The 112,814-nt window shown below is 68.9% G+C and carries 105 protein-coding genes and 3 tRNA genes (2 of these 108 only partly in view); 56 read left to right on the top strand and 52 right to left on the bottom strand.

Annotated elements, in window-relative coordinates; all coding sequences use genetic code 11:
- The 3 genes from IEX13_RS02060 to IEX13_RS02050 all read left to right on the top strand — a co-directional run.
- Positions 1–81 carry the 3' portion of a DUF1993 domain-containing protein gene (locus IEX13_RS02060; RefSeq protein WP_188660670.1) on the top strand. The gene continues 438 nt to the left of window position 1, outside the view, so 81 of the gene's 519 nt are visible here — the last part of the coding sequence; the start codon falls outside the window, past its left edge; it ends in the stop codon at positions 79–81.
- A gap of 14 nt (positions 82–95) precedes the next feature.
- A complete protein-coding gene (locus IEX13_RS02055) occupies positions 96–452 on the top strand; it encodes a hypothetical protein (protein ID WP_188660667.1) in 357 nt (118 codons plus the stop codon).
- A 73-nt stretch (positions 453–525) separates the two neighbouring features.
- Complete coding sequence (locus IEX13_RS02050; protein ID WP_188660664.1) at positions 526–1,083, top strand: lipocalin family protein; 558 nt, start codon at positions 526–528, stop codon at positions 1,081–1,083.
- 69 nt (positions 1,084–1,152) lie between these two features.
- Here the strand turns inward: IEX13_RS02050 and IEX13_RS02045 are convergent, their stop codons facing one another.
- A complete protein-coding gene (locus tag IEX13_RS02045; protein WP_188660662.1) occupies positions 1,153–3,663 on the bottom strand; it encodes a S8 family peptidase in 2,511 nt (836 codons plus the stop codon).
- Positions 3,664–3,926: 263 nt separating this feature from the next.
- Here IEX13_RS02045 and IEX13_RS02040 point away from each other — a divergent pair, with 263 nt between their 5' ends.
- From IEX13_RS02040 to IEX13_RS02005, 8 genes are all read left to right on the top strand, one after another.
- Positions 3,927–4,751 (top strand): DUF6689 family protein, encoded by an 825-nt coding sequence (locus IEX13_RS02040; RefSeq protein ID WP_188660660.1) that lies wholly within the window; start codon positions 3,927–3,929, stop codon positions 4,749–4,751.
- A gap of 69 nt (positions 4,752–4,820) precedes the next feature.
- On the top strand, positions 4,821–5,693 hold the full coding sequence (locus IEX13_RS02035; RefSeq protein WP_188660658.1) for a GAF domain-containing protein: 873 nt from the start codon (positions 4,821–4,823) through the stop codon (positions 5,691–5,693).
- 7 nt (positions 5,694–5,700) lie between these two features.
- Positions 5,701–8,952: a serine/threonine-protein kinase gene (locus IEX13_RS02030; RefSeq protein WP_188660656.1), complete on the top strand. Its 3,252-nt coding sequence runs from the start codon at positions 5,701–5,703 to the stop codon at positions 8,950–8,952.
- Entirely contained in the window at positions 8,936–9,703 is a 768-nt protein-coding gene (locus IEX13_RS02025; protein ID WP_188660654.1) for a sensor histidine kinase, read from the top strand. Before IEX13_RS02030 ends, IEX13_RS02025 begins: the two co-directional genes overlap by 17 nt.
- Positions 9,700–10,359 carry a response regulator gene (locus IEX13_RS02020; protein ID WP_188660651.1) on the top strand — a complete coding sequence of 220 codons (660 nt, stop codon included), beginning with the start codon at positions 9,700–9,702 and terminating at the stop codon, positions 10,357–10,359. The genes IEX13_RS02025 and IEX13_RS02020 overlap by 4 nt, the downstream gene beginning before the upstream one ends.
- Positions 10,360–10,423: 64 nt before the next feature.
- Positions 10,424–10,891, top strand: a complete 468-nt coding sequence (locus IEX13_RS02015; protein ID WP_188660648.1) for a hypothetical protein — start codon at positions 10,424–10,426, stop codon at positions 10,889–10,891.
- Positions 10,892–10,909: 18 nt separating this feature from the next.
- A complete protein-coding gene (locus IEX13_RS02010; protein ID WP_188660645.1) occupies positions 10,910–12,700 on the top strand; it encodes an acyl-CoA dehydrogenase C-terminal domain-containing protein in 1,791 nt (596 codons plus the stop codon).
- A gap of 77 nt (positions 12,701–12,777) precedes the next feature.
- Positions 12,778–14,688, top strand: coding sequence for an AsmA family protein (locus IEX13_RS02005; RefSeq protein WP_188660642.1), 1,911 nt, complete (start codon positions 12,778–12,780; stop codon positions 14,686–14,688).
- 23 nt (positions 14,689–14,711) lie between these two features.
- On the opposite strand, the gene IEX13_RS02000 is transcribed toward IEX13_RS02005, so the two are convergent.
- Positions 14,712–16,151 carry a sensor domain-containing diguanylate cyclase gene (locus IEX13_RS02000; protein WP_188660640.1) on the bottom strand — a complete coding sequence of 480 codons (1,440 nt, stop codon included), beginning with the start codon at positions 16,149–16,151 and terminating at the stop codon, positions 14,712–14,714.
- Between the two features lie 158 nt (positions 16,152–16,309).
- Here IEX13_RS02000 and IEX13_RS01995 point away from each other — a divergent pair, with 158 nt between their 5' ends.
- Positions 16,310–17,182: a CPBP family intramembrane glutamic endopeptidase gene (locus IEX13_RS01995; RefSeq protein WP_188660636.1), complete on the top strand. Its 873-nt coding sequence runs from the start codon at positions 16,310–16,312 to the stop codon at positions 17,180–17,182.
- Here the strand turns inward: IEX13_RS01995 and IEX13_RS01990 are convergent.
- The 9 genes from IEX13_RS01990 to thrS all read right to left on the bottom strand — a co-directional run bounded on the left by IEX13_RS01990 (position 17,168) and on the right by thrS (position 24,743).
- Positions 17,168–17,244 (bottom strand) — tRNA-Pro (locus IEX13_RS01990). The two genes, IEX13_RS01995 and IEX13_RS01990, sit on opposite strands and share 15 nt — an antisense overlap.
- Before the next feature lie 84 nt (positions 17,245–17,328).
- Entirely contained in the window at positions 17,329–17,685 is a 357-nt protein-coding gene (locus IEX13_RS01985; RefSeq protein ID WP_188660633.1) for a MerR family transcriptional regulator, read from the bottom strand.
- On the bottom strand, positions 17,666–17,965 hold the full coding sequence (locus IEX13_RS01980) for an integration host factor subunit alpha (protein ID WP_034222882.1): 300 nt from the start codon (positions 17,963–17,965) through the stop codon (positions 17,666–17,668). The genes IEX13_RS01985 and IEX13_RS01980 overlap by 20 nt, the downstream gene beginning before the upstream one ends.
- 34 nt (positions 17,966–17,999) lie before the next feature.
- The gene (gene pheT, locus IEX13_RS01975) at positions 18,000–20,384 is read right to left on the bottom strand and encodes a phenylalanine--tRNA ligase subunit beta (protein ID WP_188660631.1); all 2,385 of its coding nucleotides are present in this window, start codon (positions 20,382–20,384) and stop codon (positions 18,000–18,002) included.
- Positions 20,381–21,364, bottom strand: a complete 984-nt coding sequence (pheS, locus tag IEX13_RS01970; RefSeq protein ID WP_188660628.1) for a phenylalanine--tRNA ligase subunit alpha — start codon at positions 21,362–21,364, stop codon at positions 20,381–20,383. Before pheS ends, pheT begins: the two co-directional genes overlap by 4 nt.
- 102 nt (positions 21,365–21,466) lie before the next feature.
- Positions 21,467–21,826, bottom strand: a complete 360-nt coding sequence (gene rplT, locus IEX13_RS01965; protein WP_034222876.1) for a 50S ribosomal protein L20 — start codon at positions 21,824–21,826, stop codon at positions 21,467–21,469.
- Positions 21,827–21,839: 13 nt separating this feature from the next.
- Positions 21,840–22,043 carry a 50S ribosomal protein L35 gene (gene rpmI / locus IEX13_RS01960; protein ID WP_188660626.1) on the bottom strand — a complete coding sequence of 68 codons (204 nt, stop codon included), beginning with the start codon at positions 22,041–22,043 and terminating at the stop codon, positions 21,840–21,842.
- Positions 22,044–22,270: 227 nt separating this feature from the next.
- Positions 22,271–22,798, bottom strand: a complete 528-nt coding sequence (gene infC / locus IEX13_RS01955) for a translation initiation factor IF-3 (protein WP_425489072.1) — start codon at positions 22,796–22,798, stop codon at positions 22,271–22,273.
- A 37-nt stretch (positions 22,799–22,835) separates the two neighbouring features.
- Positions 22,836–24,743, bottom strand: coding sequence for a threonine--tRNA ligase (thrS, locus tag IEX13_RS01950; RefSeq protein ID WP_188660619.1), 1,908 nt, complete (start codon positions 24,741–24,743; stop codon positions 22,836–22,838).
- Positions 24,744–24,993: 250 nt separating this feature from the next.
- Here thrS and IEX13_RS01945 point away from each other — a divergent pair, with 250 nt between their 5' ends.
- Positions 24,994–25,929, top strand: coding sequence for an aminotransferase class IV (locus IEX13_RS01945; protein WP_188660617.1), 936 nt, complete (start codon positions 24,994–24,996; stop codon positions 25,927–25,929).
- Complete coding sequence (locus IEX13_RS01940; RefSeq protein WP_229668419.1) at positions 25,926–26,660, top strand: sulfotransferase-like domain-containing protein; 735 nt, start codon at positions 25,926–25,928, stop codon at positions 26,658–26,660. The genes IEX13_RS01945 and IEX13_RS01940 overlap by 4 nt, the downstream gene beginning before the upstream one ends.
- A 79-nt stretch (positions 26,661–26,739) precedes the next feature.
- Here the strand turns inward: IEX13_RS01940 and IEX13_RS01935 are convergent.
- From IEX13_RS01935 to uvrB, 3 genes are all read right to left on the bottom strand, one after another.
- Positions 26,740–26,814 (bottom strand) — tRNA-Val (locus IEX13_RS01935).
- A gap of 66 nt (positions 26,815–26,880) precedes the next feature.
- Positions 26,881–27,141, bottom strand: a complete 261-nt coding sequence (locus IEX13_RS01930; RefSeq protein ID WP_188660614.1) for a hypothetical protein — start codon at positions 27,139–27,141, stop codon at positions 26,881–26,883.
- A gap of 77 nt (positions 27,142–27,218) precedes the next feature.
- Positions 27,219–29,228, bottom strand: coding sequence for an excinuclease ABC subunit UvrB (uvrB, locus tag IEX13_RS01925; protein ID WP_188660612.1), 2,010 nt, complete (start codon positions 29,226–29,228; stop codon positions 27,219–27,221).
- 144 nt (positions 29,229–29,372) lie between these two features.
- On the opposite strand from uvrB, the gene IEX13_RS01920 reads away from it, so the two are divergent.
- Positions 29,373–29,918, top strand: coding sequence for a GspH/FimT family protein (locus IEX13_RS01920; protein WP_308423881.1), 546 nt, complete (start codon positions 29,373–29,375; stop codon positions 29,916–29,918).
- A gap of 48 nt (positions 29,919–29,966) precedes the next feature.
- Positions 29,967–30,043: transfer RNA gene (locus IEX13_RS01915), tRNA-Asn, on the top strand.
- Between the two features lie 69 nt (positions 30,044–30,112).
- Here the strand turns inward: IEX13_RS01915 and IEX13_RS01910 are convergent.
- The 6 genes from IEX13_RS01910 to IEX13_RS01885 are packed head-to-tail and all read right to left on the bottom strand — an operon-like array spanning position 30,113 to position 36,714.
- Positions 30,113–30,538: a type IV pilin protein gene (locus IEX13_RS01910; protein ID WP_188660607.1), complete on the bottom strand. Its 426-nt coding sequence runs from the start codon at positions 30,536–30,538 to the stop codon at positions 30,113–30,115.
- Positions 30,539–30,541: 3 nt separating this feature from the next.
- On the bottom strand, positions 30,542–34,030 hold the full coding sequence (locus IEX13_RS01905; RefSeq protein WP_188660605.1) for a pilus assembly protein: 3,489 nt from the start codon (positions 34,028–34,030) through the stop codon (positions 30,542–30,544).
- A gap of 38 nt (positions 34,031–34,068) precedes the next feature.
- Positions 34,069–34,608, bottom strand: a complete 540-nt coding sequence (locus tag IEX13_RS01900) for a pilus assembly PilX family protein (RefSeq protein ID WP_188660603.1) — start codon at positions 34,606–34,608, stop codon at positions 34,069–34,071.
- Complete coding sequence (locus IEX13_RS01895) at positions 34,605–35,636, bottom strand: PilW family protein (RefSeq protein WP_188660600.1); 1,032 nt, start codon at positions 35,634–35,636, stop codon at positions 34,605–34,607. Before IEX13_RS01895 ends, IEX13_RS01900 begins: the two co-directional genes overlap by 4 nt.
- The gene (pilV, locus tag IEX13_RS01890) at positions 35,633–36,085 is read right to left on the bottom strand and encodes a type IV pilus modification protein PilV (RefSeq protein ID WP_308423880.1); all 453 of its coding nucleotides are present in this window, start codon (positions 36,083–36,085) and stop codon (positions 35,633–35,635) included. Before pilV ends, IEX13_RS01895 begins: the two co-directional genes overlap by 4 nt.
- Positions 36,086–36,105: 20 nt before the next feature.
- The gene (locus IEX13_RS01885; RefSeq protein ID WP_188660597.1) at positions 36,106–36,714 is read right to left on the bottom strand and encodes a GspH/FimT family pseudopilin; all 609 of its coding nucleotides are present in this window, start codon (positions 36,712–36,714) and stop codon (positions 36,106–36,108) included.
- A 149-nt stretch (positions 36,715–36,863) separates the two neighbouring features.
- On the opposite strand from IEX13_RS01885, the gene IEX13_RS01880 reads away from it, so the two are divergent.
- Positions 36,864–37,886: a sensor histidine kinase gene (locus IEX13_RS01880; RefSeq protein ID WP_188660594.1), complete on the top strand. Its 1,023-nt coding sequence runs from the start codon at positions 36,864–36,866 to the stop codon at positions 37,884–37,886.
- On the opposite strand, the gene ppnN is transcribed toward IEX13_RS01880, so the two are convergent.
- The 5 genes from ppnN to grxD form a co-directional block, all read right to left on the bottom strand.
- On the bottom strand, positions 37,883–39,268 hold the full coding sequence (ppnN, locus tag IEX13_RS01875) for a nucleotide 5'-monophosphate nucleosidase PpnN (RefSeq protein ID WP_188660591.1): 1,386 nt from the start codon (positions 39,266–39,268) through the stop codon (positions 37,883–37,885). The two genes, IEX13_RS01880 and ppnN, sit on opposite strands and share 4 nt — an antisense overlap.
- 120 nt (positions 39,269–39,388) lie before the next feature.
- Complete coding sequence (locus IEX13_RS01870) at positions 39,389–42,655, bottom strand: TonB-dependent receptor (protein WP_188660587.1); 3,267 nt, start codon at positions 42,653–42,655, stop codon at positions 39,389–39,391.
- Between the two features lie 204 nt (positions 42,656–42,859).
- The gene (locus IEX13_RS01865) at positions 42,860–43,459 is read right to left on the bottom strand and encodes a YhgN family NAAT transporter (protein WP_188660586.1); all 600 of its coding nucleotides are present in this window, start codon (positions 43,457–43,459) and stop codon (positions 42,860–42,862) included.
- Positions 43,456–44,214: an SDR family NAD(P)-dependent oxidoreductase gene (locus IEX13_RS01860; RefSeq protein ID WP_188660583.1), complete on the bottom strand. Its 759-nt coding sequence runs from the start codon at positions 44,212–44,214 to the stop codon at positions 43,456–43,458. The genes IEX13_RS01865 and IEX13_RS01860 overlap by 4 nt, the downstream gene beginning before the upstream one ends.
- Positions 44,211–44,534: a Grx4 family monothiol glutaredoxin gene (gene grxD / locus IEX13_RS01855; protein WP_188660579.1), complete on the bottom strand. Its 324-nt coding sequence runs from the start codon at positions 44,532–44,534 to the stop codon at positions 44,211–44,213. The genes IEX13_RS01860 and grxD overlap by 4 nt, the downstream gene beginning before the upstream one ends.
- Before the next feature lie 105 nt (positions 44,535–44,639).
- Here grxD and IEX13_RS01850 point away from each other — a divergent pair, with 105 nt between their 5' ends.
- Positions 44,640–45,218 (top strand): superoxide dismutase, encoded by a 579-nt coding sequence (locus IEX13_RS01850; RefSeq protein WP_188660577.1) that lies wholly within the window; start codon positions 44,640–44,642, stop codon positions 45,216–45,218.
- A 6-nt stretch (positions 45,219–45,224) separates the two neighbouring features.
- Positions 45,225–46,274: an ABC transporter ATP-binding protein gene (locus IEX13_RS01845; RefSeq protein ID WP_188660574.1), complete on the top strand. Its 1,050-nt coding sequence runs from the start codon at positions 45,225–45,227 to the stop codon at positions 46,272–46,274.
- Positions 46,275–46,768: 494 nt separating this feature from the next.
- Here IEX13_RS01845 and IEX13_RS01840 read toward each other — a convergent pair whose 3' ends face one another.
- A complete protein-coding gene (locus IEX13_RS01840) occupies positions 46,769–47,920 on the bottom strand; it encodes a 5-(carboxyamino)imidazole ribonucleotide synthase (RefSeq protein WP_188660572.1) in 1,152 nt (383 codons plus the stop codon).
- The gene (gene purE, locus IEX13_RS01835) at positions 47,917–48,423 is read right to left on the bottom strand and encodes a 5-(carboxyamino)imidazole ribonucleotide mutase (protein ID WP_188660569.1); all 507 of its coding nucleotides are present in this window, start codon (positions 48,421–48,423) and stop codon (positions 47,917–47,919) included. Before purE ends, IEX13_RS01840 begins: the two co-directional genes overlap by 4 nt.
- Before the next feature lie 61 nt (positions 48,424–48,484).
- Here purE and IEX13_RS01830 point away from each other — a divergent pair, with 61 nt between their 5' ends.
- Complete coding sequence (locus IEX13_RS01830; RefSeq protein ID WP_188660566.1) at positions 48,485–48,751, top strand: Trm112 family protein; 267 nt, start codon at positions 48,485–48,487, stop codon at positions 48,749–48,751.
- Position 48,752: 1 nt separating this feature from the next.
- Positions 48,753–49,607 carry a carboxylating nicotinate-nucleotide diphosphorylase gene (gene nadC, locus IEX13_RS01825; RefSeq protein WP_188660563.1) on the top strand — a complete coding sequence of 285 codons (855 nt, stop codon included), beginning with the start codon at positions 48,753–48,755 and terminating at the stop codon, positions 49,605–49,607.
- Position 49,608: 1 nt separating this feature from the next.
- Here the strand turns inward: nadC and IEX13_RS01820 are convergent, their stop codons facing one another.
- Positions 49,609–50,415: an FHA domain-containing protein gene (locus tag IEX13_RS01820; protein WP_188660560.1), complete on the bottom strand. Its 807-nt coding sequence runs from the start codon at positions 50,413–50,415 to the stop codon at positions 49,609–49,611.
- A 124-nt stretch (positions 50,416–50,539) separates the two neighbouring features.
- On the opposite strand from IEX13_RS01820, the gene IEX13_RS01815 reads away from it, so the two are divergent.
- Entirely contained in the window at positions 50,540–50,866 is a 327-nt protein-coding gene (locus IEX13_RS01815) for a DUF3301 domain-containing protein (RefSeq protein WP_188660557.1), read from the top strand.
- Here the strand turns inward: IEX13_RS01815 and IEX13_RS01810 are convergent.
- The 6 genes from IEX13_RS01810 to IEX13_RS01785 form a co-directional block, all read right to left on the bottom strand.
- Positions 50,859–51,290 (bottom strand): ClpXP protease specificity-enhancing factor, encoded by a 432-nt coding sequence (locus tag IEX13_RS01810; RefSeq protein ID WP_188660554.1) that lies wholly within the window; start codon positions 51,288–51,290, stop codon positions 50,859–50,861. The two genes, IEX13_RS01815 and IEX13_RS01810, sit on opposite strands and share 8 nt — an antisense overlap.
- Entirely contained in the window at positions 51,287–51,922 is a 636-nt protein-coding gene (locus IEX13_RS01805) for a glutathione S-transferase N-terminal domain-containing protein (RefSeq protein WP_188660551.1), read from the bottom strand. Before IEX13_RS01805 ends, IEX13_RS01810 begins: the two co-directional genes overlap by 4 nt.
- Positions 51,923–52,071: 149 nt before the next feature.
- The gene (locus tag IEX13_RS01800; protein ID WP_188660549.1) at positions 52,072–52,809 is read right to left on the bottom strand and encodes a cytochrome c1; all 738 of its coding nucleotides are present in this window, start codon (positions 52,807–52,809) and stop codon (positions 52,072–52,074) included.
- Positions 52,802–54,049: a cytochrome b gene (locus tag IEX13_RS01795; protein WP_188660547.1), complete on the bottom strand. Its 1,248-nt coding sequence runs from the start codon at positions 54,047–54,049 to the stop codon at positions 52,802–52,804. Before IEX13_RS01795 ends, IEX13_RS01800 begins: the two co-directional genes overlap by 8 nt.
- The gene (petA, locus tag IEX13_RS01790; protein ID WP_188660545.1) at positions 54,050–54,655 is read right to left on the bottom strand and encodes a ubiquinol-cytochrome c reductase iron-sulfur subunit; all 606 of its coding nucleotides are present in this window, start codon (positions 54,653–54,655) and stop codon (positions 54,050–54,052) included. It abuts the gene before it with no gap.
- A gap of 145 nt (positions 54,656–54,800) precedes the next feature.
- Complete coding sequence (locus IEX13_RS01785) at positions 54,801–55,673, bottom strand: lytic transglycosylase domain-containing protein (protein ID WP_188660542.1); 873 nt, start codon at positions 55,671–55,673, stop codon at positions 54,801–54,803.
- A gap of 149 nt (positions 55,674–55,822) precedes the next feature.
- Between IEX13_RS01785 and miaB the strand changes: the two genes are divergently transcribed.
- The 14 genes from miaB (at position 55,823) to IEX13_RS01715 (ending at position 72,970) form a co-directional block, all read left to right on the top strand.
- Complete coding sequence (miaB, locus tag IEX13_RS01780; RefSeq protein WP_188660539.1) at positions 55,823–57,160, top strand: tRNA (N6-isopentenyl adenosine(37)-C2)-methylthiotransferase MiaB; 1,338 nt, start codon at positions 55,823–55,825, stop codon at positions 57,158–57,160.
- On the top strand, positions 57,157–58,131 hold the full coding sequence (locus IEX13_RS01775; RefSeq protein ID WP_188660536.1) for a PhoH family protein: 975 nt from the start codon (positions 57,157–57,159) through the stop codon (positions 58,129–58,131). Before miaB ends, IEX13_RS01775 begins: the two co-directional genes overlap by 4 nt.
- Positions 58,128–58,589 carry an rRNA maturation RNase YbeY gene (ybeY, locus tag IEX13_RS01770; protein ID WP_188660531.1) on the top strand — a complete coding sequence of 154 codons (462 nt, stop codon included), beginning with the start codon at positions 58,128–58,130 and terminating at the stop codon, positions 58,587–58,589. Before IEX13_RS01775 ends, ybeY begins: the two co-directional genes overlap by 4 nt.
- A gap of 72 nt (positions 58,590–58,661) precedes the next feature.
- Positions 58,662–59,510 carry a CorC family transporter gene (locus IEX13_RS01765; protein WP_188660529.1) on the top strand — a complete coding sequence of 283 codons (849 nt, stop codon included), beginning with the start codon at positions 58,662–58,664 and terminating at the stop codon, positions 59,508–59,510.
- A complete protein-coding gene (locus IEX13_RS01760; protein ID WP_188660525.1) occupies positions 59,497–60,696 on the top strand; it encodes a lipoprotein N-acyltransferase Lnb domain-containing protein in 1,200 nt (399 codons plus the stop codon). The genes IEX13_RS01765 and IEX13_RS01760 overlap by 14 nt, the downstream gene beginning before the upstream one ends.
- Positions 60,697–60,701: 5 nt before the next feature.
- Positions 60,702–61,691, top strand: coding sequence for a magnesium/cobalt transporter CorA (gene corA / locus IEX13_RS01755; RefSeq protein WP_188660522.1), 990 nt, complete (start codon positions 60,702–60,704; stop codon positions 61,689–61,691).
- Between the two features lie 65 nt (positions 61,692–61,756).
- On the top strand, positions 61,757–63,157 hold the full coding sequence (gene hemN / locus IEX13_RS01750) for an oxygen-independent coproporphyrinogen III oxidase (RefSeq protein ID WP_188660519.1): 1,401 nt from the start codon (positions 61,757–61,759) through the stop codon (positions 63,155–63,157).
- A 19-nt stretch (positions 63,158–63,176) separates the two neighbouring features.
- A complete protein-coding gene (locus IEX13_RS01745) occupies positions 63,177–63,926 on the top strand; it encodes a helix-turn-helix domain-containing protein (protein ID WP_229668418.1) in 750 nt (249 codons plus the stop codon).
- 558 nt (positions 63,927–64,484) lie between these two features.
- Positions 64,485–66,764: a nitric-oxide reductase large subunit gene (locus tag IEX13_RS01740; protein ID WP_188660516.1), complete on the top strand. Its 2,280-nt coding sequence runs from the start codon at positions 64,485–64,487 to the stop codon at positions 66,762–66,764.
- 121 nt (positions 66,765–66,885) lie between these two features.
- Positions 66,886–68,100 carry an NnrS family protein gene (locus IEX13_RS01735; RefSeq protein WP_229668417.1) on the top strand — a complete coding sequence of 405 codons (1,215 nt, stop codon included), beginning with the start codon at positions 66,886–66,888 and terminating at the stop codon, positions 68,098–68,100.
- Positions 68,101–68,110: 10 nt separating this feature from the next.
- On the top strand, positions 68,111–68,512 hold the full coding sequence (locus IEX13_RS01730; protein WP_188660510.1) for a SirB2 family protein: 402 nt from the start codon (positions 68,111–68,113) through the stop codon (positions 68,510–68,512).
- Entirely contained in the window at positions 68,509–70,434 is a 1,926-nt protein-coding gene (locus IEX13_RS01725) for a pyridoxal phosphate-dependent decarboxylase family protein (protein WP_188660507.1), read from the top strand. Before IEX13_RS01730 ends, IEX13_RS01725 begins: the two co-directional genes overlap by 4 nt.
- Positions 70,431–71,486, top strand: coding sequence for a PLP-dependent cysteine synthase family protein (locus IEX13_RS01720; RefSeq protein ID WP_188660505.1), 1,056 nt, complete (start codon positions 70,431–70,433; stop codon positions 71,484–71,486). Before IEX13_RS01725 ends, IEX13_RS01720 begins: the two co-directional genes overlap by 4 nt.
- The gene (locus IEX13_RS01715; RefSeq protein ID WP_188660502.1) at positions 71,483–72,970 is read left to right on the top strand and encodes a UbiD family decarboxylase; all 1,488 of its coding nucleotides are present in this window, start codon (positions 71,483–71,485) and stop codon (positions 72,968–72,970) included. Before IEX13_RS01720 ends, IEX13_RS01715 begins: the two co-directional genes overlap by 4 nt.
- Here IEX13_RS01715 and IEX13_RS01710 read toward each other — a convergent pair.
- A complete protein-coding gene (locus tag IEX13_RS01710; RefSeq protein WP_188660500.1) occupies positions 72,919–73,437 on the bottom strand; it encodes a DnrO protein in 519 nt (172 codons plus the stop codon). The genes IEX13_RS01715 and IEX13_RS01710 overlap by 52 nt on opposite strands.
- A 131-nt stretch (positions 73,438–73,568) precedes the next feature.
- Between IEX13_RS01710 and ubiU the strand changes: the two genes are divergently transcribed.
- Together ubiU and IEX13_RS01700 are read left to right on the top strand one after the other, a co-directional pair.
- Positions 73,569–74,567, top strand: a complete 999-nt coding sequence (gene ubiU, locus IEX13_RS01705; protein ID WP_188660497.1) for a ubiquinone anaerobic biosynthesis protein UbiU — start codon at positions 73,569–73,571, stop codon at positions 74,565–74,567.
- 4 nt (positions 74,568–74,571) lie between these two features.
- Complete coding sequence (locus IEX13_RS01700) at positions 74,572–75,450, top strand: U32 family peptidase (RefSeq protein WP_188660495.1); 879 nt, start codon at positions 74,572–74,574, stop codon at positions 75,448–75,450.
- Positions 75,451–75,455: 5 nt separating this feature from the next.
- Here IEX13_RS01700 and fabB read toward each other — a convergent pair whose 3' ends face one another.
- From fabB to IEX13_RS01670, 6 genes are all read right to left on the bottom strand, one after another.
- Entirely contained in the window at positions 75,456–76,667 is a 1,212-nt protein-coding gene (gene fabB / locus IEX13_RS01695) for a beta-ketoacyl-ACP synthase I (protein ID WP_188660492.1), read from the bottom strand.
- 2 nt (positions 76,668–76,669) lie between these two features.
- The gene (gene fabA, locus IEX13_RS01690; RefSeq protein ID WP_188660488.1) at positions 76,670–77,185 is read right to left on the bottom strand and encodes a 3-hydroxyacyl-[acyl-carrier-protein] dehydratase FabA; all 516 of its coding nucleotides are present in this window, start codon (positions 77,183–77,185) and stop codon (positions 76,670–76,672) included.
- A gap of 66 nt (positions 77,186–77,251) precedes the next feature.
- Positions 77,252–78,721: an L-aspartate oxidase gene (locus tag IEX13_RS01685; protein ID WP_229668416.1), complete on the bottom strand. Its 1,470-nt coding sequence runs from the start codon at positions 78,719–78,721 to the stop codon at positions 77,252–77,254.
- 26 nt (positions 78,722–78,747) lie between these two features.
- Positions 78,748–79,752: a quinolinate synthase NadA gene (gene nadA / locus IEX13_RS01680; protein ID WP_188660486.1), complete on the bottom strand. Its 1,005-nt coding sequence runs from the start codon at positions 79,750–79,752 to the stop codon at positions 78,748–78,750.
- A complete protein-coding gene (gene ubiT, locus IEX13_RS01675; protein WP_188660483.1) occupies positions 79,749–80,543 on the bottom strand; it encodes a ubiquinone anaerobic biosynthesis accessory factor UbiT in 795 nt (264 codons plus the stop codon). The genes nadA and ubiT overlap by 4 nt, the downstream gene beginning before the upstream one ends.
- 65 nt (positions 80,544–80,608) lie before the next feature.
- Entirely contained in the window at positions 80,609–82,804 is a 2,196-nt protein-coding gene (locus IEX13_RS01670; protein ID WP_188660481.1) for a TonB-dependent receptor domain-containing protein, read from the bottom strand.
- A gap of 205 nt (positions 82,805–83,009) precedes the next feature.
- On the opposite strand from IEX13_RS01670, the gene IEX13_RS01665 reads away from it, so the two are divergent.
- On the top strand, positions 83,010–85,115 hold the full coding sequence (locus IEX13_RS01665) for a cytochrome D1 domain-containing protein (protein ID WP_188660479.1): 2,106 nt from the start codon (positions 83,010–83,012) through the stop codon (positions 85,113–85,115).
- Between the two features lie 63 nt (positions 85,116–85,178).
- On the opposite strand, the gene IEX13_RS01660 is transcribed toward IEX13_RS01665, so the two are convergent.
- On the bottom strand, positions 85,179–86,384 hold the full coding sequence (locus tag IEX13_RS01660; RefSeq protein ID WP_188660476.1) for an alginate export family protein: 1,206 nt from the start codon (positions 86,382–86,384) through the stop codon (positions 85,179–85,181).
- Between the two features lie 243 nt (positions 86,385–86,627).
- Between IEX13_RS01660 and nirK the strand changes: the two genes are divergently transcribed.
- The 14 genes from nirK (at position 86,628) to IEX13_RS01590 (ending at position 99,262) form a co-directional block, all read left to right on the top strand.
- Complete coding sequence (gene nirK, locus IEX13_RS01655) at positions 86,628–88,157, top strand: copper-containing nitrite reductase (protein ID WP_188660473.1); 1,530 nt, start codon at positions 86,628–86,630, stop codon at positions 88,155–88,157.
- A 2-nt stretch (positions 88,158–88,159) separates the two neighbouring features.
- Positions 88,160–88,939, top strand: coding sequence for a formylglycine-generating enzyme family protein (locus IEX13_RS01650; protein WP_188660470.1), 780 nt, complete (start codon positions 88,160–88,162; stop codon positions 88,937–88,939).
- Positions 88,936–89,520, top strand: a complete 585-nt coding sequence (locus tag IEX13_RS01645) for an SCO family protein (protein WP_188660469.1) — start codon at positions 88,936–88,938, stop codon at positions 89,518–89,520. Before IEX13_RS01650 ends, IEX13_RS01645 begins: the two co-directional genes overlap by 4 nt.
- Positions 89,521–89,631: 111 nt before the next feature.
- Positions 89,632–91,074 carry a cytochrome-c oxidase, cbb3-type subunit I gene (ccoN, locus tag IEX13_RS01640; protein ID WP_188660467.1) on the top strand — a complete coding sequence of 481 codons (1,443 nt, stop codon included), beginning with the start codon at positions 89,632–89,634 and terminating at the stop codon, positions 91,072–91,074.
- Between the two features lie 9 nt (positions 91,075–91,083).
- The gene (ccoO, locus tag IEX13_RS01635; protein ID WP_188660465.1) at positions 91,084–91,689 is read left to right on the top strand and encodes a cytochrome-c oxidase, cbb3-type subunit II; all 606 of its coding nucleotides are present in this window, start codon (positions 91,084–91,086) and stop codon (positions 91,687–91,689) included.
- A 1-nt stretch (position 91,690) separates the two neighbouring features.
- Positions 91,691–91,834 carry a cbb3-type cytochrome oxidase subunit 3 gene (locus IEX13_RS01630; protein ID WP_188660463.1) on the top strand — a complete coding sequence of 48 codons (144 nt, stop codon included), beginning with the start codon at positions 91,691–91,693 and terminating at the stop codon, positions 91,832–91,834.
- Positions 91,831–92,754: a cytochrome-c oxidase, cbb3-type subunit III gene (gene ccoP / locus IEX13_RS01625; RefSeq protein WP_188660461.1), complete on the top strand. Its 924-nt coding sequence runs from the start codon at positions 91,831–91,833 to the stop codon at positions 92,752–92,754. Before IEX13_RS01630 ends, ccoP begins: the two co-directional genes overlap by 4 nt.
- Positions 92,751–93,044: a hypothetical protein gene (locus IEX13_RS01620; RefSeq protein WP_188660459.1), complete on the top strand. Its 294-nt coding sequence runs from the start codon at positions 92,751–92,753 to the stop codon at positions 93,042–93,044. Before ccoP ends, IEX13_RS01620 begins: the two co-directional genes overlap by 4 nt.
- Positions 93,045–93,047: 3 nt before the next feature.
- Positions 93,048–94,601, top strand: coding sequence for an RdxA/RdxB/FixG family protein (locus tag IEX13_RS01615; RefSeq protein WP_188660456.1), 1,554 nt, complete (start codon positions 93,048–93,050; stop codon positions 94,599–94,601).
- Positions 94,601–95,098, top strand: a complete 498-nt coding sequence (locus IEX13_RS01610; protein ID WP_188660453.1) for a FixH family protein — start codon at positions 94,601–94,603, stop codon at positions 95,096–95,098. The genes IEX13_RS01615 and IEX13_RS01610 overlap by 1 nt, the downstream gene beginning before the upstream one ends.
- On the top strand, positions 95,095–97,467 hold the full coding sequence (locus tag IEX13_RS01605; RefSeq protein WP_188660450.1) for a heavy metal translocating P-type ATPase: 2,373 nt from the start codon (positions 95,095–95,097) through the stop codon (positions 97,465–97,467). Before IEX13_RS01610 ends, IEX13_RS01605 begins: the two co-directional genes overlap by 4 nt.
- Positions 97,464–97,658 (top strand): cbb3-type cytochrome oxidase assembly protein CcoS, encoded by a 195-nt coding sequence (gene ccoS, locus IEX13_RS01600; protein WP_188660448.1) that lies wholly within the window; start codon positions 97,464–97,466, stop codon positions 97,656–97,658. Before IEX13_RS01605 ends, ccoS begins: the two co-directional genes overlap by 4 nt.
- A complete protein-coding gene (locus tag IEX13_RS01595) occupies positions 97,658–98,371 on the top strand; it encodes a sulfite exporter TauE/SafE family protein (RefSeq protein WP_188660445.1) in 714 nt (237 codons plus the stop codon). The genes ccoS and IEX13_RS01595 overlap by 1 nt, the downstream gene beginning before the upstream one ends.
- Positions 98,372–99,262 (top strand): pseudouridine synthase, encoded by an 891-nt coding sequence (locus IEX13_RS01590; protein ID WP_188660442.1) that lies wholly within the window; start codon positions 98,372–98,374, stop codon positions 99,260–99,262.
- A gap of 46 nt (positions 99,263–99,308) precedes the next feature.
- Here IEX13_RS01590 and IEX13_RS01585 read toward each other — a convergent pair whose 3' ends face one another.
- Positions 99,309–100,523 (bottom strand): serine hydrolase domain-containing protein, encoded by a 1,215-nt coding sequence (locus tag IEX13_RS01585; RefSeq protein ID WP_188660439.1) that lies wholly within the window; start codon positions 100,521–100,523, stop codon positions 99,309–99,311.
- Between the two features lie 163 nt (positions 100,524–100,686).
- Between IEX13_RS01585 and IEX13_RS01580 the strand changes: the two genes are divergently transcribed.
- On the top strand, positions 100,687–101,238 hold the full coding sequence (locus IEX13_RS01580; protein WP_188660436.1) for an RNA polymerase sigma factor: 552 nt from the start codon (positions 100,687–100,689) through the stop codon (positions 101,236–101,238).
- Complete coding sequence (locus IEX13_RS01575) at positions 101,235–102,011, top strand: hypothetical protein (protein ID WP_188660433.1); 777 nt, start codon at positions 101,235–101,237, stop codon at positions 102,009–102,011. Before IEX13_RS01580 ends, IEX13_RS01575 begins: the two co-directional genes overlap by 4 nt.
- A gap of 16 nt (positions 102,012–102,027) precedes the next feature.
- Here the strand turns inward: IEX13_RS01575 and IEX13_RS01570 are convergent, their stop codons facing one another.
- Genes IEX13_RS01570 through ssb form a run of 9 tightly spaced genes read right to left on the bottom strand, consistent with a single transcriptional unit; the run spans position 102,028 to position 112,266 of the window.
- On the bottom strand, positions 102,028–102,786 hold the full coding sequence (locus IEX13_RS01570; protein WP_188660430.1) for a helix-turn-helix domain-containing protein: 759 nt from the start codon (positions 102,784–102,786) through the stop codon (positions 102,028–102,030).
- Position 102,787: 1 nt separating this feature from the next.
- Positions 102,788–104,878 (bottom strand): S9 family peptidase, encoded by a 2,091-nt coding sequence (locus IEX13_RS01565; protein WP_188660427.1) that lies wholly within the window; start codon positions 104,876–104,878, stop codon positions 102,788–102,790.
- A 14-nt stretch (positions 104,879–104,892) separates the two neighbouring features.
- On the bottom strand, positions 104,893–106,269 hold the full coding sequence (locus IEX13_RS01560) for a YfcC family protein (protein WP_188660424.1): 1,377 nt from the start codon (positions 106,267–106,269) through the stop codon (positions 104,893–104,895).
- 16 nt (positions 106,270–106,285) lie between these two features.
- Positions 106,286–108,274, bottom strand: a complete 1,989-nt coding sequence (locus tag IEX13_RS01555; protein WP_229668415.1) for an alpha/beta hydrolase family protein — start codon at positions 108,272–108,274, stop codon at positions 106,286–106,288.
- A 57-nt stretch (positions 108,275–108,331) separates the two neighbouring features.
- Positions 108,332–109,228 (bottom strand): dTDP-4-dehydrorhamnose reductase, encoded by an 897-nt coding sequence (gene rfbD / locus IEX13_RS01550; RefSeq protein WP_188660421.1) that lies wholly within the window; start codon positions 109,226–109,228, stop codon positions 108,332–108,334.
- A 6-nt stretch (positions 109,229–109,234) separates the two neighbouring features.
- A complete protein-coding gene (gene rfbC, locus IEX13_RS01545; RefSeq protein WP_188660419.1) occupies positions 109,235–109,792 on the bottom strand; it encodes a dTDP-4-dehydrorhamnose 3,5-epimerase in 558 nt (185 codons plus the stop codon).
- A complete protein-coding gene (gene rfbA / locus IEX13_RS01540) occupies positions 109,789–110,688 on the bottom strand; it encodes a glucose-1-phosphate thymidylyltransferase RfbA (protein WP_188660416.1) in 900 nt (299 codons plus the stop codon). The genes rfbC and rfbA overlap by 4 nt, the downstream gene beginning before the upstream one ends.
- Positions 110,689–111,744: a dTDP-glucose 4,6-dehydratase gene (gene rfbB, locus IEX13_RS01535; RefSeq protein WP_188660413.1), complete on the bottom strand. Its 1,056-nt coding sequence runs from the start codon at positions 111,742–111,744 to the stop codon at positions 110,689–110,691. It lies immediately after the preceding gene.
- Between the two features lie 33 nt (positions 111,745–111,777).
- A complete protein-coding gene (gene ssb, locus IEX13_RS01530; protein WP_188660410.1) occupies positions 111,778–112,266 on the bottom strand; it encodes a single-stranded DNA-binding protein in 489 nt (162 codons plus the stop codon).
- A gap of 137 nt (positions 112,267–112,403) precedes the next feature.
- On the opposite strand from ssb, the gene IEX13_RS01525 reads away from it, so the two are divergent.
- Positions 112,404–112,814: the beginning of a polyprenyl synthetase family protein gene (locus IEX13_RS01525; protein ID WP_188660407.1), read on the top strand. It continues 588 nt past the right edge of the window; only the first 411 of its 999 coding nucleotides appear in the window; it begins with the start codon at positions 112,404–112,406; its stop codon lies beyond the right edge, outside the window.

The raw sequence follows: 112,814 nt of genomic DNA, 5'->3' as shown, positions 1-112,814 counted from the left end.
CATGCCACCACGGCCTACGGAATCCTGCGGCACAATGGCGTACCGGTCGGCAAGCTCGATTACTTGGGCCCGATCAACTGACGCAGGAACGCCTGATGGCCCGGAAGACCCCCGGCAACCCGATCCCCGCCGACCGCCTCGGCGAGCCGCACGCGCAGCTGCGCGACGCCGCCGGCAAGCTGCTGGGCGGCGTCGTGTTCAAGGACGGGCAGTGGGTGCTGGGCCTGGACGGGCGCATGGTGGGCGAATCGGCCAGCGCCGCGCACGTGCTGGCCATCCTCAAGCGCGCCGCGGCGATCGCCCGCGCCGAAGGCCGGGACGTGTCGCTGGTGTTCTCGGCCACCCTGCGCGCTGCGGCGCACCAGGAAGCCGCCGACAACGGCATGGGCTTCGACGCCTTCCAGGAACACCTGGCCGCGCAAATGAACAAGGCCGAACCACAAAAGGGCTGATCTGCGGCTGATTCACGATGGGTGTACTTGCACGGGCGTCCACTGGTCGGCGTCATCCCGCAAGGAGCGCACCATGATCCGCACCGCCCTGTTCACTGCCCTCGCCTGCGCCGCCGGCCTTGCTTCCGGCCCCGCCAACGCCCGCGACCTGCAGCCCGTGCGCGATCTCGACCTGCAGCGTTATGCCGGCGTCTGGCACGAAATCGCCCGCCTTCCCAACCGTTTCGAAGACCACTGCGTGGGCGACATCACGGCCACCTACACCCTGCGCGACGAAGGCAGCATCCGCGTCGTCAATGCCTGCCGCAAGGAAAACGGCGAAATCATGTCGTCCGACGGCGAAGCCCGCCTGGCCGGCGACCACCCCGCGAAGCTGGAAGTCCGCTTCGCGCCGAAGTGGCTGTCCTTCCTGCCCTTCGTCTGGGCCGACTACTGGGTCATCGCGCTGGACGCGGACTACCAGTGGGCGCTGGTCGGCGAACCCGACCGGAAGTACTTCTGGATCCTGTCGCGCCAGCCGCAGCTGGACAAAAAGACCTTCGAAGGCCTCAAGGCCCGCGCCCGCGGCCTTGGCTACGACCTGGGCGAGCTGGTGGTGGTGAACCCGCCGGCCGGCACGGCCCGGGACTGATGCAAAAAAGAACGGGCGGCCCGGTTGCCGGGCCGCCCGAATCAGAAAGCCAAGGATCCAGGGGGAGAATCAGTCCTCGGCGGTCTGGAACTGGGTAAGGAAGCGACCCGCCGCCACCGCGTAGGCGGCGCGGGTGACCGACTGCTTCGGATCGAAGTACGCCACCACCTTCGGCTGCAGGTCGAACGGACCCTGCTCGATGCCGAAGCGGGCATTGAGCACGCCGGTGTCGAGCGCCAGCTGCACGTAACCGCGCAGGTCGGCGGGAACCTGACCGGCGTCCTTCACCGGCACGCGCTGGCCGTTGAAGAAGGCGGTCAGTTCACCGCTGAAGGCGCGGGCGTCGGCCTGCAGGCCCTGGGCCTGCACCAGCGCATAAGCCAGGTCGGCGCGGCTGACGGTGCCGCTGGGCTTGAAGTCGCCGTTGACCAGGCGCATCACGCCGTCCTGGTTCCAGCCCAGGTCACGCAGCGGCGCGCCCTTGGCGACGGCGGCCTCGGCGTAGGCGTAGGCCGGCGACGCCACCGACAGGTCGTCGAAGCTGGCGCTGCCGTCGAGCGGCAGCGACTGCCGGATGCTCGCACCCATGCCCAGGTACTGGGCCAGTTCGCTGCGGCGCAGCGCGTGGTCGGGGCGGAACTTGCGGTCCGAATAACCATCGACCAGGCGGTTGGCGACGGCGAATTCGATCGCCTGGCGGGCCGGGTGGGCGCCGACGTCGTCCATGCCGGTGAAGCCGGCGCTCTTGAGGAAGCTGATTTCGCCGGCGACGGTACCCGGGGCGGCGTAACCATTCGTGGCGCCGGCGGGGTCAAGCGCCACGCCCGACACCGAACCGATGCCGCGCACGGTCACCGTCCAGGTGCCCGGCTTGCCCGGCGCACCGGTCACCGCCGTGTCGCCCAGCACCGGCAGCGTGATCGAGGAACCGTAGCGCACGCCGTCGGGATCGGTCAGCACCACCGCGATGGTGTTGGCGTCGACCTGGGCGCGGGCCGCGACCCAGGCCACGTCGGCGCCCACTTCGAAGGACTTGCTTTCGACCTCGCCGACCGGCGAGAAGAAGATTTCGAACGGCATCGGGTCGCCGCCCGGCGCCAGCAGCGCGTTGGCGTTGAACTCGCGCAGCAGGTTCACGGTGCGGCCGTAGTCGTCGCGCAGGCCCTGCGACATCGCCACCGCGGCGTAGGCGTTGAGGTGGCCGGCGCCGGCTTCCCAGGGCAGGCGGCCGGTCATGTTGGTGGCCGTTTCTTCCAGGATCGCCTTCACCTGGGCCGGGGTCAGGTCCGGGTTGGCTTCAAGCATCAGCGCGATCACGCCCGACACGTGCGGGGTGGCCATCGAAGTGCCGCTCATGTGGCTGTAGAACGGCAGGTGCTCGGGCGCCAGGTTGGCCGCGTCCTGCTCGGCCGCCAGCGGTCCCAGTGCGCCGGTCAGCGCCCGCGTCGAAATGATGTCGACGCCGGTCGCGACGATGGTCGGCTCGTTGAAGTAGGTCCACTCCTTGCCGTCGGGCATGGTGAAGGTGCCCGACTCGCCGCGCTTGCCGCGCGAGGAGAAGGACGTCAGCACGCCGTCCTTCTCGCCCGCGCCGACCGACACCACCCACGGCGCCTGCGCGTAGGGGTTGTGGGTGTCCTCGCCCGGGCCGTCGTTGCCGGCCGCGAAGACGCTGACGATGCCGCGCTTGTAGAGCTCGTAGGTGGAGACGTTGACCGGGTTGAGCGGGTCGAACTTGCCCGAACTGCCCCAGGAATTGCTGGTCACGCGCACCGGCGCGTCGAAGCTGAACTGGTGCGTCGCGGCGTAATCGAGGCCGCCGACGGCGTCCAGGATCAGCAGCACGCCACCCGAGCCGTAGCCGATCATGTCGGCGCCCGGCGCGACGCCGCGGTACAGGCCGTTGGAACGCTCGCCGGTGCCGCCGATGGTGCCGGCGCAGTGGGTGCCGTGGCCGGACCCCAGGTCGGTGTTGGGCTGGCCTTCGATGTAGGTCATCGGAACGATGCCCGGCGCGGCGATGGCGGCCAGTTCGGCCAGGATGTTCTGCGGCGCCAGCACGTTCTCGACCACGTTCTCACCCAGCTTGATGTCTTCATGGGTGGCGTCGATGCCCGAGTCGTTCACCATCACGGTGACGCCGCGGCCGCTGTAGGGAATGGCCTTGCCGAAGTCGTTCGGGTTCTGCACGACCCGGGCGGCGCCGGAAATCTCGCGCTGCTCCTTGTTGAAGAAGCGCAGCGGGGCGTTGTAGTAGATCGAAACCACGTCGTCGCGCTGGCGCAGCGCGGCGATCTCGGCCGGGGTGGCCAGGGCGCCGGCGATCGGGAGCGTGTGCATGGTCACGCCCTTCTCGATGCCGATGGCCTTCAGGGCCTGGACCTGGGCGGCGGTGACCGGGCCGGACTGTTCATAGGTCACCACGACCTGCAGTTCGTCGGTGGGCAGCGCGCCGGCCAGCTTCTGCACCAGCTGCGGGTCGAGGTGGGCTTCGGCCAGGGCCACGCCGCTGGCCAGCAGGCCGATGGCGAGGGCGGAAACGCGGATCTTGCGGTTCTTGCGGGACGGGCGGGAAGACATGGCGGTTCTCCGGGAAGGGGTGCGTCCAAGCCGGACGCGGCAAGGTGGGCACAGCCTCCGCCCGGCCCGGCCGCCGGCAAATCCGGAAGACCCCCCAGCCGGCCTGGGGGAAATCACCTAGAGACAGGCGGCCCTTTTGGTTCTAGGCTCGATTCCACAAGGATTCATGGAGCCGGGGCCACGCTTGCCACCGGACCACCCAGGACGGCATGCGGCGCAGCGGACGCGCCACATTGATTCGCTTCCCACAGGGGGACATCCGCATGACCAGGCTGATCCAGAGTTTCACCCTCGCCCTGCTGCTGGCGGCGCCTGCCGCCCACGCGCAGGCGCTGCCGCTGGACGTTTCCGTTTCCGGCGACACCGCAGAAGTCCGCATCGGCCCGGCGCTCTCGCCGCTGGCCGACCTGCAGCTGGACTTCGACGACGCCACCGGGCTGTCGGCCGCTTCGCTGGGCCTGAACGCCCAGCTGGTGACGCTCACTTCGCCGACCCTGCTGGCGCGCCTGCCCAGCGGCCTGGTGTCGGTGCCCACCGAACTGCCGCTGATGATCACGGTCGAACCGCCCACGCTGGGTGGCCTGGCCTTCGAACGCCGCGTGCACGTCGAAGTGCACACCCATGCCCTGCCCTACACCGCCGGCTCGCGCCTGCGCCTGTTCAAGGCGCCGCTGGGCGGGGCCTTCCGCGACATCACCAACGCGGTCGAACCGGGCAGCGTGCGCACCCGCGGCACCACCGGCGGCTTCTCGCAGTTCATCGTGGCGCTCGACCTGCGCCCGACCGACGCGGTCGTTGCCCAGAAGATCCAGTTCCTGCGCGACCAGGCCGCCCTGCTGGCCGCCAGTGAAGAAGGCCCGCTGGTGGCGATGATCGACGGCATCGAAGACGCCGTGGACGTCGGCGATTTCGCCGCCGCCAACGCCCTGGTGGACGCCATGCGTTCGCGGGTCTCGGCGCGCGCCGGCACGCATATCCCCGACGACTGGCGCGCCACGCGCGACGTCGCGAACATCGCCGGCGAGCTGCTTTCCGGGCTCGACACCCTGGCTTTCAGCATCGGCTACCTGCGCGATTACGGTCCCTGAGCACCGGCGCGGGCCCGGCCCGCCGCCGCTGCCATTGCGAGGCCCCACTGGCTGGGGCCAAGATGGGGCATGCCTGCCCGCCTGACAGCCTATCTGCCCGAGGGAGCCGCGGTGGAAACCCTGCTGGCAGCGGGCCGCGGCCTGCAGGTGGGCCGCGCCCCGCCCAGCGAACTGCTTATCGACCACCCTTCGGTTTCCCGCAGCCACGCCCGCTTCGAGCCCGAAGGCGAAGGCTGGCGCCTGGTCGACCTGGACAGCAAGAACGGCAGTTTCATAGATGGCCTGCCCGCCGACGGCCGCCTGCTGCCAGCCAATGCCTGGCTGCGTTTCGGCGACGTCACCTGCGAACTCGCGCACGTGGACGAGCAGGCGCTGGCGCGTTCCGGCGAACGCCGGGCGGCGCGGCAAACCGCCTCGGTGCTGCACCAGCGTGCGATCGAACAGTCCCAGGACCCGGGCGACCTGCTCAGGGCCACGCTGGCCGCGGTGATCGACCTGGCCGGCTGCGAACGTGGCTTCCTGCTGATCAACCAGCCCGGGGGCCCGGTCGTGCGCGCCTGGCAGGGCCTGGACGACCGCACCCTGGCCGCGCCCGCCTTCGATGGCAGCCGCGGCGCCGTCGACAGGGCGCTGCGCGAACGCCGGCCGGTGGTGGTCAACGATGCCGGCCTGGACGCGGCCTTCGCCGGGCGCGCGTCGGTGGTGGCCGGAGGATTGCGCAGCCTGGTCTGCCTGCCGCTGGTCACCGGCGACCAGGTCCTGGGCCTGGCCTATGCCGACAGCCGCGCGCCCGGGCACGCCATCACCACGCTGGAACTGGACCTGCTTGCCGCCTTCGCCGAACGCGCGGCGCTTTGGCTGGCGGCGCGCCGCAGCGAACTGGCCCTGGCCGAAGTCGCCCGCCAGGTCCGCTGGCCGGGCGCCACCGGCGCCGCGGCGTGATCCGGCCATGACCGGCAACGACCGCCGCCATTTCCCCGAAACCATGACCGGCCAGCACGCCGGCGCCGAACTGCTGCCGGGCACCGTGCTGGCCGGGCGTTTTGAAATCGTCCGGATGCTGGGCATCGGCGGCATGGGCGTGGTCTACCTGGCCCGCGACCGCGACCTGGACGTGCCGGTGGCGATCAAGCTGCTGCGCCCGGAACTGGCGTCGCGACCCGAAGCCTTTGAACGCTTCCGCCAGGAACTGCTGCTGGCGCGCCAGGTGTCCAGCCCGCACGTGGTGCGCATCCACGACATCGCCCGGCACGAGGACCGCTGGTTCATCAGCATGGACCTGGTGGACGGCGAGTCGCTCGACCGCCGGCTCGACCGCGAAGGCCGGCTGCCGCTGGAGCCGGCCCTGGCCATTGCCCGCCAGCTGGCCTCGGGCCTGGCGGCCGCGCACGCCAGCGGCATCGTGCACCGCGACCTCAAGCCGGCCAACGTGCTGGTGGACAGCACCGGCAACGCACTGATCAGCGACTTCGGCGTGGCGCGATCGCTGGGCACCAGCGGCCTGACGCACTCGGGCGCGATCATCGGCACCCCCGATTACCTGTCCCCGGAACAGGCGCGGGCCGCGCCGGTGGATGCGCGCAGCGACCTGTATTCGCTGGGCCTGATCCTCTACGAAATGCTGGCCGGGCAGCCGCCGTTTTCCGGTGGGACGCCCGCCGAGTCGCTGACCCAGCGCCTGGTGCAGGCGCCGCCGCGCCTGGACACGGTGCGCGACGACCTGCCTGCCTGGGTGGTGAGGCTGGTCGACCGCCTGCTGCAGCCCAACCCCGCCCGCCGTTTCCAGGACGCCGGTGCCGTGGTCGCCGCGATCGAAGCACGCCACGTCGCCCGCGACCTGCGCCCAGGGCGCAATAGCATCGTCGCCGCCCTGCTCCTGGCCGCCGCCTTCGCGCTGGTCGCCTGGTGGCAGGCGCGGCCGCCGCAGGAACCGGTGCCGGTCGAACAACCGGTGCCCGACCGCCTGGTGCTGGTCGCCGATCCTTCCGCCGACGACCTGGCGGCGCTCACCGCCATCGCCGAGGCGATGCGCCAGGGCCTGGCCGGGCCACCGAACACGCCCTTCGTTGATGCCGACCGCAGCCAGCTGGCCCTGGCCCAGGCCGGCCTGGGCGGGCGCCGCGCCGACGACACCGCGCTGCTCGCCGTGCTTCCCGCAACGCGCGTGCTGCGCCTGGACCTGCAGGCCGGCCAGGGGCTGGCTGCCGTACTTTCGCAAGCCGGCGAGCCAGCGCCGCGCGAGTTCCGGGCGCCGGCCGGCCAGGCGCTCGAACAATCCGCCGCCAGCCTGGCCCGGCAGTTCGCACTGGGCACGCTGCCGCCCGGCCTGTTGCCGGCCACGCCCGGAAACCTGCGCGCCTACGGTGAAGCCCTGGCCCTGCGCGACGCCGGCCGCTGGGAGGCTTCGGCGGCGGCTTTCGAAGCACTGGCGACCGCCGAGCCTGGTTTTGCACCGGCATGGCTGGGCCTGGCGGAAACCGCGCGTGCCGCCGGCCAGCACGCCCTGGCCGAAGACGCGGCGCGTCGCGGCGCCGGCCTTGCTTCGCCGGTGAAAGCGCGCCTGCAGGCCATCGTCGCGCTCTACGAAGGCAACTTCGATGAAGTCCTGGGCAAACAGCGCGCCCTGGTGCAGTCGCACCCCGATGACCTCGACGCGCGCCTGCAGCTGGCCGAACTGGAAATCGATGCCGGCAGTTTCGACGCCGCCATCGCCGCGCTGCGCGAGCTGCTGGCGCGCGACCCCCAGGACCCGCGCGCGTGGTTCCTGCTGGGCAAGGCCGCCATCCTGCAGGGCGACCACCGCGAAGCCGTCGAAGAACACCTGGTGCGCGCGCTGGTGCTGTACAAGCGCGGGCGCAGCGCCTTCGGCGAGGCCGAGACCACCAATGCCATGGGCGTGGGCTATGCGCGCCTGGGCCAGATCGAAGACGCCGAAGAACAGTACCGCAAGGCCGCCGACCTGCGCCGCGAGCTGGGCGATCGCCGCGGGCTCGCCAGCAGCCTGCGCAATCTGGCCCAGCTGGCGATGGTGCGTGGGCATTTCGACGCGGCGCAGGACCACCTGGCCGAAGCGGGCGCGCTGTTCGAACAGCTCGGCGACCGCGGCGGCGCCGCGGCGGTGGACAACGAACTGGGCCTGCTGGCCGAAGAACGCGGCAACTACGCCCAGGCCCTGGCCGCCTACAAGCGCGCGCTGCGCGGCCGCGAAGCCGCCAAGGACCCGCAGGGCACCGCCGAAAGCCTCAACAACATCGGCTTCGCGCATTACCAGCTGGGCGACTACGACAATGCCCGCGTGTTCTGGCAGCAGGCGCGAGAAGCCTTCGTCGCGCTCGACGACCACAACGGCATCGTGCGCGCCGACCAGAACCTGGGCCTGCTCGACCTGGCCCGCGGTGACTGGCCGCAGGCGGGGCGCCGGCTCACCGGTTCGCTCGATCAAGCGCGCGCGCGGCACATGCTCGAAGAAGCCGCGGTGAGCCTGCGCAACCTCGCCGAACTGGCGCTGCTGCAGGGCGAGCTCAAGACCGCATCCACGCACCTTGAGGAAGCGCGGCGCCTGTTCGCCGAACGCGGCGACCAGCGTGGCCTCGTCGACGCCGACCTGCTGCAGGCCCGCCTGCTGGCCGCCGCCGGCCGCAACGACCAGGTGCTGTCGCTGCTCGGGCAAATCCGCCCCGCGCTGCTGGAAAGTTCGCTGGAACAGCGCGCCATCGCCGCCCTGGTGGACGCGCGCCTGCAGCGCGACGCCGGCAATGACCGCGGCGCGGAATCGGCACTGGTGCGCGCCCGCGCCCTGGCCGAAGAAGCCGGCGTGCCGGCGCTGCGCCTGGAGGCCGAGGTCCTGGCCCTGGCCGCCACCGATGACGAAGCCGCGCTCGACGCCGGGGTCACCGCGCTGGGCAATCTTTCCCTGCGCCTGCTCTGGCTGGAACGGCTGGCGCAGAACCGGCTCGCCCGCGGCGACACCGCCGGTGCGGTCGCGGCTTACCGCGCCGCCGCCGAACTGCTCGAACGCCGCGGCGGTTACCTGCGGGCCCATCGCCTGCACGCCTTGGGGGCACGCGCCCTGGCCCAGGCCGGCGAAGCCGATGCCTCGGCGCAGGCCGGCGAACGGGCGGCGCGCGCACTGGAAGCCCTGCAGGCCCAGGCCGCCACCCTGCCGGCCCCGGAGGAGCTTGCCCATGCCCGCGAAGACTGAGGACCTGGCCAGCACGCTCGAAACCCTGCGCGGCGACTACCGGACCCTGGTCGAGCGCCTGGAAGCCAACGAGCGCGAGTTCCAGCGCCTGGGCCGGGCGGTGTTCCGGGTCGAGGAAGAGGAGCGCCGCCGCCTGGCCCGCGAACTGCACGACGGGCTAGGCCAGAACCTCACCGCGCTCAAGCACCGCTTGTCGCTGCTGGCCAGCCAATTGGGCGACACCCGCCCGGACCTGCAGCCCGAAATCGACGCCAGCCTTGCCCTGTGCACGCAGGGCCTTGCCGACACCCGCGAACTTTCGCGCCTGCTGCGCCCGCAGGTGCTCGACGACCTGGGCCTGGAAGCCGCGCTGGACTGGCTGGCGCGGACCCTGGGCAATCCCGCCGGCCTGGCCATCCAGATCAGCGCCCACCCGCTGCCGTCGCTCGAACCCGACCTGCAGACCCTGGTGTTCCGGCTGGCCCAGGAAGCCCTGGCCAACGTGCTGCGCCACGCCGGCGCCAGCCAGGCCATCGTGTCGGTGCGCGTGCGCGCCGGCCTGCTCCGGCTGACGGTGTGGGACGACGGCCCGGGTTTCGACGTCGCCGCGGCGCTGGAAAAATCCCGCCGCGGCGACAGCACCGGCCTGGGCGGCATGAAGGACCGGGTGGCGCTTTACGGGGGCCGCTTGCTGCTTGAATCGGGCAAGGACGGCACCCGCCTCGAGGCCGTGGTCCCGATTCCCGGCGAGGCTGGCATACTGGCCCCATGAGCACGCTCCCGGGCCGCAGCTTGCGGGTCCTGATCGCCGACGACCACACCCTGGTCCGGGAAAGCCTTGTTTCGGTGCTTGAAACCGCCGGCGCCTGCCAGGTGGTCGCCCAGGCCTCGAACGGCCTGGAAGCCCTGGCGCTGGCCGCCGAACACGACCCCGACGTCGCCATCATCGACATCTCCATGCCGCACCTTGGCGGCCTGGAAGTCGTGCGCCGGCTGCAGGCCGACTGCCCGCGCACCCGCGTGCTGGTGCTGACCATGCACGAGGACCAGGAATACCTGCTGCACGCCGTGCGCGCCGGCGCCACCGGCTTCATGCTCAAGGACAGCCCCACCGCCGAACTGGTCGCGGCGGTGCGAAACGTCGGCGAAGGCCGCGGCCACTTCAGTCCCGAAGCCTCGCGCATCCTGGCCGAGCAGCTGCACCGCCCGAAGCAGGCCATGGACGACCCCTACGGCAGCCTGACGCCGCGCGAACGCGAGGTCTTCCACCTGGTCATCGAAGGCATGAGCACCAAGGAAATCGCCCGCCGGCTCGACATCAGCACCAAGACCGCGGAAAACCACCGGGCCCGGGTGCTGGCCAAGCTCGAGGCCCGCAACACCGCCGACGTCATCCGCTACGCGGTCCGGCGCGGCCTGATGACCTGAGCCCACGCGCCGTCAACGTACGGGCTGGTATGCTCCGGGGGTTGTTTTCCGGAGCCCGCCCGCCATGCGCAGAGTCACTGTTGCCGCCCTTCTCCTGGTCCTGATCGCCCTGCTGGCCGCCTGCGCCGGCGGCCCGCCCAAGCGGGTCTACCCGCCCCAGGCCAGCGTGCAGGAGCTGCGGGTCCAGGACGACGGCACGTGGCGCCTGAGCCTGCGCATCCGCAACTTCAGCACCGTGCCGATGCGCTTCTCGCGGCTGCAGGCCGGCTTCACCGTCGGCGGGCAGGAGGCCACGCGTTTCGACTTCGATCCCGGCGTGACCGTGGGCCCGGGATCGGCCGAGCTGGTGGAACAGGTCTTCACGCCCGGCCCGGGCGCCCGCGACGCCGTCGTGCAGGCCCTGGCCAACCGCCGCAGCGTCGCCTACCTGCTGTCCGGCCGCCTGGCCAGCAGCGACCCGGGCACCAACGACGACATTGAATATCCCAGCCGCCTCGACCCGGTCCCCGGGCTCGAAGGCGTGCTCCGCTGACCTCCAAGGAACCGACCCATGAACCGCTACACCGCTCCCGTGCGCGACATGAAGTTCGCGCTCTATGACGTCATCGGCGCCGACAAGCTGTACGCAAGGCTGGGCATCGAAAACGGCCAGCGCGACCTGCTCGACGCCGTCATGGACGAAGCCGCGCGCTTCAACGAAACCGTGCTCGCGCCGCTCAACGCCGTCGGCGACGAACATGGCTGCACCTTCGACAAGGCCACCGGCGAGGTGGCCACGCCGCCGGGCTACAAGGAGGCCTACGCGAAGTTCGTCGAGGGCGGCTGGACCGCGCTGACCGCGCCGGAAAAGTTCGGCGGCCAGGCGCTGCCGGAAAGTTTCGGCGCGGCGCTCAAGGAAATGATCGACGCCGCCTGCCTGAGCTGGGGCAACTACCCGCTGCTTTCGCACGGCGCCACCGAGGCCCTGAAGCACCACGGCGAACAATGGCAGCAGGAGGTTTTCCTCAAGCCCATCATCTCGGGCCGGTGGACCGGCACGATGTGCCTGACCGAACCGCACTGCGGCTCCGACCTGGGCCTGCTCAAGACCAAGGCCGAACCGCAGGAAGACGGCAGCCACGCCATCACCGGCACCAAGATCTTCATCACCGGCGGCGAACACGACTTCACCGACAACATCATCCACCTGGTGCTGGCGCGCCTGCCCGACGCCCCCGCGGGCACCAAGGGCATCTCGCTGTTCATCGTGCCCAAGCAGCGCACCGCGCGCGACGGCAGCGTCGGCGAACGCAATGCGGTGCGCTGCGGATCGATCGAACACAAGATGGGCATCCATGGCTCGTCCACCTGCGTGATGAACTTCGACGGCGCCCAGGGCTACCTGATCGGCCAGCCGAACAAGGGCCTCAATGCGATGTTCACCATGATGAACACCGCGCGCCTGGCCGTGGGCCTGCAGGGCCTGGCCCTGATCGACCGCAGCTACCAGAACGCGCTGGCGTATTCGCGCGACCGCCTGCAGGGTCGTTCGCTGTCGGGCGCCAAGAATCCGGACAAGCCCGCCGACCCGCTGATCGTGCACGCCGACATCCGCCGCATGCTGCTTACCTGCAAGGCGCTGGGCGAAGGCGGCCGCCTGCTGGCGCTGCACGCCGCCACCCTGGTGGACGTCATCGAACAGTCCACCGACGCCGAGGAACGCAAGCAGGCCGACACGCTGCTGGGTTTCCTGACGCCGATCGTCAAGGGCATGCTCACCGAGTGGGGCATCGAGTGCACCAACCACGCGCTGCAGTGTTTCGGCGGCCACGGCTACGTGCGCGAATGGGGCATGGAACAGCTGGCGCGCGACGCCCGCATCACCACCATCTACGAAGGCACCACCGGCATCCAGGCGCTCGACCTGCTGGGCCGCAAGACCATGCAGCTGCAGGGCGCCGGCCTGCAGATGTTCATGAAGATGATCCAGGAGTTCTGCACCGAACACGCCGCCGACGAATCACTGACCGAGTTCGTGCTGCCGCTGGCGGAGATCGCCAAGCAGTGGGGCGAGCTGACCATGGAAGTGGGCAAGAAGGCCATGGCCAACGCCGATGAAGTCGGCGCCGCGTCGGTGGACTACCTGTTCTACTCCGGCTACGTCGCCCTGGCCTACTGGTGGGCGCGCGCGGTGGTGGCGGCCGAAGCCGGCAGCCACGGCGACGGCTTCAAGAAGGCCAAGCGCGAGACCGCCCGCTTCTACTTCGCCCGCATCCTGCCGCGCACCCAGACCCATGCCGCGGCGATGCGCAGCGGCGCCGGCAACCTGCTGGCCCTGGACGAGGCGTTGTTCGACAGCTGATCGCGCCGGTTTCCCGAACCTGAACGGCGCCCGCGCCGTTCGGCTGCGGGTCGGTTTGCCAAGCCTATGCTGTGGCCATGGCCGACCGATCCGCCGCTTCCGGAGTCACGCGCACCGAGGTCCCGCACGCACGCGGCCTGCTGCTGGTCGGGCTTGTCGTGCTGTTCGTGCTGCTGGCCGGCAACCCCATCGCCAAGGCGCTGATCGAACACCAGGTGCGCGCCAGCACGGGCCGCGAGTTCAGCATCGGCGGCCTTTCGGTGTCGCCCGGCGTGGTCCGGCAAACCGTCGCCGGCCGCGACGTTCGCCTCGGCAACGCCGACTGGGCAAGCCAGCCTTCGCTGTTCGAAGCCCGCCACGTCGAAGTCCAGTGGGTGCCCTGGCGCCTGTTCCTGGGCCAGGTGGCGATTGTTTCGGTCCACCTCGACCAGCCCGTGCTCAACCTCGAGCGCGACGCCGGACTGCGCGCGAACTGGCGTTTCAGCGACGAGCCGGTCACCGAACCCCTGCCGCGCCGGTTCCCCGACATCGGCGCGCTCTGGGTTGAACAGGGTCGGTTCCGCCTGCTCGAGGAACAGCGCCGCACCGACCTGGCCGTGACCGTGCAAAGCGGCGAACCCACCGCCGCCGGCCGCCTGCCGCCGCTGCTGGTGGAAGGCGGTGGCACCTACCGCGAAAACCCCTTCGCAATCGAAGGCCGCATCGGTTCTCCGCTGCACCTGGTCGATACCGACCCCGACCAGCGCTATTGGATCGACCTCTCCGCCGAAGCCGGCGCCACCCGCGCGCGCGCGTCCGGTGGCCTGCGCTCGGTGCTGCAGCTGCAGGATTTCGAACTCGACTTCGCGATCGCCGGTGCCGACATGGCCGAACTCTATCCGCTGCTGGGACTGGCCATCCCGGAGACCGCCGCCTACGACCTCACCGGGCGCCTGGGCCGCACCGACAGCACCTGGCACTACCGCGGCGTCACCGGCACCGTCGGCAATTCCGACCTGGCCGGCGAAGTCAGCGTGGACACCGGCCGCGAACGCACGCTGCTGGTGGCGGACCTCAAGTCGCGCAAGCTCGACCTCGACGACCTGGCCGGTTTCATCGGTGGCAAACCCCAGGCGGCGGACCCGCAGGACGGCCGGCTCTTCCCGACCAGCGTCTACGACACCGAAAAGCTGCGCTCCATGGATGCACGGGTCAGCCTGGTCGCGCAGCGGCTGACTGCGCCACCCCTGCCCTTTGAGTCCCTGGACGCCCGCCTGGTGCTGGAAAACGGCGACCTGCACCTGGATCCGCTGGACTTTGGCTTCGCCGGCGGCCACTTCGACGGCTCGGTGCGCCTGGACGCACGCCAGGATCCGATGCGGGCACAGATCGACATGAAGGCGCGCGGCCTGCAGCTTCCACGCATGCTGCCCGATGCCGAAGCGGCGCAAAGCCAGGGCTCCCTCGGTGGCCACGTGCGCCTGCACGGCAGCGGCGATTCGGTCGCCGGCTTCCTGGCCACGGCCGACGGCGAGGCCGGGCTGGCCATGGGCCCGGGCCGCATCAGCAACTACATCATGGAACTGGTCGGCCTGGACATCGCCGAGATGATCAAGTTCAAGCTGGGCAAGGACAAGGAAGTGCCGGTGCACTGCGGTTACGCCGATTTCGCGGTGAAAAACGGCCTGATGACGTCGCGCGCCCTGGGTTTCGACACGTCGGACACCCTGGTGCTGGGCGAAGGCACGGTGGACCTGGGCGAGGAGCAGCTCGATATCGTGCTGCGGCCAAGGCCAAAGGACTTCAGTCCCTTCAGCCTGCGCTCGCCCCTGCAGCTCAGCGGCCCGCTGCTCGACCCCAGCATCCGGCCGCAGGGCGGGCCGCTGCTGCTGCGCGGCGCCGCGGCGGCCGCACTCTATGCCATCGCGCCACCGGCCGCCCTGCTGGCCCTGGTCGAGACCGGCCCCGGCGGTGAGTCCGGGTGCGGGCCGAAGGCGAAAACCAACTGAAGCGAGCCGCGATGGCCTGCGACTCAGGTCGCGCGCCGGCGCGCCCGTTTTTCGGCATACATGGCCTGGTCCGCGGCCTGCAGCAGCTGGGACAGCGAGGGTGAACCCCCGTCCGCCACGGCGATGCCGAAGCTCGCGGACACACCGCGGCCCAGGGACTGCACCGGGCCTTTTTCCAGCTGTTCCCTGATCGCCCGGACGACTCCCGTAGCCGTCACCTCGTCGGACCCAGGCAGGAAGATGGCGAACTCGTCGCCACTGAGGCGTCCGATGAATTCCTCCTGGCCGAGGCAGGCCTTGCAGCGAACCACCAGCTCGCGCAGGGCGGCGTCGCCCCCGGCGTGGCCATGGGTGTCGTTGAGCTCCTTGAGGCCATCCACGTCGAGCATGATGATCGACGTTGGCCGACCTGCACGCAGGCCGTCGGCCAGTTCCACCGCGGCCCGGTCCTCGAAGCGGGCCCGGCTCAGCGCCCCGGTCAGGCCGTCATGGCTGACCTGGTCCCGAAGCCGCTTGTTGGCCGCGTAGAGCGCCGGCGCGGCCAGGCTGAGGTAGGAGTTGGCGGCCAGGCTGATCGCCGCGAACTGCAGGATCAGCGCGTCTTCACCGACGTTGACCGCCGCCGCCGCGCCCACCGTCAGCAGGCTGAAGCCCAGCAGCCCCAGTTGCGCGCTGGCGAGGTTTTCGGTGTGCACCACCCACAGCTGCAGCACCACCGGCAGCACCAGCATGACCAGCAGGGCCCGGCTGTTGGAGAGTTCAAGGTAGCTGAGCAGGATCGCCAGGGTCACCGCGAACAGCAGCGCCAACTTCCCGACCGCGGACCTGCGCAGGCGCCACGGGCCCCACTCAAAGGGCGGAAATCGCTTCACGTCGCCGGGGGCGCCTGTGTGCCGCAGCAGCAGGGCGAGGAAGGGCGCCAGGGTCACCAGGGCCGCGTAATCCCCGATCCACCAGGCCGAGGCCAGTTCGAAGATGTCCGGGGCTTCAAGCAGCTCGGTCTGGCTCAGCCCCAGCACGCCCAATACGGCAGCCAGCAGCGCACCCAGCGCGCCGAGCAGCAGGAATTGCGAAACCGCCCGCAGGGTCAGTTCCGTCAGCGCCAATGGCGCCAGGCGGCGCAGCATCATCGCCGGCAGGGCGTAGGCCCCGGTGTGGATCAATGCGAACACCAGGCTGGACGAAGCCAGCACACCCAGGCGCACATCGCCCTGGTTGGAGACTTCGGTCAGGTAGGTGCCCAGCACGCAGGCGACGAAGATCGCCGGCACCGCCCGCCAGCCCATGCAGTACAAGCCGGTGAAAGTGACCGCCGCCGGCGGGAACCAGAGGCTGGCATGCGGGGCGTGTTCAAGCGCGGCGGCCAGCAGGAAACTGCCCAGCCAGAGCAGCAGCAGCAGCGGATGCAGCAACCACGACCGCCACGAACCCGATTGCATCGACAACACCTGCCTGCTCGTCATCCGCACCTCCTGCCCGCATCCTAACGTGCCGGGGACCCCGGTGGCCGGCGACTGCGTCACCCTTCACCCGACCCTGCCGCAAGTCCCGATGACCGGCGGGACAGGCGGGGCCCGGCGGCGCGTGGAATCCTGCGTTCACCAAAACCGATGTCCACGCCATGGCGCCGCGCACTGCCCTGATTTCCCCTGCCCCGGCCTTCGCCTGGCTCGCCGCCTGGACGGTGCTGGCGATGCTGTGGTTCGTGTCGCCGGCGTTTCCGATGCAGCCGTTGGCGGATTTGCAGGCGGCCACCGGCGGCTGGCTGTCCATCACGCTGCTGGCCTCGGGTTCGATCGGCCTGGTGCAGCTGGCGATCCTGCGCTGGCCCGGCCACCAGTCCCTGGCCGCCCTGGGCTGGCGGGCCCGTGACCTGCCGCCGGCCCTGCTGCTGACCGCCCTGCTGTGGCTGCTGGTGCAGGGCGGCACGCTGCTTGGCGCCCAGCTTGCAGACGCGCCGCTGGTGGCGCACGGCGCCTGGGCCAAGGGACTGGGGTTTGCCCTCGGCCCGCTGCTGGCGCAGCTGCTGGGCACCGCGCTGATGGAAGAAACCGTGTTCCGTGGCTACCTGTGGCCCCAGCTGAAGGCGCGGCTGGGCGGCGGAAGGCGCGGCGCGCTGGTGGCGGCGCTGCTGTCGCAGGCGCTGTTCGGGCTGATGCACGTGCCGATCCTGGCCTACCGCGGCGCCGCGCCGTCGGAGATCGCGATGGCGGTACTGGGCTTGTTCCTGATCGGCCTGGTGTTCGTGCTGCTTTACGCCGCCACCCGCAACCTGTTCGTCGTGGTCGGCGTGCACGCGCTGGGCAATGCCCCGACGCTGCTGTTCGAGCCGCAGGGACCGGGACCGACGATGTGGCTGCTGATGGGTTCGCTGGCGGTAGCAGCCGTGGCCGTCGTGCTGCACCGGAAAGCAAAAACCCGCCTTTCGGCGGGTCTGCTTTCGCCGGCCCGTGGGGAGTCGGGCGGCCTTGCCACGAATTGGTCGGGACGGTGAGATTCGAACTCACGACCCCTAGCACCCCATGCTAGTGCGCTACCAGGCTGCGCTACGCCCCGATTCGTGTGGTCCCGGCCGAGGCCGGGCTGGCGATTATACGCGAAGCCGGGCTCTTGTAGGAGCGCCGTCGGGCGAGAATCTTGTTACCGCTTGAGCAGGTTCAGGACTTCCTCGAGCTCCATCCGGACCTGCTTGACCACCTGGGCGGTCATGGAGTTTTCCATGCGCCCGGTCTCGCCTTCCAGGCGCTGGCGGGCACCGGAGATGGTGTAGCCCTCTTCGTACAGCAGGCCGCGGATCTGGCGGATCATCAGCACGTCGTGTCGCTGGTAATAGCGGCGGTTGCCGCGGCGCTTGACCGGCTTGAGGCTGCCGAATTCGGTTTCCCAGTAGCGCAGCACGTGCGGCTTGACGTCGCAGAGCTCGCTGACCTCACCAATGGTGAAGTAGCGCTTCGCCGGGATCGGCGGGAGTTCCCGGTTACTGCCTGGATCCAGCATAGGCTTCCACGCGCTCCTTCAGCTTCTGGCCCGGACGGAAGGTCACGACGGTGCGGGCGGAGATGGGGATCTCCTCGCCGGTCTTGGGGTTGCGGCCGGGACGCTGGTTCTTCTGGCGCAGGTCGAAGTTGCCAAAGCCCGACAGCTTGACCTGCTGCCCACGCTCCAGCGCCTCCCGCAACGCATCGAAGAAGGAGTCCACGAATTCCTTGGCCTCGCGCTTGTTCAAGCCAACCTCCTCGAACAGTCGCTCTGCCATTTCGGCCTTGGTCAGTGCCATAACATCCCCTGTAACCCGCCGTTGCCGGCGAACATCATGACCGCAACCGCGCACCGCAGTCCTTGGCCAGCGCCTCGAGGGCGGTGGCGACGGCCTGGTCGGCGTCGCGGTCAGTTAGGGTGCGTGAAACGTCCTGCAGAATCAAGCCCATAGCCAGACTCTTTGACCCCGACTCTAGGCCTGGGCCGACGTAGCGGTCGAACAGCACCACATCCCGCAGCATCGCGCCCAGGGCGGCCTGCAGGCTGGCCCGCAGGGCCGAGAAGGGGGTGGTTTCCGGGACGACGAGCGCGATGTCCCGGCGGACGGACGGGTAGCGTGAAACCTCCCCGGCCCGCGGCACGGCCCGGGCCGCCAGCGGTGCCAGGTCCAGTTCGAAGCCCACGACCTCGCCGTCCAGGTCCAGGGCCCGGGCCAGGCGGGGGTGCAGGTGGCCCAGCCAGCCGATGCGCCGGCCGTCGCGCCAGACCGAGGCGCTGCGGCCCGGGTGGCCCCAAGGACTGTCGCCGCTGTCGTCCGGGCGGAACTCGCCTTCGGTGCCGGCCAGGGCCAGCAGGGCCTCGACCTCGGCCTTGAGGTCGTAGAAGTCCACCTCCCGGTCCTGCAACGCCCACTGCTCGGCCGACTGCGGACCGCAGGCCACCGCGGCGATGCGCGGGGTTTCGACCGGGGCGCCGCCTTCGGGCGACTGGTGGAAGACCTTGCCCAGCTCGAACAGCCGCACGCGCGACTGCTGGCGGGACTGGTTGCGGGCCAGGGCCGAAACCAGGCCGGGCAGCAGCGCCGTGCGCATCACGCCCAGGTCGGCCGAAAGCGGGTTGGCCAGGGCCACCGCGCGGTCCTGCTGCTGCCAGGTGGCCAGCAGGCCGGCATCGACGAAGGCGTAGTTGATCGCTTCCAGGAAGTCGCGGCCGGTCAGCTGGCGGCGCAGCACGCCGTCGGCGACCTTTGTTTCGCTGGGCGACACCAGGCGTACTTCGCCGGTGGGCGTGCTGGTCGGGATGTTTTCGTAGCCGTGGATGCGGGCGACTTCCTCGACCAGGTCCTCTTCGATGGCGATGTCGAAGCGGCGGGTCGGTGGCGTCACCGACCAGCCGTCGGCGGTGGCGGCGACCTGCATGCCCAGGGCGCGCAGGATGCGTTCGACGTCGCCGTCGGGAACGGCCAGGCCCAGCACGCGGCGCAGGCGGTCGCGGCGCAGGGCCACGGCTTCCGGGCGCGGCAGGTGTTCGGGCAGCGCGGCTTCGCTGACCGGACCGGCCTGGCCGCCCATGATCTCCAGCACCAGGGCGGTGGCGCGCTCGAGCGCCAGGCGCGGCAGCTCCGGATCGACGCCGCGTTCGAAGCGGTGCGAGGCATCGGTGTGCATGCCCAGCCTGCGGGCGCGGCCGATGATGGCCGACGGCGCGAAGTGGGCGCTTTCCAGGAAGACGCGGGTGGTGGCGTCGGTGACGCGGGTGTCCCAGCCGCCCATCACGCCGGCCAGCGCCACCGGGCGGCCGTTGTCTGTGATGGCCAGGAAGCCTTCGTCGAGCGCGGCCTCGCGTTCGTCGAGCAGCTTCAGGGATTCACCCTTGCGCGCGCGGCGCACGCCGACCGGGCCGGACAGGGTGCCGGCGTCGAAGGCGTGCATCGGCTGGCCAAGTTCGAGCATCACGTAGTTGGTGATGTCCACCAGCGGGCTGATCGGGCGCAGGCCGGCGCGCTTGAGGCGTTCGGTCAGCCACAGCGGCGAACGCGCGCGGGCGTCCACGCCGTCGATGATGCGTCCGCAGTAACGCGGGCAGTCGGCGCCGGCGTCGAGCACCACGTCGAGCGCGGCCTGGTGGCCGATGTCGGCTTCGGGGATCTGCATCGGCGTGACCTGCGCACCCATCGCGGCGGCCACGTCGAAGGCGATGCCGCGCACGCTGAAGCAGTCGGCGCGGTTGGGCGTGAGCTTGAGTTCGAAGCAGGCGTCCGGCAGGCCCAGCAGCGCGGCGATGGGCTGGCCCACCGGCGCGTCGGCCGGCAGCTCCATCAGGCCCGAGGCGTCGGCGTCGACGCCCAGTTCCTTCGCCGAACACAGCATGCCCATGGACTCGACGCCGCGCAGCTTCGCGGCCTTGATGGCCAGGCCCCCGGGCAGGCTGGCGCCGACCTGGGCCAGCGGGGCCTTGAGGCCGGCGCGGGCGTTGGGCGCGCCGCAGACGATCTGCACGGTGCCGGCGCCGGTGGCGACCTGGCAGACCTGCAGGCGGTCGGCTTCGGGGTGTTTTTCGCAGGACAGGATTTCAGCCACCACCACGCCGTCCAGGCCTTCGCCCAGGGGCTGCAGGTCTTCCACTTCCAGGCCGATGGCGGTCAGGCGCGCCGACAGTTCGTCGCGCGAGGCGGTGGTGGCGACGTGTTCGCGCAGCCAGCTTTCGGGGAATTTCATGCGAACTGCCTCAGGAAACGGCCGTCATTTTCGAAGAAGCTGCGCAGGTCGTTGACCCCGTAGCGCAGCATGGCGAAACGTTCGACGCCCAGGCCGAAGGCGAAGCCGGTGTATTTTTCCGGGTCGATGCCGCAGGCGCGCAGGCGGGTGCTGCCGTCGGGCTGCTGCCAGGCGATGTCAACTTCCGCGGACGGTTCGGTGAAGGGGAAATAGCTGGGCCGGAAGCGCATCTCGAAGTCGCGTTCGAAGAAGGCGCGCACGAACTCGGCCAGGGTGCCCTTGAGGTCGGCGAAGCTGGACGTTTCGTCCACCAGCAGGCCTTCGACCTGGTGGAACATCGGCGTGTGGGTCTGGTCGGAGTCGCTGCGATAGACCTTGCCGGCGGCGATCATGCGCAGCGGCGGGCCGCTGCCGTCGGCCACGGCCTGCTTCATGAAACGCACCTGCACGCCCGAGGTGTGGGTGCGCAGCAGGCGGGCTTCGCCCTTTGCATCGGGCGGGAAATAGAAGGTGTCGTGCATGGCCCGCGCCGGATGATGCGGCGGGAAGTTCAGGGCCTCGAAGTTGTGCTCGTCGTCCTCGATCTCCGGGCCGTCGGCCAGCTGGTAGCCCAGGCGCGCGAAGATGTCGGTGATGCGCTCGAGCGTGCGCGAGACCGGGTGCAGGTTGCCGACGGCGGCGCCGCGTCCCGGCAGGCTCACGTCGATGCGCTCGCTGGCCAGTCGCGCCGCCAGGGCGGCTTCTTCCAGCACCGACTTACGTTCGGCGATGGCGCCGGCCACGGCTTCCTTGGCGCGGTTGACGGCTTCGCCGGCGGCCTTGCGTTCTTCGGGGGCCAGGGCCCCCAGCTGCTTGAGCTGGCCGGTGATCGAGCCACTCTTGCCCAGCAGGGACACCCGCAGGGCGTCGAGCGCCTCGAGGCTGCCGGCGGCGGCGACTTCGGCCAGGGCCGATCGGGTCAGGTCTTGGATGTCAGGCATGCGCGAGGTTCTTCCCGGTCCAGAAAACAAAATGGGGAAGGACTCTCGCCCTTCCCCACCTTGGTGCTGCCTGCGCGCGGCATGCCGCCGCAGGCATTGGCCTTACGCCGCGAGAGCGCGCTTGGCCTGCTCGGCGATCGCGCCAAACGCGGCGGGATCGTGGATGGCGATGTCGGCCAGGGCCTTGCGGTCCAGGGTGACGTTCGCCTTGAGCAGCCCATTCATGAAGCGGCTGTAGCTCAGGCCGTGCATGCGGGCCGCGGCGTTGATGCGCACGATCCACAGGCTGCGGAACTGGCGCTTCTTCTGCTTGCGGCCGATGTACGCGTACTGCTGGGCCTTGGTGACGGCCTGCTTGGCGACGCGGAAGACCTTGCGACGGGCGTTGTAATAACCCTTCGCGAGCTTGATGATTTTCTTGTGACGGCGGCGCGCCGTTACACCACGCTTGACTCGTGCCATGGTTCAGTCCTCCTCAGAGATAGGGCAGCTGGCGCATCAGGCGACCGGAATCTTCGGCGCGGACGTGGTTCGTCTGGCGGAGATTGCGCTTACGCTTGGTGCTCTTCTTGGTGAGGATGTGGCTACGGTTGGCGTGGCCAGCCTTGAACTTGCCGGAAGCAGTCTTCCGGAAGCGCTTGGCGGCCGCCCGATTGGTCTTGATCTTGGTCTTGGCCATGGGAAGTCCCTTTGGGATATTTGATTACTGGCCTGGGCGGTGGCTTGCGCCACACTTTCCGTCCTGCCCGTGCCGGCTTGTAAGTCCTTGATTCCAAACGAAACCAAGGACAGGTCCATGACGGCTTCGCCCGATGAACCGGGCCCGGATGCCGCACCGGGGACCCGCCGGGAACCCGGCGAGCCGCGAATTATGCAACAAAAGCAGGGACTTGGGTAGCGCCCGGCTTATTTCTTCTTGGGCGCGACCATCATGATCATCTGGCGGCCCTCGAGGCGGGGGCGCTGCTCGACGACCACGTCTTCGCCCAGGTCGGCCTCGATGCGCTTGGCCATTTCAAGGCCCAGCTCCTGGTGGGCCATTTCGCGGCCCTTGAAGCGGATGTTGACCTTGACCTTGTCGCCTTCCTCCAGGAACCGGCGGAGGTTGCGCAGCTTGATGTTGTAGTCGCCGTCGTCGGTGGTCGGGCGGAACTTGAGTTCCTTGATCTCGACGATCTTCTGCTTCTTCTTGGCCGCGTTCGCCTTCTTCTGCAGGTCGAACATGTACTTGCCGAAATCCATGATGCGGCAGACCGGCGGTTCGGCGGTCGGCTGGATTTCCACCAGGTCGACGCCGGATTCCTCGGCCAGCGCAATGGCTTCGTCGCGCGTGAGCACGCCGACCATTTCGCCGTCCAATCCGATCACGCGGACACGCGGGACGCGGATCTCGAGGTTCTTGCGGTTTCGCTTATCGTGGGCTGAGCTGTTGATTCGCTTGATTCCTATTGGGTTCCAGTACCGGTCGCCTTCAGGCGACCGGGCCACTCTCTTCATGCAGGCGCGCCAGGAAGTCTTCGACCTTCATGGTCCCCAGATCTTCCCCCGAACGCGTGCGCACCGCGATCATCCCATTTTCCTTCTCGCGGTCTCCAACCACCAGCAGGTAGGGGATCTTCTGAAGCGTGTGCTCGCGGATTTTATAGCCGATCTTCTCGTTCCGCAAATCGGCCTGGACCCTGACGCCTTGATTCGCAAGGGTTTTCCGGACCGACTCGACCCAATCGGCCTGGGCATCGGTGATGTTGAGCACCACGGCCTGCACCGGGGCCAGCCAGGCCGGGAAGGCGCCGGCGTGGTTTTCGACCAGGATGCCGATGAAACGCTCCATGGAGCCGACGATGGCGCGGTGCAGCATGACCGGGTGCCGGCGCTGGCTGGCCTCGTCCACGTATTCGGCGCCCAGGCGGGCCGGCATCATGAAATCGACCTGCATGGTGCCCAGCTGCCAGGTCCGGCCGATGGCGTCCTTGAGGTGGTATTCGATCTTGGGGCCGTAGAAGGCGCCCTCGCCCGGCAGTTCTTCCCAGGCGACCCCGCAGGACGACAGGGCGGCGCGCAGGGCGGCCTCGGCCTTGTCCCAGGTGGCGTCGTCGCCCAGCCGGTTGTCCGGGCGCAGGGCGATCTTGATCTGCACGTCGGAGAAGCCGAAGTCGGCGTAGACCCGCAGCGCCTGCCGGTGGAAGGCGGTGACCTCGGCCTCGACCTGGTCTTCGGTGCAGAACACGTGGCCGTCGTCCTGGGTGAAGCCGCGCACGCGCAGGATGCCGTGCAGCGCGCCCGAGGGCTCGTTGCGGTGGCAGGCGCCGAACTCGCCGTATCGGATTGGCAGGTCGCGGTAGCTGTGCAGGCCCTGGTTGAAGACCTGCACGTGGCCCGGGCAGTTCATCGGCTTCAGCGCGTACGTGCGCTTCTCCGACTCGGTGAAGAACATGTTTTCCTTGTAGTTGTCCCAGTGGCCGGACTTCTTCCACAGGGACACGTCCAGGATCTGCGGGCAGCGCACTTCGTCGTAGCCCGAGCTGCGGTAGACGCGGCGCATGTACTGCTCCACCACCTGCCACAGCGCCCAGCCCTTGGGATGCCAGAACACCAGGCCCGGGGCTTCTTCCTGGATGTGGAACAGGCCCAGCTGCTTGGCGATGCGGCGGTGGTCGCGCTTTTCGGCTTCCTCGAGCTGGTGCAGGTAGGCCTTGAGGTCCTTGTCGTTGAGCCAGGCGGTGCCGTAGATGCGGCTGAGCATCTGGTTGTTGTGGTCGCCGCGCCAGTAAGCGCCGGCCACCTTCATCAGCTTGAACGCGCGCAGCTTGTCGGTGCCCGGCACGTGCGGGCCGCGGCACAGGTCGGTGAACTCGCCCTGCGAATACAGCGACAGGTCTTCATTGGCCGGGATCGATTCGATGATCTCGGCCTTGTAGTGCTCGCCCATGCCCTTGAAGAAAGCCACGGCCTCGTCGCGCGTCTTGACGCTGCGGATGACCGGCAGGGCTTCCTTCACGATCTTTTGCATCTCGGCCTCGATGGCCGGCAGGTCTTCGGGCGTGAACGGGCGCTCGTAGGCGAAGTCGTAATAAAAGCCGTTGTCGATCGTCGGGCCGATGGTGACCTGGGCGCCCGGGAACAGGCGCTGCACGGCCTGGGCCAGCAGGTGGGCCGTGGAGTGGCGCAGCACGTCCAGGGCGTCTGGATGCTTGTCGGTGACGATTTCGAGCGCGGCGTCGTTTTCGATCAGGAAGCTGGCGTCCACCAGCTTGCCGTCGACCTTGCCGCCCAGGGCGGCCTTGGCCAGGCCGGGGCCGATGGAGGCGGCGACGTCGGCGACCGTGACGGGGTTTTCGAACGGACGGCGGCTGCCGTCGGGGAGCGTGATGTTGATCATGGCGGGTCTTGGAACGAACCTCGGGCAATAAAAAAGGGCGCCAGGCGCCCTCGCGGATGCGAAGCCTGGCCTTTCGTCTACGGAGTCAGGGTAGTGTCCATGTCGCACGCTCGGCGCCGGTTTCCCGGGGCCACCTTTTCTGCCGGTTACGGGTGCAAAGGTAGGGCCGGGAGCCCGCCAAGTCAATGAATCCGCCCCGGAAACCGGGGTCGTCGGGCTAGACTCGGGGCAGTCCCAGGGAGAGCCCCGCATGGCCCAGAGCGTGCACGAATTCCACGACGACCCCCGCAATGCCGATATCCGGATATGGATCAACGGCCGCCTGCTGCCCCGGGCCGAGGCCACGGTGTCGGTGTTCGACAGCGGCTTCGTGCTGGGCGACGGGGTCTGGGAAGGCCTGCGGGTGGTCGGGGGCCAGCCGGTTTTCCTGGACGAACACCTCGACCGCCTGTTCGAAGGCGCCCGGGCCATCGCCCTGGACATCGGCCTCGACCGCCGGGGCCTGGAGGCCGCCATCCGCGAGACCCTGGCCGCCAACGACATGCACGACGGCGTGCACCTGCGGCTGATGGTCACCCGCGGCCCCAAGCGCACGCCCTACCAGGACCCGCGCGCTTCGGCCGGCCCGGCCACCATCGTCATCATTCCCGAGCACAAGCAGGCCAAGCCCGAACTGGTGGCGCGCGGGCTGAAGCTGTTCACCGTGCACGTGCGCCGGGGTTACCCCGATGTGCAGGACCCGCGCTGGAACAGCCACAGCAAGCTCAACTGCATCACCGCCTGCATCCAGGCCACCCAGGCCGGCGCCGACGAGGCGCTGATGCTCGACCCGCACGGCTTCGTCGCCACCTGCAATTCCACCCACTTCTTCATCGTGCGCCGCGGCGAGGTCTGGACCTCCACCGGCGACTACTGCCTGCACGGCGTCACCCGGGCCAACGTGCTGCGCGCCTGCGCCGAAGAAGACATCACGGCGCGCGAGAAGAACTTCACGCTCACCGACGTCTATTCCGCCGAAGAAGCCTTCTGCACCGGCACCTTCGCCGGGCTGGTGGCGGTGCGCGAAGTCGACGGCCGGGTCATCGGCGACGGCAAGCCCGGGCCCATGGTGGCGAGGCTGCAGGCGCTGTACCGGGGGCTGGTGGAACGCGACGTCGCCGTGCGCGCCGGGGAGAGGCTGGCGTGATTGCGCTGCGCATCGGCATGTGGTCGGGGCCGCGCAACATCTCCACGGCGATGATGCGGGCCTGGGAAAACCGGCCCGACTGCGCGGTCAGCGACGAACCGCTGTACGCGGCCTACCTGGCGCAAACCGGGCTCGACCACCCGGGCCGCGACGAAGTGATCGCCGCCGGCGACACCGACTGGCGGCGCGTGGCCGACGCGCTGCTGGGACCCGTGCCCGGCGGCAAGCCGGTCTGGTACCAGAAGCACATGGCCCACCACCTGCTGCCCGGCATGGACCACGACTGGATCCACGGGCTGCACAACGTGTTGCTGATACGCGATCCCGACGAAGTGGTGTCGTCCTACCTGCGCTCCCGCGCCACGGTGGCCCCCGCCGACATCGGCCTGCTGCAGCAGGCGGAGCTGTTCGACGAACTGGCCTCGGCCAGCGGCGCGACGCCGACGGTGATCGATTCCGGCGACTTCCTGGCCGACCCGGAAACTTTCCTGCGCGCGCTCTGCGACCTGTTCGGAATCGAATTCACCGGGCGCATGCTGCACTGGCCGGCCGGGCCGCGCGACAGCGACGGGGTGTGGGCACCGCACTGGTACGACACGGTGTGGAACTCCACCGGCTTCGAGCCGCGCTCGGCACGCCCTGCGCCGGTGCTGGACGACAATGCGCGCGCGGTCGCCGATGCCTGCCGGCCGGCCTACGAGAAGCTGCGCGAGGCGCGGCTGCGGCCCTGAGTCCGGAGGCCCGGGACCCGGAAATGCGAAAGCCGCCCGGAGGCGGCCTTGGATCCCTGTGATTCCATCCTGGAAAGGATGGTGGGCGGTACAGGTTTCGAACCTGTGACCCCTACCATGTCAAGGTAGTGCTCTACCGCTGAGCTAACCGCCCACAAGGGCCGCGAAGTATAACAAGCGACCCTTGCGTCAGCAATGGCGGATTGTCGGCAATGGCGGTTCAGTCGGGCAGGCCGTGGCGGCGGGCGCACTCGCGCTGGCGCTGCGCGGAGGCCTGGCGGTCGCTGCGGCCGGACAGGCCGTGGCTCCACTCGCAGGCCTTGGCCTGCGCGCGGTCCAGCAGGCCCGGGCCCGACGGTGCCTCGCCCCATTCAGACCCCGTGGCAGCCAGCCCGGTGGCGCCGTGGCTGGCCCCGGTCAGCAGGCCCAGCGAAAGCACGAAAACCCCGGCCAGCAGGCCCCGTATCCCCAAGGTGGACATTAGCTGTCTCCGGACGGGTCCCCACCCGTCCATGCCCCTTTTCTACCCCCCTGCCAGAAGTAATGCAAGGCGGCCGCTCAGGTCATCAGGCCCTGCTCCCGCAGGCGGTGGATTTCGTCGCGGACCCGGGCGGCGTCCTCGAATTCCAGGTCCCGGGCGTGCTGGTGCATCTTCGCCTCGAGCTGCTTGAGCCGGGCGGCCAGGCGGGCCGGGTCGAGGGTGGCGTAATCGGTTTCGCCCTCGGCCACCCTGCGGCCCTTGCCACGACTGTCCTCGGGTTCGCTGCGGGCACCTTCCATCACGTCCATCACGGCGCGAACGATCGAGGTCGGGGTGATGCCGTGGGCCTGGTTGTATTCGACCTGCTTCTGGCGGCGGCGGTCGGTTTCGTCGATCGCGGCCTTCATGGAATTGGTGATGCGGTCGGCGTAGAGGATGGCCTTGCCGCGCAGGTTGCGGGCGGCGCGACCAATGGTCTGGATCAGCGAGCCGGTCGAACGCAGGAAACCTTCCTTGTCGGCGTCCAGGATCGCCACCAGCGACACCTCGGGCATGTCCAGGCCCTCGCGCAGCAGGTTGATGCCCACCAGCACGTCGAACACGCCCAGGCGCAGGTCGCGGATGATCTCGACGCGCTCGACCGTGTCCACGTCGCTGTGCAGGTAGCGCACGCGCACGTCGTGTTCGGCCAGGTAATCGGTGAGGTTCTCGGCCATCTTCTTGGTCAGCGTGGTGATCAGCACGCGGTCGCCCAGCTTCACCCGGGCATGGATCTCCGACAGCACGTCGTCCACCTGGGTGGCGACCGGGCGGATTTCGACCTCCGGGTCGATCAGGCCGGTCGGGCGCACCACCAGTTCGACCACCTGGTCGCCGGACTTCTCGATCTCGTACTTGCCGGGCGTGGCCGAAACGAAGATGGCGCGCGGCGAGCGGCGCTCCCATTCCTCGAACTTCAGCGGCCGGTTGTCCAGGGCCGAAGGCAGGCGGAAGCCGAACTCCACCAGGGTTTCCTTGCGCGAGCGGTCGCCTTTGTACATGGCGCCCAGCTGCGGGATGGTCACGTGCGATTCGTCCACGACCAGCAGGGCATCCGGCGGCAGGTAGTCGAACAGGCAGGGCGGCGGCTCGCCGGGCATCTGGCCGGTCAGGTGCCGGCTGTAGTTCTCGATGCCGGAACAAAAACCCACCTCGGCCATCATCTCGAGGTCGTACATCGTGCGCTGCTGCAGTCGCTGGGCCTCGAGCAGCTTGTTGGCCTTGTACAGCTGGTCCATGCGCTCGGTGAATTCGACCTTGATCGTCTCGATGGCGTCGAGCACGGTGCGGCGCGTGGTGACGTAGTGCGACTTGGGGTACAGGGTGAAACGCTGCAGCTTGCGGCTGACGTGGCCGGTAAGCGGGTCGAACATCGCCACGTTTTCGATCTCGCCGTCGAAGAGTTCGATGCGCAGGGCCTCGATCTCCGATTCCGCCGGGTGCACGTCGATGGTTTCGCCGCGCACGCGGAAGGCGCCGCGCACCAGTTCGGTGTCGTTGCGCTTGTACTGCATCTCGGTGAGGCGGCGGATCAGTTCGCGCTGGTCGATCCGGTCGCCCTTCACCAGGTGCAGCACCATCCGGAAATATTCATTGGGGTCGCCCAGGCCGTAGATGGCCGACACGCTGGCCACCACGATCGCATCGCGGCGCTCGAGCAGGGCCTTGGTCGCCGACAGGCGCATCTGCTCGATGTGCTCGTTGATGTTGCTGTCCTTCTCGATGAAGGTGTCGGTGGACGGGATGTAGGCCTCGGGCTGGTAGTAGTCGTAGTAGCTGACGAAATATTCAACCGCGTTGTTGGGGAAGAAGCTCTTGAACTCGCCGTAGAGCTGGGCGGCCAGGGTCTTGTTCGGGGCCAGCACCAGGGTGGGCTTCTGCACCGACTCGATGACGTTGGCGATGGTGTAGGTCTTGCCCGAGCCGGTGACGCCGAGCAGGGTCTGGTGGGCCAGGCCGGCCTCGAAGCCGGCGACCAGGCGCTCGATCGCCTGCGGCTGTTCGCCGGCGGGCTGGTAGGGCGCGACGAGCTCGAAACGTTCGGACACGGGGGACGTCCTCGCGGTGGCAAACAGGCAGTATAGCCACCCGCCGACACCAGGCCGGGGCGCCTGCGCAGGCGCCCCGGAGCGCAAGCCCGACAGCCGCGCCGAAGCCGCTTGCGCAGACTGGCGGCCCGATCCGGCGGAGCAATGGCGATGGCAAGGCGAGGCAGGGGCTTTTCGTTGATGGAACTGACGGTGGTGCTCGCCGTGCTTGCCGTCGTGCTCGCCCTGGCCGGCCCCTCTTTCGCCCGCCTGCGGGAGCGGCACGCGGCGCTCGAGGCCTTCCACTCCCTCACCGTCGCCCTGATGGGCGCGCGCATGGCGGCGATCCAGCGCGGCCGGCCGGTCAGCGTCTGCCCCAGCGCGGACGGCGTGAGCTGTCGCACGGACCTGGTCTGGGACGAAGGCTGGCTGGTCTACCTCGACGCCCGGCGGCAGCCACAGCCTGGACGCGCCGCGGACGTGCTGTGGCACGAACAGCGCGCGCCCGGCCTGCTGGCGATCCGCGGCAGCCCCGGGCGCCATCGGGTGCGCTACCAGCCGACGGGACTTTCCGGCGGCAGCAACGCCAGCCTGCGCGTCTGCAGCCGTGACGGCCGGCACCTGGGCAGCGTGGTGGTCAACCTGGCCGGCAGGGCGCGCCGGGAGTGGGTTTCCGGCCAGCAGCCGGTGCCTTGTCCCTACCCGCCCTGAATCACGGGGCTTGACCGGGGGGGCGTGTCGTTTAAAATGCCCGTCCCCGCCCGAATAGCTCAGCCGGTTAGAGCACTTGACTGTTAATCAGGGGGTCGTTGGTTCGAGTCCAACTTCGGGCGCCAGCACACATGGAAAGGGCCGCGTAATCGCGGCCCTTTCTTTTTTGCGTCAGCAACTTGCCGTTACCGGCCTCACCAGCAGTAGGTTGCGCCGCTGCTGCCCGTAACGCTTCGGGTACCCGCCTGCGACAGGCGCAGGGTGCCGCACTTGGTATCGGCACTCGCCTGGGCGCCCTGCGGCACGGCTTCCACGGAATAGGCCGTCGCCGTCGGCGTGCCGTTCAGGCCAAACGTATACAGGCCCGCCAGGTCGTCGCGGCAGCCCAAGGCCGGGAGCGCGTTCACGTTGGCATAGGTTAGCCGCGTCGTGTACTCACGCTCCATGAACTGCGCCACCTCCAGAAGGCACGCCGAGGCCGCTGCCCGGCGCGACTTGACCACGGAGTTCTGGTAACTCACGAGGGCGATGCTGGCGAGGATCGCAATGATGGCCACCACGATCATCAGTTCGACCAGGGTGAAGCCTCGGTTGCCGCGATGGTTCTTGAAGGTCTTCATGACTTAGTCCTTGATGAGCTCACGCCAGGAGATTCGACCCTTCACCAAGGGATTGTTGACCGCCACCGAGCCCGTGGTGCCCAGGGAGCCACCGGCGACGAGCAGGCTTTCCACCACGGTCGGGGAAGTCGGCATCGCGATGCCCAGGTTCACCGAACCAACGGGCAGCGAGTCCTGACCCGACGTCAGGCGGTCGTCATCGAAGGCACCATCGCCGTCAACATCGAAGAACGGGTTCTGGACGCTGGTGCCGGTGTAGGCATCCAGGGCATTGATGTAGCCCGTACCGCCGGCGTCGCAGGGGTCGCTGCTCGGGATGATGCTGGCAGCCACCAGGACGTTGCCCAGCAGGAAGGGGTCACCCACCATGCGTTCGGCCGGGGGAAGCACGGTCAGGTCGACGAACCAGCCCTTCTTGTCGGCCGGGAGCGGGGCGTTGGCCTGGAATGCACGCACCGGCTTGCCGTCGATGGTGCCGCTGGTGACGGCCATCGTGCGTGCCTGCAGGTCGGTGGCGCGGGCGCCCACCGCCGCGTCGTTGTCCTTGATGCCGTAGAGCGACTGCACCGCGGTGCTGGTGAGGTCGCCGCTTTCGAGGTACTTGCCCGTGCCGAAGAACACCCAGGGCTTGAAGGTGGACGGGTCCATGGACACGGACAGGCCGCCGGTGATGGGCTGGCCATTGCCGGCCGCATCCGTGGCGACGAAGAACGGGTCGCCTTCCGCATGCAGGCCCCAACCGTTGGTGCTGTTGTCGGACAGGTCGAACTTCCAGATGTTGCCCTTCAGGTCGCCGGCGTAGACGTAGTCGATCAGCCCGTCGCCATCAAGGTCCCAGCCACGCGGCGAGGACAGGCCATTGTCGCTGTCGGCCTTGGCGACGATATGCCGCAGCAGGGCGCCGGTCTGCAGGTTGAACACGAACAGGGTCGGGTCGCCGGTGCTGCTGTTGATGCCGTTGGACACGATCGCGACCGGGGTCTTGACCTTGTTGTTGCCGGTGCCCAGCAGGACGTTGGCGATCAGCGGGCGACCCAGGGAGTTGCCCATGTGGTCGCTGGCCGTGTTGGCATTGCCACCGTTGGTGCCGAGGTACTGGCCGGTGACGTTCGAGGTCCCGAAGGTGTTGGGATTGGTCACGTCGAGGAAGTACACGCCCTTGCCGCCACGGCCGAGGCTGCCCACCAGGTAGTTCTTGCCCGGGGTTTCGACGTGGCTGGACACCATGACCGGCCCGTCCACGAAGTAATCGTGGGCGTAATCCGGGTCGGCCAGGGTCTTGAGCTTGTCGAGGCTGGCGGTGCTGGTGGCGTTGGGAATGAAGGCGAACAGTTCGTCGCCCATGTTGGTGCCGGTCGCGCTGAACGCGTGCAGCATGCCGTCGTTGGCGCCGATGAAGATCGTGTTGGTTTCCTTCACGAACGCCGGCGAGGAGTTGATGATGTCGCCCAGCAGGTGGTCACGATTGCGCAGCGTGCCGCCATTGCGACGCTCGTTGCTGGTGTCGCCCTTGATGTAGTTGGCGATGTTGGTGCCCAGCGCCGTGTTCTGCGCGGTCGTCGGGAAGTCGGCGCCCGCCGTGCCCGACCAGGTGAAGACCTTGCGGGTGCCGAAGGCGGGAATGCCCTGCGAACCACGCCATTCGGGGTTGGGGGCCACGCCCGCTGCGGAGATCGCATAGGACGCCAGCTCGCCGGTCCACTTGCCGGCCACGAAGCTGGCCTGGAAGATCCGGGTCTCTTCCTTCAGAGCAACGCTGTTGGCGGCCACGTTGGAACCCGAGGCCGTGCGCTCGTTGATGGCGACCAGCACGCGCGACAGGCCCTGGGCGAACTCCACCGGGTCGGCCGCGCTGAAGAAGCCGCCGCGGCTGTTCAGGCCCGCATGCAGCAGGTCGTCGATCTTGGCCGCGGCGCTTGCGCTCGGGTCGGGCCAGGTGATCGTGGTGGTGGTGTCGCCGATGGCGGCGAAAGCATCCTCCGGATCCACCGCGCCGGTCACGCCCAGGCCCACGCCATAGGTGACCATGTGCTGCCAGAACGCCGGGTTGGCGGTCGTCGTCGGGACCTTGTTCTCGATGGTCGAACGCAGGTCGGTGCGCCAGTAGTACATGGCGACGTCGGCCAGCGTGTCCGAATAGCCGTCGGTGAACGGCGAGACCGGCGAGTAGGTGTAGCTGGACCCGGCCGGGCGGGTGATCTCGCTGCCGGAGGTTCCGTCGTTGTTGGCATTGGCCGGCGACGAGGCTGCATCGCCGTTCCAGTAGCCATCCGTCATCAGGATGGAATAGCTCTGGCGACAGGCCAGGTGCGCCGTGGTGTCGGAACCACCGGGGACCGCGGCCCAGGGGCCGGAATTGTCGCCACGCTGGAAGTACTTGCCGGCATCATCCAGCGCGCGCCGCAGGGGCGTGCCCGCGGCCGGGATGTCGCGGCCGTAGAGGCTGGTGAAGAACGCCGTGCGGTCGGCCCCGACGAAGGGGCGGACGCCGGACACGATCGTTTCGGTGCTGGTGCCGTCGACCGACGACGAATCCTTGTTGATGGCACCGAAGCCAACCCGCGGCGCCGGCGAGGCGGCCGTCGAGGTGGTGGAGAGACCGGAGAAGGCGCGACCGATGCCGGCGCGGGCAAGCAGGATGCGCGAGCGGTAGTACTGGTACCAGTTCGCGAAGTTCTGGATCTCCTGCGCGTAGGTGCAGGTGCCCGCGACGCAGTCGGTGCGGGAGGCGCGGCCATCGCCGGTGTAGCTACCCACCGCGGGCCGGATCTCGACCTTGGTGTAGCTGCTCGCGCTGGTGGCATCCCCACTGCCGTCGTAGCGGAAATAGGCGGCCGGCCAGAACTTCAGGTCTTCCTGGTCGGCGAAGCAGGCCTCGGCCGTCGAGGCGCAGATCGCGCCATAGTCCTGCCAGTAGTTGCTGTTGTAGTTGCCGTTGTCGACCGTGAGGTCGCGGCAGTACTCGGCGCCGGTGCCCACGTTCTCGGGGTTGTGCAGGGCGCAGGTGGTGCTGGCGTTCGCCCGCAGCGAGCCGTCCGCATTCGACCAGGGCTGGTAGGTGATCGCCGGGTTGTAATAGATCTTGTTGAAGCTGGGCGAACGCACCATGGCGCCGTAGCCGCTGCCGGATTCGACGTTGGCGACCACGTTGGTGTAGTCATCGTCGCCATACACGTCGTCGGCGCGGGGGTAGACCAGGCCGACGTTCAGGCCGATCTGGTCGCAGTAGTAATAGACGTACTGCGAACCATTCCAGAACCTGCAGCGATCGTTGGTCTGGCGGGCCCGGAAGATCAGCCCGTCGGGCATGATCTCGCCGTGCATCGAGCCCGAGTCGTCGATCACGAACATGATGTTCGGCGGCACCGCCGTGCCGGACTGCAGGGGCACCCGCGGGATGTCGATGGCTGCCTGCACCGCCGAGGCCATCAGCGTGGCAAGGGCGGTCGTGGCAAAGGCCAGGACGTATCGGGATTTGGATTGCTGGCGCATGGCGGTACTCCGCTCGGGATGCATTTGGGGGGCGCGAATCATTCTGGCGAGGTGTAGGACGACTGCAGCAGGACTTCGGCGCGGCCGGCGGCCACGGCGCGGGCCGTGATGCGGTAACGCGGGCCGAGGCAACCGGCCTGGATCGGGACTTCGCGGTCACAGCCGGGCCAGTTCGGTGCCTGGCCCATGTATTCGATGAAATAGGCCGGCGTGACCGAGATGCCGTCGGCGGTGACCGCCGTGGCGCTGAAATAGGGCGGCGTGGCCTGCAGCCACCGGTCCACGTAGGCGTCCTGGTTGGTCGGATTGGGGCTGCCGCACAGGCCAGTCGTGCACGAATCCGTGTACTGGAAGGACTTGGTGGTCGCCGTCCGCGCCTCGGCTTCGCGCAGTGCCGATTCGGCGGCCTGGAACATCAGGCCGCGGTCGAAGATGTTGGCCGACATGCGTTCTTCCATCATCGCCCCGCGCAGGCTGGCCAGCCCGAGCAAGGTCATGATCAGAAGAAGCATCAGCACCACCAGCAGGGCGACGCCGCGCTGGCGGGAACGGGGACGGATCGTGAAGGAAGGCGTCATGGCGTGCGGTTCCGCAGGGTGACGACGTGGGAAAGCTGGCGGGAGAGCGCGGCACCGTCGGTGCCCCGGATCTCGTTGGCCGACTGCACGCCCGCCACGCCCACCAGGTCCAGTTCGATCTGGACGGCGTTGACTTCACGCCAGGCCGTGGAGGCGACGCTCGCCGCCGGCACGTAGGACGACGTCCCGGGCACCAGGTAGGTGAGCTGCATGTCCTGCACACCCTCGGTGACTTCTTCCGGCGGGTTGAGCAAGTTGCGGCGATACAGCGAACGACCGCCGCGGCCGTTGTTGCCGATGTACCAGACGCCGGACGCGAACTTGGCGACCACCGCATTGTCGGCGTACTGCTTGCCGTCCTTGGGCTTCGAGGCGCAATCGGGATCCACCGGGAAGCTCAGCGCCTTGCAGGAATTGCCCGGCGTCTGCGAATTGCCGGTGTTGTGCACGACCTGGAGCGTGCCGCCGGCATTGGGACCCGACATCTGGAAGATCGTGGCCTGCGAGTAGTCGCAGATCAGCAGGATGTCGCCGACCTCGAAGCCATGGTCGGTGGTGTTGGTGAAGATGGTGGCGGAGGCCGGCACGTGCTTGCTGACCGTGACGCCGGCATCGGCCATGCCGCGGTATTCGAAGGCATCGGTGCCGGCCACGCGCTGGCCGGCAGCCGTGCCGAACGGCGCGACCGCGATGGCCTGGTTGCCGTCGTGGCCGCGGATGCCGTCACCCCAGCTGTAGTCAAAGGCGGCGGTGTCCTTGAGCACGTTGGCGACCGGGATGTTCTTGCCGCAGACGGTGCCACCGGCCTCCCGGATTTCGCGCGCCATCAGTTCGAAGGCGACGCGGCCGTTTTCCTGGATGCGTCCCAGGGTTTCGGTGGCGTTGTACGTGCGCTTGTTGGAGATGAAGATGCCGCCCGCAGCCGCGACGACAATCAGCCCGACCAGCAAGGCCACCATCAACTCGATCAGGCTGAAGCCCCTGGGCCGGACCGGCGTGCGCCTCGTGTTTCTCAGGTTCGCGTTCATATCCGGCTCGTCGTGGTCAGGGTTTCATTGGCGTCGCCGCCGCTGGCACGGGAATCGTTCCAGCGGATGGTGACCGTGCAGACGTTCGAGGCGCAGGCGATGCTGCCGCAGGCCGAATCGCCCATCGTGGCCTTGAGCGAACTGATCCAGGTGTTGTGGTCGTGCGAGACCAGCGTGGCGCCCGCCGCGGGAATGGTGCAGGTCATGCCGACGTTGTAGGAGTTGGCACGCGCCGCGGTGGCGTTGGCCCGCATCGCATCGAGGATGGCGTAGCTCAGCACCGTCGCCTGGGTCCGGTCCAGGGCGCTCTGGCTGTTGCGCAGGGTCACGGCCTGCAGGGCCGCGATGCCCAGCAGGCCGACCGCCATGATCAATACGGCGATCAGGACCTCGATGAGGCTGAGGCCGGACTGGCGCCGCGGGGCGCGTGGAGGGCGCATGCGATTCATTCTGGTGGCTCCTGGGCAGCTCATTGGTTGGCCGGTGCAGCGCAGGCGGCGTTGACCGCAGGGGCGTCCACCGACACCCGCGCGCCCGAAAGACGAACCAGCCGGGCATTGCCGGCCGGCCGGGTGGTGGCGACGCAGACCTGCAGCGTGGCCGCGAGGATGTTGCGATCGTTGCCGGGGCGGGCAAGGCCGTCCGGGCGGAAGGTGATGCGGTGCGCGGGCGTCGCGCCGGAGATGGCGGCGCTCACCCCGACCACGGCCGGTGCCCGCACGATGGTGTCGCGCACCACGACTTCGGCGCCGGTCACCGCGCCATCACGATTGGTGTCGACGAAGGCGATGTGGCGGGACCAGTCGGTGCCACCGCAGGCCGTCCCGTTGGTGCTGGGACAGACCACGACCCGCGTATTGCGGCGCATGGCCTCCATGCGGGCCATCTGCATGCCGGCCAGGACCTCGTTGGCGCCGCTGGCGAGGCGGTTGTTGGTGATCATGATCTGGAAGTTCGGGAACGCGATGGCCGAGACCACGGCGATGATGATGATCACCACCAGCAGTTCCAGCAGCGTGAAACCGCCCTGGGGCAGCATCGGGTGCAACGCGTTGCGGGGGGAGGCTTTTGCAGTCATGGGATTCCCCAGGATTTCAGTGGCCAAGGTAGTCGGGGCCAGGCCCGGTCGCCACCTTCAGCCGATGGGCGGGTGATTCCGGGGCCCGAGTGGCCCCGGCCAGGCCAGGCCCCGGGACTGGCATGATGGTGCGGACCGGAGAGCCCGTGATGACCCGCAGCGAATCCCACCCTACCCCGATCGAACTGCTCTGGAAGGCACCGGCCATCACCGCGCTGGTGGTGGCCGGCGAGGCGCTGGCACTGGTCCTGGCGCTGGCACCGGGCGTGGGCTCCGACCGCTGGGTCTATTTCGGCCTGGCGTCGCTGATGATCCAGTGGATCGTGCTGCTGAGCCTTTCCGGCACCTTTCTCTTCCGCGGCCTCTTCCTGCGCCTGCGCCCCGCCTCGCAGGCCTGGCTTGCCCTGGTGCTGCTTCTGGCGGCGACCTGGATCGCCGGGGGCCTGGCCGCCTGGCTTCTTCCCGACACCACGCCCGGACGCGGCGGGCACGACCTGGCCTGGATCGCCCGCCTGTCGGGCATGGCCCTGGCGATGGGTTTGCTGGGCCTGGCCGCCTTCCAGAGCGTCTGGCGCTCCCGGCAGCTGGCCATCCAGGCCAAGCAGTCCGAACTCGAGGCCCTGCAGGCGCGCATCCGGCCGCATTTCCTGTTCAACACGCTCAATACCGGCGCCGCCCTGGTGCACGCGCGCCCCGGCGAGGCCGAGCAGCTGCTGCTGGACCTGGCCGACCTGTTCCGCGCCGCCCTGTCGGGCCCGTCCGAGCTGCCGCTGGCGGGCGAACTGGAGTTGGCCCGGCGCTACCTGGAAATCGAACGCCTGCGTTTCGGCGACCGCCTGCAGGTGAACTGGAGCCTGCCGCCGACCCTGCCCGACGTAGTGGTGCCGGCCCTGTCCATCCAGCCCCTGGTCGAAAACGCCATCCGCCACGGCATCGAGCCCTCGCCCAGGGGCGGGCGCCTGGACGTGACCGTGGTGGAGGAAGTGGACCAGGTGCGCGTGGTGGTCAGCAACGACCTGCCGCCCGCCGGGCGCAAGCCGGCCGCGGGCCACCAGGTCGGCCTGGCCTCGGCGCGCGAACGCATCGAGGCGCTCAGCGAAGGGCGTGGCCGGCTGGAAACCCGGGTGCTGGACGGACGCTACGTCGCCACCATCACCCTGCCTGTGGCCTAGCCGTCGACGACCTGGTAGCAGGGCACGTAGTCGCCGGCGATCTTCATCCGCCGCTGTTCGACGAAGGCGCGCAGCAGGGCGTCGAGCGCCCGCATGATGTCCGTGTCGCCGCTGATCCGGAACGGGCCGTACTTTTCGATCTCGCGCATGCCCTCTTCCTTGACGTTGCCGGCGACGATGCCGGAAAACGCGCGGCGCAGGTCGGCCGCCAGCAGGTGCAGGGGCTGGTCGCGGTGCAGGTTCAGCCCGGCCATGGCCTGGTGGGTGGGCGCGAAGGGCTGCTGGAACTCGAACGGGATGTGCAGCGACCAGTTGAAGAAGAACGCGTCCTGTTCGTGCAGACGGTGTTCGCGCACCTTGCGCAGGCCCTGGCGCATGGCCGTCGCGACCGCCACCGGGTCGTCCACGATGATCTGGTAGCGCTGGCGGGCCTCGTCGCCCAGGGCCAGCTTCAGGAACTGGTCGATCTGTTCGAAATAGGCGGCGGACTCGCGCGGACCGGTCAGGATCAGCGGGAACGGCAGGTCCCGGTTCGACGGGTGCAGCAGCAGGCCCAGCATGTACAGGATTTCTTCGGCCGTGCCGACGCCACCCGGGAACACGATGATGCCGTGCCCCAGCCGGACGAAGGCTTCCAGGCGCTTTTCGATGTCCGGCATGATCACCAGGTGGTTGACGATGGGGTTTGGTGATTCGGCCGCGATGATGCCGGGCTCGGTGATGCCGATGTAGCGCGGCTTCCAGTGCCGCTGCTTGGCGTGGGCGATCGTGGCGCCCTTCATCGGGCCCTTCATGGCGCCCGGGCCGCAGCCGGTGCAGATGTCCAGGCCGCGCAGGCCCAGTTCGTAGCCCACCCGCTTGGTGTACAGGTATTCGTCGCGGCCGATCGAATGGCCGCCCCAGCACACCACCAGGCTCGGCTCCATGTAGGACTTCATCACCCGCGCGTTGCGCAGGATCTCGAACACCGCCTCGGTCATGCCGGGACCGGTCTCGAGGTCGATGCGGCCGCCTTCGGCCACCTCGTTGGCGTTGTAGACGATGTCGCGCACGACGGCGAACAGGTTCTCGGCGATGCCGCGGATGATCTCGCCGTCCACGAAGGCTTCGGCCGGCGCATTGCGCAGTTCGATCTTGATGCCACGGTCCTGCTGGTGCACTTCGATGTCGAATCCGGCGTAGCGCTGGGCGGCGGCGCGCGGGTCGTCGGAGTCGCTGCCGCTGGTCAGCACGGCCAGGGCGCAGCGGCGCAGCAGGTCGCGTTGGCCACCCGTGGAGGCGTCGGCCAGGCGGGCGACTTCGTCGCGGGAAAGGATGTCCAGGCCACCCCGCGGGGAAATGCGGGCGTTGACGGTGACGGCGTTCGGAAGGGTGTCGCTCATGGCGCTGCTTTCTCTTTGTCTTCTCGTTTTTGGACCGCCGACTCTAGCACCGCCGGAGTCCCCAAAAGGAAACGGCCGGCGGTTTCCCGCCGGCCGTCGCCGTGTCGCGTCGTACCGGGATTAGAACTGGTACTTGAAGCTCAGCATGACCGACCAGCGGGAAACGGCGGTGTTGCCCTTGTCGTTGTTGTTTTCCTGGATCTGCGCGCCGGGGCCCGGGCCAGTCCAGTGGTAAACGTAACGACCCTCGTTGCCGGCGCAGGCGGCCAGCGTGGTGGTCGGGCCGCAGATGCCGGCGTAGTTGGCCAGCTGCTGGGTCGAGTTGAAGCCGTAGTCCTCGATGATGCCCCAGTCTTCGTTGAGCATGTTGCCGATGTTCATGATGTCCAGGGCCAGCACGGACTTGTGGCCTTCGGCGAAGCCCGGCAGTTCCTGGGTGATGCGAACGTCGAAGCTGTTCACCCACTGGGTGCGGAAGGCATTGGCCGGGGCGATCTGGCCGCGGTAGGCAGCCAGGTCCGGGTTCTGCTCAAGCCACTCGAAGAACGCTTCTTCCATGCCGGGACGGGTCCAGACCACGTCGCCCGGGCCAGCCGGCACGTAGAACAGGTCGTTGAAGCCGCCGCTGTCGCCGTTGGCGTCGTTGCGGAAGATGTAGCTGAACGGGCGGCCCGAACGACCTTCGTAGAACAGGCCCACGCGGGTTTCGTAGTCGGCGAAGAAGTTGTGGCGCCAGGTCAGCGAACCCGTGAAGCGGTCCTTGATCGCGTAACGCGAGTTGTAGGCGATACCCGAGTTCAGGTCGCCGATGAGGTTGCTGCCCCAGTTCGACGAGTTGGTCGAGCTGGTCATCGGGCTGGCGTCGGTGGCTTCGGTGTAGGTGTAGAACAGGCTCCAGCCCCAGGTGTCGATCAGCGGCTTGTCCAGGCCGAAGGTGAGCTGCTTGCTCTCGCCCTTGCCGGAGTTGCTGATCAGGAACACGTCGCCGACGCCGTTCGGGCGCAGGGCGCGGTTGAAGGCGCCGTTGGTGCCGTTGGAGATGCCGAAGTTGCCGGCACGGTCCGGGTCCAGGCCGTTGGCGTTCCAGAACAGGTCGCGGCCGTCCGGACCGACGGCGGTGATGCCCTCGCCGTTGGCGTTGAACGGGTCAAGACGCTGGATGAAGATGCCGTCCTTGGTGTTGGTCACCAGGGCCTCGGCCGAGAACACCACGCCGTGCCACGGCAGCTCGTGTTCGAACGCCAGGTTGGCCTTCCAGACCGACGGCAGCGCGAAGTCGGGCGCGATGATGTCGACGTTCTGGCGCGGGCAGTTGGGCAGGGTCGGGACCGGGCTGCAGGCCGCGTTCGAGCCGGACGGCGGGATGTACAGGTCCGGGCCGGAGAAGCCGGTGCCGTTGCGCTCTTCGTACTGGACGTAGTTCAGGCCGGTGTTCTGGTAGGCGCCGGCCAGCCAGACGTTCGGCGAAGCACCCTGGAACAGGCCCAGGCCGCCGCGGATCTGGGTCGGACGCTCGGAGTCGAAGGTGTAGTTGAAGCCGAAGCGCGGCTGCAGGATGTCGACGTCGACGGTGTTGGAGTTGTCGTAGCCGTAGATGTTCGAGACGTACTCGTTGTACAGGCGCTGGTCGTCGAAGTCCGGCTTGTCGTAGCGCAGGCCGAACATCAGGGTCAGGTTGTAGTTGACCGCCCAGGTGTCCTGCACGAACAGGCCGGTGTTGGACTGGGTGTAGGCCGCCGGGATGTCGGCGTAGCTGCCGCCGTTGGGACGCGGCGCGCGCACCACGTAGAAGCTGTAGTTGCCGGCCTGGAAGTCGGCCAGGCTGTTGAACGTGTACGTGCCGTTGAGGTCACGGCCGTAAAAGTTGATGACGTCGTTGTTTTCCCAGTCGAAGCCGAACTTGATCTCGTGGTCGCCCACGAACAGGTTGCCGGCGCCGAACAGGGTGGTCTGCTCGGTGTCGATCAGGTTGACGTGGCTGTTCTGCTCGGTGCCGATGTAGATGGAGCTGTTGCCACCGAAGCCCTGGATCTGGATCTGGGGCAGGTTCGAGTTGGTCTGGCGAACCGCGGTGTAGTCACGCTGCGAGACCTTGAACTCGGTCGAGAAGTTGTCGGTCCAGTCGCTGAAGACTTCCAGCACGGTCGACTCGAATTCCTTCGCGTAGTTGTACCAGAAGGTGTCGAGCGAGATGGAGTTGTTGTCCACCTGCGGGAAGCGCAGCACGCCCTGCTCGAGGAAGCTGTAGCGCAGCGCGGCGCGGTGCGCGTCGGAAATGTTCCAGTCCAGCTTGATCGCGTATTCCTCGATCTCGGTGTCGGCGTCCAGGCCGCCGATGCCGCCGGCGTTGAAGCCGTAGCCCTGGGCCGCCGCCTGCACAGCCGCGATGTCGGCGTCGGTGATGTCGCCCGAACCATACGGGGTGGAACCGAAGCCGGTGGCCGGCGCGGTGCGCACGTAGTTTTCGTAGTTCACGAAGAAGAACAGGCGGTCCTTGATAAGCGGGCCACCGAAGGTGCCGCCGTAGGTGTCTTCGGACTCGAAGCCGTTGAACTCGACGCCGTCGAGGTCCTTGCGGACCCAGTCACCGTCGCGCAGGGTGTAGTACAGCGAGCCGTGGAACTCATTGGTGCCCGACTTGGTGACCGCGTTCACCACGGCGCCGGTGCCGCCGGCGATGGTGGTGTCGTAGTTGGCCAGGTCGATGTTGATTTCCTCGATCGCGTCGATGGAAACCGGCTGGCGCTCGGTCGGCAGGTTGTTCGACTCCAGGCCGAACGGATCGGAGGCGCTGACGCCGTCGATCTTGATCAGGTTGTAGCGGGTGTTCTGGCCGCCGGCCGAGATGGCGCCGTCGGACTTGGAGATCTGCGAGATGCGCGGATCGGTGCGGATGTAGTCCTGGATGTTGCGGCCGGCCGACGGCAGGGTTTCGATCTGCTGGCGGTTGACGTTGGTGCCGGTGCCCATCTTGTCCGGGGAGAACACTTCGGACATGACGGCCGTGCCCGTCACTTCGACCGCGGCCAGGGTAGCCAGGTCTTCGCCCAGGCTGGCGTCCACGGCGGTGGTTTCGGCCAGCTGCAGGTACACGCCCTCGCGGACCTCGACCTCGCCATCCTTCATGATGGTGATGGTGTACGGGCCACCCACGCGCAGGCCGCGCGCCGAATAGCGACCGTCAGCGCCGGTGGTGGCGTTGCTGGAGGTGCCCGACGGGGTGTGCACGATCGTCACCTGGGCGCCGGCAACCGGCTGCTCGTCGGCGCCGGTGATGCGGCCACTGACGGCGGCGGTGGTGTTCTGCGCGAAAGCCGGCGCCGCCGCGAGGGCGAAGGCGAGGCCGAGGGAAAGCTGCGAAAGCCGAACCCGGTTGCGATTGGTCATGGTGAGAAACCCTGGTTTAAGGAAAGTGTCGGAAATTTGTCTGCGGCGTCCCGCCGCGGTGCCTGACGGGACAGGCACGGCTAGTCCTTGAAGGATTGCCGCGTTCGGGTAGTCCCCTGCCCCGTGGCAATAACAAGAGTTTAACACGCTAACCGGCTTACATGTCATTCAGGTGACAGCGCGACTCACCCCCGGGCGGGGCCCTCAGCCCAACCCCGGCGCCCGCAGATAGGCGGCCACGCCGTCGAGCAGCATCTGCACCGAAATGGCCACCAGCAGCATGCCCATCAGGCGTTCCACGGCGGTCAGGACCCGCATGCCCAGGACCTTGTAGAGGTAGGTGGCCGAGAACAGCAGGGCCGCCGTGGCCGCCCAGGCCAGCACCAGGGCCAGGCTCCAGTCGGCCATCCGGCCCGGCTCCTGGGCCGCCAGCAGCATCACCGCCGCCATGCCCGAGGGGCCGGCGACCAGGGGGATGGCCATGGGCACGATGAAGGGTTCGCCCTCGGGCACCTCCCCGAACATGCCTTCGGGGCTGGGGAAGATCATCTTGATGCCGATGAGGAAAAGCACGATGCCGCCGGCGATCGACACCGACTCCTGGCGCAGGTGCATCGCCTCGAGCACGTACTTGCCGCCCCAGAGGAAGACGAACAGCACGCCCAGGGCGATCAGCAGTTCGCGCAGCAGCACCCGCCGGCGCCGGGCCGCGGGCAGTGGCTTGAGCAGGCCCAGGAACACCGGGATGTTGCCCAGCGGATCCAGGATCAGGAACAGCAGCAGGGCTGCCGACAGCATGGTCATGCCGGCACCCGGGGCGCCCAGACGGTGCCGCGGTGGGCCAGGCCGGCCGGCGACAGCAGGTGCACGCAGGCCGCCGCATAGGCCGCCGGGGCCGGTACCCGCAGCTGCATCTCGTCGGCGTAGGCGCGGGCGCGCAGGTCGGTGCGCATGGGCCCCGGCTCCAGGCCGGACACCCGCACCGGGGTCTGGTCGGTTTCGGCGCTGAGCTGGCGCACCAGGTTGGCCAGGCCCTGCTTGGCCAGGCCATAGGCGCCCCAGTAGGCCTTGCCGACCCGGGCCGGGTCGTCGGTGGTGAAGACCACGGCCGAATCACCGGATTTGCGCAGCCAGGGCAGGCAGGCCTGGGTCAGCAGCCAGGGCGCGGTGAAATTGACGTGCAGGCAGCGCACGAAGGCTTCCGGCTCGGTTGCTTCCAGCGGCGCCAGCCCGGTGAATTCGGCGGCGCAGTGCAGCACCCCGTGCAGGCCACCGAGTTCGGCGGAAATCTTCTCGGCCAGCTGGGCGTAGTCGGCGGGGTCGGCGCCGGCCAGGTCGACCGGATACAGCGCCGGTTCGGGCCCCAGGGCCTTCACCGCGTCGTAGACCCGGTTGAGCTTGGGCAGCTTGCGGCCCAGCAGCACCACCGTGGCGCCGGCCCGCGCACAGGCCTTGGCGGCCTCGGCGCCCAGGCCACCATGGGCACCGGTGACCAGGATGACCCGGCCGGCCAGGGCGTCGGCGGCGACCCCGGGCAGCGGGACGGGCGTGCTGCTCATGCGGCCTTCTGCGCCTCGGCGACCATGCGCGCCAGTTCGCCGCTGTCGAGCAGGTCCAGGGTGATGTCGCAGCCACCGATCAGTTCGCCGTTGACGAACAGCTGGGGGAAGCTCGGCCAGTCGGAATAGCGCGGCAGGTTGGCGCGCAGCTCCGGGTCGGCGAGCACGTTGACGGTGTGGAAGCCGGTGGCCCCGGCGGTCTTGAGCGCCTGCGCGGCGCGGCTGGAAAAGCCGCACATGGGGAACTGCGGCGTGCCTTTCATGAAAAGCACGATCGGGTGGCCTTCGACCTCGGCCTTGATGCGGTCCATGACGCTCATGTGAAGCTCCGTTTCGCCGCGACCCGGGTCCGGGGCGCGATGGGGCTAGAATTATACGGCTCGGCGCCCCACCGGCGCCTTCCCCCACCCGAAAGGAGTCAGCCCATGGCCATCGAACTTCCCGCCCTGCCCTACGATCGCGCCGCGCTCGAGCCGCACATCTCGGCCGAAACCATCGATTTCCACTACGGCAAGCACCACCAGACCTACGTCACCAACCTCAACAAGCAGATCGAAGGCACCGAGTTCGAGTCCATGGACCTCGAAGCCATCATCCGCAAGGCACAGGGCGGCATGTTCAACAACGCCGCCCAGGTCTGGAACCACACCTTCTACTGGAACTGCCTGTCGCCCAGCGGCGGCGGCGAGCCGACCGGCGCCCTGGCCGAGGCCATCAACAAGGCCTTCGGCAGCTTCGCGCAGTTCAAGGAACAGTTCTCGCAGACCGCCATCACCACCTTCGGCTCCGGCTGGGGCTGGCTGGTGCAGCGTCCGGACGGTTCGCTGGCCCTGGTCAGCACGCCCAACGCCGCCACGCCGCTGACCGGCAGCGACAAGCCGCTGCTGACCTGCGACGTCTGGGAACACGCGTACTACATCGATTACCGCAACGCGCGGCCGAAGTACGTCGAGGCGTTCTGGAACCTGGTGAACTGGGACTTCGTCGCCAGCCAGATGGCCTGAGGCCGGATGGCCCCAAGCCTGCTGTCGATCCGGCGGCTGTCCTGCGCTTACGCGGGGCAGCCGGCGGTGCGCGAGCTCGACCTGGACCTGGGTCCGGGCGAACTGGGCTGCCTGCTTGGCCCCAGCGGCTGCGGCAAGACCACGCTGCTGCGCGCCATCGCCGGCTTCCACGCACCGGCGTCGGGTGAGCTCCGCCTGCGCGGCAAGGATGCCCTGCCGTTGGCACCGGAAGCACGCGGCCTGGGGTTCGTGTTCCAGGACCTGGCGCTTTTCCCCCACCTCACGGTGGCTGAAAACGTCGGCTTCGGCCTGCACCGGCTCGGGCGTTCCGAACGTGCGCAGCGCAGCCGCGAGACCCTGGCGCTGATCGGCCTGGACGGGCTGGACCAGCGTTATCCCCACGAACTTTCCGGCGGCCAGCAGCAGCGCGTGGCGCTTGCGCGCTCCCTGGCGCCGCGCCCCGACCTGCTGCTGCTCGACGAACCGTTCTCCAGCCTCGACGCCGACCTGCGCGGACGGCTGCGCGAAGACCTGCGCGGCCTGCTGCGGCAGCTGGGCATCGCCGCGCTGCTGGTCACGCACGACCAGGAAGAAGCCTTCGCCTTCGCCGACACGGTGGGCGTGATGCAGGGCGGGCGATTGCTGCAGTGGGCGCCGGGCTTCGAGCTCTACCACCGGCCCGCCACGCCCTTCGTGGCGTCGTTCGTGGGCGAGGGGCGTTTCCTGGCGGCACGCGTGATGCCGGGCAACCGGGTCGCGACGGCGCTGGGCGAACTTGAGGTCGCGCGCCCGATGCCCTGGCCGGACGGCAGCGAAGTGCGCGTGCTGCTGCGCCCCGACGACCTGCGTCCCGTGGACGAAGGCGGCATCGAAGCCGAAGTGACCGCGATTGCCTTCCGCGGCGCCGACACCCTGCATACCCTGCGCCTGGGCGACGGCACGGTACTGATGTCGCTGGTGCCCAGCCACCAGCAGCGCCAGCCCGGCAGCCGCCTGCGCGTATTCCCCGACCTGGCCCACGTCGTCGTCTTCCCGCCCGACGCAGACCCCTTGTAGGAGCGCCTTCAGGCGCGAATCTTCTGCCTTGGTCTTTGGCCAAGCAGAGCGCCGGTTCGCGTTTCTTGCGCGGGTGGAGGCAGCGTGCAGTCGCCCTGGCCGACACGCCGCAAGTACGTCCGTGTAGGCTCATCGTCGACATCCATGTCTCCGATGGTCGGCCAGGGCGACTGCACGCTACCTCCTGGAATGAACGTCGGGGCCGCCAGGAAATCAAATGCGCAAAGCGCGCTCGCTTGTCTGTGACGAATGCGCTGACGCTTCGATTTGCCGAAAACCTGCTTTCCCATCGGCCACCACGTGGCGTTGAGGAGGTGTCGCGTCTTCGCCCCGGCCGACCCTCGGAGACATGGATGTCGACGAGGAGCCCCCATGGATGGGTTCACGGCGTGTCGGTCGGGGCGAAGGCGCGGCGCCTCCACCCGCGACAGCTGCGAAGGCGGCGCTTTTCTTGGCCTAAGGGCAAGGCAAAAGGTTCGCGCCTGAAGGCGCTTCTACAGGTTGGATTCTCGCAGCCGCGAGATAACCGGGGAAACCTGGGTTTCGCGGCCCAGCGCGCGGCCAATACGTTCGAGTGCTTCCGCCAGTTCGGCCGGGCTGTCGGCGCGCAGCGTGGCGTGGCCGACCTTGCGGCCTTCGCGCGGCGACTTGCCGTAGTCGTGCCAGTGGCCACTGGCCTCGGCCAGCACCGGTGCCGCCTCCGGCATTTCGCCGATCCAGTTCAGCATCACCGCATGGCCCACCGCCCGCGTGCTGCCCAGCGGCAGGCCCAGCACCGCGCGCAGGTGGTTCTGGAACTGCGAGGTTTCCGCGCCCTCGATCGTCCAGTGGCCGGAGTTGTGCACGCGCGGCGCCATTTCGTTCGCCACCAGCACGCCGTCCTTCAGGAACAGCTCCAGCGCGAACACGCCCACGTAGTCCAGCGACTCCGCCACGCGGCGGGCCGCGTCCAGGGCCTGGGCCTCCAGCGCCGGGTCGGCATTGGCCGGTGCCAGGCTGGCGGAAAGGATGCCGTGGTCGTGCCAGTTTTCGGTCAGCGGCCAGGCCCGCAGTTCGCCGTCGCGGCCGCGCACCGCCACCACCGACAATTCACGCTGGAAAGCCACGAAACCCTCAAGGATCAGGCCGACGCTGTCCGCCTGCGCGCCCAGCGCCTGCCAGGCCGCGTCGGCATCGGCCGGCGACTTGATGCGGAACTGGCCCTTGCCGTCGTAGCCGAGCCGGCGCGTCTTGAGGATGCAGGGCGCGCCAACCGTGGCCAGCGCGGCGTCGAGCTCTTCGCGGCTGTCGACGGTCGCGAACGGCGGTACCGGGATGCCCAGTTCGCGGAACAGGGTTTTTTCCGCCAGCCGGTCCTGGGCCACGGCCAGTGCACGCGGGTTCGGGAACACCGGCACGCGCTCGGCCAGCCAGCGCGCGCTTTCGGCGGGCACGTTCTCGAAATCGAAGGTGGCCACGTCCACGCGTTCGGCGAACTCGGCCAGGCCGGCCTGGTCGCGGTAGTCGGCCTGCAGCATCGGCGCGAACTGGCCGGCGCAGGCGTCGGGGGTGGCGTCGAGCACCAGGAAGCGCAGGCCCAGCGGCGCGCCGGCCAGGGCCATCATGCGGGCCAGCTGCCCGCCGCCGAGGATGCCGACGGTGGTCACGGCTGGCGCGGGTCCGCGTGCTCGAGCACGTCGCGGGTCTGGTCGGCGCGGAAGCGGGCCAGGGCCTCGCGCACGCCCTTGTCGTGCTGTGCCACCAGCGCGGCGGCGAACAGGCCGGCATTGGCGGCGCCGGCGACGCCGATCGCGAAGGTCGCCACCGGGATGCCCGCGGGCATCTGCACGATCGACAGCAGGGAATCGAGGCCGTTGAGCGCCTTGCTTTGCACCGGCACGCCCAGCACCGGCAGCGGCGTCATCGCGGCCACCATGCCCGGCAGGTGGGCGGCGCCGCCGGCGCCGGCGATGATCGCGCGCAGGCCGCGGCCTTCGGCGGCCTTGGCGTATTCGGTCAGCAGGTCGGGCGTGCGGTGCGCGGACACCACGCGCACTTCGTGCGCCACGCCCAGCTTCTCGAGCCGGGACACGGCGTGCTGCATCGTCTCCCAGTCGGACCGGGAGCCCATGATGACCCCGACCAGCGGGTTGTTGGCGGCTTGGTTCATGGCGGCCCACTTCGGCAAAAGGCTATTCTAGACCCTTGCCCACCGTCCGGACACCGGCCCCATGGACCGCAAATTGCTCGACATCCTGTGCTGCCCGACCAGCAAGCAGCCCCTGGCCCTGCTCGGCAGCGCCGAACTGGAGGCGATCAACCGCGCCATCGCCGCCGGCGGCGTCACCCGCGCCGACGGCAGCCCGCAGGCCGAGGCCCTGGCCGAAGGCCTGGTCACCCGCGACCGCCGCACGGCCTATCGCGTGGACGACGGCATCCCGGTGCTGCTGGCCGACGAAGCCCTGGCCACCGACCAGGTCGACGGCTTCCCGCGCTGACATGGCCACGCCCGTTGCCGCCCCGCCCGCCGACGTGGTGGCCGGCGATGTCGCACGCGCCCTGGCCGAAGACCTGGGCAGCGGCGACGCCACCGCGCAGCTGCTGCCCGACGAAGGCAGCCAGGCCTACGTGATCGCCAAGGAGGCCGGCGTGGTTGCCGGCCGGCCCTGGTTCGACGCCTGCTTCCTGGCACTCGACCCGGCCATGCAGATCGACTGGCGCGTGGCCGAAGGCCAGGCCGTCGAAGCCGGCACCGTGCTCGTGGTCCTGCGCGGCCGCAGCCGGGCCCTGGTCAGCGCCGAACGCCCAGCGCTGAACTTCCTGCAGACGCTGTCGGCCACCGCCACCCGCACCGCTGACTATGTCGCTGTGCTGGCCGGCAGCCGGACGCGCGTGCTCGACACCCGCAAGACCCTGCCCGGCCTGCGCCAGGCGCAGAAATACGCCGTGCGCGCCGGCGGCGGGCTCAACCACCGCATTGGCCTTTACGACGCGGTGATGCTGAAGGAAAACCACATCCACGCCGCCGGCTCGATCCAGGCGGCCGTGGCCGCGGCGCGCTCGCTGCACCCGGAGCTGCCGCTGATCGTGGAAGTGGAGACGCTGGACGAACTCGACCAGGCCCTGGCCGCCGGCTGCGACCGCATCCTGGTCGATGAGTTCAGCGAAGCCGACCTGCGCGAGGCGGTGCGCCGCGCCGCCGGACGGATCCCGCTGGAAGTCTCCGGCGGCGTCACGCTCGAACGCCTGCGCGCCATCGCGGCCACGGGCGTTGACTACGTGTCGATCGGCGCCCTCACCAAACACGTGCAGGCGCTGGACCTGTCGCTGCGGCTGGGACCGCCGCCGCGATAGATCAGCCGCGGCTGAGGAACAGCGCGACGATCACCAGCAGCGCCGCCGCCGTCAGCATGATCGGCACCCATTTGCTTACGCCCGGGGCAGCCGCCGCCGGCGCCTTGGCTTCGGCCGGGGCCACGCGGGTGGCCTGCTGGGCCATTTCCATGCCCGGCGCCACCAGGATCAGCCGGACCGAATCCAGGCGCAGTTCGTCGCCCGGCCTCAGGAAACCCTGCTGGACGCGTTTGCCGTTGATGTAGGTGCCGTTGGACGAACCCAGGTCCTCGACCTGCAGGCCGTCGGGCGTGGGCTTGACCAGCGCATGCCGACGCGAGATCTCCTCGGCCGCCACGGAAATGTCGGCTTCGGCCGCGCGGCCGATGACCACCGGCCCGGTGACCGGATAGACCTTGCCGAAGACCGCGCCCGAGACGCCGCGCAGCACGAACTTGGGCACCGCCAGGCGCACGCGCGTGGCGCCGTTGTCGCCGTCTTCGTTCGCCGCGGCACCGCCGGCCGCCGCCGGCGCGGAACGCGCTGCCTCGACGATGGCGAAGCGGGCCTGCACTGGTCCGATGCCGATCATGTCGCCGGCACGCAGCGCCATGATGTCCGACACCGGCTTGCCGTTTACGCTGACCGGCCCGCCCTCGGCGGGAACCTGCAGGTTGGCGCCGGTGGTGGTCACGTGGATTTCGCAGTGATGCGCCACCACGCCCTCGGCCTGCAGCAACACCGCGCCCTCGCCCGCCGACCCGATGCGGTTGACGCCATGGCTGAGCAGCACCTGGGGATGTTCGCCGTTGGGAAACACCAGTTTCATCTTCGCTCTCCTGCGAATCGCCGCCCGCCGGCCGGGCCGGGGTCCGGGCCTATCTTAGCCACGTCTTCACGAACCGGGGAGGGGGCAGCTTGTGGCGGGGGCCGGCCGCCCCCACACTTCGCACATGCTCGGCACCCTGCTCGTCTCCCTCTTCGCCATGGCCGTGGTCGTCTTCTGGTACGCCGGGCGCGCGGCCGCGGAAACAGCCACTGTCATCGGACAGCGCGCTTGTGCACGCGCGGGCGTGCAATGGCTGGACCAGAGCGTGCATTTGCTGGCGATCCGGCTGCGTCGGGGCCCCGACGGCTGGCTGGGCCTGGAACGCCACTACGGCTTCGAATACTCCACCGGCGGCGAAGATCGCCACGCCGGCCGCATCGTATTGCACGGGCGCAGGCTCAAGGCCCTGGCCGGCCCGGTGCCGCCGGCGCCCGATACCGGGACTACTTGACCACGCGAAGATGGCTGCGCCTCGGCGCTTCGCCGCCCGCGTCCGGGCCCGGCGGCGGATCGTCGGGCGATTCGCCCCCGTTTCCGTCCACGTCGGCACCGTCATCGGGCAGCATCATGCCCTGGCCGGTTTCCTGGGCGTAGATCGCCAGCACCGCGCCCACCGGCACGTACACCGACTGGCTGACCCCGCCGAACCGCGCCATGAAACTGACGCCCTGGTTGTCGATAAGCAGCTGGGCGACCGCGCGCGGGGCGATGTTGAGCACGACCTTGCCGTCCTTCACCGTGCCGGCCGGCACCTGCACGTCGTCGCGCGCGGCGTCCACGAGCAGGTAGGGCGTCATGCCGTTGTCGTTGATCCACTCGTTGAGCGCCCGCAGCAGGTAGGGGCGGTTGGATCCCATCCGGGGTGCCTGGGTCATTGCGGGATATCGCGCAGCGCCCTTTCTTCCGGGGTCAGGCTGCGCAGGTAGGCCGGGTTGCGGAAGATCCGGTTGCCGTAGTCCTCGATGACCTTGGCCTCCTTGGGCAGCTGCACGCCCAGCGACGGCAGGCGCCAGACGATTGGCGCAATGGCGCAGTCGGCCAGGCTCATTTCCGGGTTCAGGAAGAACTTGGAGGCCTTGAACAGGGGCAGCGAGGCGATAAGCAGCTCCTTCAGGCGCTTGCGCCCGGCATCGGCCTGGGCCTTGGTGCCGTGCTGCACCGCCTGCACGTGCGGGACCCAGTCGTGTTCCAGGCGCAGCATCGCCAGGCGCAGGCGCGCGCGCGACAGTGGGTCCACCGGCATCAGCGGCGGGTGCGGGTAACGTTCGTCCAGGTATTCGGACACCACCGAGGCCGCGTAAAGCACCAGGTCGCGGTCCACCAGGGTGGGCACGGAATGGTAGGGATTGAGGTCCACCAGGTCTTCGGGCGGGTTGGTCGGATCGACCGGAATCAGGTCGTAGCTGACGCCCTTGGCCGCCAGGACCAGCCGGACCCGGTGGCAGACGACGCAATCGCGGGCGGAAAACAGCGTCAGGGCGTTGCGAATGCGCGGACTGGCAGCCATCAAGGGATCCCCCAGGGTGCCGCCAGCCCCTGCCGGCGGTCATCGGAAGCCTTAACCCTGCCCGAAATGCCGGCTTTCCCGCAAGCCGGCGGCCCGGAAAAACAAAGGGCCGCCAATTGGCGGCCCCAAGTTATTGATTCCCTTGGGAATCAATGCACGTCGCGCCAGTATTCCAGCTTCAGCAGGTAAGCAATGAAGGTGAAGAAGGCGAGGAACAGGACGACCCAGACGCCGATCGACTCGCGCTTGAGGGCGGCCGGCTCGGCCACGTACTGCAGGAAGGCGCTGATGTCGCGGGCGGTGCGGTCGAACTCTTCCGGGCTCTGGCGGCCGGGCGTGGCCAGTTCCAGCTTGCTCAGGTGCGAAGCGCCGTCGTCGCCCTGGTCGTAGACCGGGCGCTGGATGCCCTGCAGTTCCCAGAGCACGTTGGGCATCGAGGCGCCCGGGAACACGGTGTTGTTCCAGCCCATCGGGCGGGCTTCGTCGATGTAGAAGCCCTTGAGGTAGCTGTACACCCAGTCGGCGCCGCCCAGCTTGGCCCGCGAGACCAGGCTCAGGTCGGGCGCGGTGGCGCCGAACCAGGCCTGGGCGTCGCCGGTATTGATGCCGGTGCGGATGGTCTCGCCGATGGCGGCCTGCGGCGGCACCAGGTACTGCTCGACCAGCTCCGGCGGCAGGTCCAGGTCGCTGGCGATGCGCGAATAGCGGTGCATCGACAGCGCGTGGCAACCCGCGCAGTAGTTCATGAACAGGCCGGCGCCGCGCTGGAGCGACGCCTTGTCGCTCAGGTCGGTGCCAGCGTGCTCCAGGGCCGGGCCCGGGCCGGCGGCCAGGCCAAGCGCCGGCAGCAGGACCAGCAGGAAGGCGAAACAGCGCAGCTTAGTCATGCGAAGGCACCCGCTCGGGAACGGCCTTGGTCTGGCCCATGGCGGACCAGAAAGGCATGAGGATGAAGAAGGCGAAGTAGTAGGCGGTCAGGATCTGGGCCACCAGCTTCTGGGCGTTCGAGCCCGACTGCGCACCCAGCCAGCCCAGCACCACGAAGCTGATGCAGAACAGCGTGATCAGCACCTTGTGCAGCATCGGGCGGTAGCGGATGGAGCGGACCTTGCAGCGGTCCAGCCACGGCAGCGCGAACAGGATCATGGTGGCGCCGCCCATGACGATCACGCCGAACAGCGGATGCGGGATGGCGCGCAGCATCGCGTAGAACGGGGTGAAGTACCACACCGGCTTGATGTGCGACGGCGTGACCATGGGGTTGGCTTCGATGAAGTTGTCCCACTCCAGGAACCAGCCGCCCATCGTCGGGGCGAAGAACACGATGAAGGCGAACAGCACCAGGAAGAAGCCGGCGCCGAACAGGTCCTTGACCGTGTAGTACGGGTGGAAGGCGATGCCGTCGCGGGGCTTGCCCGTGGCCGGGTCCTTGACCTTCTTGATGTCCACGCCGTCGGGGTTGTTCGAACCCACCTCGTGCAGCGCGCCCAGGTGCAGCACGACCAGCAGCAGCAGCACCAGCGGCAGCGCGATCACGTGCAGGGCGAAGAAGCGGTTGAGCGTGGCGTCGGCGACCAGGTAGTCACCGCGGATCCACTCGGTGAGCTCCGGCCCGATGAAGGGAATGGTGCCGAACAGGTTGATGATGACCTGCGCGCCCCAGTAGGACATCTGGCCCCAGGGCAGCACGTAGCCCATGAAGGCCTCGGCCATCAGCACCAGGAAGATCACCACGCCCAGCACCCAGACCAGCTCGCGCGGCTTCTGGTACGAACCGTAGATAAGGCCACGGAACATGTGCAGGTACACCACCACGAAGAACAGCGAAGCGCCGGTGGAGTGCATGTAGCGGATCAGCCAGCCCCACTCGACGTCGCGCATGATGTACTCGACCGAAGCGAAGGCCTCGGCGGCGGACGGCTTGTAGTGCATCGTCAGGAAGATGCCGGTGACGATCTGGTTGACCAGCACCAGCATGGCCAGCGAGCCGAAGTAGTACCAGAGGTTGAAGTTCTTCGGAGCGTAGTACTCCGACATGTGCTTCTTGTACGCAGGGATCAGGCCCGGGGTGCGGTCGTTGAACCAGGTGACCACGCCGTCGATGCCGCGTGAGAACTTGCTGGCCATTTACGCAGCCTCCCCGGGGGCGACGCCAACCATGACGCGGTTGTCGTCGATGAAATAATAAGGCGGCACCTTGAGGTTCGACGGCGCCGGCACGCCCTGGTAGACGCGGCCGGCCAGGTCGAAGCGCGAGTTGTGGCAGGGGCAGTAGAAGCCGCCCTGCCATTCGCTGTCGAAAGGCTGCGGCTGCAGTTCCGGCACGTAGCTCGGCGAGCAGCCCAGGTGGGTGCAGATGCCGACGATGACCGCCACTTCGGGCTTGATCGAGCGGGCCGGGTTCTTGGCGAAGGCCGGGGTCTGGTCGGCATTGTCCGAGTCCGGGTCGCGCAGCTGATCGTCGAGCGTCGGCAGCGCCGCCAGCTGTTCGGGCGTGCGCTTGAAGATCCAGACCGGCTGGCCGCGCCACTGCACGATCATGCGCATGCCGGGTTCGAGCTCGATCTTGCTGATATCGACCTCGACCGGGGCGCCGGCCGTCTGGGCCCGGGCACTGGGCTTCCAGGAACTGATGAACGGCACCGCGGCGAACCCGACGCCCACCGCGCCGACCACGGCGGTGCTGGCAGTCAGGAAGCGGCGACGCCCCGTGTTGACCCCTTGGTTAGCCATCCGGCTCTCCGAAACGTTTGCTAAGTGGCTGAAAAACGGCTGCCAGCCCACCCGGGGCCGGCAAAGACGCGCAATTGTAGCGGACGCGGCGCGAGAGCGACAACGCCGGATTTTCGCTGGCCGGGCCCGGCCCCGGCCCGGGGGCTCAGTTGCCCGCGAGGGCGCCGCGGTAGCGGTCGGCCAGTTGGCCCACGCGCTGCACGTAGCGCTGGGTCTCGGCGTAGGGCGGCACCCCGCCATGGCGGTCCACCGCGCCTTCGCCGGCGTTGTACCCGGCCGCGGCCAGGGTCAGGTCGCCGTTGTAGCGCTTGAGCAGCCAGGCCAGGTACTGCACGCCGCCGCGGATGTTCTGCTCGGGCTGGAAGACATCGGTGACGCCGAAGCGGCTGGCCGTGGCCGGGATCAGCTGCATCAGGCCCTGGGCGCCGGCGTGCGAAACCGCATTGGGCCGGAAGGCCGATTCGGCGTGGATGATCGCCCGGACCACGGCCTCCTCCACCCCGAACTCCTGGGCGGCGGCCTTCACCTCGCCGGAATAGGCGTCCAGGTTGAGGCGCACGTTGCTGAAATCCACGCCCGGCAACAGGCCGCAGGCGTAGCAGGTCTCGACGTAGCTGAACAACATCCGGGCGCCGCTGCCCGGCTGCGGCACGTTGGTGTAGTGCACGACGCCGTCGCGTTCGAACTTGTAGACCGCGCCGCGGGTGATCCGCGCGCCCGACGCGGCGGCGGGCGCCGCCAGCGCCTGGCCGGCCGACGCGGTCTGGAAACGCACCACGCCGCCCGGCTTGCTGCCCGAGCCACCGCCACCCGCCGCCGCAGGCGCCGGCGCCGGCGCCCGGGGCCGGGCATCGGCGGCGGTGTAGGTGGTAACGGCCTTGCAGCTCGAACCGGCGATCTTCGTGCCGGTGTAGTTGGGCACGCCGTCCGCGCCGGTGCACCGGTACAGGGTGCCCGCCGTCGCCGGCAGGGCGACGGCCAGCAGCAAGCAGGCCAGCAGGGTCGGACGAGGATCCATGGCGGCGAGGTTTACTCCTTGCCGGGGCAAATGCCAAGGCTTTTGACCGGAAAATCGCGGCTTTCCTCCTCGAACGGGGGTCCCGGCCCGGCCAGGACAGCCGCCGGGGGCTACAATGGCGCCCCCTCCGGAACGGATTAACCGCCGCCATGCCCGGGACTTCGCCTGCCAAGGGCAAGCTCTACATAAAAACCCACGGTTGCCAGATGAACGAGTACGACTCGGCCCGCATGGCCGACGTGCTCGCCGCCGAACACGGCCTGGAACTCACCAGCGACGAGGCCGAGGCCGACGTCATCCTGGTCAACACCTGCTCGATCCGCGAAAAGGCCCAGGAAAAGGTCTTCTCCCAGCTTGGCCGGTGGAAGCACCTCAAGAAGGACAAGCCGGTGCTGATCGGCGTCGGCGGCTGCGTCGCCAGCCAGGAGGGCGACGCCATCCTCAAGCGCGCGCCCTATGTCGACCTGGTGTTCGGCCCGCAGACCCTGCACCGCCTGCCGGCCATGATCGACGCGCGCCGCGCCCAGGGCCGGGCCCAGGTGGACATCAGCTTCCCGGAGATCGAGAAGTTCGACCGCCTGCCCGAGCCACGCGCCGAGGGGCCGACCGCCTTTGTCTCGATCATCGAGGGCTGCAGCAAGTACTGCTCGTTCTGCGTGGTGCCCTACACCCGCGGCGAGGAAGTCAGCCGGCCCTTCGACGACGTGCTGCTCGAATGCGCCCAGCTCGCCGCCCAGGGCGTGCGCGAGATCCACCTGCTGGGCCAGAACGTCAACGCCTACCGCGGCGCCACCGTCGACGGCGACCAGGCCGACCTGGCCCTGCTTATCCGCGCGATCGCCCAGATCGAAGGCGTCGGCCGCATCCGTTACACCACCTCGCACCCGGTGGAGTTCACCGAGGCGCTGATCGAGGCGCACCGCGACGTGCCGCAGCTGGCGTCCTTCCTGCACCTGCCGGTGCAGTCGGGTTCGGACCGCATCCTGGCGGCGATGAAACGCGGCCACACCGCGCTCGAATACAAGGCCAAGATCCGCCGCCTGCGCGAAGCCTGCCCCGGCATCACCATCAGTTCCGACTTCATCGTCGGCTTCCCGGGCGAAAGCGATCGCGACTTCGAGGCGACGATGAAGCTGATCGACGACATCGGCTTCGACCAGAGTTTCTCGTTCGCCTACTCGCGCCGGCCGGGCACGCCCGCGGCCAACCTGCACGACGAGGTGCCCGCCGACGTCGCCAGCGCCCGCCTGCAGCGGCTGCAGGCGGCCATCAACGACAATGCCCGGCGCTACGCCGAAGCCATGGTCGGCACGGTGCAGCGGGTGCTGGTCGAGGGCCCCAGCGCCAAGGACCCGGACGAACTGACCGGCAAGACCGAAAACATGCGCAACGTGAACTTCGCCGGCGGCAAGCGCCTGGTCGGCCAGTTCATCGACGTGCGCATCACCGAGGCCCGCACCAACTCCCTGCGCGGCGAGGCCGTATGAGCAAACACAGGACGCACCGGGATTTCGTACTTGAACCGCAGGACGTCGAGCGCCTGGCCAACCTGGCCGGGCCGTTCGACGAACACCTGCGCCAGATCGAGCTGCGCATGGGCGTGGAGATCGCCAACCGCGGCCACGTTTTCCGCGTCACCGGCGAAGGCAAACCCGTCGAAGAAACCGAAAGGCTGCTGCACGCGCTGTACGAAGAAACCGCCAGCGAAACCCTCGACCCGCACAAGCTGCACCTGCGCATGGGCGAAGCCAGCCTCGAGCACATCGACGAAGGCTTCGCGCCGCAGGACGTCGCCATCCGGGTCAAGCGCGGCACCATCCGCGGCCGCGGCGACAACCAGCAAAAATACCTGCACGCCATCGCCACCCACGACATCAACTTCGGCATCGGTCCGGCCGGCACCGGCAAGACCTTCCTGGCCGTGGCCATGGCGGTCGAGGCCCTGAACGAAAGCCGCGTGCAGCGCGTGCTGCTGGTGCGCCCGGCGGTGGAGGCCGGCGAAAAGCTCGGCTTCCTGCCCGGCGACCTCAGCCAGAAGGTCGACCCCTACCTGCGGCCGCTCTACGACGCGCTGTACGAAATGCTGGGCGTCGAAAAGGTGGCCAAGCTGCTCGAGCGCAACGTCATAGAAGTCGCGCCGCTGGCCTACATGCGCGGCCGCACGCTCAACGACGCCTTCATCATCCTCGACGAAGCCCAGAACACCAGCATCGAACAGATGAAGATGTTCCTTACCCGCATCGGCTTCGGCAGCACGGCGGTGGTCACCGGCGACCTGAGCCAGATCGACCTGCCCAAGCACCAGAAGTCCGGCCTTCGCGACGGCATCGACGTGCTGCGCGGCGTGGACGGCATCAGCTTCACCTTCTTCACCGCCCGCGACGTGGTCCGCCACCCGCTGGTGGCGCGCATCGTCCGGGCCTACGATGCCCGGGACGGCAAGGAGTCGCAGGAATGAGCCGCACGCCCCTGGACCTGGATGTAAGCGTCAGCTACGGCCTGCCCCGCAAGGGCCTGCCGGCCGCGGTCAGCTTCCGCCGCTGGGCCGAGGCCGCCGCCCGGGGCCGCATCCGGCGCGGCGACCTCGCCATCCGCGTGGTCGACACCAAGGAAGGCCGCGCACTCAACCGCCACTACCGCGGCAAGGACTACGCCACCAACGTGCTCAGCTTCCCGGTGGACCTGCCCGAGGGCGTCGACCTGCCCCTGCTGGGCGATCTGGTCATCTGTGCCCCGGTGGTCGCCCGCGAGGCGAAGGAACAGGGCAAGCCCCTGGCCGCCCACTATGCCCACCTCACCGTGCACGGCGTGCTGCACCTGCTGGGCCTGGACCACGACGACGAACGCGAGGCCGAGGCCATGGAACTGCTGGAACGGGAAATCCTGGCCGGCCTGGGCATTCCCGACCCCTATTGAGGCTGTAAATGAAGCTGCCTCGGGTTCCGGTTAAACTCGACCCCCCGCCCGCTGGCGTCCTTGAACCCCCCAATGTCCGAAGATTCCCCTAGTAGCCCGCCGGAACGCCGCTCGTGGCTTGAACGCCTGAGCCAGGCCTTTTCCGGCGAACCCGAAACCCGCGAGGACCTGCTCGAGATCCTGCGCGAGGCCCAGGCCAACGGCCTGCTCGAGGCCGACACCCTGAAGATGCTCGAAGGCGCCCTGTCGGTGTCCGAACAGCAGGTCGGCGACATCATGGTGCCGCGTTCGCAGATGGTGTCCCTGCCCATCGACGCGAAGTTCCTGGACCTGATGAACCTGGTGGTCGAATCCGGCCACTCCCGCTTCCCCGTGCACGGCGAGGACCGCGACGAAATCCTGGGCATCCTGCTGGCCAAGGACCTGCTGCGCGGCATGGTCAGCGACGGCGGCCCCGGCAGCGTGCGCGAACTGCTGCGCCCGGCGGTGCTTATCCCCGAATCCAAGCGCCTGAACGTACTGCTCAAGGAATTCCGGCTCTCGCGCAACCACATGGCCATCGTCGTGGACGAACACGGCGGCGTCGCCGGCCTGGTCACCATCGAGGACGTGCTCGAGCAGATCGTCGGCGAGATCGACGACGAACACGACGAAGCCGACGAATCCAAGCTCATCGCCGCCCAGGCCGACGGCCAGTACCTGGTGGACGCGCTGACGCCGATCGAGGACTTCAACGAGCGTTTCGGCGCCGATTTCCCGGAAGACGAATACGACACCATCGGCGGCCTGGTCACCGCGGCCATCGGCCACCTGCCCGAGGCCGGCGAAGACCTGGCCCTGGGCCGCTTCCATTTCCGGGTCGGCCGCGCCGACCAGCGCCGGGTGCACACCTTCGTGGTCAGCGTGCATGGCGAAGACTGAGGGCCGGCGCCACGCCGCCTGGTGGCTGCTGTGCCTGCTGGCCTGGCTGTTGCCGGGCCTGGCGGGCGCCGCGCCGCGCATCGGCGTGCTGACCATGGAGCCGGGCGAAATCTTCTGGGAGCGCTTCGGCCACAACGCCATCGTCGTCGACGACCCGGCCGCGCCGGGGCCGCTGTCGTACAACTTCGGCTTCTTCGACCTCGAAGAACCGGGTTTTTACTGGAACTTCGTCCGGGGACGCATGGAATACCGCCTTGAAGTGCTCCCTGCGGCCAGCGACCTGGCTTATTACGAACGCACCGGGCGCGGCGCGGTGATCCAGTGGCTGGACCTGGCGCCGGAAGAGGCCAGGGCCATGGCCACGCGCCTGGCCGTGAACGCGCTTCCGGAAAACGCCCGCTACACCTACGACTATTACGAAGCCAATTGTTCCACGCGCGTTCGTGACGCCATCGATGAAGCCCTGGGTGGCCAGGTGCGCGCCCAGCTCAGCGGGCGCTCGCAGGGCAATACCTTCCGCAGCGAATCGGTGCGCCTGGCCGCGCCGGCGACCTGGATGGCGCTGGGATTCCACGTTGGCCTTTCCGGCTACGGCGACCGGCCACTGTCGCGCTGGGACGAGTCCTTCATCCCGATGCGCCTGCGCGACGCCCTTCGCGAAGTCAAACGCGCCGACGGACGCCCGCTGGTGCTGGCCGAAGAACAGCTGCTGCCGCACCGACTGGTGCCGCCGCCGGCCGAGGCGCCGCGGCTGCGCACCCAGGCATTCCTGGCCGGCCTGGTGCTGGCGGTCCTGGTGCTGGTCGCGGGCAAGCGGGCGCCGCGCGCCCTCGCCTCCGGCGCGCTGGTCTTCTGGCTGCTGGCCGGCGTGGCCGGCCTGGTCATGGCCTTCCTCTGGTTCGCCACGTCACACGTCGCCGCCCACGGCAACGAGAACCTCCTGCTGCTCAGCCCGCTGTGCCTGGGCCTGCTGCCCGGCGCCTGGGCCCGGCTGCGCGGCCGCGCCCCGTCGAAGCGATTCCGCGCCCTGCTCTGGCTGGTCGCCGGCAGCGCGGCGGTGGCGGGCTTCCTGAAGTTCCTGCCCTTCCTGCCGCAGCAGAACGTCGAATGGGTGCTGTTGCTGCTGCCGCTGCACTGGGCGCTGCTGCGCACGATGGACCCGAAGCGGGGTGACGAGGCACAGTAGGGCGCATGGACAAACCCGCCTCGCCCACCGTGGTCAACTGCGTGCGTTATGCCCGCGACGGGACCCGCTGCGACATCAGCCTCGACGCCATCAGCGACGTGCTGTCGGTGGACGACGGCAGCTTCGTCTGGGTGGGCCTGTACGAGCCGGCCCCGGAGCTGCTCGACAAGCTGCAGGAAGAATTCGGCCTGCACGACCTGGCCATCGAGGACGCCCAGCACGCCCACCAGCGACCCAAGATCGAGGCCTACGGCAATTCGCTCTTCATCGCCGTGCACACCGCCCAGGCGCAGGGCGGCAAGGTCAGCTTCGGCGAGACCCACATGTTCATCGGGCCGCGTTTCCTGGTGACGGTGCGGCACGGGTCCTCGCTGTCCTACAACGGGGTCCGCAGCCGGGTCGAACGCGAGCCCGAGCTGCTGGCCCTGGGACCGTCCTACGGGCTGTATGCGGTGCTTGATTTCATCGTCGACAACTACCTGCCGATCGTCGACGAGTTCAGGGAACAGCTCAATGCGCTGGAAAAGGACATCTTCGCCGAAACCTTCAGCCGCGAAACCGTGCGCAAGCTCTACGACCTCAAGCGCCGGGTCACCACGCTGCGCCTGGCGGTGGCGCCGATGCAGGACATCACCGGCCAGCTGACCCGCGTGCACACGCAGCTGGTCGGCGAGGAAATGCGCCTGTATTTCCGCGACGTCTACGACCACACCCTGCGCGTCAACGACGCCACCGACACGCTGCGCGAGATGCTGACCGCCGCGATGTCGGTGAACCTGGCCCTGGTCACCGTGTCCCAGGGTGAAGTGGTCAAGCGGCTCGCGGGCTGGGCCGCCCTGCTGGCGGCACCGACCCTGGTGGCCAGCTGGTATGGCATGAACTTCCCGCACATGCCGGAGTTCGCCGGGCGGATCGGCTACCCCGTGGTCGTGGGCGTGACCCTGGCGATCGTCGGCGGGCTGTTCGTCATGCTGCGCCGCGCCAAGTGGATCTGAGCCTCCACGACGCAGCTTGACGGAGGTCAAGGCGGTCCCGGCCCGCGGCCGGCACGATGCCTGCCATGGCCGCCATCCCTCCCTTCGACGCCGACCTGCTTCGCCGCTACGACCGGCCCGGTCCGCGCTACACGTCCTACCCGACCGCCCCGCAGTTCAAGCCGGGTTTCGGGGAGACCGACTTCGCCCGCGCCGCGCGCCTGAGCAACGACGACCCGATCCCGCGCCGGCTGTCGCTGTACGCGCATGTGCCGTTCTGCTTCAGCCCGTGCTTCTACTGCGGCTGCAACCGCATCATCACCCGCGACAAGGCGCGCGCCGGCACCTACCTTTCGCGCCTGGTGCGCGAGGTGGCGATGCTGGGCCCGCTGTTCGACCGCGACCGCGAGGTGCTGCAGGTGCACCTGGGCGGCGGCACCCCGAACTTCTTCACCGCCAGCCAGATCGGCGAGCTGCTCGAGAGCCTCAACACCCACTTCCGCTTCAGCCAGTCGCCCACCCGCGACTTCTCTATCGAACTCGACCCGCGCTTCGTCGACAAGGGCGACATCGAGGCCCTGGCCTTCATGGGCTTCAACCGGGCCAGCCTGGGCGTGCAGGATTTCGACCCGGCCGTGCAGGCCGCGGTGAACCGCATCCAGTCGGTCCAGGAGACCCAGGCCGTGATCGACGCCTGCCGCCAGCACGGATTCCGCTCGGTGAACGTGGACCTGATCTACGGCCTGCCGCTGCAGACCCGCGCCGGCTTCGGCAAGACCCTGGACACCGTCATCGTCACCCGGCCCGACCGCCTGGCCGTCTACAGCTATGCGCACATGCCGCAGCTGTTCCGGGCCCAGAAGCAGATCGAGGATTCCCAGCTGCCCAGCCCGGAAGACAAGCTGGGCCTGCTGCAACTGGCCATCGAAAAGCTCTCGGCCGCCGGCTACCGCTATGTCGGCATGGATCATTTCGCCCTGCCCGAGGACGACCTTTCCATAGCCCAGGAGCGCGGCGGCCTGCACCGCAATTTCATGGGCTACACCACCCATGCCGACTGCGACCTGATCGGCATGGGCGTCAGCGCCATCAGCCACGTCGGCGACACCTACAGCCAGAACCCGCGCGACCTGCCCAGCTGGGAAATCGCCATCGACAACGGCCACCTGCCGACCTGGCGGGGCATGGAGCTCGACGCCGACGACGTGCTGCGCGCCGACCTGATCCAGCAGCTGATGTGCCAGGGGGAAGTGGACATCCCGGCCCTGGAGGAGCGCCACGAGATCGATTTCGCCCGCTATTTCGCCGCCGACCTGGACCGGCTGGCGGCGCTCAAGGCCGACGGCCTGGTCGAAACCTCCCCCACCCGGATAACCGCCACCTCGCGCGGGCGCCTGCTGCTGCGTATCATTGCCGCATGTTTCGACCGCTACCTGCACCAGCCCCAGTCCGAGGCCGAGCCGACCCGGTTCTCCAAGGCCATCTGACCGCGCCGGGAACCGCTGCGTGAGCCCGACGGCCCGCCGGCCCCGGCACAATCCCATCGCCGACGACGGCGATGAACTGCGTTTCTGCAGCACCTGCGCGTTCTCCGACGCCTGCCTGTCGCAGGGGTACAACAAGTCGGACCTGATGGACCTGCACGTGCTGGTCGAACACATCGGCCCGTTCCACGAGGGCGAGCACATCTTCCGGGAAGGCGACGAGTTCAACGCCATCGCGGCGGTGCGCGCGGGCACCGTGAAGACCTACGTGCTCGACGCGGCCGGCCACGAGCAGGTGCTGGGTTTCCACCTGCCCGGCGAGATCATTGGCCTGAACGCCATCAGCGAGGCGCGCTACCCCTGCAACGCGGTGGCGCTGGACACGGTGATGCTGTGCCGGTTCTCGTTCCCGAAGATGGCCCTGCTGGCGACGCGCATGCCGGGGCTGCAGGCGCAGCTGTTCCGGCTGCTCAGCCAGGACATCGGCAAGGCGGCGCTGCTGGCCGGCGATTACACGGCCGACCAGCGCATGGCGGCCTTCCTGGTGGCGCTGTCGCGGCGCTTCGCCCAGCGCGGTTTTTCGGCGACACGCCTGCACCTGACGATGACCCGCACGGACATCGCCAACTACCTGCGCCTGGCACCGGAAACGGTCAGCCGGGTGCTGCGGCGCCTGCAGGAAGACGGCATGGTCAAGGTCGACCGCCGCGAACTCGAGATCCTCGACGCCGACCGCCTCGAAACCCTCGCCATGGCCGTCCTGCGCAACTAGCCGGCCGACTCTCGCCCTTGCGGAAGGGCCTTGGCCTTCGGCCAAGCGAAGCGCCGTAACCGCAGCTGCCGCGAGTGGAGGCGCCGCGCCTTCGCCCCGACCGACACGCCGCAAGTACGTCCATGTAGGCTCCTCGTCGACATCCATGTCTCCGAGGGTCGGCCGGGGCGAAGGCGCGACACCTCCTCAACGCCATGTCGTGGCCGATGGGAAAGCGGCTTGTCGGCAAATCGGGGCGATGGCCTGAGCTTGCGGCGCGAGCGGGTGGTGCGCTCTTGACCTCCTGGCGGCCCCGACGTTCATTCCAGGAGGTAGCGTGCCTCTGCCCTGGCCGACTCTCGGAGACATGGATGTCGACGAGAAGCCCCCATGGATGGGTTCACGGCGTGTCGGTCAGGGCAGAGGCACGCTGCCTCCACTCGCGAAATCAACGGGCGCGACACTTGGCCAAAGGCCAAGGCCTTCCCACAAGGGCAAAGGGCGGGGTCGCTTGACCTGCGTCAGTGACCGGGGCGCGGCCGATCCGGACCATGGCGGCATCCTGTCAGGAGAGCCGTCATGAGCAGCACCAAGAAACTGTGGTTGGGCCTAGCCGCCCTGCTGGTGGTTTCGTTCACCGCCCTGCTGTGGGTGGGCAGCGAGATCCACCGCGTCATGCCACCCATCCCGGAACAGGTGCTCACCACCTCCGGCGAAGTGGTCTTCACCCGCGAAGACATCCAGACCGGCCGCGTCGTCTGGCAGTCCATCGGTGGCCAGCAGTTGGGTTCGATCTGGGGCCACGGCGGTTACGTCGCTCCCGACTGGACCGCCGACTGGCTGCACCGCGAGGCCGTCGACATCGTCGACCGCTGGGCCCGCGCCGAATTTTCCGCACCCGGCTTCGAATCCCTGGGCAAGGCCGAGCAGGCCATGCTCGAGGCCCGGTTGCAGGAAATGCTGCGCACCAACACCTTCGACGAGGCCAACGGCACCATCGTCATCGACGACGACCGCCTTGCGGCGATCAACAACGTCTCGGCGCATTACCAGAGCCTGTTCAGCAACGACCCGGCCACCAAGTCGCTGCGCGAAGCCTACGCGATGAAGGACGCCACCGTCGCCGACGCCGAACACCGCCGGCAGATGACCGCCTTCTACTGGTGGACGTCCTGGACCGCGGTCACCCAGCGCCCGGGCAAGGAAATCAGCTACACCAACAACTGGCCTTATGACCCGCTGGTGGGCAACGAACCCCCGTCGAACCTGCTGATGTGGACCGTGTTCAGCGTGCTGTTCCTGATCGCCGGCATCGCCCTGCTGGGCTGGCACTACGCCGTCAACCACGAACGCGACGAGGAGCCGCAGCTGCCGCTGACCGATCCGCTGGCGGACGTGAAGGTGACGCCGTCGATGAAGGCCACGGCCAAGTATTTCTGGGTGGTGATCGCACTGTTCCTGGCCCAGATCCTGCTGGGCGCGATGACCGCGCACTACCAGGTCGAGGGCCAGGACTTCTACGGCTTCGCGCTGTCCGAGATCCTGCCCTACTCGCTTACCCGCACCTGGCACACGCAGCTGGCGGTGCTGTGGATCGCCACCGCCTGGCTGGGCATGGGCCTGTACATCGGGCCGGCGATTTCCGGGCATGAACCCAAGTACCAGGCACTGGGCGTCAACGTGCTCTGGGTCTGCCTGATCATCATCGTGGTCGGCTCCTTCGCGGGCCAGTGGTTCGCGGTGATGCAGAAGCTGGGCCTGGAACACAACTTCTGGTTTGGCCACCAGGGCTGGGAATACGTGGACCTGGGCCGGTTCTGGCAGTGGTTCCTGTTCCTGGGCCTGGGCATCTGGCTCACCCTGGTCGGCAGGTGCCTGGTCCCGGCGATCCGCATGGGCGGTGAATCGAAATCCATCACCACCCTGCTGTTCCTTTCCACCGTGGCGATCGGCCTGTTCTATGGCGCCGGCCTGCTGTGGGGAGAGCACACCCACCTGTCGATGGTCGAATACTGGCGCTGGTGGGTGGTGCACCTGTGGGTCGAGGGCTTCTTCGAAGTGTTCGCCACGGCGGTCATCGCCTTCCTGTTCACCAAGCTGGGCCTGATCAAGACCAGCACGGCCACGGTGGCGGTGCTGTTCGCCACCATCGTGTTCATGGCCGGCGGCGTGCTCGGCACCCTGCACCACCTGTACTTCACCGGCACCCCGACCGCGGTGATCGCGATCGGCGCCTCGTTCTCCGCGCTTGAAGTGGTGCCGCTGGCCTACATCGGCTTCGAGGCCTACCACACCTTCAAGCTGGGCAAGGCGACGCCGTGGATGCAGCGCTACAAGTGGCCGATCCTGTTCTTCGTGGCGGTCGCGTTCTGGAACCTGGTGGGCGCCGGCCTGTTCGGCTTCCTCATCAACCCGCCGCTGCCGCTGTACTACATGCAGGGCCTGAACCTGACCCCGCTGCACGGCCACACCGCACTGTTCGGCGTCTACGGCATGCTCGGCATCGGCCTGATGCTGTTCTGCCTGCGCGGCATGAAGCCGCAGGCGATCTGGCCCGAGGCGCCGCTGCGCACCGCGTTCTGGTCGCTCAACATCGGCCTGTCCGGCATGGCGCTGTTCACCCTGCTTCCGCTGGGCATCCTGCAGGTCAACGCGGCGATGAACCACGGCTACTGGTTCGCCCGCTCGGCCGAGTTCATGCAGCAGCCGATCGTGGACATGCTGGTGTGGATGCGCGTGCCGGGCGACACGATCTTCAGCGTCGGCGCCCTGGCCCTGGCCTGGTTCGTGCTGCGGCTGTGGATCGCCCCGAAATCGGCACCTGTGCCGGTGGACGGAGCGACCGAATCGGCGCGCTGATCCTTCAATTCTCCGATGCGTGATGTTCGGGGCCACTTCGGTGGCCCCTTTTTTTTGCCCGTCCCCGTTGCGAATGACTTGCGTCAAGGCGACAACTTCGCGGGCGCCTCACCATTCCCGCATGGCTGACACGAAGACCCCGAACCCGTTCCCGCTGGCGGCCATCGCCGCTGCGCCGCACCGCCTGCTGTTCTTCATCGGCGCCGCCAACGTGCTGGCGGCCATGGCCTGGTGGACCGGCTGGCTGGGCGGCCTGCTGCCCACGCCGACGGTGCCGGCGGGCTGGATGCACGCCTTCGTCATGCAGTACCAGGTGCTGCCGACCTTCATCTTCGGCTTCCTGCTGACCGTGTTCCCGCGCTGGATGGCGCAGACCGACGCCAGCCGCTGGCACTACCTGCCGGTGGGCCTGGGCCTGGTGCTGGGCCAGGTGCTGACCCTGGCCGGGCTGCTGGCGGGCTCGGCGCTGCTGCTGCACATCGGCGTGGTGAACACCCTGGCCGGCTGGATCGCCGCCATGGCGGTGCTGGCCGGCTGGCTGCTGCGCGACCGCAGCGGCAACTGGCACGCCCTGTCCTGCTTCGCCGGCCTGCTGATGGGGCTGGCGGGGCTGCTTTGTTTCGTCGCCTACCTGCACCTGCCGCAGGAGCCGCGCCTGGCCTTCGCGATGCTCAAGATCGGCACCTTCGGGCTGCTGGTGCCGGTCTATGCGACGGTGGCGCACCGCATGTTCCCGTTTTTCGCCGGCAACGCGGTGGCCGGCTACCGGCCGTGGCGGCCGATGTGGCTGCTGGCCGCCAGTTGGCCGCTGTGGCTGGGCCACCTGGCGCTGGAGCTGGCGCATCTGTACCAGTGGCTGTGGCTGGTCGACCTGCCGCTGCTGGCGGTCACTGGCCTGGCGCTGTGGCGCTGGTGGCCGCGTGGCAAGGCACCGCCGCTGCTGCGCGTGCTGTTCATCGGCTACGCCTGGCTGCCGATCGCGCTGGCCCTGTACGCCGCGCAGAGCCTGTGGTTCCTGGGCACCGGCGAATTCACCCTGGGCCGCGGGCCGGTGCACGCCGTGTCCATCGGCTTCTTCGGCAGCCTGCTGGTGGCGATGGTGACGCGGGTCACCCAGGGCCACTCGGGCCGGCCGCTGGTGCTGGGCAAGGTGCCGGCGCTGGCCTTCATCGGCATGCAGGCCGTGGCCGTGCTGCGGGTCGGCTCGGAGTTCGCCGCCAATCCGGCGCCCTGGTTCCTGGTCGCAAGCGTCGGCTGGGTCGTGGTGTTCCTGCCCTGGGCGCTGCGTTCGCTTTGGATCTACGCCACCCCGCGCGCCGACGGCCGCCCGGGCTGAGGAGCTTTCGATGATCGAGTTCTACTTCCAGATAAAGATGGTGCACATCGCCGCGGTGCTGGCCAGCGTCGGCCTGTTCGCGGTGCGCGGCGCGCTGGTGCTGGGCGGCGTGAAGTGGGCGATGGCGGCGCCGCTGCGCTACCTCAGCTACACCATCGACACCACCCTGCTGACGGCCGCGCTGATGCTGCTGACCGCGCTCAAGCTCAACCCCTTCGTGGTGCCCTGGCTGTCGGTGAAGCTGGTGCTGCTGGTGCTGTACGTGGTGCTGGGCAGCCTGGCGCTCAAGCGCGCGCGCAGCCAGCGGTCGCGGGCGCTGTTCTACGTGGCGGCGCTGGCGACCTTCGCCTTCATGTACTTCGTGGCGCGCGCCCATCATCCGCTGGGCATCCTGCAGGGGCTGGCGGCATGACCTCGCCGACTATCCATCCCTGTTTCCTGGGTCCCTACGGCGAAAACGACGCCCTGCTGGAAAAACTCGTCGTCGAATTCCTGCGCGACCACGTTTACTGGCGGCGCAACTTCCACCCCGAGGATCCGCCGGCGATTCCCACCGGCGCCGCCGGCGAGCCGGCCTACCGCGACTTCGAGGCGCGCATGCGCCGGGAGCTGCATGCGCTGTCGGCCTCGCTCAAGCGTTCGGTGCCCTTCCACAGCCCGCGCTACATCGGCCACATGGTGTCGGACCTGCTGCTGCCCGGGCTGGCGGCGCAGTTCCTCACCCTGCCCTACAACCCGAACAACGTCAGCATCGACGCAGCGCCGGTGACGATCGACATGGAGCTCAAGGCCGGGCTGCAGCTGGCGCGGATGTTCGGCTTCGTCGACGACCCGGCGCGGCCCGACTGCGCCTTCGGCCACCTCACCTCCGGCGGCACCCTGGCCAACTTCCAGGCGCTGCGCCTGGCCCTGGCCTGCAAGGCCTTCCCGGTGGCGCTGCGGGCGGCGGCGCCGCCCGGCATCGACCTGCCCGACGACGACTGGAGCGCCTTCAACCTGTCCGCGTCCGCCGTGGTGGCGCTGGTGGACCAGTGGAACGCCTTCCTGGCCAGCCACCCGCCACGCGAACGCCGCCGCTGGCGCGCGCAGCTGGCCGCACACCGGCTGGAAACCCTGGGCCTGGCCGACTTCCTCGACCGCCACGCGGACCTTGGCTCGCCGCGCGTGTTCGCGCCGGTCACCGCCCACTACTCCTGGTCCAAGGGCATGAAGCTGATGGGCCTGGGCCGCGCCCAGCTCGAACTGGTGCCCGAGCGCGGCATGCGCACCGACACCGATGCGCTCGAACAAATGCTGGCGCGCTGCCAGCGTGAACGCCAGCCGGTGCTGATGGTGGTGGGCGTGCTGGGCAGCACCGAGTTCGGCACCATCGACCCGCTGCATGACCTGGTGGACGCGCGCGACCGCTGGGCCGATGCCGGCCTGGGTTTCGCGGTGCACGTGGACGCGGCCTGGGGCGGCTACCTGTGCACCCTGTTCCGCAAGCCCGACGGCAGCCTGCGCCCGATCCAGGACATGCGCGAAGAGTTCCGCGACTTCCCGGCGCCGGAAGTGCACGCCGCCGTGGCGGCGCTGGGCCGGGTCGATTCGATCACGGTCGACCCGCACAAGCTCGGCTACATCCCCTACGGCGCCGGCGCCTTCCTGTGCCGCGACCAGCGGACCATGCAGCTGCTGGCCGAGGATGCCGACTACGTCTTCAGCACCGAAGAAACGCCCGACTACTTCCAGCGCTTCCGCCAGCTCGGCCGCTACATCCCGGAAGGCTCCAAACCCGGCGCGGCCGCGGCCGCCGTCTACGTCACCCACCAGGTACTGCCGCTGGACCACGAAAACTTCGGCGCCCTGCCCCGCGAATCCATCGTCGCCACCGAAGCCTTCCGCACCGCCGCCACCCGCTTCGCGGCGCGCCTGGAAGGGCGCCTGGTCTGCAAGGTTCCGTTCGAGCCCGATTCGAACCTGATCTGCCTGGCGCTCAATCCCGCCGGCAACACCGACGTGGCCACGATGAACGGCTTCGTGCGCGCGCTGCATCGCAGCCTGAGCTACGACCCGCGCCAGCCGGTGCAGGCGCGCGAGTTCTTCGGCTCGATGACCACGCTGCGCCCGGAAGTGATGGGCGCCGAGGAAACCACGCGCGCGCTCGAAGCCCTGGGCCTGGACCCGGCCACGCTCGACGCCGGCGGCGAAGACGACGACCGCCTGGTGATCCTGCGCCATACGCTGATGAATCCCTTCCTGCTCGACACCGGCAACGGCATCAGCTACCTGGAGATGTATTTCGACTACCTCGAACGCCAGGCCATGGCGCTCATCGCCGCGGTACCGGCATGAGCACCGACCGCGCCTGGCTCAAGCAGGCCCTGGCCTGCCTGGCGCAGGAGGCCGCACGCTCGGCCGACACCCACCTGCTGCGCCTGGACCTGCCCGCCTTCCCGGGCATCCGCTTCTACTTCAAGGACGAAGCCGCGCATCCCACCGGCAGCCTCAAGCACCGGCTGGCGCGTTCCCTGTACCTGTACGCGCTGTGCAACGGCCGCCTGCGCGCGGGCCAGGGCGTCATCGATGCCTCGTCGGGCAGCACGGCGATTTCCGAAGCCTGGTTCGCGCGCCTGCTTGGGCTGCGCTTCCAGGCGGTGATGCCGGACTGCACCGCGCCGGCCAAGGTGCGCCTGATCCACTCGCTGGGCGCCGAATGCGTGCTGCTGCCGCCGGGGCTGGACGCCAGCGAAGTCGCGCGCGATCGGGCCACCGCCGAAGGCCTGTGCTACCTCGACCAGTTCGGCCTGGCCGAACGCGCCACCGACTGGCGCGGCAACAACAACATCGCCGAGTCGATCCTGGCGCAGATGGCGCTCGAACCCGACCCCGAACCGGCCTGGGTGGTCTGCGGCGCCGGCACCGGCGGCACCTCGGCCACGCTCGGGCGCTACCTGCGCTATCGCCGGCTCGACAGCCGCGTCTGCGTGGCCGAGCCGACCGGCGGCGCCTTCGCCGAAGGCTGGCGCACGCGCGACCCCAAGGCCGTGGCCAGCCAGCGCACGCTGGTCGAAGGCATCGGCCGCAGCCACGCGGAACCCGGCTTTCTCTACGACGTGGTCGATGCCGTCGAAGAAGTCGACGACGCCGATTCCATCGCCGCCTGCTGGTGGCTGGAAGGTGCGCTGGGCCGGCGCTACGGCGGCAGTTCGGGCACCAACCTGGTGGCCTGCCTGCGACTGGCCGCCGGCATGCGCGAACGCGGTGAACGCGGCGCCATCGTCAGCCTGCTCTGCGACCGCGGCGAGCGGTATGCCGAAACCCTGTTCGACGCAGGCTGGCTGGCGCGGCAGGGCATCGGCCTCGCCGCAGCCCAAACGGCATTGCTGGCGCGGCTGGCTTCGTGAGCCACCACGACCTGCGCTCCTTCCTCGGCGACCTGTCGCGCCGCGGCCAGCTGCGCGAGATCGGGGCGCCGGTGGACCCCGAGCTCGAAAGCACCGCGCTTTGCCGGCTTGCCCTGCAGCAGGGCGGCCCGGCGCTGCTGATGCGCAACCCGGTCGGGTCGCGGCACCCGCTGCTTGGCAACCTGTTCGGTCACCGCGACCGCATCGAACTGGCGCTGGGCGGCCGGCCCCTGGCCTCGCTGCGCGAGCTGGGCGAACTGCTGGCCTCGATCAAGGAACCCCGCTGGCCATCGAGCCTGCGCCAGGCGCTGGCGACCTGGCCGGAGCTGGCGCAGCTGGCGCACGTGGCCCCGAAGCCGACCCACGAGGCGGGGTTCAACGACATCGTGCTCGAGAACGATGACATCGACCTGGGCACGCTGCCGATCCAGCGCTGCTGGCCCGGGGACGTTGCCCGGCTCATCACCTTCGGCCTGGTGGTCACGCGCGGCACGCGCCAGCCGCGGCAGAACGTGGCCATCTACCGGCAGCAGCTGGTCGGCCGCAACCGGGTGGTCATGCGCTGGCTTCCGCACCGCGGCGGCGCGCTGGATTTCGCCGATTTCCGGGCTGCGTTTCCCGGCAAGCCCTTCCCGGTGCTGGTGGCGATCGGCGCCGACCCGGCGACCATGCTGGCGGCGGTGGCGCCGGTACCCGACACGCTGTCGGAATACGAGTTCGCCGGACTGCTGCGGGGCGCGCGCACGCGCGTCTGGCACAGCGCGTTGACCGGACTGGACGCGCCGGCCGGCGCGGAAATCGTGCTCGAAGGTTTCATTGAACCTGGCGACACCGCCATCGAAGGCCCCTTCGGCGACCACACCGGCTACTACAACGCCCAGGGCGAGTTCCCCGTCTTCACCGTCAAACGGCTGCGCATGCGCCGCGACGCGATCTACCACGGCAGTTACATGGGCCGGGCGCCCGGGGACGAGCCGTCGGTGCTGAGTTCGGCGCTCAACGAGGTATTCGTGCCGATCCTGCGCAAGGTGTTCCCGGAGATCGTGGATTTCTACCTGCCGCCGGAAGCCTGTTCCTATCGCATCGCGGTGGTCGGCATCCGCAAGCAGTACCCCGGGCACGCGCGCCGGATCATGATGGGCATCTGGTCCTACCTGCGCCAGTTCACCTACACCAAGTTCGTGATCGTCACCGACGACGACATCGACGTGCGCGACTGGTCGCAGGTGCTCTGGGCCCTGTCCACGCGCGTGGACCCCGCGCGCGACAGCCTGCTGGTGGAAAACACGCCGATCGACTACCTCGACTTCTCCAGCCCGGTGCCCAACCTGGGTTCGAAGCTGGGCCTGGACGCCACGCGCAAGCTGCCGGGCGAGACCAGCCGACCCTGGAGCGAGCCGATCGTGCCCGACCCGGCCATCGAACGCCGGGTTCAGTCGCTCTGGGACGCGCTCCAGGCCGGGTCGTCGAACAGCAGCGGATAGCGGGCGACCACGGCCTGCAGTTCCGCCAGCGCGTCCGCGTCGAAGCCGGATTCGGAAAGGGTGTTGCTGGCCACCAGCACGCGCGCCAGCAGCGGGTGCAGCGCGGCGTCGGGCTCGGGATCGAGCTTGCACTGGGCGAACATCATGTCCACGGCCGACTTGAGTTCCGCGGCGATGTTGCGTACCTGGGCGTCATCGAGATGGGCGTGGCTGCCGTGGTCCAGCGTCGCCGTGGCCGCGCGCACGCGCTGCATGCCGCGGCTCAGGGGCGCGTCAGGTGTCCAGCGGCGGGCAGGAAGCGCTTCGTCGACGGCGCCGTGCGCGGCATGCGACGCGTGCACGTCCCCGGCCGCGGCCTGGGCGGGGGCATGTTCCCGATGGGCGGGTGCCGTTTCGTTGCAGACCGCCAGTGCCGGGACGAAGCCCAGAACGACGGCGAGCAGGGTGTTCCGGGGGAATCGAATCATGGGGTCACTTCCGGGTGCGGGAGACGGTTTCCCATCCTCACCTCCTCCGACCCAATGCGAACTGACCCAGGTCAAAGACGACGTCCCTGGCCAGGGCGCAGCATGCCCCGGAGTCCTTCCCGGAGAGTCCGATGCAACTGGTCTGCCCCGCCGGCAACCTGCCGGCCCTGCGCGCGGCGATCGACGCCGGTGCCGATGCGGTCTATGCCGGTTTCCGCGACCAGACCAACGCGCGCGCCTTCCCCGGCCTGAATTTCGACGAGGGCGATCTGCGCGCAGGCGTCGCTTACGCCCACCAGCACGGCCGCAAGGTCTACCTGGCACTGAACACCTATCCGGAAACCTCCCGCCTGCGCGCCTGGCAGTCGGCCGTGGACCACGCTGCGGAGCTGGGCTGCGACGCCATCATCGCCGCCGAAATGGCCGTGCTCGACCACGCCATGCGCGAACATCCACGTCTGGCGCGGCACCTTTCCGTGCAGGGTTCGGCCACCACCGCGCCGGCCCTGCGCTATATGCACGAACGCTTCGGAATCAGCCGCGCGGTGCTGCCGCGGGTGCTGTCGCTGCAACAGGTCGAACGCCTGTGCGAAAGGTCACCGGTGCCGCTGGAGGTTTTCGCCTTCGGCAGCCTGTGCATCATGGTCGAAGGCCGCTGCCAGCTCTCGAGCTACGTCACCGGCGCGTCGCCCAATCGCCACGGCGTGTGTTCGCCGGCGCGCTTCGTGCGCTGGGAAGAACACGAAGGCGGCGACCGCGGCGTGCGGCTCAACGGCCTGCTGATGGATCGTTACGCGCCGGGCGAACCCGCGGCCTACCCGACCGTTTGCAAGGGCCGCTTCGAAGTCGGTGGCGAAACCTTCCACGCGCTCGAAGAACCCACCAGCCTCAATACGCTCGAACTGCTGCCGCAGCTGGCCAGCGCCGGCGTCGCGGCGCTGAAGATCGAAGGCCGCCAGCGCGGCGTCGCCTACGTGTCGGCGGTCACCCGCACCTGGCGCGAGGCCATCGACCGGCATCGCGCCGACCCCGGCGGCTGGAAGCTGCAGCCCGGCTGGCAGAAAGCGCTTTCGGCGCATGCCGAAGGCCACCAGACCACCCTCGGCCCCTACCACCGCGCCTGGCACTGACCCGATGAAGCTAAGCCTTGGACCCCTGCAATACTTCTGGCCGCGCGAACGCACCCTGGCCTTCTACCGCGAAGCCGCCGGCTGGCCGGTGGACGTGATCTACCTGGGCGAAACGATCTGCAGCAAGCGCCGGGAACTGGGCACGCGGGACTGGATCGCGCTGGCCGAAGAACTGGCCGCGGCCGGCAAGGAAGTCGTGCTGTCGAGCCTGGCCCTGGTCGAAGCCGAATCCGAGCTCAACGCCATCCAGCGCATGATCGCGCACGGCGGCTTCTGGATCGAAGCCAACGACCTGACGGCGGTGCAGCTATGCCGCGAACAGGGCCTGCCCTTCGTCGCCGGTCCCAGCCTGAACATCTACAACCACCGTGCGCTGGAACTCCTGGCCGAAGACGGCCTGCGCCGCTGGGTGCCCGGCGTCGAACAGGGCCTGCAGCAGGTCGACGACCTGCTGGTCGCCCACGCGGCGCAGGGCCACGCACGGCCCGAGCTGGAAGTGATCGCCTGGGGCCGGCTGCCGCTGTCTTATTCCGCGCGCTGTTTCACCGCCCGCGCGCTGGACGTGGCCAAGGACGCCTGCGGCTTCCGCTGCATCGAACATCCCGAAGGCCTGCCGCTGGCAACCCGCGAGGGCACGCCCTTCCTGCGCATCAACGGCATCCAGATCCTGGGCGAGGAAGTGACCGACCTCGGCCCGGAGTTGCCGGCCCTGCGCGCCCTGGGCGTGGGGCTGCTGCGGCTGTATCCGCAGGCCGACGCAATGGGCGAAATCGTCGAACACTTCGACCTGGCCCGGCGTTCACCGCTGGCGCCACCGCGCCGCGGCGCGGTCAATGGCTACTGGCACGGCCTGCCCGGCAAACCGGGCCTGCCGGCGAGCTGAGGGCTTCAGCCTGCGGCGCCGAACACCAGGCAGGCGTTGGTGCCGCCGAAGCCGAAGCTGTTGGACATCACCGTGCGCAGCGTCGCCTCGCGGCTTTCGCGCAGGATCGGGAAACCTTCGGTCTGCGGGTCCGGTTCGCTGATGTTGGCCGAGCCGGCCATGAACCGGTCGCGCATCATCAGCAGGCAGTAGATCGCCTCGTGCACGCTGGCCGCGCCCAGGGAATGGCCGGACAGCGCCTTGGTGGACGACAGCGGCGGCACCGCTTCGCCGAAGGCTTCGCGCACGGCCCGCAGTTCGACCAAGTCGCCCAGCGGCGTCGAGGTGCCGTGGGTGTTGAGGTAATCGATCGGGGCTTCGATGCCCTGCATCGCCATGCGCATGCAGCGCACCGCGCCTTCGCCCGAGGGCGCCACCATGTCGGCGCCGTCGGAAGTCACCCCGTAACCCAGCAGTTCGGCATGGATGCGGGCGCCGCGGGCGACGGCGTGTTCGTAGTCTTCCAGCACCAGCATGCCGCCACCGCCCGCGATGACGAAGCCGTCGCGGGTGGCGTCGTACGGGCGCGAGGATGTCGCAGGGGTGTCGTTGTGGTGCGTGGACAGCGCGCCCATCGCGTCGAACTGCAGGCTCAGCGACCAGTGCAGCTCCTCGCCGCCGCCGGCGAACATGATGTCCTGGCGGCCGGCGCGGATCAGGTCGGCGGCGGCGCCGATGCAGTGCGCCGACGTCGCGCAGGCGGCCGAAATCGAATAGCTGGCGCCGCGGATGCCGAAGGCGGTGGCCAGGTTGGCCGACACCGTCGAACCCATCGTACGCGGCACCATGTAGGGACCGACCTTGCGCACGCCGCGGTTGCGCAGCAGGTCGGCCGCTTCCACCTGCCACTGGGTGGAACCGCCGCCCGAGCCCGCGAACAGGCCGGTGCGCTCCGAGCGCACCTGCGAATCGTCCAGGCCGGCGTCGGCGATGGCGTCCTGCATGGCCACGTGCGCGAAGGCCGCGCCGTCGCCCATGAAGCGCAAGACCTTGCGGTCGATGCGCGCCGGCAGGTCGATGTCCGGCGCGCCGGACACCTGGCTGCGCAGGCCGGCTTCGGCTGCCGCCTCGTCGCGCCGGATGCCGGAAAGGCCGCTGCGCAGCGCCGCCGAAACCCGGTCAAGCTGGTTGCCCAGGCACGAGACGATGCCCATGCCCGTAATCGCGATGCGCCGCATGACTACATGCCTTCGGTGGAGGAGAACAGGCCGACCCGGAGCTCTTCGGCGGTATAGATTTCGCGGCCGTCCACGAGCGTGCGGCCGTCGGCGATCACCATTTTCAGGCGACCGCGCACGACGCGCCGGATGTCGATCTCGTAGGTCACCAGCTTCGCGGTCGGCAGCACCTGGCCGGTGAACTTCACCTGGCCCACGCCCAGCGCACGGCCGCGGCCCGGCTCGCCCAGCCAGGGCAGGTAGAAGCCGGCCAGCTGCCACATGGCGTCAAGGCCCAGGCAGCCCGGCATCACCGGGTCGTCGGTGAAATGGCAGGCGAAGAACCACAGGTCCGGGCGGATGTCGAGCTCGGCGCGGATGTAACCCTTGCCGTGCTTGCCGCCGGTTTCGCTGATTTCGGTGATGCGGTCGAACATCAGCATCGGGTCGGACGGCAGGCGCGCGCCGCCGGGGCCAAACATGGCGCCGCTGGCGCACTCCAGGAGCTGGCTGCGATCGAAGGATTGGGGCACGTTCATGGGGGAGCGATCAGGGGGAAAGTGCAAAACATTCAGCGACCAATGTGCGGCATGACCTGCCGGGTATCAAGCAGTTTCGCCGTACGCCGGCGTTTCGATGCCCTGGCGTATGTTGCCGGCCGACGCCGAATCGACCCGGTAATGCGCGCCCAGCGAGCGTTTCCGGGCCATCGCCGGCGCCAGCAGCGCAAGCGCCAGCCGACCCTGCCAGCGGCCGGCCATGGCCGGGTCGGCGGTGATGGCGGCCATGGCCGCGGCCAGTGATTCCCCGCTGCGCAGCGGCCCGAGCGCGGCCGTGAGGTGCATGGCGAGCCGCTCGCGCGACTCACCATCGGCGTCGGGACCGGCGTCCACCCAGCGCAGGACCGGCGCAGCCCGTTTGCCCTGGGATCGCAGGCGCGCACCGAGCAAGCGTCCGCACACCAGGCCTTCGAGCAAGGAATTGCTGGCCAGGCGATTGGCGCCGTGCACGCCGCTGCAGGCGACTTCGCCGACCGCGTGCAGTCCGGCGAGGCTGCTTTCGCCCTTCGGATCCACGGCGACGCCGCCCATGTGGAAATGAACCGCCGGCGTGACCGGTATGCGGTCGCTGCGCGGATCGATGCCGTGTTGCGCGCAAAGCGAAAGTACGGACGGGAACTGCCGCCACGCAGCTTCGTCAAGTCTCCGGGCGTCAAGCCAGGCCTGCCCGCCGGCACGACGATGGCGCCATAGCCGGCGCGCAACCACGTCCCGGGGCGCAAGGTCGGCCAGCGGGTGCGTGCCCTGCATGAGCGGCACGCCCTGTTCGTCGACCAGCCTGGCGCCGGCGCCGCGCAGGGCCTCGGTAACCAGCGGCAGGTGCCGGCCCGACGGCGAAGCGAACGCCGTCGGATGCCACTGGATGAACTCCAGGTCGCGCCCCTCAGCGCCCGCCGCCAGGGCGAGGGCCAGTCCGGACCCGTCGGCACCCTCGGGATTGGTGGTGGCGCTGAACAGCGCGCCGATGCCACCCGTGGCCAGCACCAGGTCGGCGGCGGCGAGCTGAGCGGACCGGCCCGCGACATCGCACACACGCACGCCGGCGACGCGCCCGTCTGCCGCCAGGCCGATGGCCTGCAGCGTTTTCCCCGCCAGCCAGTGCACGTGCGGCGCGTTCGCCGCTGCCGCGGCCAGCACCTGCATCACCGCATGCCCGGTGGCATCGCCGCCGGCGTGCACGATGCGTGCACGGTCATGGCCGCCTTCGCGGCCAAGCGAAAGCTGGCCGTCGCCGGCGCGGTCGAATTGCACGCCCAGCGACCCCAGCCACTGCACGGCTTCGGGCGCCGCCTGCGCCAGGTCCAGCACGGCGCCAACGTGGTTGTGGCAGGCGCCGGCCACCAGGGTGTCGGCGGCATGGAAAACGGCGTCGTCGCCCGGACCCACCGCGGCGGCGATACCACCCTGGGCCATGGCGCTGGCCGTACCGGTGGTGCCCCGGCTTCGACTGACCAGCACGACCGGCCGCGGCGCGGCGGCCAGCGCCACGCACAGCCCGGCGATGCCGCCACCCACGACCACCAGCGGCGACGGGTTGGTGGTCAGATGCGTTCGCCGCGCCCCACCGCCAGCATGCGTTCGAGCGCGCGACGCGCCCGGATCGCCACGTCTTCGGGCACCGTGACTTCGGGGACCAGGTCGCGCAGGCAGGCGTGGATGTTGGGCAGGGTGATGCGTTTCATGTGCGGGCACAGGTTGCAGGGCTTGATGAACTCCGTGGCCGGGAAGCGCAGGCGCAGGTTGTCGGCCATCGAACATTCGGTGATCAGGGCCACGCGTTCGGGTTGCTCGCGTTCGAGCCAGGCGCCCATGGCGCTGGTGGAGCCGACGAAGTCGGCCTCGGCCAGCACTTCGGGCGGACACTCCGGATGTGCCACCAGGCGGGCGTCGAATCGTTCGCGCGCATGCCGCGCCTGGGCCGCGGTGAAGGTTTCATGTACTTCGCAACGGCCGTCCCAAAGCACCAGCTGCACGTCGGTCTGGCTGGCCACGTGCGCACCGAGATAGCGGTCAGGCAGGAAGATCACCTTGTCCGCGCCCATCGCCTCGACCACCTGCACGGCATTGGCGGAGGTGCAGCAGGCGTCGGACTCGGCCTTCACGTCGGCGCTGGTGTTGACGTAGGTCACCACCGGCGCGCCCGGGTGGCGCGCTCGCAGCATGCGCACGTCGGCGGCGGTGATCGAGTCGGCCAGCGAACACCCGGCCAGGGCGTCGGGAATGAGCACCTTCACGTGTGGCGCCAGGATCTTGGCCGTCTCGGCCATGAAGTGCACGCCGCACAGCACCACCACCCCGGCATCGCAGTCGGCCGCGGCCTGAGCCAGCGCCAGCGAATCGCCGGTGACGTCGGCGACGCCGTGGAAGATCTCCGGCGACTGGTAGCTGTGCGCCATGACCACGGCGCCGCGCTCGCGCTTGAGCGCCTGGATCGCATCGATCCACGGCAGGTGCATCGGCACTTCGAGGCAAGGCAACAGGCGTTCGAGCTTGTCGGCAAGCCCGGCGTATTCGGTCAGCAGTTCGTCGCGCCACGCCGGTTTCATGCCGGGTCCCCTTGCCAGGCCTCGCGGGCGGCGCGGGCGGCGCGGGCACCCCGGTTGAGCAGTATGCGCACCCCCAGCGGCACCGACTCCCAGGGCAGGCGGTCGAGCAGGTTGCGCGCGGTCAGGCCCAGCTCGGTATCGCCGGTGACTTCAAGCCGGCGCTGGAAGAACAGCGTGTCGGCATCTTCCAGGCGACTGGCCAGCAACAGCAGGTCGGTGGCGCTGCCGCGCACGCTGGCGTCGGACTGCGCATCGACGGCGCGCAGGCGAGTGCCGTCGAGTTCAAGCACCCAGGCCAGGCCGAGGTCGCTGACTTCGATGCCCAGCCGTCGTCCCTGCATGAAGTCCAGGTCGCCGGCACCGATGGGCCGGGCCAGCAGGTGGCCCACGGCCTGTTCCAGCGCCTGCCGCTGCCAGGGCGCGGGCACCAGCCGCAGCAAGGGCGCCCAGCGCCGCGGTGGCGGGAACCAGCGCAGGGGGGAAGGGGAAACGGATGCGGTCATGGTCCCTCCGGACTCGGGGTCCTGCAGGCGGCAGGCATCGGCGATCAGAAGTTCCAGCTGGCTCCGGGCCAGGCCAGGCGGCAGGCCCAGTCGGCGGGCAAGGCCATGCCCGCGTGCCAGCACCTGGTCCTCGCGGGCCGGGTCGCGCACCGGCAAGCCGGCGCGGCGTTTGGCCGCGGCCAGTCCGGCCACCAGGCGTCGCCGGCCCGCCATCATCAGCAACATCGCGTCGTCGAGCCCGTCGACACCGCGTCGCAGCAGGCTCACGGCCAGGGGAATGTGGGTCATGGCGCGCATTGCAGCGCCCGTGCGGGCGCCGCGCCCTGACCTCGGTCAACCCGGGGCGATTGCGACTAGAAGTCGACCACCACGCCCAGGCTCCCGCCCCGGCCCGGGCGGGAATAAAAAGCCACGTCGTCGGCGGTGGCCGGCAGCCCGCGCAGGGACGACCAGTCCCAGGCGGTGCGGTCGGTGAGGTTGAACAGCGACAGGTTCAGGCGCACGTGTTCACCCAGCGAAGCCCAGGCGTGCAGGTCCCAGTTGGCGTAACCCGGCGGCAGGAACAGCGGCCCCGCACCTTGATCGGCACGCGAGACCCGCTTCACGCCGGTCAGGCGCAGCTCCGAACCCCAGCGGCCATCGGCCGACTCGAAGCCGGCGCCCAGGCTGGCGCGCGGCGGCGGCACCGAGTTGAGCGGCCGGTCGCGCGAGGTGTCGTCGCCTTCGGCCCAGGAAGCCACGGCGTCGAGGTACCAGCCGCTGGCGCCTTCGGACAGCGACTCCAGCCACCAGCGCCCTTCCAGTTCGACGCCGCGGATGCGGGCGCGGTCGCGATTGACCGACTGGAACACCAGCTGGCCGCTGGCATTGCGGCCCAGGTTGGCGCGCGATTCGATCAGGTCGCGGTAGCGGTTCTCGTAAAGCGCCAGCGTGCCGACCAGGAATTCGCCGTTCCAGCGCAGGCCAAGCTCCAGGCCTTCGCTGCGCTCGGGCTCGAGGTCCGGGTTCGGCAGCGCGATGTAGTTGAAGGTCGGCAGGTTCAGGCCGATGTTGACGTCGCTGAAAGGCGGCGCCCGGAAGCCCCGCGTGTACTGCACGTACAGGCCCAGCGGGCCGCGGTTGAAGCGCAGGCCCAGCTTGGGCGTCAGCTGGTCGTTGTCCAGCGAAGACGGCACCACGCCCGGATTGTCTTCCGACCACATCGCATCGGGCCGGGCGCGCAGGCGGTAGCTTTCCCAGCGCAGCCCGGGCACCAGCGCCCAGTTTTCACCGAAGCGGATTTCGTCCTGCCAGAACACCCCGATTTCGTCGGCGCGGCTGTCGGGGAAGTCGCGCAGCGGGAATACTTCGCCGATGATCACGTTGCTCGACGCACCGGTGTCGAGGTTGGTTTCGATGCCGTCGCGGTAGCCGCTGTAGTCGTGCCGCGCCAGGTCGATGCCGAACACCTGCCAGTGCTGCAGGCCAAGCCATTCACCGCGCCACTGCGCGTTGAGCTCCAGGCCCGTGCTTTCCTGGCCGAACACGAAGCGGCGCTCGCGCCGCGACAGGAAGGGCGTGGCCCGGTCAGCCAGGCGGAACTGGTCGCTGAACTGGTCGGTGCTGCTGTCCTGGCGGTAGGCCAGCAGGCGCACGGGCCCCAGCGGGCCGACCTGACCCCATTCGGCGCCAAGGCTGGCGCGAAGGCGTTCGTAACGGTCATCACCAGCCAGCGCATACGTGGTGGCGAACCGGCCGGGACCAAAAAGCTGGGACTGCACGTCGGTGGTGCGCCGGCCTTCGGCGCGTTCGACGATGGCGCTCCAGCGGCCGGCGGCACCGGCGTCGAGGCTGAAGCGGGCCAGCGCGCTGTCGTTGCGGAAGTCGGCGGGATTGGCGGCATGGGCCGGGTCGTGTGCGCCGTTTTTCATCTGCTCGCCTTCGCGCCGCCCCAGCGCCACCAGCGCGGACAGGCGCTGGTCGTCGCTGCGCGCGACCAGGCGTCCCGACAGCCAGCGCGACTGGTCACGGCTGCCGGCACCGGCGCGCGCCAGGCCCTGCCACGGGTCCTCGTCGTCCGACCAGCCGGCTTCGGCCGGGTCCGGCGTCCAGTAGGCCACCACGCCGGCCAGCGCCTTGCTGCCGTGCAGGGTCGAGGCCGGGCCGCGCAGCACTTCGACGCGATCAACGATGCCCAGCTCGACCAGGTCGCGCCCGGCCAGCGCGAACTGGCCCACGCCGAAGCCATCGGGCAGCGGCACGCCGTCGAGTTCCACGCCGACGCGATTGCCTTCCAGCCCGCGCACGTTGAAGCCCTGCGCTCCGAAACGATTTGCATCCGTGCCGACGTCCACGCCCGGCAGCAGCCGCGCCAGGTCTTCGATGCCCTGCACGCCGCGGCGCTCCATGGCCTCGCGATCGATCCGGCTGACCGCGCCCACCACCTGCTTCACGGGTTCGGCGCTGCGGCTGCCGACCACCACCACGGCGTCGAGCGTGCGCAGCGTGTCGTCTTCGGCGGCAGGCGACAGGGCCGCCGCGAGGGCAAGTGCGAGGGGCGCGAGGGACATCTTCTTCACCTGTACGAATCGATGGCGCACCGTACGACAGCCCGTGGCCGCCGGGAATTGACCCTCGTCAATCCCGCGGCCGCCGGGCCGCGGAAACTTCGTGGCGCTTGATGCAGGTCAGGGGAGACCCGCCGGGCCAGGACCAAGCTTGACCCGACGGCGGGGTACCGCCGAGCAACGCCAAATCCACCTACGGGGATCCAGCATGAAACGCACACTCATAAGCACTGCCCTGGCGATCGCGCTTGGCGCCGGCGCCAGCTTCGCGTTCGCGGCCGAAAGTGATGTGGTCAACGAACGCGCTCCCAAGACCGAAGACCAGGCCGGCGAAGCCGCCTACCTGGCCCATTGCGCGGCCTGCCACCAGCCCACCGGTGCCGGCCTGGCCGGCGCGTTCCCGCCGCTGAAGGATTCGGACTGGATAAAGAAGGATCCGCAGGCCGCCCTGCAGGCGGTCCTGGCCGGACTGAGCGGCAAGATCACCGTCAACGGCAATGACTACAACGCGGTCATGCCGGCCATGAGCCACCTGGCCGATGCCGACATCGCCGCCCTGCTCAACCACGTGATGGACGACCTCAACGACCTCGACACCCGCTTCACCGCGGACCAGGTCGCCGCGGCGCGCAAGGACATCGCCGGTGCGTCCGACCCCGCCCAGGGCGAGGCCCACCCGGGCACCTCCCAGGCCGAGGCGGCCTACAAGGGCGCGCCGTCCTCCATGGCCGCCGGCGACATGAAGATGGTGCGCAGCCCCGGTGCCCCGGACATGACCGAAGAAGAGTTCGCCCAGGCGACCGACATCTTCTTCCAGCGCTGCGCTGGCTGCCACGGCGTGCTGCGCAAGGGCGCCACCGGCAAGCCGCTTACCCCCGACCTGACCCAGGCCAAGGGCACCGACTACCTCAAGGCGCTGATCAACTTCGGCTCCCCGGGCGGCATGCCCAACTTCGGCACCGGCGGCGAGCTGACCATCGACCAGGTGGACCTGATGGCCCGCTTCCTGCAGCACACCCCGCCCAACCCGCCGGAATGGGGCATGACCGAGATGCGCGAAAGCTGGAAGGTGCTGGTGCCGGTCGAGGACCGCCCGACCCGGAAGATGAACAAGTACAACCTCGAGAACGTGTTCTCGGTGACCCTGCGCGACTCGGGCGAAATCGCCCTGATCGACGGCGACACCAAGGAAATCATCAACATCATCAAGACCGGCTACGCCGTGCACATCTCGCGCGTCTCGCATTCGGGCCGCTACGTGTACACGATCGGCCGCGACGGCAAGATCGACCTGATCGACATGTGGATGGCCAAGCCCGAGCGCGTGGCCGAGATCAAGATCGGCCTCGAGGCGCGTTCGGTCGAAACCTCCAAGTACAAGGGTTTCGAGGACAAGCTGGCGATCGCCGGCGCCTACTGGCCGCCGCAGTTCGTGATCATGGACGGCCCGAGCCTGGAGCCGATGAAGATCGTCTCGACCCGCGGCATGACGGTGGACACGCAGGAATACCATCCGGAACCGCGCGTGGCGGCGATCGTGGGCAGCCACCAGCACCCGGAGTTCATCGTCAACGTCAAGGAAACCGGCCGCATCCTGCTGGTCGACTACAGCGACATCGACAACCTCAGGATCACCACGCTCGACGCGGCGCGCTTCCTGCACGACGGCGGCTGGGACGTGACCAAGCGCTACTTCCTCACCGCGGCCAACCAGAGCGACAAGATCGCGGTGGTGGACTCGAAGGAACAGCGCATGGTCGGCCTGATCGACGTCGACAAGATCCCGCACCCGGGCCGCGGCGCGAACTTCGTGCATCCCGAGTTCGGACCGGTCTGGGGCACGTCGGCGCTGGGCAACGACAAGATCACGCTGATCGGCACGGATCCGGAGAAGCACGCGGACAATGCCTGGAAGGTGGTCGAGGTGCTGCACGGCCAGGGCGGCGGTTCGCTGTTCATCAAGACGCACCCGAAGTCGCGCAACCTGTGGGTGGACACGCCGCTCAATCCCGACGAGAAAGTGGCGCAGTCGGTGGCGGTGTTCAACATCGACGACCTCGACGCCGGCTACGAGGTGCTGCCGATCGCGGAGTGGGCGAACCTGGGCGAAGGCCCCAAGCGCGTGGTCCAGCCCGAATACAATGCGGCCGGCGACGAAGTCTGGTTCTCGGTCTGGAACGGCAAGGACCAGCGTTCGGCCCTGGTGGTCGTCGACGACAAGACCCGCAAGCTCAAGGCGGTCCTTGACGACGCCCGCCTGGTCACGCCGACCGGCAAGTTCAACATCAACAACACGGTCAACGACGTCTACTGATCGTCGGTTCTTCGCTCCACCCCGGGGCCCTGCATCGCAGGGCCCCTTTCTTTCGCGGGGGGCTCAGCGGGAGGGGAACGCCCACTCCACCTGCAGCCATATCTTGCGCGTATCGCGCGCGAACCCGTCGCTCTGGTAGTCCGCCACCTTCAGCAGCCCCGCCAGCCCGCCCGGCAGCGGGAACGACAGGGATGCGTCCCACTCCCTGCCGTAGCCGGCGCCGCCGCGGTCGGCTTCGAAGTCGTGCCAGGCGACGGTCCAGCCCAGCTTTTCCTGCAGCTTTCCGCTGCCGAACTTGCCCGACACCGACGCGTAACGATCGTCCAGCCCGTTCGCCGGCGTCACCAGGAACTTGTCCGCCCAGCCGTTGAATGCATGCAGCGTCGCCAGCGGCGTCTGGAAGGACGTTGCGCCGTTGCCGCCAAGCTGTTCCCAGCCCAGCTTCCAGGTCAGCCCCCAGGCGGCTGCCGAGGGCTCGACCAGGACGTAGTCCTCGTCGACCCGCAGCGGATTGTTCGCATGGTCGCGCTGCCTGGCGAACTCCAGCGTCCAGCCCAGCTTGGTCGCTGCCAGTTCGCGGCTGCCCGTCCAGCGCAGGCCCAGCGTGCGCGTCGAAGCGCTGGCCACGTCCTCGTCCTGCAGCCAGTAGCCATAGGCCACCACCGTGCCGGCCGCGGTCTGCCAGCTGGCGTTGGCCAGGTGGGCGTCCAGTCGCCGTTCGCGCGCCAGCGGGTCGCGGGCCTCGTCGCTGAACACGCGGTGCACGCGGTCTAGCCAGGCGTAACGCAACACCAGCCCGTCGCGCGGGCTCAAATCCGCGACCAGGCCGTCGTAGGTCTGTTCGTTCTGGCGCCAGCCGACATTGCCGACGAAGCGCTGGTTGTCCAGCAGCAGCCGCTGCCGGCCCAGCGTCGCGCCACCTTTCGCGCCCTGCCAGCGCAGCCAGGCCTGATTTACTTCCACTGACGCGGGATCGGCCACGACCGGATAGCGGGTTTCACCATTGGCAGTGGAATTGAAGCTGTCGTTCAGCGCCGCGATGCCTTCGAATTCAAGCCCCGACGACCAGCCGCTGCCCAGCGTCTGGCGGTAGCCCAGCCGCAGGCGCAGGGTGTCGGCGCTGGCGTCGCGGGCGTAGGCCGCGTCGTCCACGGCTTCGTGGCGATAGCGCAAATGGCCGGACCATCCGTCTCCGGCTGGAGCGGCGCTGGCGGCATACGGCAGGCCGGCTGCGGCCAACGCAAGCGTGATGCAGGTCTTGAGGTTCATGGCGAGCTTCCGAAGCAGGCCCGGATCGGGTCGTCGCGAGGGTGCGCCTGCCCGCGCGTCTTGCCACTGAGCCAGGTCAAGCGCGGAAGAATTAGTCGCATGCCGCGGGGTTCACATCGCCGGGCAGGGGGCGCATGCTGTTCGACATGGGTTCTGCTTGACGCGCGTCAGGGAAGGACGCGTGCCTCCGCAGGAAGCTGTCGGCATTGATTGCCCGAACGACCTACTACCGGAGACATGCTCATGAAACGCCCCCTGCTCGTGCTTTCCATCGCCGCCGCCCTGGCCCTTGCCGGCTGCCGCGACAACCCCAATTCCGGACTCGACGCCCACGAGGCGGTGGTCGCCAAGCGCGCCGCCGGCGCGGCGGACACGGGCGGCTCGCGCAAGGGCGACTTCGGCCCGCCGCAGGGTGAAATGATCGATGCCGTACTCACCGCGCCGCCGCACGTGCCGCCGCCGACCAACCGCGACTACCCGGCCAAGGTGAAGGTCGAACTGGAAGTGCGCGAGGTCGACCTGGAGATCGCCGAAGGCGTCACCTACACCTTCTGGACCTTCGGCGGCACCGTGCCCGGCAGCTTCATCCGCGTGCGCCAGGGCGACACCGTCGAGTTCCACCTCAACAACCACCCCGACTCGAAGATGCCGCACAACATCGACCTGCACGGCGTCACCGGCCCCGGTGGCGGCGCCTCGTCCACGTTCACGGCACCGGGCCACGGCTCGCAGTTCACCTTCAAGGCGCTCAATGCCGGCCTGTACGTGTACCACTGCGCCACCGCGCCGGTGGGCATGCACGTGGCCAACGGCATGTATGGCCTGATCCTGGTCGAGCCGCCCGAAGGCATGCCGCCGGTGGACAAGGAGTTCTACGTCATGCAGGGCGACTTCTACACCACCACCAAGTACCGCGAGAAGGGCCACGCGCCCTTCGACATGCAGCGGGCGATCGACGAGAACGCCACCTACGTGCTGTTCAACGGCTCCGAAAACGCGCTCACCGGCGACAATGCCATCAAGGCCAGCGTCGGGGAGAACGTGCGCCTGTACGTGGGCAACGGCGGTCCGAACCTGGTGTCGAGCTTCCACGTCATCGGCGAGATCTTCGACAAGGTCTGGTACGAGGGTGGCACCCGCTACCAGGAAAACGTGCAGACCACGCTGATCCCGGCCGGTGGCGCCATGATCGCCGACTTCCACCTCGAGGTCCCGGGCAGCTACGTGCTGGTCGACCACTCCATCTTCCGCGCCTTCAACAAGGGCGCCCTGGGCATCCTCCAGGTGGATGGCGAGGAGGACAAGAGCATCTATTCGGGCAAGGAAGTCGACCACGTCTACCTGGGCGACAAGGCCGCCAGCATGCAGCCGGTGGCCGATGCCGCCGCCGCGGACAAGGCGGGCACCCTGACCCTGGACGACCAGGTCAAGGCCGGCCAGGCCCTGTTCGCCGGCACCTGCTCGACCTGCCACATGCCCGACGGCAAGGGCATGGCCGGCGTGTTCCCGCCGCTGGCGGGCTCGGACTGGATGACCCGTTCGCACGACGAACTGGCCGCCATCGTGCTCAACGGCCTGTCCGGCCCAATCAAGGTCAACGGCGAGGACTACAACTCGGTGATGCCGCCGATGAGCCAGCTGACCGACGACGAGGTCGCCAACATCCTGACCTACATGCTCAACAGCTGGGGCAACCCGGGCGGCCAGGTCAGCAAGCAGGACGTGGCCAAGGTCCGCGGCTCCACCGAGCGTGGCGAAGGCGCGGCGCACTGACCATGAAAACGGCCTGCGTCCTGCTGCTGGCCCTGCTTCCCCTGCCCGGCGTCGCCGCCGGGCAGGACTGGGCCCGGCTGCCGGGCGGTGAATTCACCTCGGTGCTGCGCTACGAAGACACCAACGGCGTACTGAAGGTCGCCCCCTTCGAACTCCAGCGGCGGCCGGTCACCAACGCCCAGTTCCTGGACTTCGTCCGCGACCACCCCGATTGGCGCCGTGGCCAGGCCCCGGAGCTGTTCGCCGAAGCGCGCTACCTGCAGCACTGGGCCGGCCCGACCGATCTCGGCGACGCCGGCCCCGCCCAGCCGGTGGTGCAGGTCAGCTGGTTCGCGGCCCAGGCCTACTGCGAGGCCCAGGGCGCGCGCCTGCCGACCTGGACCGAGTGGGAGTTCGCGGCAGCCGCCGACGAAACCCGCGCCGATGCCCGCAAGGACCCGGCCTGGCGCGAACGCATCCTGGCCTGGTATTCCCGGCCTTCCAACCGGGGCCTGGCCGATGTCGGCCAGGGTCCCACCGACATCAACGGCGTGCAGGACCTGCATGGCCTGGTCTGGGAGTGGGTGGACGACTACGCCGCGATGCTGGTGTCGCCCGACAACCGCGACCAGGGCGACCCGGACAGGCTGCAGTTCTGCGGTGCCGGCGCGCTTTCCATGGACGACCGCGAGAACTACGCGGTGCTGATGCGCGTGGCCATGCTGTCGGCCCTGCAGGCCGAAGACACCACCGGCAACCTCGGTTTCCGCTGCGCGCGCGACATCAAGGAAAGCACACGATGAAAACCTGGCGCTTCACACTGGGGCTGCTGCTGGCCCTGGCCACCGGCGCGCCGCTGGCGGCCCCCGCCGACCTGCCCGGCGATTCCGTCTATCGCCTGGCCGACGCCTACACCGACCAGGGCGGACGCGACTTCACGCTCGCCGATGGCCGCGGCAAGGTGCGCGTGGTGGCGATGTTCTATACCTCCTGCCGCTATGTCTGCCCGCTGATCATCGACAGCGCCAGGGGCGTCGAACACGCGCTGTCGCCCGCCGAACGCGCGCGCCTGCAGGTACTGCTGGTCAGCCTGGACCCGGCCCGCGACGACCCCGAGGCGCTAAGGCAGGTCTTCGACAAGCGCCGGCTCGATGCCGGCCGCTGGACCCTGGCCCGCACCGAAGCCGCCGGCGTGCGCCGCCTGGCCGCGGTGCTGGGTATCCGCTACCGGCCGCTGGCCGACGGCGAGTTCAACCACACCTCGGCCCTGGTCCTGCTGGACGCCGAAGGTCGCATACTCGCCCGCACCGAGACCCTGGGCAGCGTGCCGGACCCGGCCTTCCTGGCGGCCGTGAAGGCCGCGCTGGCCGAACCGGCGGGCTGAACGGGCCTCGCACGGGACAGGCATGGGGCCGGCGCGCGCGCCTTGACCAAGGTCAACCCCGCGCCGCGCCGGGTTGCGGATAATGGTCGCCAAGACAACGGGGAAGCTCCGATGACGCTGGACAACAAGGCGGAAACCTACAACGACAAGGTCGTGCTGCAGTTCGCGGTGATGACCGTGGTCTGGGGCGTGGTGGGCATGCTGGTGGGGGTGATCATCGCCGCCCAGCTCTACTGGCCCTCCCTGAACTTCGACCTGCCCTGGTTCAGCTTCGGCCGCCTGCGGCCGCTGCACACCAATGCGGTCATCTTCGCGTTCGGCGGCAGCGCCCTGTTCGCGACCAGCCTGTACGTGGTGCAGCGCACCTGCCACGTCCGGCTGATATCGGACAAGCTGGCCGCCTTCGTGTTCTGGGGCTGGCAGCTGGTCATCGTGGCCGCGGCCATCTCCCTGCCGCTGGGGTACACCCAGGGCAAGGAATACGCCGAACTGGCCTGGCCGATCGACGTGCTGATCACCCTGGTCTGGGTGGCCTACGGCTTCATCTTCTTCGGCACGATCGCCAAGCGCCGGGTCCGGCACATCTTCGTCGCCAACTGGTTCTACGGCGCCTACATCATCGCTGTGGCCCTGCTGCACATCATCAACTCGCTGGCCATGCCGGCCGGCCTGATGCACAGCTACCCCATCTACTCCGGCGCCGTGGATGCCATGGTGCAATGGTGGTACGGCCACAACGCGGTCGGCTTCTTCCTGACCGCCGGTTTCCTGGGCATGATGTATTACTTCGTGCCGCGCCAGGCCAACCGCCCCATCTACAGCTACCGCCTGTCGATCGTGCACTTCTGGGCGCTTATCGCCGTGTACATGTGGGCCGGCCCGCACCACCTGCACTACACCGCCCTGCCCGACTGGGTGCAGTCGGTGGGCATGGTGTTCTCGCTGATCCTGCTGGCGCCCAGCTGGGGCGGCGCGATCAACGGCATCATGACCCTCTCGGGCGCCTGGCATAAGCTGCGCACCGACCCGATCATCAAGTTCCTCGTCGTCGCCATCTCGTTCTACATGATGAGCACCTTCGAGGGCCCGATGATGTCGATCAAGACCGTCAACGCGCTCAGCCACTACACCGACTGGACCATCGGCCACGTGCACTCGGGCGCCCTGGGCTGGGTGGCCATGATCTCGATCGGCTCGATCTACATGCTGATCCCGCGCTGCCTGGGCCTGAAGGAAATGGCCAGCATCCGCATGATCGACCAGCATTTCTGGGTCCACACCATCGGCGTGGTGCTCTACACGGTGTCCATGTGGATCGCCGGCATCTACCAGGGCCTGATGGCGCGCGCCGCGAACGACGACGGCACGCTCACCTACGCCTTCGCCGAGATCGTCGAGTTCAACTACCCCTACTACCTGGTGCGCCTGCTCGGTGGCCTGCTGGTGATTGCCGGCATGGCACTGATGTGCGTGAACACCGTGCGCACCTTCCGCCTGGCCAAGGGCGCGGTGGAAACGCCGGTGCTGCCGCCCGCCGCCCAGACGCACGCCTGAGGACCCGACATGAGCCACGAAAAGATCGAAACCAATGTCGGCTGGATGGCGATCCTCATCGCGATCGTCATCAGCTTCGGCGGCTTGGCGGAAATCGTGCCGCTGATGTACCAGGCCGAGACCGTCAAACCGATCCCGGGCGTCAAGCCCTACCCGGCGCTGGAACTCGCCGGCCGCGACATCTACGTGCGCGAAGGCTGCTACAACTGCCATTCGCAGATGATCCGCACCCTGCGCCACGAAACCGAACGCTACGGCCACTACTCGCTGGCCGGTGAATCGGTGTACGACCGTCCGTTCCAGTGGGGCAGCAAGCGCACCGGCCCCGACCTGGCGCGCGTCGGCGGCCGCTACTCGGACGACTGGCACCGCGTGCACCTGATCAACCCGCGCGACGTCGTGCCGGTGTCGAACATGCCCGGCTACCCCTGGCTGGCCGAAACCGCGGTGGACCCCGGCGTGGTGACGCGCAACATGCGCGCCCTGCAGCGCCTGGGCGACCCGTACACGGCCGAGGACATCGACGGCGCCGCCGCCGCGGTGACCGGGAAGTCCGAGATGGACGCGCTGATCGCCTATCTGCAGGGCCTCGGCAAGCACGCGCCGGTGAACTGACATGATCGCCGGCATCTCCACCGTCCTGTTGCTCATCCTGTTCCTGGTCGGCGTCGCCTGGGCCTACAGCCGCAAGCGCAAGCCCGAGTTCGACGCCGCCGCCCGCCTGCCCCTGGAAGAAGACCAGAGCGAGAACACCCCATGACTACCGGCTGGTCCCTTTACGTCATTTTCCTCGTCGTCCTGAACATCGTCGGCTGCGCCTGGCTGCTGTGGTGGACGTCCAAGCGCCGCGGCGACGAAGCGCGCAACGACTCCGAGACCACCGGCCACGTCTGGGACGGCGACCTCACCGAATACAACAAGCCGCTGCCGCGCTGGTGGATCATCCTGTTCTGGCTGACCATCGTGTATTCGGTGGGTTACCTGGTCTGGTACCCGGGCATGGGCAATTTCGCCGGCACGTCCGGCTGGACCTCGGCCAAGGAACACGACGCCGACAAGGCCGAAGCCGACGCCCGCCTGGCCGAAGCCTTCGGGCGCTTCGACGGCATGCCCATCGACGAAGTCGCGGGACATGAAGAAGCCGTCGCTTTCGGCGCGCGCCTGTTCCAGAACCACTGCGCCCAGTGCCATGGTTCCGACGCCCGCGGCGCCAGGGGCTTCCCCAACCTCACCGACGGCGACTGGCTCTGGGGCGGCACGCCCGACCAGGTGCTGGCGTCGATCGTGGACGGCCGGCAGGCGGCGATGCCGGCGCTGGGCGCGGCGATCGGCGGCGACGTCGGCGTCACCGAGGTGGCGGCCTACGTGCAAAGCCTGTCGGGCATCAAGGCCGACCCGGCCCTGGCCGAAGCCGGCAAGGCCAAGTACGCCGGCGTCTGCGCCGCCTGCCACGGTGTCGACGGCAAGGGCAACCCGATCCTGGGCGCGCCCAACCTCACCGACAACATCTGGCTGTACGGCAGCGACTTCGCCAGCATCAGCGAAGGCATCCGCAATGGCCGCAACGGCATGATGCCGGCGCATGGGCCGATCATCGGCGAGACCCGCAGCCGCCTGGTGGGCGCTTATGTCTGGACGCTTTCGCATGGCAAGGACGCGGAGCCACCCGACGCCCCATGAGCCAGCCCGCCGACCGTTTCGACCACCCGCCCCGACCGCTCGCCCAGCGGCTCGGGGCGATCCTTTGGCCCAGCTTCTTCGCCGCCGGCGTGGCGACGATGGTGTTCTTCGCCTTCGTTGATCCGCTGCTGCTGCGCGACATGACCTTCCCCGAGGTCGAGATCAGCCGGGGACTGGGTTACACGGTCGGCTTTTTCATGTTCTGGGCCTGCACCGCGGCCAGCAGCCTGTTCACCTGGATCCTGCTCCGGCCCGCCAGCCGCTTCAACAAACCCCTGGCGGGTGACTAGGTCATGGCCCGCAAGATCCCCAGCGAACTCGTCGACGAGGTTTCGCTCTACGTCGCCGAAAAGAAGGTCTATCCGCGCGAGCAGGACGGCCTGACCCAGCGACTGCGCAAGGCCGCGGTGATCTGGCTGCTGGGCATGTACTACGGTTTCGCCTGGCTGCAGTGGGACGACCGCCAGGCCGTGCTGTGGGACCTGCCGGCGCGCAAGTTCTACGTCTTCGGACTGGTGTTCTGGCCGCAGGATTTCCTGTTCCTGGCCCTGCTGCTGATCATGGCCGGCCTGTCGCTGTTCTTCTTCACCGCGGTCGCCGGCCGGCTTTGGTGCGGCTACGCCTGCCCGCAGACCGTGTGGACCGAAGTCTTCATCTGGATGGAACGCTGGACCGAAGGCGACCGCAACAAGCGCATGAAGCTCGACAACGGGCCGTGGACCCGCGAGAAGTTCATGCGCAAGGGCGCCAAACATGTCCTGTGGCTGGCGTTCGCGCTGTGGACCGGCTTCACCTTCGTCGGCTACTTCACGCCCATCCGCGACCTGGCCGCGCGCCTGTCGCCCTTCGAGTGGGGCGGCTGGGAAATCTTCTGGGTGCTGTTCTATTCCCTGGCCACCTGGGGCAATGCCGGCGTGCTGCGCGAACAGGTGTGCAAGTACATGTGCCCCTACGCGCGTTTCCAGGGCGCGATGTTCGACCGCAACACGCTGATCATCGCCTACGACCCGCTGCGCGGCGAACCGCGCGGCCCGCGCAAGAAGGGCAAGCTGGCCAGCGTGCTCGAGCGTGCCCGCGGGCTGCTGCCGCTGGACGTCGCCACCAGCGCCGTGGTGCACGCCTCCCAGCACCGCAGCGCCGCCGACCTGCAGGCCGGCGCCCGCGCCACCACCGGCCTGGTGGTGGACCAGCAGCACGGCCTGCCGCCGCCGCCCGAAGTCAACTCCCCGGAAGACCTGGGCGACTGCATCGACTGCACAATCTGCGTGCAGGTCTGCCCCACCGGCATCGACATCCGAAACGGCCTGCAATACGAGTGCATCGCCTGCGGCGCCTGCGTGGACGCCTGCGACATGGTGATGGACAAGATGGGCTACCCGCGCGGCCTGGTCCGCTACACGTCGCAGAACGCGGTCGAAGGCAAGCATGTGCGCCTGCTGCGCCCGCGCGTACTCATCTACGGCGGCCTGCTGGTGGCCCTGGCGATCGGCTTCGCCGTCGGCATCGCCCAGCGCAGCCCGCTGATCGTGGACGTCATGCGCGACCGCAACGCGCTCTACCGCACGGCCGCCGACGGCAGCATCGAAAACGCGTACACCGTGCGCATCGTCAACAAGGACATTGCACCCCGTGAATTCACCATCCGCATCGACGGGCCGGAAGGCATCACCCTGGTCGAAGCCGGCGCCGTGCACCGCGCCCTGGCCGAAGAAGTGCTGACCGTGCCGATCACCCTGCGCGCGCCCGCCGGCCTGGCCAAGGGCCGGGTGGACCTGGACCTGGTGGTCGAGTCCTCCGCCGAAGGCGTCAGCGAGACCGAAGAAACCCGCTTCTTCGGGCCCTTCTGATGGACAAGCCCAAGACTTCGTCGTTTTCGCGCAACCCGGTGCTCTGGCTGGTGCTGGCGATCCCGGCGGCAACCATCGTCGCGGGCATCTGGACGCTGGTGGTCGCCTCCGGCAAGAGCGCGGTCGATGCCGACCCCGACCCGGTGCGGCGCACGGCGCAGGTGCAGGTGGCGTCCATCGAGGCCGATGCGCAGGCCGCCAGCCGCGGCCTTGGCGCCACCCTGGTGATCGAATCCGACAGTGCACTGCTGCGCCTGGACCAGCCCACGGGTCCGCGCGCGCCGACCCTGCAGCTGGTGCATCCGCTTGAATCCTCCCTCGACCGCCAGCTGGCCCTGCTGCCGGATCCGAAGGGCTGGCGCACCGACGGCCCGGTGGCGTCCACGCACGTCTGGCAGCTTCGCCTGGTCGCCGACGACGGCAGCTGGCGGCTGGTCGGTCGTTACCACCCCGGCGACACCGAGATCACGCTGGCGCCCGCACTCGCGGCGCCGTGAACCCGTCGGCGCCGTCGGGCTGTTTCCACTGCGGCGAGCCGCTGCCCGCCGACCCGGTCCGCGTTCGCCTGGACGGCGCCGAACGCGAGGTCTGCTGCGCCGGCTGCGGCGCCGCCGCCAGCTGGATCCGCGACGCCGGACTGGGCGACTACTACCGCCTGCGCGACTCCGCCGGCGCGCGCGTTGACCTGTCCCCGGCCGACTACAGCGCCTGGGATCGCGCCGACGTGCAGGCCGGCCATGCTTTCGACACCCCCGAGGGCCGCGAGATCACCGTGGTCTGCGAAGGCATGCACTGCGCGGCCTGCGCCTGGCTGATCGACCACGCCCTGCGCCGCGAACCCGGCGTCAGCGACGCCGGCGCCAATGCCATCACCGGCCGCGTGCGCATCGCCTGGGATCCCCGGCACACGCCGCTGTCACCGGTACTGGCCCGGCTGGCGTCGCTGGGCTACCGGCCGCACCTGGCCCAGGGCGAAGCCGCCGAGCGCGAGCGCCGGCGCGAACGCAACCGCCTGATCGCCCGGCTGGGCGTCGCCGCGCTGGGCACCACCCAGGCCATGATGTTCGCCGAGGCGCTGTACCTGGACACCGCCAACGAGATGGCGCCGGCGACGCGCGACTTCTTCCGCTGGATCACCTTCCTGGTGTCCACGCCGGTGGTGTTCTTCTCCGGCTGGCCCTTCCTTGCCGGCATGGCCACCGAGCTGCGCGAACGCCGCCCGGGCATGGACACCCTGGTGGCGACCTCGGTGCTGCTGGCCTATTTCGCCAGCCTGGTGGAAACCCTGCGCGGCGGCGCCCACGTCTGGTTCGACGCGGCCGTGATGTTCGTGCTGTTCCTGCTGGCGGCGCGTTTCCTGGAACGCATGGCGCGCCGGCAGGCCAGCGCGCGCCTGGACACCCTGGCGCGCGCGCAGCCGGCCCTGGCCTGGCGCGAGGTGACCGGCGGGCGCGAGCAGGTGCCGGTGTCGGCGCTGTGCACCGGCGACGTGGTGCAGGTCGGCGCCGGCGACACCGTGCCCGCCGACGGCGAACTGATCGATGAAGCCGCGGCGCTGGACGAGTCCTTGCTGACCGGCGAGTCCACGGCCGTGGCCAAGGCCGCAGGCGATCCGCTGTATGCCGGCAGCGCCTGCCGCGAAGCCCCGCTGCGCCTGCGCGTGACCCGCACCGGCGCCGACACGCGGCTGTCGCAGCTGGTGCGTGCAGTGGACCGCGCGCAATCCACGCGGCCGCGCGTGGCCCGGTTCGCCGACGCCGTGGCGCAGCGGTTCGTGGTTTCGCTGTTCGTCGCCGCGATCATCGTGTTCGCCGTCTGGTGGCAGCTGCAGCCCGAGCGGGCCTTCGAAATCGCGCTGGCCGTGCTGGTGGTCAGCTGCCCCTGCGCGCTGTCGCTGGCCGTGCCCACCGCCCTGGCCACGGCGCACGGCACGCTGGCGCGCTGGGGCGTGCTGGCGCTGGGTGCGGATTCGCTGGAAAGCCTGGCCCGCGCCGACGTGGTGGTGCTTGATAAAACCGGCACCCTGACCCTGGGCCAGCCGCGCCTGCACGGCGCGCAGGCCATCGAAGGTGACATCGGCCACTGGCGGCAGGTCGCTGCCGCCCTGGAAGCCAACGCCGGCCACCCCCTGGCGCTGGCGTTCGCCATGCACGAGGTGCCCGTGGCCACCGCGGTGCGCACCCTGCCCGGCCACGGCGTGCAGGGCCAGGTGGATGGCCGCGACTATCGGCTGGGCCGCGCCGAGTTCGCCGCCGGCCGCGCCGACGACGGCGCGCTGTGGCTGGGCGACGGCAGCACCGCCTTCGCCCGTTTCGAAACCAGCGACCCCGTGCGCGAGGACGCGGCTGATGCCGTGGCCAGCCTGCGCGCCCTGGGCCTGCCGCCACACCTGCTCAGCGGTGACGGCGAAGCCAGCGTCGCCGCGGTCGCGGGCAGCCTGGGCATCGAAGACTTCGCCTCGCGGCAGTCGCCGGAGGACAAGCTGGCCGCCGTGCGCGCGCTGCAGGCCCAGGGCCGGCGCGTACTGGCCGTGGGCGACGGCATCAACGACGCGCCGGTACTGGCGGGTGCCGATGTCTCGGTGGCCATGGCCGGCGGCGCGCCGCTCGCGCATCGTTCGGCCGACCTGGTGCTGGCCGGCGCTTCGCTGATGCGCCTGCCGCAGGCGGTGCAGCTGGCGCGGCGCACCCGCCGCATCATCGGGCAGAACCTGGGCTGGGCCCTGGCCTACAATGTCGTGGCCCTGCCCCTGGCTGCCCTGGGCCACATCGGTCCCGGGCTGGCGGCGCTGGGCATGGCCGCCTCGTCGCTGGTCGTCACCGCCAACGCCCTGCGCCTGGGGCGCACGAAAGGGGTAACCGCGTGAACATCCTGCTCGCCCTGATCCCGGTTTCGTTGCTGCTGCTCGGCGCGGCGATCTGGTTTTTCCTGTGGGCGGTCAAACGCGGGCAGTTCGACGACCTCGACACCCCGGCGCTGGACATGCTGCGTGAAGACGACCTCCCGGCGCCGGCCCCCGAAGCACCCGACAAGCGCGAAGCGCGCGACGCCGACTGATGCCGGTCGACCTGCTGGTGCTGGGCGCGGCGCTGCTGACCGGCCTGCTGGGTGGCGTGCACTGCATCGCCATGTGTGGCGGCATCGCCACGGGCCTGGCCGCCACCTCGCCAAAACCCGGCCTGGGCACCGCGTTCGCGCTCAACACCGGCCGCGTGCTCGGCTACACGATCGCCGGCGCCCTGGTCGGTGCCTTCGGCGGCGGACTGCTGCTGCTCGCGCGTTCCGAGGCGCTGGCCACCGGCCTGCGCATGGCGATGGGCGGCGTGCTGATCCTGGTCGCGGTGCGGCTGCTGTGGCCGCGCAAGCTGGGCTTCCTGTCGCGCGGCGGCGCCTGGTTCTGGAAGATGCTGCGGCCACTGCAGTCGAAGCTGCCGGCGCACGGTCCCTGGCGGCCCTGGGCCCAGGGCCTGCTGTGGGGCTGGCTGCCCTGCGGGCTTTCGAGCACGGTGCTGGTGGCGGCGTGGCTGGAAGCCAGCGCCCTGCACGGCGCCCTGGTGATGGCCAGCTTCGGCATGGGCACGATGGCGACCATGGTGCCGGTCACCTGGAGCGGCGCCCGCCTGGGCCAGCTGCTGGCCAACCGCGCCTGGCGCTACGGCGCCGCCGGCCTGGTGGCGCTGGCGGGGGTGGTCACGCTGGCCGGCCCCTGGCTGGCCGGCCAGCCGGCGATCCATGCGGTGCTCGAAGCCCTGGGCTGCCGTTCGATCTGAATGCGCAAGCGCCCGCCCGACCTGGATGGTCTTGCCCCGAGCAGCCTGCAATTGCCGCCGGGCGGATGGTCGACGGTGCTCGATTGCCTGTGCGATCGGTTCGCCGCGGTCCCGCGCCCGGCCTGGCTCGATCGCATGGCCCGGGGGCGCGTCGTGGACGACCAGGGGCGGCGGATCACGCCGGACACACCGTTCGTGGTCGGGCTCGAAGTGCACTACTACCGCGAGGTGGCCGAGGAATCGACGATCCCGTTCGAGGAAGTCGTATTGCACGCCGACGAACACCTGCTGGTGGCGGACAAGCCGCACTTCCTGCCAGTCACGCCCGCGGGTGTCCATGTCCATGAAACCCTGCTGGGCCGGTTGATCCGGCGCACCGGCAACCCGGACCTGGTGCCGCTGCACCGCATTGACCGGGACACGGCCGGACTGGTGCTGTTCTCGACCAACCCCGACAGCCGCGCACGTTACCACGGGCTGTTTCGCGAACGCAGGATCGAAAAGCGCTACGAAGCGATCGCGCCGGCGCTGCCGGACGTGACGCTCCCCTTGCTGCGATCAAGCCGGATCGTCGCCGGCGAGCCCTTCTTCCGGATGAGGGAAACCCAGGGGCCGGCGAACAGCGAAACCCGGATTGACGTCGTCGCCCGCGGCGAACCGCATTGGCGTTATGCATTGACACCGATCACCGGCCGCAAGCACCAGCTGCGTGTGCACATGGACGCGCTGGGGGCACCGATCGCCAACGACGGGATGTATCCGGCGCTTTGCCATCGCACGGCAGGCGACTACTCGGCGCCATTGCAGTTGCTGGCGAAGCGGCTGTCGTTCGTCGATCCCCTCACCGGACTTGTTCGCAGCTTCGCCAGCGAACTCCGGCTCGAGCATTGACCGACATCGACTGCGCCGGACGCGATCGCAGCTGATCGCCATCAACTCATCCTCCTGGTTTCCAGAATGCCATGTTGGGGTAGATCCATTGCCACGGCGTGCCGGTCTCGCCGATGGCGAATTCAACCAAGCGCGGGAACGCCGCCTCGGCGCGGACGTCGTTCGACAGGATTACCACGCAACGCCTGCCTTCCTGGACGCATACCACCGTATTGCCGGTCCACTCATTGTGGCCTCCACGGTTGAATGCCGGACCCTGCGGTCCGTCGTAGACCACAAGTCCCAGGCCTGCCGCGAGATCGGCCCGGCGCGCATCGAGAGGCAGTTCCGGCTGCAGCGTCGGGAACTGCGAGACGGTGGTGATCGGTAGCTGCGGGCGGGTCATTTGAGCGTGAGAACTCTCGGACAGACCATCGCCACGCACCAGCCCCGCCACGAAGCGGGCGATATCGGCAATGGTGGTGTCCATCGATCCGGCAGCACGTACGGTGCTGCGTTCGTCGTGTGGCTCGACGCTGCCGTCGATCCGCCATCCGTCTGCAAGATTCCTGGCAAAATCCTGGCGCCACTTCATATCCGTGTTTTCCATGCCGAACCGGTCGAACACGCGGCGCTGCATCTCCTCGCGCACATCAAGGCCGATCCCGCGCTCGATCACGAACTGCAGCAGGATGAAGCCGTCGCCCGAGTACGCGTAGCGGCTTCCGGGATCGAAGTGCATGCGAAGTTTTCCGTCGGGTGCCAGGAAGCCGAAGTTCGGGAACCCGGTGGAGTGCGTGAGCACGTGGCGGGCGGTGATTCGGCGCCAGCGATCGTCGCCTGCGAGGTCGGGCCAGGACGCGTATTTGTCCTCGTTCGGGTAATCGCTCAGCGGACGTTCCAGATACGTGCCCAGGGGCTGATCCAGATCCAGCACACCCTCGTCGACCAGCTGCATGACCATGTACGAGAAGGCGGCCTTGGTGACCGAGGCGCCGTACATCACGGTATCGGTCTGGAGCGGGTCGCCGGCGGCATTGCGCAAACCGTAGCTCGACACCTGCGTTACCTGCCCGTCATGGATCGTCGCCATCGCAAGCCCCTTCGCCCCGGTGGCCTGCATCGCCAGGCGGACTTCGGCATCCAGTGCGGCCGTCGTGGGGCGCGCTGTGGCAACGTCGCTGCCAACGGCTGCGGCCAACAGCGCCACGGTGAGAACAAGGGGATGGGCCCAGATGCGCGCCAGGCGCCGGGATGAAGCAGACGGGTGCGAAAGTGTCATGGCAGTCTCCGGTTGCGGTACTGACTTCGACGATGCACGGGGCCAGTTCTTACGGTGGCCTGTTGCGACCGCCCCAGCCCACGCCCAGGGACGCCGATCCGCCTGTGTAAGAATCGGCCTGCTGCGTCGTCTTCAAGGCATACGATCAGGAGAAATCGATGCCATGTCCCTCAGTGTTCGACTGGAAGTCACCGTGAGTCAGCAGGAAGCCGCCGACGACCCGGAAGTGTTGGCGCGCCTCTATGGCCCGCTCGTGTACAAGGCCGCCTACCGTGTCCTGGGCGATGTGACACTGGCGGAAGACGCCCAGCAAGAGGTCTTCCTGCGGCTGCTGCAGGCGCCTCGGAAAGGGGTCGAATCGTGGCCCGCCTACCTCACCGCAGCGTCGGCGCGCGTCGCCATCGACATGTTGCGCAGACAACAGCGTTGGTGGCGCGTATTGCCGCAATGGCTCGCGCAGGCGCCGACAACGACACCGTCCGCCGAACACATGGGCATCCAGGACCAACAGGCCGAGCAGCTTCGCAGCGCGATCGCACGCCTGCCGAAGCAACAGGCCCGGTGTTTTGGCATGCGTTACCTGGAGGGCATGGAGATCGGCGACATCGCACGCGCCCTTGAGATAAGCGAGAACAACGCAGGGGTAATCCTGCACCGCGCGCGCCGTGGCCTTGAGGCGCAGCTGCGCGAAACAGGAACGGAGGAACTGCAATGAGCAAGCTGTCCGGGCATGAACTATCCCCCACGCTGGCCGCGCGCGTGAAAGCCGCCAAGGGTGAACCTTCCCCGGCGGCCATCGAGCAGGCGCAGCAGGCACTGATGCGTCGGCTGCATTCGGAGCCACCTGCGCGTCGCAGAACACGCGGCCCCTTGTTTGCAGCGGCGGCCACGGCAATGCTCGCACTCGTCGCCTTCATCGCGGTCCCACTGCTGTCGAGCCATGGCGAAGCCTTCGCCGCGGTGCAAAGGCATTTCCTCGATTTCAACACGTTGTCGATGCGCGTCGAACAACGTGTCCATGGCGAGATCGTGCAGACATCGCGCATGGTGGTTGATGCGCAGGGCGTCGTGCGCACGGATGTTGGCGAGGAACTCAGCGTCATCGTCGATCCCGGCCACGAACGCGTGCTGATGCTTCTTCACGGCCCACGGCACGCAATGCTGTCGCCGCTGCAGGGAGCCAAGCCCTCCCCTGATGCCTCGCTGCACTGGCTCGAAGAACTCCGCGCCTTTGAAGGACGTGCCGAGCTGCTTCCTGGCACGCGCCTGTTCGACGGCCACGTGGCGCGCGGCTGGTCCTTGCAGATCGAGGGGAGCCTGATCGTACTGTGGGCGGACGCCGATGGCCTTCCGCTTGCGATGCAAATGGGACAGCCGGGCGAGATGGGCCTTACGTTCCACTTCGAGTTCGACCAGCCTGTGCCGCGCGGCCATCTCTCCAGCCAGGTGCCGGCCGGCTACGTGCTTGCTGAACCCGACCCGGATTGACCCACCTCGAGCGCCTTCAGCGCTCCCCGCGGGCTTTGCCGGTGGGCGCCACCGGCGCATGCACCAGGGCATCCAGGCGCGGCCGGTCGAGGATCTTCAGCTGCCGGCCGCGCACGGCGATGACGCCTTCGTCCTGGAGCTTGGTGAGGGTGCGGCTGACCGTTTCGATGACCAGGCCCAGGTAACTTGCGATGTCCTCGCGGCTCATCGGCAGGGTGAAGACGTCGTGCGGCTTGCCGAGCAGCTTGTAGCGTTCGGACAGGCCGTGCAGGAACAGGGCGACGCGCTCGTGCGCCTGGCGCCGTCCCAGCATTTCAAGGTGCGACTGGTCGCGGTTGATGCCCTGGCCGATGATGCGCAGCAGCTGGTGCTGCAGGCCCGGCACCTGCCGGCAGACCGTTTCGAGCTGGCCCATCGGGATTTCGCAGACGCTGGCCGGGGACAGGGCCTCGGCTTCGCAGGCGTGCTTGCCGCTGCCCATAGCGTCCAGGCCCATGAGCTCGCCTGGCAGGTGGAAGCCCACCACCTGCTGTTCGCCTTCCGAATCGATGGCCACCGTCTTGAACGCGCCCTCGCGGGCGACGTACAGGGAGCCGAGCGCCTGGCCGGAGCGGAAAAGGGTGTCGCCCTTTTCCAGCGGACGGCGCGTGCGAACGATTTCGTCCAGTTGCTCAAGGTCGCGGCCGCCGATGCCCGCGGGCAGGCACAGCACGTGCAGCGAACATTGCGCGCAGCTGCGCCGCAGGCGATCGAGGTCGAGTACGTCGGCCGTCATGTCAGTCCTTCGCCGGCTCCGCCCCGGCGTCCTGCGCCGTCCAGCGCTTGAGCCAGGCATTGACCGTGTCATGCCAGAGCACGCTGTTGTGCGGCTTGAGGATCCAGTGGTTTTCGTCCGGGAAATACAGCAGCTGGCTGGGCACGCCCTGGCGCTGGGCGGCCGAAAACGCGGCCAGGCCCTGTTCCACCAGCACGCGGTAGTCGAGCTGGCCGTGGATCACCAGCATCGGCGTCTTCCACTTGTCGACGTGCTTGATCGGGTTGAACTGTTCGTAGGCTTCGGGCGACTGCACCGGGGTGCCGCCGTTTTCCCACTCGGTGAACCACAGTTCTTCGGTGTTGAAGCCCATGATGCGCGTGTCCACGACGCCGGCGTGGTTGACCAGGCAATCGAAACCGTCCGGCCAGTTGCCGGCGATCCAGGCCACCATGTAGCCACCATAGCTGCCGCCCAGCGCGCAGGCGCGATCGCCGTCGAGGAAGGAATATTTCTCCTGCGCGGCCGCCCAGCCCTTTTGCAGGTCCTCGAGCGGCTTGCCGCCCCAGTCGCCGGTGATCGAATCGGTGAAGGCCTGGCCGTAGCCGACCGAGCCGTGGAAATCGATCATCACCACCGCGAAACCGGCACCGGCGTAGGTCTGCGGATTCCAGCGGTAGTGGAAGTTGTTGCCGAAGCTGCCCTGCGGGCCGCCGTGGATCAGGAAAGCCACCGGGTACTGCTTGCCCGGCTCGAAACCCGCCGGCTTGACGACGTAACCGTACACGGTCTCGTCGTTCCAGCCCTTGAAGCTGAATTGTTCATAGGCGCCGAACTGGATGTCGCCCAGCACGCCGCCGTTCTGCACGGTGACCTGCCTGGCCTGGCTGCCGTCGGCGCGGGCCACGAAGGCCTGGGCCGGGGAGTCGAGGTCTTCGAAGGTGTAGGCCAGGGTGTCGCCGGCCAGGTCGTAACCGCCGACCGTGCCGCCGCCGATGAGCTTGGTGACTTCGCCGCTGGCGATGTCGACCTTGAACAGCGAATAGGTGCCCACGTCGAACGTCGTCGTGTAGATGGACTTGCCGTCCGCCGACAGCGTGATGTTGCTGGCCGAACGGTCCCAGTCGGGCGCGATCTCGCGGGTCTTGCCGCTGGCCAGGTCCATGGCCATCAGGGCCAGGCGGTCGGCCTCGAAGCCCGGGTGCTTCATCGCGCGGTAGTACAGGGTCTTGCCGTCGGCCGAAAACACCGGGCCGCCGTCCAGGGGCGGATTGGCCTCGGTCAGGTTCTTCGGCGCACCGCTGCCGGTCGCGCGCGCGTGGTAGAGGTCGAAGTCGGTGGACCAGGCCTCTTCGCGGCCCACCGCCTTGGCGGCGAACACCAGCGACTGGCCGTCCGGCGCCCAGGTGTAGTCGTCCTTGCCGCCGAAGGGCTTGGCGGGCACGTCGCCTTCGATGCCGGCGCTCACGCGGGCGGGTTCGCTGCCCGCCTTGCCGTCTGCGTCGAAGCGGGCGACGAACAGCTGGTTGCGGCGACCGTCCTTCCAGGTGTCCCAGTGGCGAACGAAAAGGCCGTCGTAGAGCACGCCGCTGGTCTTCGCGTCCGCCATGGCGTCAAGCCTTTGCTTCGTGCAGGCAAGGGTGCCGCAGTCGGTGAAGACCTCGAAGCTCAGCGCCACCGCGCTGCCGTCGGGCGAAAGCTTGAAGGTGCCGACCGGCAGCGGGTAGTCGCTGACCTGCTCGGGCTCGCTCCCGCCCACGGCCTGCTTCCACAGCTGGGACGAGCCGGATTTGGAGGAAAGGAAATACACCGCGCTGCCATCGGGCGAAAACGCCGCGCTGCCGGCGCCCAGCCCCTCCGGGGTGAAGCGCTTCGGCGGCGCGAGGTCGCGGGCGTACAGGTCCCTGATCCACAGGCCGGTGCTGGCCTTGTTGGCATCGAAGTCGACCTCGCGCACGGTCACCAACAGGTGCCGGCCATCGGGCGACAGGGTCGGCGCCGACACGCGGTCAAGCCTGACCAGGTCGCGGGCGTCGAAACCGCGCGGCGACTGGGCGGCGGCGAGCGCCGGCAGGAAGAGCGCGGCCAGGCAAAGCGTGAGCTTGCGGTTCATGGCGGTACCTCGGTTCAGTGGTAGCCGATCTGCACCGCCACCACGAGGGCGACGGCCGCGGCCAGGGTCAGTTTCAGCAACAGCGGCCAGATGAAGCGCAGCCAGCGGTCGTAGGGAATCCCGGCGATGCCCAGGATGCTCATCAGCACGATGTTGGTAGGCACGACCATGTTCGAGAAGCCGTCGCCGAACTGGTAGGCCAGTACGGCGGTCTGGCGGCTCACGCCGACCAGGTCGCCCAGCGGCGCCATGATCGGCATGGTGACGAATGCCTGGCCGCTGCCGGAAGGAATGAAGAAATTGATGACCGTCTGCACCACCAGCATGCCGATCGCCGCCAGCTCCGGGCCCACCGTTTGCAGGGGCCCCGCCAGGGCATCGACCAGCGTGTGCAGCAGCTGGCCTTCCTCCAGGATCAGCGCGATCGAGCGCGCGAAACCCACCAGCACGGCCGTACCCGCCAGCTCCGACGCCCCGGTGATGAAATGCCGCGCGGTGCCGTCGGCGCCGAGCCCCGCCACCAGGCCGGCAACGATGGCCAAGGCCAGGAACAGCGCGCCCAGCTCCACCAGGTACCAGCCCTGCCGGCTGATGCCCCACACCATCGCGGCCAGCACCACCAGCGAAAGCAGCAGCACGAGCGTGCGCCTTCCCTGCATTGGCGGGAAGCTGGTCGGCGGCAGGTAGCGCGGTTCGATGCCGCTCATCAGGCTGCGCGACGGATCGGCCTGGACCTTTCGCGAGTACGACCACACATGGTGCACGCCGATGGCCACGAAGGGTACGAACAGCGCCAGCCGGAACTCCCAGCCCGACGTCGGCGCCAGCCCGGCAACCCCCTGCGCGATCTGCACGGTGAAGGGATTCAGCGCCGCCACGCCGTAACCGATGCCGTAGCCACCAATCATGATGCCCATGGCCGTGATCGCGTCCATGCGCATCGCCAGGCACAGCGCGATCAGCATGGCGGCGAAGGGGATGTACTCCTCGGCGATGCCGATGGCGCCCGAGCCCGCCGCGAACACCAGCATGCCGCCGGTGATCAGCCAGGCCGGCCGGTCACCCACCTTGCGCAGCACGCTGCCCAGCAGCGCGTCGATCATGCCGGTGGCGCGCAGCACCCCCACCGCGCCGCCGACGATCAGCACGAAGAAGATGATGTCCTGCGCCGCCGCCAGTGCCCGGGGCACCACGGTGAACAGCGTGTGCCAGGGCAGGTGCACCCGTTCCTCGGCCAGGGTGTAGGTGCCCGGCACCACCAGGGCATGGCCCTTGCCGTCGTCCACGGTGTCGAAGCTGCCCTGGGGCAGCACCCATGTCGCGACAAGGGCCAGCGCCATCATCGCGAACAAAAGCACCAGCGTGTGCGGAACGCGAAGTGGCCTGGACATGGGCTGGCCCCTTCCGTCAGTTGGCAGCGGTGCGTTCGGAGGCGGCCTCGTCACCGATATGGCGGTTGAAGAACTCGAGCATCTGCGTGTAGAGGTTCACCCGGTTGTCGACATCGTAGAAGCCGTGCATCTCGCCGGACTGGATGATCATGCCCTCGGGCTTGTTGCCCGCGCGTTCCAGCGCCTTGAACATGACCTCGGTGTTCTCCGGCGGGCAACGCGGGTCGCGGGCGCCGGCGGCGAGGAAGACCGGGATGTCGATCTTGGAGGCATACGTGACCGGCATGGCTTCGGCACGCTCGGACTTGGTCGCGCCGAAGGCACGGCGCATGTAGGCCCGGCCGGACTCGCTGCGGCTGGTGTCGCTGAGCGACATCTGCACTTCGCCGTCGTAGGCGCCGACGTAGCCGAACGCGCAGGCGTACAGGTCCGGCTCGCGGGCAGGCGCCATCATCGCCGAATAGCCACCGAAGCTGCCGCCGTAGATGCACATGCGGTCCGGATCGGCAACGCCTTCATCCACGGCCCAGCGGGTGGCGTCGATGATGTCGTTCATGATGCCGGTGTGCCACTGGCCGTAGGCCATGTCCTGGAAGGCCTTGCCGAAACCGCCCGAGCCGCGGAAGTTGACCTGCAGGGTCGCATAGCCGCGGCTGGCGAACAGCTGGGTTTCCGGGTTGTACAGCCAGTTGTCGCGCGGGCCCATCGGGCCGCCGTGCGGGTTGACGATAAGCGGCAGGTTCTTGCCGTCGCTGCCCTTGGGGATCGTCAGGTAGCCGTAGATGCGCATGCCGTCGCGGTTGACGAAGTCGAAGGGACGCACCGACGCGGAGTTTTCCGGGTTGACCCACTCGCGGGCCTTCATCAGGAACCGGGCCTTGCCGGTGTCGCGGTCGAACAGGTACAGCTCGCCCGGGTTGCGGTCGCTGTAGACCGACACCACGACCTTGCTGCCGTCGCGGGTGGCGGTGCTGAAATTGACGACCTGGCCCGGGAAGGCGCCCGCGAGCGATGCGTAGAGTTCGCTGTCGGCGTGCGCTTCGTCGATCAGTTCGATGCGCGGGATGCCCGCCTCGGTGACCACGGCCAGCGGCTTGTCGTCCGTGGGCGAAACGACGTAGCGGGAAATGTCGGACACCTCGTCCTGGAAGATCTTCTGGAAGGTTCCGGTCTGGCGGTCCAGCGTGCCGAAGGCCGCGGGCTTCTTGCCGTCGTCCTGCAGGGCGTAGATGGTGCCGTCCTTCGCCGTCCAGGCGACGCGGATCTGCTTGCCGTCGCCGATGTCGGCATTGTTCACCAGGGTCCACTTGCCGTCGTCGCCGAGCCGGTAGAGTTCGGTCCGGGTGTCGTACTCGCCTTGCTCGTTTTCCTGGTCGAAACACAGGGCGAAACGCGGCTGCTTCTTTTCGTCCACCGCGAGGCTGCAGTTTTCGCGCGGCGCCGTCGCAAGCGTCTTGCGCACGCCCGACACCGTGTCGACCATCACCAGTTCGGTGTTGGAACCGGTGCGCGAACGCGGTGAAGTGGCCGACATCAGCACGTTGCGCGGATCGTTCTCGAGCGGGTCGACCAGGCTGAAGCGTTCATTGAACACGGCCTTGGCGCGCTCGGCGGTGCCGCGGCTGCCGTAGAAGATGACCGGGCGCGGCTGGCTGCCGTCGGCGTTGACGGCGTACCACTCGCCGGTGCCGAACGGCTGGGCGAAGCTGCCGAACTTGCGGATGGCGGTGAAGATGAGGCGGTCGTCGCCGATCCACTGGTAGCCGGCCACCGACTTCTCGTCGGGCAGCACGTTCACCTTCAGCAGCTTCATGTCCTTGAGGCGGATGACGGTCAGTACGTCCTGGCCTCCGCGATCCACGCCGAGCGCCAGGTATTCGCCGGTGGGCGAGATGCGGGCGCTGGAATAGGTGGCGTGGCGCATGAAATGCTCGACCGAGGGCAGCTCGGCGGCGGAAGCGCTGGCGCCGGCCATCAGGGCCAGCGCGGTAATGACGGTTTTCATCGGAACTCCCCGGTTCGTGTGTGACGACGTCAACACGGAACGATAGGGGGCGCGCCGCTAGGGCGCAAGCGAGTCCAGGGCCTCGGCGAGGCCTTCACGCCAGTGGCCGAGGTCAAGGCCGGTATCGCGCGTGAAGGCACGGGTGTCGAGCCGCGAATAGGCCGGGCGCCGGGCGGGCGTCGGGAACTCGCTGCTGGGGATGGCTTCCAGCGCGGGCGCCCTGGCCAGCAGGCCGCGGTCGACGGCCTGGCGGAAGATCTCGTCGGCGAAGCCGAACCAGCTGCACTCGCCTTCGGCGGCCAGGTGCCAGGTACCGCTGGCGCCGGGCATCGCCACCAGGGCACCGGCGACGCCGGCGGCGATGCGGCGGGCGCTGGTGGGCGTGCCGCGCTGGTCGTCCACCACCCGCAGCCGGTCACGCTCCCGGCCCAGCCGCAGCATGGTCAGCAGGAAATTGTGGCCGTGCGGGCCATAGACCCAGCACAGGCGGAAGATCTTGTGGGCGGCGCCGCTGGCGCGGATGGCCTGCTCGCCGGCCAGCTTGCTCTGGCCATAAACGCCCAGGGGCCCGGTCGGGTCGTTTTCGCGCCAGGGCCGCGACTGGCTGCCGTCGAAGACGTAGTCGGTGGAGAAATGCACCAGGCCGATGCCCGCCTCCGCGCAGGCCCGGGCCAGCACCCCGGGCGCTTCGGCGTTGACCCGCAGGGCCAGGTCGCGCTCGCTCTCGGCGCGGTCCACGGCGGTGTAGGCGGCGGCGTTGACCACCAGGTCGGGTGCCACGCGTGCGACCAGGCCGGCCAGGGTGGCGGGGGCCGCCAGGTCGGCCGGCTCGGCCGCGCCGCCGTCGGGCAGCCGTCCGGTGCGGGTGGCGCAAACCACCTCGCCGAGCGGGGCCAGGGCCGTGCGCAGCGCCTGCCCGACCTGGCCGTTGGCACCCAGCAGCAGCAGGCGCATGCCGGCTCAGCCCTCGTAGGGCGGCAGGCGGTCGGCCGGGATGTCGGCCAGGAACGGCGCGGCGGCGTCCTTGCCCGACAGCATCGGGTTGCCCACCGGCCAGTCGATCGCCAGGTCGGCGTCGTCCCAGCGGATGGCCGCGTCGGCCTGCGGGTCGTAGGTGGCCGTGCACAGGTAGTTCAGGGTGGCCTGCTCGCCCAGGACCACGAAGCCGTGGGCGAATCCCTCGGGGATCCAGAACTGGCGCTTGTTTTCAGCGCTCAATACCGCCGCCGCGCTGCGCCCGAAGGTCGGCGAGCCGCGGCGGATGTCCACCGCCACGTCCCAGACCTCGCCTTCGAGCACCGACACGAACTTGCCCTGTGGACGGGGCCACTGGTAGTGCAGGCCACGCAGCACGCCGCGCCCGGAGCGCGAGACATTGCCCTGCACGAACCGCGGCGCCAGGCCCAGCGGCGCCAGCTTGTCGAGGTTGAAGGCCTCGTAGAAAAAGCCGCGTTCGTCGCCGAACACCCGCGGCTCGAACAGCAGGCAACCCGGCAGATCGGTTTCGGTCACCTTCAAGGCACCGCCCCGCGTTCGACCAGGGACAGCAGGTACTGGCCATAGCCGTTCTTGGCCAGGGGCTTGGCGAGTTCAAGCAGCTGCGCGTCGCTGATCCAGCCGTTGCCCCAGGCGATCTCCTCCGGGCAGCACACGCGCAGGCCCTGGCGTGCTTCGATGGTTTCGATGAAGGTCGACGCTTCCAGCAGGGACTGGTGGGTGCCCGTGTCGAGCCAGGCGTAGCCGCGACCCAGGCGCTCGAGGTGCAGCGTGCCTTCGTCGAGGTAGGCGCGGTTGAGGTCGGTGATTTCGAGCTCGCCCCGCGGCGAGGGCTTGAGCGCCCGTGCGAACTCCGGGGCGCGGCCATCGTAGAAGTACAGGCCGGTCACGGCATAGCTGGACCTGGGCCGGGCCGGCTTTTCCTCGATGTCCACGACCTTGCCGGCGGCGTCGAAGGCGGCCACGCCATAACGCTCGGGATCCTTGACCCAGTAGCCGAAGACCGTGGCGCCGTGCTCGCGCGCGTTGGCGCGTTCGAGCAGGTCGGTCAGGCCGGTGCCATGGAAGATGTTGTCGCCCAGCACCAGACAGCTTGGCCGGCCGGCCAGGAAGTCTTCGCCGATGAGCAGGGCCTGGGCGAGGCCGTCGGGACTGGGCTGGGCCGCGTAGCGGATGTCCATGCCCCACTGCGAGCCGTCGCCGAGCAGGCGCTTGAACAATGCCTGCTCGTGCGGGGTGTTGATGACCAGCACTTCGCGGATGCCCGCCAGCATCAGCACGCTGAGCGGGTAGTAGATCATCGGCTTGTCGTAGACCGGCAGCAGTTGCTTGGACACCGACTGCGTGAGCGGATAGAGCCGCGTGCCGGAGCCGCCGGCCAGGATGATTCCCTTTCTGGGCTGGTCCTTGCGCTTCATTCAGGCCTCCTGGCCAACACGTTCGAGCCGGTAGCTGCCATCGAGCACGCGCTGCGCCCACCCGGCGTTGCCCAGGTACCAGTCCACCGTGGCGGCCAGGCCCTGCTCGAAGTCCACCGACGGCTTCCAGCCCAACTCGGACCGTATCTTGCCGATGTCGATGGCATAGCGGCGGTCGTGGCCCGGGCGGTCCCTGACGAAGGTGATCTGCGATTCGCGCGGCCGGCCGTCCCCGCGCGGGCGACGCTGGTCGAGCAGCGCGCAGATCGCCTTCACGACCTCGATGTTCCGGCGCTCGGCGTCGCCGCCGACGTTGTAGGTCTCGCCCACCCGCCCGGCTTCGAGCACCCGCCGGATGGCCGCGCAGTGGTCCTTGACGAACAGCCAGTCGCGCACGTTGCGGCCGTCGCCGTAGACCGGCAGCGGGTCGCCGGCCAGGGCCTTGAGGATGACCAGCGGGATCAGCTTTTCCGGGAACTGGAACGGCCCGTAGTTGTTCGAGCAGTTGGTGGTCAGCACCGGCAGACCGTAGGTGTGGTGGTAGGCGCGCACCAGGTGGTCGGACGCGGCCTTAGACGCCGAATACGGGGAATTGGGCGCGTACGGGGTTTCTTCGGTGAACCGTCCCTCGTCGCCCAGCGAGCCATAGACCTCGTCGGTGGACACGTGCAGGAAGCGGAAGGCCGCCTGCGCCTCGCCTTCGAGGCCGCGGAAATACTCGCGGGCCGCTTCAAGCAGGTTGAAGGTGCCAACGACATTGGTCTGGACGAAGGCGGCCGGGCCATCGATGGAACGGTCCACGTGGCTTTCGGCGGCGAAGTTGACGACGGCCTGCGGCCGGTGTTCGGCCAGCAGCCGCGCCACCAGGGCGCGGTCGCCGATGTCGCCCTGCACGAACACGTGGCCCGGGTTGCCGTCGAGCGCCGACAGGGTGTCGAGGTTGCCGGCGTAGGTCAGCGCGTCGAGGTTGACCACGCGGATGCCCGACGCCACCGCGTCGAGCACGAAGTTGCCGCCGATGAAGCCAGCGCCGCCGGTAACCAGCCAGGTCTGCATTGCGCTATTCCCGTCGGGTGGAGGAATGCGCGGTCAGAACGGGATGTCGTCGTCCGGGAACGGGTCGTCGCTGCGCTGGGGCGCCGAACCGCCGCCACCACCCCCGCGATTGCCGTAGTCGCCGCCGCCCGAGGGACGGCCGCCGGCCGGACGGGCCGGGCGTTCGGAGCGTCCGCCGCCGCCTTCACCACCGCCGCCAAGCATCTGCATTTCGTTGGCGATGATGTCCGTGAAATACTTCTCGACACCGTCCTGGCCGGTGAACTTGTCGTAGCGGATCTCGCCCTCGATGTACACCTGGCGCCCCTTCTTGAGGTATTCGCCGGCGATCTCGCCGAGCTTGCCGAACAGCTTCACGCGATGCCACTCGGTGCGTTCCTGCTGGTTGCCTTCCTTGTCCTTGCGCACCGAGCTGGTGGCCAGGGACAGCGTGCAGATGGCCATGCCGCCCTGCGTGTACTTCATCTCGGGGTCGTTGCCGAGGTTGCCGACCAGGATGACCTTGTTTACACCGCGCGCCATGGCGAACCGCCTTTGAAGTTTATTGATCCGTGGAAGGCCCGATTATGCCAGCCTTCGCCGCCCGGGCCACTGGCCATTGCCCCCGCCGGGGGTCGGAAACCACCCGTAAAGGGGGCCGGGAATCGTATAATCGCGCCATGTCAGCCCAGCCCCGCCCCGTTTCCCTGCCCGGCATCACCCAGGTCCAGGCCCTCGCCGCCGGCGAGATGGCGGCCGTGGACACCCTGATCCGCGGCCGGCTGGCCTCGGACGTGGTGCTGATCAACCAGATCTCCGAACACATCGTCGCCGCCGGCGGCAAGCGCCTGCGGCCCATGTTGGTCGTGCTGGCGGCCCGGGCCCTGGGCGGCGGCGGGCCGCGCGTGCACCAACTGGCGGCGATCATCGAGTTCATCCACACCTCGACCCTGCTGCACGACGACGTGGTGGACGAATCCGACCTGCGCCGCGGCCGGCGCACCGCCAACGCGCTGTGGGGCAACGCGCCCAGCGTGCTGGTGGGGGATTTCCTGTATTCGCGCAGCTTCCAGCTGATGGTCGAACTCGAC

It is taken from the genome of Arenimonas soli (assembly GCF_014643775.1).
Taxonomy (GTDB): domain Bacteria; phylum Pseudomonadota; class Gammaproteobacteria; order Xanthomonadales; family Xanthomonadaceae; genus Arenimonas; species Arenimonas soli.
This window is presented reverse-complemented; position numbering and strand designations above follow the sequence as displayed.

Bases quoted from the DNA above. Each gene is read 5' to 3' on its own strand.
- IEX13_RS01730 (WP_188660510.1), top strand. From the start codon at position 68,111: ATGATCGAGTTCTACTTCCAGATAAAGATGGTGCACATCGCCGCGGTG.
- pilV (WP_308423880.1), bottom strand. From the start codon at position 36,085: ATGAATCGCATGCGCCCTCCACGCGCCCCGCGGCGCCAGTCCGGCCTC.
- IEX13_RS01860 (WP_188660583.1), bottom strand. From the start codon at position 44,214: ATGAGCAGCACGCCCGTCCCGCTGCCCGGGGTCGCCGCCGACGCCCTG.
- IEX13_RS01590 (WP_188660442.1), top strand. From the start codon at position 98,372: ATGCGCAAGCGCCCGCCCGACCTGGATGGTCTTGCCCCGAGCAGCCTG.
- IEX13_RS01585 (WP_188660439.1), bottom strand. From the start codon at position 100,523: ATGACACTTTCGCACCCGTCTGCTTCATCCCGGCGCCTGGCGCGCATC.
- IEX13_RS01560 (WP_188660424.1), bottom strand. From the start codon at position 106,269: ATGTCCAGGCCACTTCGCGTTCCGCACACGCTGGTGCTTTTGTTCGCG.
- IEX13_RS01785 (WP_188660542.1), bottom strand. From the start codon at position 55,673: ATGGATCCTCGTCCGACCCTGCTGGCCTGCTTGCTGCTGGCCGTCGCC.
- ssb (WP_188660410.1), bottom strand. From the start codon at position 112,266: ATGGCGCGCGGTGTAAACAAGGTCATCCTGGTCGGCAACCTCGGCAAC.
- IEX13_RS01895 (WP_188660600.1), bottom strand. From the start codon at position 35,636: ATGAACGCGAACCTGAGAAACACGAGGCGCACGCCGGTCCGGCCCAGG.
- IEX13_RS01850 (WP_188660577.1), top strand. From the start codon at position 44,640: ATGGCCATCGAACTTCCCGCCCTGCCCTACGATCGCGCCGCGCTCGAG.
- IEX13_RS01740 (WP_188660516.1), top strand. From the start codon at position 64,485: ATGAGCAGCACCAAGAAACTGTGGTTGGGCCTAGCCGCCCTGCTGGTG.
- rfbD (WP_188660421.1), bottom strand. From the start codon at position 109,228: ATGCGCCTGCTGCTGCTGGGTGCCAACGGCCAGGTCGGGCAGGCGCTG.
- corA (WP_188660522.1), top strand. From the start codon at position 60,702: ATGGACAAACCCGCCTCGCCCACCGTGGTCAACTGCGTGCGTTATGCC.
- IEX13_RS01810 (WP_188660554.1), bottom strand. From the start codon at position 51,290: ATGACCCAGGCACCCCGGATGGGATCCAACCGCCCCTACCTGCTGCGG.
- IEX13_RS01980 (WP_034222882.1), bottom strand. From the start codon at position 17,965: ATGGCACTGACCAAGGCCGAAATGGCAGAGCGACTGTTCGAGGAGGTT.
- IEX13_RS01575 (WP_188660433.1), top strand. From the start codon at position 101,235: ATGAGCAAGCTGTCCGGGCATGAACTATCCCCCACGCTGGCCGCGCGC.
- IEX13_RS01795 (WP_188660547.1), bottom strand. From the start codon at position 54,049: ATGGCCAGCAAGTTCTCACGCGGCATCGACGGCGTGGTCACCTGGTTC.
- IEX13_RS01700 (WP_188660495.1), top strand. From the start codon at position 74,572: ATGAAGCTAAGCCTTGGACCCCTGCAATACTTCTGGCCGCGCGAACGC.
- IEX13_RS02015 (WP_188660648.1), top strand. From the start codon at position 10,424: ATGCGCAGAGTCACTGTTGCCGCCCTTCTCCTGGTCCTGATCGCCCTG.
- IEX13_RS01595 (WP_188660445.1), top strand. From the start codon at position 97,658: ATGCCGGTCGACCTGCTGGTGCTGGGCGCGGCGCTGCTGACCGGCCTG.
- IEX13_RS02045 (WP_188660662.1), bottom strand. From the start codon at position 3,663: ATGTCTTCCCGCCCGTCCCGCAAGAACCGCAAGATCCGCGTTTCCGCC.
- IEX13_RS02055 (WP_188660667.1), top strand. From the start codon at position 96: ATGGCCCGGAAGACCCCCGGCAACCCGATCCCCGCCGACCGCCTCGGC.
- IEX13_RS01720 (WP_188660505.1), top strand. From the start codon at position 70,431: ATGAGCACCGACCGCGCCTGGCTCAAGCAGGCCCTGGCCTGCCTGGCG.
- rplT (WP_034222876.1), bottom strand. From the start codon at position 21,826: ATGGCACGAGTCAAGCGTGGTGTAACGGCGCGCCGCCGTCACAAGAAA.
- IEX13_RS01565 (WP_188660427.1), bottom strand. From the start codon at position 104,878: ATGAACCGCAAGCTCACGCTTTGCCTGGCCGCGCTCTTCCTGCCGGCG.
- IEX13_RS02030 (WP_188660656.1), top strand. From the start codon at position 5,701: ATGACCGGCAACGACCGCCGCCATTTCCCCGAAACCATGACCGGCCAG.
- IEX13_RS01735 (WP_229668417.1), top strand. From the start codon at position 66,886: ATGGCTGACACGAAGACCCCGAACCCGTTCCCGCTGGCGGCCATCGCC.
- IEX13_RS01945 (WP_188660617.1), top strand. From the start codon at position 24,994: ATGGCCCAGAGCGTGCACGAATTCCACGACGACCCCCGCAATGCCGAT.
- IEX13_RS01985 (WP_188660633.1), bottom strand. From the start codon at position 17,685: ATGCTGGATCCAGGCAGTAACCGGGAACTCCCGCCGATCCCGGCGAAG.
- IEX13_RS01870 (WP_188660587.1), bottom strand. From the start codon at position 42,655: ATGACCAATCGCAACCGGGTTCGGCTTTCGCAGCTTTCCCTCGGCCTC.
- ppnN (WP_188660591.1), bottom strand. From the start codon at position 39,268: ATGAGCGACACCCTTCCGAACGCCGTCACCGTCAACGCCCGCATTTCC.
- IEX13_RS01580 (WP_188660436.1), top strand. From the start codon at position 100,687: ATGTCCCTCAGTGTTCGACTGGAAGTCACCGTGAGTCAGCAGGAAGCC.
- IEX13_RS01930 (WP_188660614.1), bottom strand. From the start codon at position 27,141: ATGTCCACCTTGGGGATACGGGGCCTGCTGGCCGGGGTTTTCGTGCTT.
- IEX13_RS01885 (WP_188660597.1), bottom strand. From the start codon at position 36,714: ATGACTGCAAAAGCCTCCCCCCGCAACGCGTTGCACCCGATGCTGCCC.
- IEX13_RS01830 (WP_188660566.1), top strand. From the start codon at position 48,485: ATGGACCGCAAATTGCTCGACATCCTGTGCTGCCCGACCAGCAAGCAG.
- grxD (WP_188660579.1), bottom strand. From the start codon at position 44,534: ATGAGCGTCATGGACCGCATCAAGGCCGAGGTCGAAGGCCACCCGATC.
- pheS (WP_188660628.1), bottom strand. From the start codon at position 21,364: ATGCCTGACATCCAAGACCTGACCCGATCGGCCCTGGCCGAAGTCGCC.
- IEX13_RS02040 (WP_188660660.1), top strand. From the start codon at position 3,927: ATGACCAGGCTGATCCAGAGTTTCACCCTCGCCCTGCTGCTGGCGGCG.
- IEX13_RS02005 (WP_188660642.1), top strand. From the start codon at position 12,778: ATGGCCGACCGATCCGCCGCTTCCGGAGTCACGCGCACCGAGGTCCCG.
- IEX13_RS02000 (WP_188660640.1), bottom strand. From the start codon at position 16,151: ATGACGAGCAGGCAGGTGTTGTCGATGCAATCGGGTTCGTGGCGGTCG.
- IEX13_RS02035 (WP_188660658.1), top strand. From the start codon at position 4,821: ATGCCTGCCCGCCTGACAGCCTATCTGCCCGAGGGAGCCGCGGTGGAA.
- IEX13_RS01905 (WP_188660605.1), bottom strand. From the start codon at position 34,030: ATGCGCCAGCAATCCAAATCCCGATACGTCCTGGCCTTTGCCACGACC.
- IEX13_RS01670 (WP_188660481.1), bottom strand. From the start codon at position 82,804: ATGTCCCTCGCGCCCCTCGCACTTGCCCTCGCGGCGGCCCTGTCGCCT.
- IEX13_RS01765 (WP_188660529.1), top strand. From the start codon at position 58,662: ATGTCCGAAGATTCCCCTAGTAGCCCGCCGGAACGCCGCTCGTGGCTT.
- miaB (WP_188660539.1), top strand. From the start codon at position 55,823: ATGCCCGGGACTTCGCCTGCCAAGGGCAAGCTCTACATAAAAACCCAC.
- IEX13_RS01865 (WP_188660586.1), bottom strand. From the start codon at position 43,459: ATGACCATGCTGTCGGCAGCCCTGCTGCTGTTCCTGATCCTGGATCCG.
- IEX13_RS01630 (WP_188660463.1), top strand. From the start codon at position 91,691: ATGATCGCCGGCATCTCCACCGTCCTGTTGCTCATCCTGTTCCTGGTC.
- IEX13_RS01665 (WP_188660479.1), top strand. From the start codon at position 83,010: ATGAAACGCACACTCATAAGCACTGCCCTGGCGATCGCGCTTGGCGCC.
- purE (WP_188660569.1), bottom strand. From the start codon at position 48,423: ATGAACCAAGCCGCCAACAACCCGCTGGTCGGGGTCATCATGGGCTCC.
- IEX13_RS01645 (WP_188660469.1), top strand. From the start codon at position 88,936: ATGAAAACCTGGCGCTTCACACTGGGGCTGCTGCTGGCCCTGGCCACC.
- petA (WP_188660545.1), bottom strand. From the start codon at position 54,655: ATGGCTAACCAAGGGGTCAACACGGGGCGTCGCCGCTTCCTGACTGCC.
- hemN (WP_188660519.1), top strand. From the start codon at position 61,757: ATGGCCGCCATCCCTCCCTTCGACGCCGACCTGCTTCGCCGCTACGAC.
- fabA (WP_188660488.1), bottom strand. From the start codon at position 77,185: ATGAACGTGCCCCAATCCTTCGATCGCAGCCAGCTCCTGGAGTGCGCC.
- ccoN (WP_188660467.1), top strand. From the start codon at position 89,632: ATGACGCTGGACAACAAGGCGGAAACCTACAACGACAAGGTCGTGCTG.
- rfbA (WP_188660416.1), bottom strand. From the start codon at position 110,688: ATGAAGCGCAAGGACCAGCCCAGAAAGGGAATCATCCTGGCCGGCGGC.
- nirK (WP_188660473.1), top strand. From the start codon at position 86,628: ATGAAACGCCCCCTGCTCGTGCTTTCCATCGCCGCCGCCCTGGCCCTT.
- IEX13_RS02010 (WP_188660645.1), top strand. From the start codon at position 10,910: ATGAACCGCTACACCGCTCCCGTGCGCGACATGAAGTTCGCGCTCTAT.
- IEX13_RS01650 (WP_188660470.1), top strand. From the start codon at position 88,160: ATGAAAACGGCCTGCGTCCTGCTGCTGGCCCTGCTTCCCCTGCCCGGC.
- IEX13_RS01760 (WP_188660525.1), top strand. From the start codon at position 59,497: ATGGCGAAGACTGAGGGCCGGCGCCACGCCGCCTGGTGGCTGCTGTGC.
- IEX13_RS02025 (WP_188660654.1), top strand. From the start codon at position 8,936: ATGCCCGCGAAGACTGAGGACCTGGCCAGCACGCTCGAAACCCTGCGC.
- IEX13_RS01815 (WP_188660557.1), top strand. From the start codon at position 50,540: ATGCTCGGCACCCTGCTCGTCTCCCTCTTCGCCATGGCCGTGGTCGTC.
- rfbB (WP_188660413.1), bottom strand. From the start codon at position 111,744: ATGCAGACCTGGCTGGTTACCGGCGGCGCTGGCTTCATCGGCGGCAAC.
- ccoO (WP_188660465.1), top strand. From the start codon at position 91,084: ATGAGCCACGAAAAGATCGAAACCAATGTCGGCTGGATGGCGATCCTC.
- IEX13_RS01845 (WP_188660574.1), top strand. From the start codon at position 45,225: ATGGCCCCAAGCCTGCTGTCGATCCGGCGGCTGTCCTGCGCTTACGCG.
- thrS (WP_188660619.1), bottom strand. From the start codon at position 24,743: ATGATCAACATCACGCTCCCCGACGGCAGCCGCCGTCCGTTCGAAAAC.
- nadA (WP_188660486.1), bottom strand. From the start codon at position 79,752: ATGAAACCGGCGTGGCGCGACGAACTGCTGACCGAATACGCCGGGCTT.
- IEX13_RS01800 (WP_188660549.1), bottom strand. From the start codon at position 52,809: ATGACTAAGCTGCGCTGTTTCGCCTTCCTGCTGGTCCTGCTGCCGGCG.
- IEX13_RS01555 (WP_229668415.1), bottom strand. From the start codon at position 108,274: ATGAAAACCGTCATTACCGCGCTGGCCCTGATGGCCGGCGCCAGCGCT.
- IEX13_RS01660 (WP_188660476.1), bottom strand. From the start codon at position 86,384: ATGAACCTCAAGACCTGCATCACGCTTGCGTTGGCCGCAGCCGGCCTG.
- rpmI (WP_188660626.1), bottom strand. From the start codon at position 22,043: ATGGCCAAGACCAAGATCAAGACCAATCGGGCGGCCGCCAAGCGCTTC.
- nadC (WP_188660563.1), top strand. From the start codon at position 48,753: ATGGCCACGCCCGTTGCCGCCCCGCCCGCCGACGTGGTGGCCGGCGAT.
- IEX13_RS01620 (WP_188660459.1), top strand. From the start codon at position 92,751: ATGAGCCAGCCCGCCGACCGTTTCGACCACCCGCCCCGACCGCTCGCC.
- IEX13_RS01570 (WP_188660430.1), bottom strand. From the start codon at position 102,786: ATGACGGCCGACGTACTCGACCTCGATCGCCTGCGGCGCAGCTGCGCG.
- IEX13_RS01805 (WP_188660551.1), bottom strand. From the start codon at position 51,922: ATGGCTGCCAGTCCGCGCATTCGCAACGCCCTGACGCTGTTTTCCGCC.
- IEX13_RS01900 (WP_188660603.1), bottom strand. From the start codon at position 34,608: ATGACGCCTTCCTTCACGATCCGTCCCCGTTCCCGCCAGCGCGGCGTC.
- IEX13_RS02050 (WP_188660664.1), top strand. From the start codon at position 526: ATGATCCGCACCGCCCTGTTCACTGCCCTCGCCTGCGCCGCCGGCCTT.
- ubiT (WP_188660483.1), bottom strand. From the start codon at position 80,543: ATGACCCACATTCCCCTGGCCGTGAGCCTGCTGCGACGCGGTGTCGAC.
- IEX13_RS01615 (WP_188660456.1), top strand. From the start codon at position 93,048: ATGGCCCGCAAGATCCCCAGCGAACTCGTCGACGAGGTTTCGCTCTAC.
- IEX13_RS01880 (WP_188660594.1), top strand. From the start codon at position 36,864: ATGACCCGCAGCGAATCCCACCCTACCCCGATCGAACTGCTCTGGAAG.
- IEX13_RS01775 (WP_188660536.1), top strand. From the start codon at position 57,157: ATGAGCAAACACAGGACGCACCGGGATTTCGTACTTGAACCGCAGGAC.
- pheT (WP_188660631.1), bottom strand. From the start codon at position 20,384: ATGAAATTCCCCGAAAGCTGGCTGCGCGAACACGTCGCCACCACCGCC.
- IEX13_RS01610 (WP_188660453.1), top strand. From the start codon at position 94,601: ATGGACAAGCCCAAGACTTCGTCGTTTTCGCGCAACCCGGTGCTCTGG.
- ubiU (WP_188660497.1), top strand. From the start codon at position 73,569: ATGCAACTGGTCTGCCCCGCCGGCAACCTGCCGGCCCTGCGCGCGGCG.
- ybeY (WP_188660531.1), top strand. From the start codon at position 58,128: ATGAGCCGCACGCCCCTGGACCTGGATGTAAGCGTCAGCTACGGCCTG.
- IEX13_RS02020 (WP_188660651.1), top strand. From the start codon at position 9,700: ATGAGCACGCTCCCGGGCCGCAGCTTGCGGGTCCTGATCGCCGACGAC.
- IEX13_RS01710 (WP_188660500.1), bottom strand. From the start codon at position 73,437: ATGATTCGATTCCCCCGGAACACCCTGCTCGCCGTCGTTCTGGGCTTC.
- ccoP (WP_188660461.1), top strand. From the start codon at position 91,831: ATGACTACCGGCTGGTCCCTTTACGTCATTTTCCTCGTCGTCCTGAAC.
- IEX13_RS01920 (WP_308423881.1), top strand. From the start codon at position 29,373: ATGGCGATGGCAAGGCGAGGCAGGGGCTTTTCGTTGATGGAACTGACG.
- IEX13_RS01910 (WP_188660607.1), bottom strand. From the start codon at position 30,538: ATGAAGACCTTCAAGAACCATCGCGGCAACCGAGGCTTCACCCTGGTC.
- IEX13_RS01725 (WP_188660507.1), top strand. From the start codon at position 68,509: ATGACCTCGCCGACTATCCATCCCTGTTTCCTGGGTCCCTACGGCGAA.
- IEX13_RS01995 (WP_188660636.1), top strand. From the start codon at position 16,310: ATGGCGCCGCGCACTGCCCTGATTTCCCCTGCCCCGGCCTTCGCCTGG.
- fabB (WP_188660492.1), bottom strand. From the start codon at position 76,667: ATGCGGCGCATCGCGATTACGGGCATGGGCATCGTCTCGTGCCTGGGC.
- IEX13_RS01820 (WP_188660560.1), bottom strand. From the start codon at position 50,415: ATGAAACTGGTGTTTCCCAACGGCGAACATCCCCAGGTGCTGCTCAGC.